The organism is Janthinobacterium sp. GW822-FHT07H11 (assembly GCF_058798615.1).
Window position 1 is genome coordinate 4,555,456 of sequence record NZ_CM179507.1, and the last position, 113,039, is coordinate 4,668,494.

At 63.9% G+C, this 113,039-nt stretch carries 102 protein-coding genes and 7 tRNA genes (1 of these 109 running past the window's edge); 29 read left to right on the forward strand and 80 right to left on the reverse strand.

What is annotated here, in order from left to right:
* Window positions 1-616, reverse strand: partial view of a hypothetical protein gene (locus AC3RCJ_RS20000; RefSeq protein ID WP_492965015.1) — the 5' portion only. Its footprint begins 314 nt before the window's first position; the window shows 616 of its 930 coding nt (coding positions 1-616); its start codon is at window positions 614-616; its stop codon lies beyond the left edge, outside the window.
* Between the two features lie 142 nt (window positions 617-758).
* Between AC3RCJ_RS20000 and AC3RCJ_RS20005 the strand changes: the two genes are divergently transcribed.
* Entirely contained in the window at window positions 759-1,214 is a 456-nt protein-coding gene (locus AC3RCJ_RS20005) for an META domain-containing protein (RefSeq protein ID WP_492965016.1), read from the forward strand.
* 50 nt (window positions 1,215-1,264) lie between these two features.
* Complete coding sequence (locus tag AC3RCJ_RS20010; RefSeq protein WP_492965018.1) at window positions 1,265-1,978, forward strand: HAD-IA family hydrolase; 714 nt, start codon at window positions 1,265-1,267, stop codon at window positions 1,976-1,978.
* A gap of 27 nt (window positions 1,979-2,005) precedes the next feature.
* On the opposite strand, the gene AC3RCJ_RS20015 is transcribed toward AC3RCJ_RS20010, so the two are convergent.
* The 8 genes from AC3RCJ_RS20015 to ssuE form a co-directional block, all read right to left on the reverse strand.
* Entirely contained in the window at window positions 2,006-2,839 is an 834-nt protein-coding gene (locus tag AC3RCJ_RS20015) for a hypothetical protein (protein WP_492965019.1), read from the reverse strand.
* Window positions 2,836-4,371: a hypothetical protein gene (locus AC3RCJ_RS20020; protein ID WP_492965020.1), complete on the reverse strand. Its 1,536-nt coding sequence runs from the start codon at window positions 4,369-4,371 to the stop codon at window positions 2,836-2,838. Before AC3RCJ_RS20020 ends, AC3RCJ_RS20015 begins: the two co-directional genes overlap by 4 nt.
* Window positions 4,372-4,386: 15 nt before the next feature.
* Window positions 4,387-6,129 (reverse strand): OmpA family protein, encoded by a 1,743-nt coding sequence (locus tag AC3RCJ_RS20025; protein WP_492965042.1) that lies wholly within the window; start codon window positions 6,127-6,129, stop codon window positions 4,387-4,389.
* A 414-nt stretch (window positions 6,130-6,543) separates the two neighbouring features.
* Window positions 6,544-7,359: an ATP-binding cassette domain-containing protein gene (locus AC3RCJ_RS20030; RefSeq protein WP_492964860.1), complete on the reverse strand. Its 816-nt coding sequence runs from the start codon at window positions 7,357-7,359 to the stop codon at window positions 6,544-6,546.
* Window positions 7,360-7,376: 17 nt separating this feature from the next.
* Complete coding sequence (gene ssuC / locus AC3RCJ_RS20035; RefSeq protein WP_492964859.1) at window positions 7,377-8,177, reverse strand: aliphatic sulfonate ABC transporter permease SsuC; 801 nt, start codon at window positions 8,175-8,177, stop codon at window positions 7,377-7,379.
* Between the two features lies 1 nt (window position 8,178).
* Entirely contained in the window at window positions 8,179-9,339 is a 1,161-nt protein-coding gene (gene ssuD / locus AC3RCJ_RS20040) for an FMNH2-dependent alkanesulfonate monooxygenase (RefSeq protein WP_492964858.1), read from the reverse strand.
* 21 nt (window positions 9,340-9,360) lie between these two features.
* A complete protein-coding gene (locus tag AC3RCJ_RS20045; RefSeq protein ID WP_492964857.1) occupies window positions 9,361-10,359 on the reverse strand; it encodes a sulfonate ABC transporter substrate-binding protein in 999 nt (332 codons plus the stop codon).
* Window positions 10,360-10,386: 27 nt separating this feature from the next.
* The gene (ssuE, locus tag AC3RCJ_RS20050) at window positions 10,387-11,016 is read right to left on the reverse strand and encodes an NADPH-dependent FMN reductase (RefSeq protein ID WP_492964856.1); all 630 of its coding nucleotides are present in this window, start codon (window positions 11,014-11,016) and stop codon (window positions 10,387-10,389) included.
* A gap of 267 nt (window positions 11,017-11,283) precedes the next feature.
* Between ssuE and AC3RCJ_RS20055 the strand changes: the two genes are divergently transcribed.
* The 5 genes from AC3RCJ_RS20055 to AC3RCJ_RS20075 all read left to right on the forward strand — a co-directional run bounded on the left by AC3RCJ_RS20055 (window position 11,284) and on the right by AC3RCJ_RS20075 (window position 16,313).
* A complete protein-coding gene (locus tag AC3RCJ_RS20055) occupies window positions 11,284-12,504 on the forward strand; it encodes an acyl-CoA dehydrogenase family protein (protein ID WP_492964855.1) in 1,221 nt (406 codons plus the stop codon).
* A 21-nt stretch (window positions 12,505-12,525) separates the two neighbouring features.
* Window positions 12,526-13,353 carry a MetQ/NlpA family ABC transporter substrate-binding protein gene (locus tag AC3RCJ_RS20060; RefSeq protein WP_492964854.1) on the forward strand — a complete coding sequence of 276 codons (828 nt, stop codon included), beginning with the start codon at window positions 12,526-12,528 and terminating at the stop codon, window positions 13,351-13,353.
* Window positions 13,354-13,356: 3 nt separating this feature from the next.
* On the forward strand, window positions 13,357-14,748 hold the full coding sequence (locus AC3RCJ_RS20065) for an LLM class flavin-dependent oxidoreductase (RefSeq protein WP_492964853.1): 1,392 nt from the start codon (window positions 13,357-13,359) through the stop codon (window positions 14,746-14,748).
* A gap of 112 nt (window positions 14,749-14,860) precedes the next feature.
* Entirely contained in the window at window positions 14,861-15,760 is a 900-nt protein-coding gene (bla, locus tag AC3RCJ_RS20070; protein ID WP_492964852.1) for a subclass B3 metallo-beta-lactamase, read from the forward strand.
* Between the two features lie 73 nt (window positions 15,761-15,833).
* Window positions 15,834-16,313, forward strand: coding sequence for an META domain-containing protein (locus AC3RCJ_RS20075; RefSeq protein WP_492964851.1), 480 nt, complete (start codon window positions 15,834-15,836; stop codon window positions 16,311-16,313).
* Window positions 16,314-16,410: 97 nt separating this feature from the next.
* On the opposite strand, the gene epsC is transcribed toward AC3RCJ_RS20075, so the two are convergent.
* Window positions 16,411-17,364 (reverse strand): serine O-acetyltransferase EpsC, encoded by a 954-nt coding sequence (gene epsC / locus AC3RCJ_RS20080; RefSeq protein WP_492964850.1) that lies wholly within the window; start codon window positions 17,362-17,364, stop codon window positions 16,411-16,413.
* A gap of 189 nt (window positions 17,365-17,553) precedes the next feature.
* On the opposite strand from epsC, the gene AC3RCJ_RS20085 reads away from it, so the two are divergent.
* A complete protein-coding gene (locus AC3RCJ_RS20085; RefSeq protein ID WP_492964849.1) occupies window positions 17,554-18,729 on the forward strand; it encodes a multidrug effflux MFS transporter in 1,176 nt (391 codons plus the stop codon).
* A gap of 93 nt (window positions 18,730-18,822) precedes the next feature.
* Here the strand turns inward: AC3RCJ_RS20085 and AC3RCJ_RS20090 are convergent, their stop codons facing one another.
* Both AC3RCJ_RS20090 and AC3RCJ_RS20095 read right to left on the reverse strand, forming a co-directional pair.
* The gene (locus AC3RCJ_RS20090; RefSeq protein ID WP_492964848.1) at window positions 18,823-19,125 is read right to left on the reverse strand and encodes a hypothetical protein; all 303 of its coding nucleotides are present in this window, start codon (window positions 19,123-19,125) and stop codon (window positions 18,823-18,825) included.
* An 80-nt stretch (window positions 19,126-19,205) separates the two neighbouring features.
* Complete coding sequence (locus AC3RCJ_RS20095) at window positions 19,206-19,646, reverse strand: carboxymuconolactone decarboxylase family protein (RefSeq protein ID WP_141168623.1); 441 nt, start codon at window positions 19,644-19,646, stop codon at window positions 19,206-19,208.
* Between the two features lie 105 nt (window positions 19,647-19,751).
* Between AC3RCJ_RS20095 and pdxR the strand changes: the two genes are divergently transcribed.
* On the forward strand, window positions 19,752-21,224 hold the full coding sequence (gene pdxR / locus AC3RCJ_RS20100; protein ID WP_492964847.1) for a MocR-like pyridoxine biosynthesis transcription factor PdxR: 1,473 nt from the start codon (window positions 19,752-19,754) through the stop codon (window positions 21,222-21,224).
* Here pdxR and AC3RCJ_RS20105 read toward each other — a convergent pair.
* The 6 genes from AC3RCJ_RS20105 to AC3RCJ_RS20130 all read right to left on the reverse strand — a co-directional run bounded on the left by AC3RCJ_RS20105 (window position 21,193) and on the right by AC3RCJ_RS20130 (window position 25,216).
* Complete coding sequence (locus tag AC3RCJ_RS20105; protein WP_492964846.1) at window positions 21,193-21,783, reverse strand: DUF1287 domain-containing protein; 591 nt, start codon at window positions 21,781-21,783, stop codon at window positions 21,193-21,195. The genes pdxR and AC3RCJ_RS20105 overlap by 32 nt on opposite strands.
* Before the next feature lie 62 nt (window positions 21,784-21,845).
* On the reverse strand, window positions 21,846-22,181 hold the full coding sequence (locus tag AC3RCJ_RS20110; RefSeq protein WP_492964845.1) for a DUF6616 family protein: 336 nt from the start codon (window positions 22,179-22,181) through the stop codon (window positions 21,846-21,848).
* 9 nt (window positions 22,182-22,190) lie between these two features.
* On the reverse strand, window positions 22,191-22,946 hold the full coding sequence (locus tag AC3RCJ_RS20115; RefSeq protein ID WP_492964844.1) for a HEAT repeat domain-containing protein: 756 nt from the start codon (window positions 22,944-22,946) through the stop codon (window positions 22,191-22,193).
* Entirely contained in the window at window positions 22,943-23,452 is a 510-nt protein-coding gene (locus tag AC3RCJ_RS20120) for a MarR family winged helix-turn-helix transcriptional regulator (protein WP_492964862.1), read from the reverse strand. The genes AC3RCJ_RS20115 and AC3RCJ_RS20120 overlap by 4 nt, the downstream gene beginning before the upstream one ends.
* A gap of 103 nt (window positions 23,453-23,555) precedes the next feature.
* A complete protein-coding gene (locus AC3RCJ_RS20125; protein ID WP_492964843.1) occupies window positions 23,556-24,170 on the reverse strand; it encodes an OmpW/AlkL family protein in 615 nt (204 codons plus the stop codon).
* A 149-nt stretch (window positions 24,171-24,319) separates the two neighbouring features.
* The gene (locus tag AC3RCJ_RS20130; RefSeq protein ID WP_492964842.1) at window positions 24,320-25,216 is read right to left on the reverse strand and encodes a LysR family transcriptional regulator; all 897 of its coding nucleotides are present in this window, start codon (window positions 25,214-25,216) and stop codon (window positions 24,320-24,322) included.
* A 239-nt stretch (window positions 25,217-25,455) separates the two neighbouring features.
* Here AC3RCJ_RS20130 and fur point away from each other — a divergent pair, with 239 nt between their 5' ends.
* From fur to AC3RCJ_RS20165, 7 genes are all read left to right on the forward strand, one after another.
* Window positions 25,456-25,893, forward strand: a complete 438-nt coding sequence (fur, locus tag AC3RCJ_RS20135; protein WP_426070441.1) for a ferric iron uptake transcriptional regulator — start codon at window positions 25,456-25,458, stop codon at window positions 25,891-25,893.
* 76 nt (window positions 25,894-25,969) lie between these two features.
* Window positions 25,970-26,332 carry a MerR family transcriptional regulator gene (locus AC3RCJ_RS20140; protein WP_492964841.1) on the forward strand — a complete coding sequence of 121 codons (363 nt, stop codon included), beginning with the start codon at window positions 25,970-25,972 and terminating at the stop codon, window positions 26,330-26,332.
* 78 nt (window positions 26,333-26,410) lie between these two features.
* Window positions 26,411-27,001, forward strand: a complete 591-nt coding sequence (locus AC3RCJ_RS20145; protein ID WP_492964840.1) for an NAD(P)H-dependent oxidoreductase — start codon at window positions 26,411-26,413, stop codon at window positions 26,999-27,001.
* 174 nt (window positions 27,002-27,175) lie between these two features.
* Complete coding sequence (locus tag AC3RCJ_RS20150) at window positions 27,176-28,378, forward strand: SpoIIE family protein phosphatase (RefSeq protein ID WP_492965051.1); 1,203 nt, start codon at window positions 27,176-27,178, stop codon at window positions 28,376-28,378.
* A gap of 65 nt (window positions 28,379-28,443) precedes the next feature.
* Window positions 28,444-29,001, forward strand: coding sequence for a SiaB family protein kinase (locus tag AC3RCJ_RS20155; protein ID WP_492964275.1), 558 nt, complete (start codon window positions 28,444-28,446; stop codon window positions 28,999-29,001).
* A 22-nt stretch (window positions 29,002-29,023) separates the two neighbouring features.
* Entirely contained in the window at window positions 29,024-29,422 is a 399-nt protein-coding gene (locus AC3RCJ_RS20160) for a DUF1987 domain-containing protein (protein WP_492964276.1), read from the forward strand.
* Between the two features lie 3 nt (window positions 29,423-29,425).
* Window positions 29,426-30,166 carry a GGDEF domain-containing protein gene (locus AC3RCJ_RS20165; RefSeq protein WP_492964277.1) on the forward strand — a complete coding sequence of 247 codons (741 nt, stop codon included), beginning with the start codon at window positions 29,426-29,428 and terminating at the stop codon, window positions 30,164-30,166.
* Window positions 30,167-30,181: 15 nt separating this feature from the next.
* On the opposite strand, the gene AC3RCJ_RS20170 is transcribed toward AC3RCJ_RS20165, so the two are convergent.
* A complete protein-coding gene (locus tag AC3RCJ_RS20170) occupies window positions 30,182-30,940 on the reverse strand; it encodes a substrate-binding periplasmic protein (RefSeq protein WP_492964299.1) in 759 nt (252 codons plus the stop codon).
* A 186-nt stretch (window positions 30,941-31,126) separates the two neighbouring features.
* Here AC3RCJ_RS20170 and AC3RCJ_RS20175 point away from each other — a divergent pair, with 186 nt between their 5' ends.
* Entirely contained in the window at window positions 31,127-31,825 is a 699-nt protein-coding gene (locus AC3RCJ_RS20175; RefSeq protein ID WP_492964278.1) for a hypothetical protein, read from the forward strand.
* Between the two features lie 26 nt (window positions 31,826-31,851).
* Here the strand turns inward: AC3RCJ_RS20175 and AC3RCJ_RS20180 are convergent.
* The 9 genes from AC3RCJ_RS20180 to AC3RCJ_RS20220 all read right to left on the reverse strand — a co-directional run bounded on the left by AC3RCJ_RS20180 (window position 31,852) and on the right by AC3RCJ_RS20220 (window position 44,830).
* Window positions 31,852-31,947, reverse strand: a tRNA-Sec gene (locus AC3RCJ_RS20180).
* A 38-nt stretch (window positions 31,948-31,985) separates the two neighbouring features.
* Window positions 31,986-33,935 carry a selenocysteine-specific translation elongation factor gene (selB, locus tag AC3RCJ_RS20185; protein ID WP_492964279.1) on the reverse strand — a complete coding sequence of 650 codons (1,950 nt, stop codon included), beginning with the start codon at window positions 33,933-33,935 and terminating at the stop codon, window positions 31,986-31,988.
* Window positions 33,932-35,341 carry an L-seryl-tRNA(Sec) selenium transferase gene (gene selA, locus AC3RCJ_RS20190; RefSeq protein ID WP_492964280.1) on the reverse strand — a complete coding sequence of 470 codons (1,410 nt, stop codon included), beginning with the start codon at window positions 35,339-35,341 and terminating at the stop codon, window positions 33,932-33,934. Before selA ends, selB begins: the two co-directional genes overlap by 4 nt.
* Complete coding sequence (gene fdhE, locus AC3RCJ_RS20195) at window positions 35,338-36,393, reverse strand: formate dehydrogenase accessory protein FdhE (protein WP_492964281.1); 1,056 nt, start codon at window positions 36,391-36,393, stop codon at window positions 35,338-35,340. The genes selA and fdhE overlap by 4 nt, the downstream gene beginning before the upstream one ends.
* 185 nt (window positions 36,394-36,578) lie before the next feature.
* Window positions 36,579-37,250 (reverse strand): formate dehydrogenase subunit gamma, encoded by a 672-nt coding sequence (locus AC3RCJ_RS20200; protein WP_492964282.1) that lies wholly within the window; start codon window positions 37,248-37,250, stop codon window positions 36,579-36,581.
* Window positions 37,237-38,160, reverse strand: coding sequence for a formate dehydrogenase subunit beta (gene fdxH / locus AC3RCJ_RS20205; protein ID WP_492964283.1), 924 nt, complete (start codon window positions 38,158-38,160; stop codon window positions 37,237-37,239). The genes AC3RCJ_RS20200 and fdxH overlap by 14 nt, the downstream gene beginning before the upstream one ends.
* 13 nt (window positions 38,161-38,173) lie before the next feature.
* Window positions 38,174-41,245, reverse strand: coding sequence for a formate dehydrogenase-N subunit alpha (fdnG, locus tag AC3RCJ_RS20210; protein ID WP_492964284.1), 3,072 nt, complete (start codon window positions 41,243-41,245; stop codon window positions 38,174-38,176).
* A 186-nt stretch (window positions 41,246-41,431) separates the two neighbouring features.
* Complete coding sequence (locus tag AC3RCJ_RS20215) at window positions 41,432-42,502, reverse strand: NAD(P)H-dependent flavin oxidoreductase (RefSeq protein ID WP_492964285.1); 1,071 nt, start codon at window positions 42,500-42,502, stop codon at window positions 41,432-41,434.
* Between the two features lie 177 nt (window positions 42,503-42,679).
* Window positions 42,680-44,830: a TonB-dependent receptor gene (locus tag AC3RCJ_RS20220; RefSeq protein WP_492964286.1), complete on the reverse strand. Its 2,151-nt coding sequence runs from the start codon at window positions 44,828-44,830 to the stop codon at window positions 42,680-42,682.
* Between the two features lie 382 nt (window positions 44,831-45,212).
* Here AC3RCJ_RS20220 and AC3RCJ_RS20225 point away from each other — a divergent pair, with 382 nt between their 5' ends.
* The gene (locus AC3RCJ_RS20225; protein ID WP_492964287.1) at window positions 45,213-46,919 is read left to right on the forward strand and encodes a methyl-accepting chemotaxis protein; all 1,707 of its coding nucleotides are present in this window, start codon (window positions 45,213-45,215) and stop codon (window positions 46,917-46,919) included.
* A 25-nt stretch (window positions 46,920-46,944) separates the two neighbouring features.
* On the opposite strand, the gene AC3RCJ_RS20230 is transcribed toward AC3RCJ_RS20225, so the two are convergent.
* From AC3RCJ_RS20230 to AC3RCJ_RS20375, 30 genes are all read right to left on the reverse strand, one after another.
* The gene (locus AC3RCJ_RS20230; protein ID WP_492964288.1) at window positions 46,945-47,397 is read right to left on the reverse strand and encodes a hypothetical protein; all 453 of its coding nucleotides are present in this window, start codon (window positions 47,395-47,397) and stop codon (window positions 46,945-46,947) included.
* Window positions 47,398-47,571: 174 nt separating this feature from the next.
* Entirely contained in the window at window positions 47,572-48,957 is a 1,386-nt protein-coding gene (locus tag AC3RCJ_RS20235; protein WP_492964289.1) for a trypsin-like peptidase domain-containing protein, read from the reverse strand.
* Window positions 48,958-49,008: 51 nt separating this feature from the next.
* On the reverse strand, window positions 49,009-49,596 hold the full coding sequence (locus tag AC3RCJ_RS20240) for a YbaB/EbfC family DNA-binding protein (RefSeq protein ID WP_492964290.1): 588 nt from the start codon (window positions 49,594-49,596) through the stop codon (window positions 49,009-49,011).
* Window positions 49,597-49,674: 78 nt separating this feature from the next.
* Window positions 49,675-61,014, reverse strand: a complete 11,340-nt coding sequence (locus AC3RCJ_RS20245; protein ID WP_492965057.1) for a filamentous hemagglutinin family protein — start codon at window positions 61,012-61,014, stop codon at window positions 49,675-49,677.
* A 149-nt stretch (window positions 61,015-61,163) separates the two neighbouring features.
* A complete protein-coding gene (locus AC3RCJ_RS20250) occupies window positions 61,164-62,165 on the reverse strand; it encodes a FecR family protein (RefSeq protein ID WP_492964293.1) in 1,002 nt (333 codons plus the stop codon).
* A 108-nt stretch (window positions 62,166-62,273) separates the two neighbouring features.
* A complete protein-coding gene (locus tag AC3RCJ_RS20255; protein ID WP_492964294.1) occupies window positions 62,274-62,780 on the reverse strand; it encodes an RNA polymerase sigma factor in 507 nt (168 codons plus the stop codon).
* Window positions 62,781-62,792: 12 nt separating this feature from the next.
* The gene (locus AC3RCJ_RS20260) at window positions 62,793-63,476 is read right to left on the reverse strand and encodes a hypothetical protein (RefSeq protein ID WP_492964295.1); all 684 of its coding nucleotides are present in this window, start codon (window positions 63,474-63,476) and stop codon (window positions 62,793-62,795) included.
* Window positions 63,477-63,739: 263 nt separating this feature from the next.
* Window positions 63,740-64,438 (reverse strand): hypothetical protein, encoded by a 699-nt coding sequence (locus tag AC3RCJ_RS20265; RefSeq protein WP_492965060.1) that lies wholly within the window; start codon window positions 64,436-64,438, stop codon window positions 63,740-63,742.
* Between the two features lie 6 nt (window positions 64,439-64,444).
* On the reverse strand, window positions 64,445-66,181 hold the full coding sequence (locus AC3RCJ_RS20270) for a putative porin (protein WP_492964297.1): 1,737 nt from the start codon (window positions 66,179-66,181) through the stop codon (window positions 64,445-64,447).
* 118 nt (window positions 66,182-66,299) lie between these two features.
* Window positions 66,300-67,016: an energy transducer TonB family protein gene (locus AC3RCJ_RS20275; protein WP_492965062.1), complete on the reverse strand. Its 717-nt coding sequence runs from the start codon at window positions 67,014-67,016 to the stop codon at window positions 66,300-66,302.
* A gap of 10 nt (window positions 67,017-67,026) precedes the next feature.
* On the reverse strand, window positions 67,027-67,437 hold the full coding sequence (locus tag AC3RCJ_RS20280; protein WP_436475989.1) for an ExbD/TolR family protein: 411 nt from the start codon (window positions 67,435-67,437) through the stop codon (window positions 67,027-67,029).
* Between the two features lie 13 nt (window positions 67,438-67,450).
* On the reverse strand, window positions 67,451-69,220 hold the full coding sequence (locus tag AC3RCJ_RS20285; RefSeq protein ID WP_492965065.1) for a DUF2341 domain-containing protein: 1,770 nt from the start codon (window positions 69,218-69,220) through the stop codon (window positions 67,451-67,453).
* Between the two features lie 56 nt (window positions 69,221-69,276).
* A complete protein-coding gene (locus AC3RCJ_RS20290; RefSeq protein ID WP_492965067.1) occupies window positions 69,277-70,902 on the reverse strand; it encodes a ShlB/FhaC/HecB family hemolysin secretion/activation protein in 1,626 nt (541 codons plus the stop codon).
* 501 nt (window positions 70,903-71,403) lie between these two features.
* Window positions 71,404-71,477 (reverse strand) — tRNA-Cys (locus AC3RCJ_RS20295).
* Window positions 71,478-71,519: 42 nt separating this feature from the next.
* Window positions 71,520-71,595: transfer RNA gene (locus AC3RCJ_RS20300), tRNA-Gly, on the reverse strand.
* Window positions 71,596-71,684: 89 nt separating this feature from the next.
* Window positions 71,685-71,760: transfer RNA gene (locus AC3RCJ_RS20305), tRNA-Gly, on the reverse strand.
* Window positions 71,761-71,815: 55 nt separating this feature from the next.
* Window positions 71,816-71,891, reverse strand: a tRNA-Gly gene (locus tag AC3RCJ_RS20310).
* Between the two features lie 71 nt (window positions 71,892-71,962).
* Window positions 71,963-72,038: transfer RNA gene (locus AC3RCJ_RS20315), tRNA-Gly, on the reverse strand.
* 92 nt (window positions 72,039-72,130) lie between these two features.
* Window positions 72,131-72,206: transfer RNA gene (locus tag AC3RCJ_RS20320), tRNA-Gly, on the reverse strand.
* A 114-nt stretch (window positions 72,207-72,320) separates the two neighbouring features.
* Window positions 72,321-72,905 (reverse strand): CDP-diacylglycerol--glycerol-3-phosphate 3-phosphatidyltransferase, encoded by a 585-nt coding sequence (pgsA, locus tag AC3RCJ_RS20325; RefSeq protein WP_034749601.1) that lies wholly within the window; start codon window positions 72,903-72,905, stop codon window positions 72,321-72,323.
* A 126-nt stretch (window positions 72,906-73,031) separates the two neighbouring features.
* Window positions 73,032-74,912, reverse strand: coding sequence for an excinuclease ABC subunit UvrC (gene uvrC / locus AC3RCJ_RS20330; RefSeq protein WP_492964300.1), 1,881 nt, complete (start codon window positions 74,910-74,912; stop codon window positions 73,032-73,034).
* 7 nt (window positions 74,913-74,919) lie between these two features.
* The gene (gene acpS, locus AC3RCJ_RS20335) at window positions 74,920-75,321 is read right to left on the reverse strand and encodes a holo-ACP synthase (protein WP_492964301.1); all 402 of its coding nucleotides are present in this window, start codon (window positions 75,319-75,321) and stop codon (window positions 74,920-74,922) included.
* 22 nt (window positions 75,322-75,343) lie between these two features.
* On the reverse strand, window positions 75,344-76,105 hold the full coding sequence (gene pdxJ / locus AC3RCJ_RS20340) for a pyridoxine 5'-phosphate synthase (protein WP_492964302.1): 762 nt from the start codon (window positions 76,103-76,105) through the stop codon (window positions 75,344-75,346).
* 32 nt (window positions 76,106-76,137) lie between these two features.
* Window positions 76,138-77,001 (reverse strand): DNA repair protein RecO, encoded by an 864-nt coding sequence (gene recO / locus AC3RCJ_RS20345; RefSeq protein WP_492965070.1) that lies wholly within the window; start codon window positions 76,999-77,001, stop codon window positions 76,138-76,140.
* Between the two features lie 28 nt (window positions 77,002-77,029).
* A complete protein-coding gene (era, locus tag AC3RCJ_RS20350) occupies window positions 77,030-77,932 on the reverse strand; it encodes a GTPase Era (protein ID WP_034749612.1) in 903 nt (300 codons plus the stop codon).
* 1 nt (window position 77,933) lies between these two features.
* Complete coding sequence (rnc, locus tag AC3RCJ_RS20355) at window positions 77,934-78,749, reverse strand: ribonuclease III (protein WP_492964304.1); 816 nt, start codon at window positions 78,747-78,749, stop codon at window positions 77,934-77,936.
* 92 nt (window positions 78,750-78,841) lie between these two features.
* Window positions 78,842-79,759 carry a signal peptidase I gene (gene lepB, locus AC3RCJ_RS20360; protein ID WP_492964305.1) on the reverse strand — a complete coding sequence of 306 codons (918 nt, stop codon included), beginning with the start codon at window positions 79,757-79,759 and terminating at the stop codon, window positions 78,842-78,844.
* Window positions 79,760-79,762: 3 nt separating this feature from the next.
* Window positions 79,763-81,553, reverse strand: coding sequence for a translation elongation factor 4 (lepA, locus tag AC3RCJ_RS20365; protein WP_492964306.1), 1,791 nt, complete (start codon window positions 81,551-81,553; stop codon window positions 79,763-79,765).
* 298 nt (window positions 81,554-81,851) lie between these two features.
* Window positions 81,852-82,115, reverse strand: coding sequence for a glutaredoxin family protein (locus tag AC3RCJ_RS20370; RefSeq protein ID WP_492964307.1), 264 nt, complete (start codon window positions 82,113-82,115; stop codon window positions 81,852-81,854).
* Between the two features lie 53 nt (window positions 82,116-82,168).
* Window positions 82,169-83,662: a DegQ family serine endoprotease gene (locus AC3RCJ_RS20375; protein ID WP_492964308.1), complete on the reverse strand. Its 1,494-nt coding sequence runs from the start codon at window positions 83,660-83,662 to the stop codon at window positions 82,169-82,171.
* Between AC3RCJ_RS20375 and AC3RCJ_RS20380 the strand changes: the two genes are divergently transcribed.
* Complete coding sequence (locus tag AC3RCJ_RS20380) at window positions 83,565-83,876, forward strand: hypothetical protein (RefSeq protein ID WP_492964333.1); 312 nt, start codon at window positions 83,565-83,567, stop codon at window positions 83,874-83,876. The two genes, AC3RCJ_RS20375 and AC3RCJ_RS20380, sit on opposite strands and share 98 nt — an antisense overlap.
* A gap of 26 nt (window positions 83,877-83,902) precedes the next feature.
* Here AC3RCJ_RS20380 and AC3RCJ_RS20385 read toward each other — a convergent pair whose 3' ends face one another.
* The 11 genes from AC3RCJ_RS20385 to AC3RCJ_RS20435 all read right to left on the reverse strand — a co-directional run bounded on the left by AC3RCJ_RS20385 (window position 83,903) and on the right by AC3RCJ_RS20435 (window position 92,308).
* Entirely contained in the window at window positions 83,903-84,229 is a 327-nt protein-coding gene (locus AC3RCJ_RS20385) for a sigma-E factor negative regulatory protein (RefSeq protein WP_492964309.1), read from the reverse strand.
* 72 nt (window positions 84,230-84,301) lie between these two features.
* The gene (gene rpoE, locus AC3RCJ_RS20390; RefSeq protein WP_492964310.1) at window positions 84,302-84,925 is read right to left on the reverse strand and encodes an RNA polymerase sigma factor RpoE; all 624 of its coding nucleotides are present in this window, start codon (window positions 84,923-84,925) and stop codon (window positions 84,302-84,304) included.
* 66 nt (window positions 84,926-84,991) lie between these two features.
* A complete protein-coding gene (locus AC3RCJ_RS20395) occupies window positions 84,992-85,489 on the reverse strand; it encodes a hypothetical protein (protein WP_492964311.1) in 498 nt (165 codons plus the stop codon).
* Window positions 85,490-85,619: 130 nt separating this feature from the next.
* Window positions 85,620-86,870, reverse strand: a complete 1,251-nt coding sequence (gene fabF / locus AC3RCJ_RS20400) for a beta-ketoacyl-ACP synthase II (protein ID WP_492964312.1) — start codon at window positions 86,868-86,870, stop codon at window positions 85,620-85,622.
* Between the two features lie 29 nt (window positions 86,871-86,899).
* Window positions 86,900-87,139: an acyl carrier protein gene (gene acpP / locus AC3RCJ_RS20405; protein ID WP_008449912.1), complete on the reverse strand. Its 240-nt coding sequence runs from the start codon at window positions 87,137-87,139 to the stop codon at window positions 86,900-86,902.
* A 178-nt stretch (window positions 87,140-87,317) separates the two neighbouring features.
* Window positions 87,318-88,061 (reverse strand): 3-oxoacyl-ACP reductase FabG, encoded by a 744-nt coding sequence (gene fabG, locus AC3RCJ_RS20410; protein ID WP_492964313.1) that lies wholly within the window; start codon window positions 88,059-88,061, stop codon window positions 87,318-87,320.
* 53 nt (window positions 88,062-88,114) lie between these two features.
* Window positions 88,115-89,056 (reverse strand): ACP S-malonyltransferase, encoded by a 942-nt coding sequence (gene fabD, locus AC3RCJ_RS20415; protein ID WP_492964314.1) that lies wholly within the window; start codon window positions 89,054-89,056, stop codon window positions 88,115-88,117.
* Window positions 89,057-89,088: 32 nt separating this feature from the next.
* The gene (locus tag AC3RCJ_RS20420; protein WP_492964315.1) at window positions 89,089-90,087 is read right to left on the reverse strand and encodes a beta-ketoacyl-ACP synthase III; all 999 of its coding nucleotides are present in this window, start codon (window positions 90,085-90,087) and stop codon (window positions 89,089-89,091) included.
* A 15-nt stretch (window positions 90,088-90,102) separates the two neighbouring features.
* Window positions 90,103-91,170: a phosphate acyltransferase PlsX gene (gene plsX, locus AC3RCJ_RS20425; RefSeq protein ID WP_492964316.1), complete on the reverse strand. Its 1,068-nt coding sequence runs from the start codon at window positions 91,168-91,170 to the stop codon at window positions 90,103-90,105.
* A 209-nt stretch (window positions 91,171-91,379) separates the two neighbouring features.
* Complete coding sequence (gene rpmF, locus AC3RCJ_RS20430; RefSeq protein ID WP_034749653.1) at window positions 91,380-91,562, reverse strand: 50S ribosomal protein L32; 183 nt, start codon at window positions 91,560-91,562, stop codon at window positions 91,380-91,382.
* 248 nt (window positions 91,563-91,810) lie between these two features.
* The gene (locus AC3RCJ_RS20435) at window positions 91,811-92,308 is read right to left on the reverse strand and encodes a YceD family protein (protein ID WP_492964317.1); all 498 of its coding nucleotides are present in this window, start codon (window positions 92,306-92,308) and stop codon (window positions 91,811-91,813) included.
* A gap of 210 nt (window positions 92,309-92,518) precedes the next feature.
* Between AC3RCJ_RS20435 and AC3RCJ_RS20440 the strand changes: the two genes are divergently transcribed.
* A complete protein-coding gene (locus tag AC3RCJ_RS20440) occupies window positions 92,519-93,127 on the forward strand; it encodes a Maf-like protein (RefSeq protein WP_492964332.1) in 609 nt (202 codons plus the stop codon).
* An 18-nt stretch (window positions 93,128-93,145) separates the two neighbouring features.
* The gene (locus AC3RCJ_RS20445) at window positions 93,146-93,895 is read left to right on the forward strand and encodes an SAM-dependent methyltransferase (protein ID WP_492964318.1); all 750 of its coding nucleotides are present in this window, start codon (window positions 93,146-93,148) and stop codon (window positions 93,893-93,895) included.
* Window positions 93,896-93,908: 13 nt separating this feature from the next.
* On the opposite strand, the gene AC3RCJ_RS20450 is transcribed toward AC3RCJ_RS20445, so the two are convergent.
* The 3 genes from AC3RCJ_RS20450 to AC3RCJ_RS20460 form a co-directional block, all read right to left on the reverse strand.
* On the reverse strand, window positions 93,909-95,186 hold the full coding sequence (locus AC3RCJ_RS20450; protein WP_492964319.1) for an EAL and HDOD domain-containing protein: 1,278 nt from the start codon (window positions 95,184-95,186) through the stop codon (window positions 93,909-93,911).
* A 158-nt stretch (window positions 95,187-95,344) separates the two neighbouring features.
* Window positions 95,345-95,635, reverse strand: a complete 291-nt coding sequence (locus tag AC3RCJ_RS20455; RefSeq protein ID WP_492964320.1) for a hypothetical protein — start codon at window positions 95,633-95,635, stop codon at window positions 95,345-95,347.
* Window positions 95,636-95,702: 67 nt separating this feature from the next.
* Window positions 95,703-96,620 (reverse strand): 23S rRNA (adenine(2030)-N(6))-methyltransferase RlmJ, encoded by a 918-nt coding sequence (locus AC3RCJ_RS20460; RefSeq protein ID WP_492964321.1) that lies wholly within the window; start codon window positions 96,618-96,620, stop codon window positions 95,703-95,705.
* Between the two features lie 277 nt (window positions 96,621-96,897).
* Between AC3RCJ_RS20460 and AC3RCJ_RS20465 the strand changes: the two genes are divergently transcribed.
* A complete protein-coding gene (locus AC3RCJ_RS20465) occupies window positions 96,898-97,326 on the forward strand; it encodes a thioredoxin family protein (RefSeq protein WP_492964322.1) in 429 nt (142 codons plus the stop codon).
* Between the two features lie 6 nt (window positions 97,327-97,332).
* On the opposite strand, the gene AC3RCJ_RS20470 is transcribed toward AC3RCJ_RS20465, so the two are convergent.
* On the reverse strand, window positions 97,333-99,606 hold the full coding sequence (locus AC3RCJ_RS20470; RefSeq protein ID WP_492964323.1) for a xanthine dehydrogenase family protein molybdopterin-binding subunit: 2,274 nt from the start codon (window positions 99,604-99,606) through the stop codon (window positions 97,333-97,335).
* Window positions 99,607-99,624: 18 nt separating this feature from the next.
* Complete coding sequence (locus AC3RCJ_RS20475) at window positions 99,625-102,741, reverse strand: EAL domain-containing protein (protein WP_492964324.1); 3,117 nt, start codon at window positions 102,739-102,741, stop codon at window positions 99,625-99,627.
* A gap of 263 nt (window positions 102,742-103,004) precedes the next feature.
* On the opposite strand from AC3RCJ_RS20475, the gene AC3RCJ_RS20480 reads away from it, so the two are divergent.
* On the forward strand, window positions 103,005-103,511 hold the full coding sequence (locus AC3RCJ_RS20480; RefSeq protein ID WP_034779265.1) for a DUF1993 domain-containing protein: 507 nt from the start codon (window positions 103,005-103,007) through the stop codon (window positions 103,509-103,511).
* A gap of 105 nt (window positions 103,512-103,616) precedes the next feature.
* Here the strand turns inward: AC3RCJ_RS20480 and AC3RCJ_RS20485 are convergent, their stop codons facing one another.
* Window positions 103,617-103,808: a DUF1289 domain-containing protein gene (locus AC3RCJ_RS20485; protein ID WP_492964325.1), complete on the reverse strand. Its 192-nt coding sequence runs from the start codon at window positions 103,806-103,808 to the stop codon at window positions 103,617-103,619.
* Complete coding sequence (locus tag AC3RCJ_RS20490; RefSeq protein WP_492964326.1) at window positions 103,808-104,380, reverse strand: DUF1415 domain-containing protein; 573 nt, start codon at window positions 104,378-104,380, stop codon at window positions 103,808-103,810. The genes AC3RCJ_RS20485 and AC3RCJ_RS20490 overlap by 1 nt, the downstream gene beginning before the upstream one ends.
* 339 nt (window positions 104,381-104,719) lie before the next feature.
* On the opposite strand from AC3RCJ_RS20490, the gene AC3RCJ_RS20495 reads away from it, so the two are divergent.
* The 6 genes from AC3RCJ_RS20495 (at window position 104,720) to AC3RCJ_RS20520 (ending at window position 111,296) form a co-directional block, all read left to right on the forward strand.
* Window positions 104,720-106,132, forward strand: a complete 1,413-nt coding sequence (locus AC3RCJ_RS20495; protein ID WP_492964327.1) for a transglycosylase SLT domain-containing protein — start codon at window positions 104,720-104,722, stop codon at window positions 106,130-106,132.
* A gap of 238 nt (window positions 106,133-106,370) precedes the next feature.
* On the forward strand, window positions 106,371-107,159 hold the full coding sequence (gene fabI, locus AC3RCJ_RS20500; protein ID WP_492964328.1) for an enoyl-ACP reductase FabI: 789 nt from the start codon (window positions 106,371-106,373) through the stop codon (window positions 107,157-107,159).
* A 72-nt stretch (window positions 107,160-107,231) separates the two neighbouring features.
* Entirely contained in the window at window positions 107,232-107,510 is a 279-nt protein-coding gene (locus AC3RCJ_RS20505) for a hypothetical protein (protein WP_492964329.1), read from the forward strand.
* Window positions 107,511-107,515: 5 nt separating this feature from the next.
* Window positions 107,516-108,037, forward strand: coding sequence for a helix-turn-helix transcriptional regulator (locus tag AC3RCJ_RS20510; protein ID WP_492964330.1), 522 nt, complete (start codon window positions 107,516-107,518; stop codon window positions 108,035-108,037).
* Between the two features lie 381 nt (window positions 108,038-108,418).
* Window positions 108,419-109,825 (forward strand): DEAD/DEAH box helicase, encoded by a 1,407-nt coding sequence (locus AC3RCJ_RS20515; RefSeq protein WP_492964331.1) that lies wholly within the window; start codon window positions 108,419-108,421, stop codon window positions 109,823-109,825.
* Window positions 109,826-109,926: 101 nt separating this feature from the next.
* Window positions 109,927-111,296 (forward strand): IS3 family transposase gene (locus AC3RCJ_RS20520; protein WP_492965081.1). Its coding sequence is split into 2 segments (ribosomal slippage): window positions 109,927-110,401 and window positions 110,401-111,296, totalling 1,371 coding nucleotides; the frame shifts between segments, so codons are not numbered across the junction.
* 72 nt (window positions 111,297-111,368) lie between these two features.
* Here the strand turns inward: AC3RCJ_RS20520 and AC3RCJ_RS20525 are convergent.
* From AC3RCJ_RS20525 to AC3RCJ_RS20540, 4 genes are all read right to left on the reverse strand, one after another.
* Window positions 111,369-111,827: an acyl-CoA thioesterase gene (locus AC3RCJ_RS20525; protein WP_492960498.1), complete on the reverse strand. Its 459-nt coding sequence runs from the start codon at window positions 111,825-111,827 to the stop codon at window positions 111,369-111,371.
* An 84-nt stretch (window positions 111,828-111,911) separates the two neighbouring features.
* On the reverse strand, window positions 111,912-112,280 hold the full coding sequence (locus tag AC3RCJ_RS20530) for a hypothetical protein (protein WP_086140353.1): 369 nt from the start codon (window positions 112,278-112,280) through the stop codon (window positions 111,912-111,914).
* A 129-nt stretch (window positions 112,281-112,409) separates the two neighbouring features.
* Entirely contained in the window at window positions 112,410-112,547 is a 138-nt protein-coding gene (locus AC3RCJ_RS20535; protein WP_492960500.1) for a hypothetical protein, read from the reverse strand.
* 211 nt (window positions 112,548-112,758) lie between these two features.
* Window positions 112,759-112,932: a hypothetical protein gene (locus AC3RCJ_RS20540; protein WP_492960502.1), complete on the reverse strand. Its 174-nt coding sequence runs from the start codon at window positions 112,930-112,932 to the stop codon at window positions 112,759-112,761.
* Window positions 112,933-113,039: the final 107 nt, after the last annotated feature.

Here is a 113,039-nt window from a genome sequence, read left to right on the forward strand (position 1 = left end):
TGGCGTCCAGGTTCACCGACTCGCCTGCATTGGCGGAGTCGGGCCGGGTGCCGAACAGCAGGTGCAATTCCGTGCGTTCCGTGGCGCGGGCGCGGCACAGGGCCGCCAGGTCATAGTAGCCGGATGGCGGCGGGTCCTGCGCCAGCGACTGCATCACGGGCAGCCAGCGCAATTCGTGATACAGGCGCGCCTGCTCCACGTCGAGGAAGGACAGCGGGCCGAAGGCGATGATCTGCTGCGCGTCGAGCAGCAGGCCATACATGACGGCCGCATACGCGCCCATGGACTGGCCGATGGTAACGAGCCGGGATGGCGCGATGGCGCGCACCAGCTCGCGCAGGCCCTGCGCCGTTTCATCGGCATGGCTGCCCAGGCCATCGATGCGGCGGTGATACCAGGCGTTGGCCGAATCGCGCACGAGGATCTTGTTCAGGTGCTGCCCGCTCGATTGCTCCAGCTTTTTCAGGCGGCCGTAAAAATCGAAGGCGGGACGCGTGGTCCACGAGACAAAGCCGAAGGCGATGACCAGCGGCGCGCCAGGCACGATGCGGTCGACCAGCACGTCGTCGTCGCTGGTCTCGACCAGTCTGTTGTCCAGCACTTGCGCTTGCGGCATCGCTTCGGCTCCCGGGCAAGGGTGAAAAGCATGAGTTTAATGCCAATACTGGCAAAAGAGAAAACAATCACGGGCGTAGCGGCGGCGGCGGCAAAAAATCTGCTAGTCTGGCTGGCATTGCCCACGACCTGAGGAGTTATCCATGCCGCACCGCCTGAACTACCTGCCGCTCGCCGCGATGATCGCCTTGGCCGCCGGCTGCGCCGCCACCGCCGATGCCGGCAAGCCCGCCGACGCGGCACCGCAGGCCAGCCTGACGAATACCTACTGGAAGCTGACGGAACTCGGTGGCGCCCCGGTGGCGATGGCGCCCGGGCAGGAACGCGAAGTGCGCATCACCTTGGCCGACGACGGCAAGGTCAGCGGCTTTACGGGTTGCAACCGCGTGATGGGCGGCTACAGCGTGGCCGGCGCCACGCTGCGCTTCACGCAGCTGGCAGGCACGCGCATGGCTTGCCCGCCGCCGCTGATGCGGCTGGAAAGCGCCGTGCTGGCCGGCCTCGATAGCGTGACGGGCTTCCAGGTCGACGGCGAGCACCTGCTGCTGCTCAAGGATGGCGCGCCCGTGGCCCGCTTTGAATCCGTCTACCTGAAATAAAACCGCGCTGCCGTTACAATGGCTGCCAGCCCATCTCCTGGAAGGAAGCCATGTCCGCCCTGCCCTCGCCGTCCCCCACGCCGCTGCCACCGGCGGCTGGCCGCTATCGCGCACTGCTGTTCGACATGGATGGCACCATCATCAATTCCATCGCCGCGGCGGAACGGATCTGGGGCACGTGGGCACGGCGCCAGGGCCTCGACGTGGCCACCTTCCTGCCCACCATCCACGGCGCGCGCTCGGTCGACACCATCGCCAGGCTGGACCTGCCCGGCGTGGACCCCCAGCACGAATCGCAGGGCATCACGGCGGCCGAGATCATCGACGTGGCGGGCATTATCGAAATCGCCGGGGCGACGCGCTTCCTGCGCTCGCTGCCGCCCGCGCAATGGGCCATCGTCACGTCGGCGCCACGGGCGCTGGCCGTGGCGCGCCTGCAGGCGGCCGGCATGCCGCTGCCCGCCGTCATGGTGACGGCGGAGGACGTCAAGGCCGGCAAGCCGAGGCCCGATTGCTACCTGCTGGCGGCGCGCCAGCTGGGCGTGGCGCCCGAGTCCTGCCTGGTGTTCGAGGATGCGGCCGTCGGCATCGAGGCGGGCGAGGCGGCGGGCGCCACGGTGATGGTGGTCACGGCCACGCACGCGCATCCGCTGGCGACGCGGCACGCCAGCATCGCCAGCTATGCTGCCATCGCGGCAAGGCTGGACAAGGAAGGGTTTATCGTGCTCGAGGAAGTGGCGCCGGAGAAGACCGGCGCCGGCTGACAGCGCGGCATGGCGCGCCGTGGCATTCTAGTGGATGCGGTTCAGCAGCGCCGGCTGTCCGAATTCCACCAGTTGCGCCTTGGATTTCTGCATGTAGCTGGCCCAGAAACCGGCCAGCGCCTGCATGGTCTTCGGATCGCGGTAGGTCTTGCTCTTCTGCCCGTCGGCGGCCAGCAGGCCGGCGCCGATCACGTACACGCGGGCGCCGCCGAAATCGGCCAGCATCTGGTTTTCCTCGATCGTGCGCATCTCCTTGATCGAATCGATCTTGCGCACGGCCCTGCCCTGGTCGGCGTAGAAATTGGCCACCGATGAATTTTCCAGCATGTCCGAGACGATCAGCACGACCTTGTTCTGCGTCGGCGATTGCTGCACCATCGCCGAAATGGCCTTGATGCTGGCCACCACGTCCGACTTCGCGATATCGCTGCTGGTGTTGTCGAAGGCACTGCGCAGCGCCTTGCCCATCAGTTGCGCGGCCTGCTGCGCCTGGCGCGTCGTGCATTGATCGAACTTCGACAGCATGGGCTTGGAAATATCGTCGCGCTGCCCCGGCTGCAGCAGCTGGTCGAGCGCACCCGAAGCGATCACTTCCGTATAACGCCCCTGCGTGTAGGCGGAAAACGTCACCACGGTAAACGCATTGCCGGGGGCCAGGAATGGCTTGACATTGTCCGCCACCAGTTGCTTGAGGCTGGTATCGAGCGGCGTCGTCTGGTCGATGGCCACGAACAGCTCCGTCGCCGGCTTGCCGGCGGCAGGCAGATTCTTGCTGTCATAGCAACTGCGCAAGGCATCGCCGGGACCGGCCACGGCAGCGCCGGCCAGCAGCAGCTGGACTACAGGCAACAACCATTTCATAACAGGTCCTCCAGCTCGGCATCGCGCGACTTGCGCTCTTCCTTTTGCTGCTTCAGGGCGGCGAGCACTTCCGCGTGCAGCTGGGCCGGCAAGCCGCCGATCAACTGTTTCTTCGCTTCCTTGTCCTCGCCGAGGGCATCGAGCTGGCGCAGGATGTCCGCCAGTTGCGGCGCGTCCGCCTGCACCGCGGCCTTGACGGGCTCAGGCGCAGGAGCGGGCGCCGGGGATGGCGCCGGCGCCGGCTTGGCGGCGGCGCGGGCGGCTTCCTCGCGGGCATGGTCGCGTTCGTGGTTGCGGTCGCGATGGTCGGCCGTGCGCGCTTCCTGCACATAGTCGCGGAAAGTCTTGCTCAGGTGCTGGCCCGAGGTGCCCACATTGCTATTGTTGGCCATGATGCGCTGCTGCAAGACCGCCAGTTTGGCCTGCGCCGTGTCGGCGATGCGGCGATAGTGCTCGCGCACGGCCGAATACGTGGCATAGCGGCCGCCACCCATGGCGGCGAACGCCTGCGCGCTGTTTTCGCCCGCAAAGCCCCAGCGGTAGCCAAAGATCACGCCCAGCAATTGCAGGAAGACAAACACCACGGCAAGGATGATGAAGGTAGCCCAGCCGCCACGGCCGTCGATCTTGGCTTCATCGGCCGCCACTTTCTTGTCGGCGTCGTTGTTCGAGGCCGCATCCGCATCGGGCAGCGCCACTTGCTGCATGTCCAGGCTGTCGCTGGCGGCGCGGCTGTTATGGTCGATCTCGGCGCTGACGGTGCTGACGCGGTGCGCCAGTTCCTTTTCCAGTACCTGGCCGCGCACATAGGTGGCGAAACCGGCGATCACCAGCACGATCACCAGGGTGGCGATGCTGACGACATAGCTGGGATGCGCGCCCACGCGGTTGCACAGCTGCGTGTACGACGGCATGCCATCGTCCTGCGACTGGTCGCGCGCCAGCGGAATGGTGCCCGTAAACAGCTTTTCGCGGCGCTTGTCCTCGATCCATTCACGCCGCGCATTCTTGATGCGGCCCGATTTATACAGTTCGTGTCCGGCAAAGTGGGTAAATGCCACCAGGATCACGGAAATGAGGAAGGCGATGCCATAGGCACCGTTCTGCTGCAGATTCTCGCTGGCGCCGGGAATCGTATAGCCGGCCAGCACATACGAGAAACCCAGTGCCTCGACAAACACCGTCGATACCGTCAACAGCCAGATCCAGCCCGGCGTGTTTTTGCGGCCATTATCGCCAGCCTTGGTCAGGTATGTGACTTTCTCATTGAAATCATGTTCGTCCTGCACATGGACGAAATTCTTGTACTCCTGGCACAAGGTGCGCTCGCCGGAAAACCAGCCCGGATAACTGCTGTCTTCATTCGCATCGCGCGACAAGGTGGCAATGCGGCCCACGACGGGGAAACTGACCCAGGTATTAAACCACCACCATTTGACCTTTTCCCACAGGACGGCAATTACCACTGCCGCCAGCAAGACGCTGACAATGCTCCACGCCGCCAGCGGGTAGCTTGCAATAAATTCTTTCATTTCAGGTTCCCTCTATTATTTTTGATAAATTCTTGGTTTGAAATCGGCGGCATAGGTTTTTTCCGCGCGCGTATAGACCAGCGTGCCGGCCTTGGCGGCATTGGCGCCGTCCTTGCCAAACACGATATCGACGCATTCCAAGCCAGCACGTCCGTTCATGAACATGCGATACAGCAGACCGTTCTCGCCCAGATACGTATTGACCTCCGGCGATACGCTCATCTCCGCCTGCCCGCTATTGCGCTTGGCCGGATTGTAATTGGTATAGACCTTGAATTGCGGCGGATTGGCCAGCGCGCCGTCGACGGCCAATACCGAAACCTTGTTAATGACGATCTGGTGTCCATTGACCTGGTCCGTCCAGGTCTTGCCATACAGGCCAGGCATGAATTCGCTGGTCGAATAGACCTTGCCATCGGCCAATGCCTTGACGGCATTCGAGGCACGCGGGCGGTCGCGGCGGCAATCGGTCATGATCAGCGGTTCCGAGGCATAGGCGGTGCTGATCAGCGAGAAGGACGGGCGCTTCGGCATGGCCTGGCCCAGATTGGCCAGGTTGACCGAGGTGGTGAACGGCACGCCGCCAAAATCGATGGCCTGACCCGCATCGCTGTCCGCCTTGCCTGCAGCGGCCTTGCCGCCCTTGGCGCTGCTGGCGCGCGGCGCGGTGGCGGCCACGGCCGGGGCGCTGGCCGCCGCGTCCGCGCTGGCGGCGCCAGCCGCAGCGCCCGCGGTCGCCGCCGCAGGCGGCGCATTGGCCGCGACGCGGGCATTGCCCTTGGCCGGTTTGGCCGGCTTGCGCGCCGCCACGGCCGGCGTGCCGCGTGCGGCCACGTCGACGGCAGCGGCAGGCGCGGCAGGCGTACTACGGTACAGATCGTAACGGGGCTTGCGCGCCGTCAAATAGGTGTCGAAACTGGCCTGGTCGGCCAATTCCACGATTTCCACGCGGCGGTTCAATTCGCGGCCCGCCTCGGTGGCATTGTCGGCCACCGGATAAGCCTCGCCGGCGCCCTGGAAATACAGCGAATTCTTCGGAATGCCGCGCTTTTCCATATACGCCGAAACGGCCCGCGCGCGGCGCTCGGATAAATCGGCATTCAGGCGCGAATTGCCCGTATCGTCAGTATGGCCAATCAGCAGTATCTTGCGCGCGGCTATCTGCGCCAGGTATTCCGCCTTCTTTTTCGGATCCTGGATATCCGCCGTCATGGTGCGCGCATTATAGGAATCGGCAATCGCGGAGAAATACTGTTGCGCGCGTTCCGTCAACTGATCCGAATTCAATTCAAAATGGCCGCCATTGACGCCCTGCCCGCGCACTTCCACCACGGAGCCGACTGCGGTCTTCCGGATATCGGCCCCATTTGCGTTCGCATTCAGGGCGGCATCGTCAAGCACGCTGCCATTGGCGCCCACGGTCGATATCTTCATATCCAGGTCATATTGCTTGGCAATTTTCGCCAGTGCGCAACGACGCGCATCCATATCATGGCCGATCAAGCCACCAGCTGCCGCGCCCAAGGCGGCGCCGATCAGGCGGCTTTTATCCGAGTGCTTGAATTGATTACCGATCACCAGCCCCGCAATTGCACCGACGGCAATGCCGACATTGCGCGCATTATTCGAACAAGGATCTTCGCTGGCAAAGGTTTCTTTAAATGAGGGCTGGCCGGTACGGGGATCGGTGGCGCAACCGGAAACGGTGCTTGCGCAAATGGCAGCGGTGAGGATCTTCAGCCCAAAACGTGACGGCATGCGCTTGGCACCCGCTTGCAAAGAAAATGGAATCAAAACGGGCTCTTTCTCATGACGGGAACAGGTACGAATATCCAGCATGGCGCGCAATAATGCGCCAGGATGAATACTTACTAAACACTCAATATGTACATGTTCTCATATTCCGACCGTTTTTTGGAAATTTTTAGTTCTATATAGAAAGTATCCAGGCCGGTAATTTCCCTGCCGGCGCGCCGCATGGACGCCCGCGAAACGCCGCCACATTGTCGTTGGAATTGCCGAAAAGCATGTTTCCATGCGCATTGCAGCGCAGCCGCGCCTGCCTGCCGCGCGCGCCTGCCGCGCCAGGAACGGGGCCGGCAGCCGCTTTTTTCACGCGACGGGCCGTCGTATGATTTTGGCCACTTTCTTGATTACCCGTCAGCAATACTTCTAAAGTGACAACACGCGCGCCAGTATCTGCTGCTCCAGCGCGGCGAAGCGCGCACTGCCACGCTCCCTGGGGCGCGGCAGATCCACGCGCACGTCGAGTGTGATGCGGCCATCCTCGATCAGCAGCACGCGGTCGGCCAGCGCCACCGCCTCTGCCACGTCATGCGTCACCAGCACGGCCGTAAAACCGCGCGCCAGCCACAGCGATTCAATCAGGCGCTGCATCTCGATGCGCGTCAGGGCATCGAGCGCGCCCAGCGGTTCATCGAGCAGCAGCAACTGCGGCTCGTGCACGAGGGCGCGCGCCAGCGCCACGCGCTGGCGCTGTCCGCCCGACAGGGCCGCCGGCCACTCTTGCGCGCGGTCGGCCAGGCCCACGGTCCACAGGGCCGCGGCGGCCGCGCCCACGGAGCGGGGCAAACCCAGGGCCACGTTATCGAGCACCGTCTTCCACGGCAGCAGGCGCGCTTCCTGGAACATGATGCGGATGTCGGGCGTCCCGACACCGCTGCCGATGGAGACTCTGCCTTCATCGATGCTTTCCAGCCCTGCGATCGCGCGCAGCAAGGTGCTCTTGCCGCAGCCGCTGCGTCCCACGATGGCGACGAATTCACCCGCTTCCAGCTGCAGGTCGACGTTTTTCAGCACGGGGCGGCTGGTGTAGGATTTGCTCAGCTTCGTCAGTTCCAGCGGCACGCCCCTGCGCTGCAAGGGAGCCTGCGGAGCGACCTTCGCCTGTGGCGGCGCGCTGGCCGGATCGTACTGCACGAAGTGCGACAAAAAATCCGTTTCGATCTGGATGGGGGCGAGCAGCATGGTGTCCTCTTCTATCATTAGCGGTAAGCGGGATTCCAGCGCAGGCAATGGCGTTCCAGCCGGCGCGAGAGCAGGTCAGCCAGCTTGCCCAGCAGCGCATACAGCAAGATGCCCACCAGGACCACGTCCGTTTGCAGGAATTCACGCGCATTCATGGTCATGTAGCCGATGCCGGCCTGCGCCGAGATGGTCTCGGCGACGATCAGCAGCACCCACACGAGCCCCAGCGAAAAGCGCACGCCCACCAGGATGGAGGGCATGGCGGCCGGCAGGATCACGTCGCGGTACAAGGGCCAGCCGGACAGGCCATAGCTTTTCGCCATTTCGATCAGGCCCTGGTCGGCCGAGCGGATGCCGTGGAAGGTGTTCAGGTAGACGGGGAAGAAGACGCCGACGGCCAGCAGGAACAGCTTCGCCGTCTCGTCGATGCCGAACCACAGGATCACCAGCGGGATCAGGGCCAGCGCGGGGATGTTGCGCACCATTTGCAGGGTGGTGTCGAGCAGCGTCTCGGCATGGCGGAAGCTGCCCGTCAATAGCCCCAGCAGCAAGCCCAGTCCGGCGCCGACGGCGAAACCGACCGTGGCCCGCCACAAGCTCGTTTTCAGGTGCAGCCACAGCTCGCCCGATGCAGCCAGGCTCCAGAAAGCCTTCGCCACGGCCCACGGCTCGGGCAGGATGCGGCTCGACAGCCAGCCCCATTGCGCCGCCAGCTGCCAGGCCAGCAGCAGCGCCACGGGCAGGGCCCACGGCGCCAGCGCCTGACGCAGCGCAGGCCACGACGGGCCGGAAAGGCGCTTGACGACGGCCGTCGCCATCTCAGGCCGCCTTCTTCTGCGGCGCGGCCGGCACGATATTGCTGGCCATGACTTCGCCGAACGGGCCGCTCAAGGACTGCTCGCCCACGGCCTTGCCCTTGCCCAGCAGCGGAAACACCAGTTCGGCGAAGCGGTACGACTCTTCCAGGTGCGGGTAGCCGGAGAAAATGAAGGTGTCGATGCCCAGGTCCGCGTATTCCTGCATGCGCGCCACCACCGTGGGGGCGTCTCCGACCAGGGCCGTGCCGGCGCCGCCACGCACCAGGCCCACGCCGGCCCACAGGTTGGGCGACACTTCGAGCTTGTCGCGCCGCCCGCCGTGCAGGGCCGCCATGCGCTGCTGGCCGACGGAATCCATCTTGCCGAAGGCCGCCTGCGCCTTGGCGATGATGTCGTCGTCCAGGTGGCTGATCAGCTCATCGGCCGCGCGCCAGGCCGCCTCGCTGGTTTCGCGCACGATCACATGCAATCGGATGCCAAACCGGACCGTGCGGCCTTTTTTTGCCGCGCGCGCGCGGATGTCGGCGATTTTCTCGGCGACGGCGGCGGGCGGCTCGCCCCAGGTCAGGTACACGTCCATCTGCCCGGCCGCCAGTTCGTGCGCCGGCTCGGACGACCCGCCGAAATACAGGGGCGGATACGGTTTCTGCACGGGCGGATACAGGGTCCTGGAACCCTTCACCTGGATATGCTTGCCCTCGAAGTCATAGCCGGCCGCGCCACCCTCGCCGGCCAGCGTGGCGCGCCACACCTTGATGAATTCATCGGAGATTTCGTAGCGCTTGGCGTGGTCGGCAAACAGGCCGTCCGCTTCCAGTTCGCCCTGGTCGCCGCCCGTGACGACGTTGATCAGGAGGCGGCCGTTCGACAGGCGGTCAAACGTGGACGCCATGCGCACGGCCAGCCCGGGCGTGGACAGGCCGGGGCGCACGGCCACCAAAAACTTGAGCTTTTGCGTCACGCTGATCAGCGACGAGGCCACCACCCACGCATCTTCGCAGGAGCGGCCCGTCGGCAGCAGCACGCCGTCGTAGCCGAGCGTGTCTGCGGCCACGGCCACCTGGCGCAAGTAATCGGCATCGACGGGGCGCGCGCCCTGCGACGTGCCCAGGTAGCGGCTGTCGCCGTGGGTAGGGATAAACCAGAAGATATTCAATGACATGGTGCGCTTTCCTTTGCTTGTTTATTTTGTGCTGGTGGCCAGCTGGCGCGCCGGCAGCAGCGCATCCTTGACGACGATCGGTTTCGGAATCAGCTTCAGGCTGGAAAACGCGTCCGCCACCCTTTGCTGCGAGGCGATGACGTCGGGCGACACGGGTTTGACGCCATATGCATAGCGCGAGGCGGCCAGCGCCACCACATCCTTGCCCAGCCCCGTCTGCGCCGACAAAATCGTCGCCACTTCGTCCGGGTTGTTGCGGCCCCAGTCATCGACCTTGGCCACTTCCTCGAGCACGATGCGCAGGATCTCGGGATTTTTTTCCGCATACGTGCGCGAGGCCAGGTAAAACTGGTAGTTCGCCACCAGCCCCTTGCCGTCGGCCAGTACCCTGGCGCCCAGCTGCTTTTCGGCGGCCGCCAGGAACGGGTCCCAGATGGCCCAGGCGTCCACGCTGCCCCGCTCAAAAGCGGCGCGCGCATCGGCCGGCGGCAGGAAGACGGGCTGGATGTCGGCATACGCGACACCGGCCTTTTCCAGCGCCTTCAACAGCAGGTAATGCACGTTCGATCCCTTGTTCAGGGCGATTTTCTTGCCCTTCAGGTCGGCCAGGGTGCGCAGGCCCGAACCCTTGGGCACGACGATGGCTTCGCTGGCCGGCGACGCCGGCTCATTGCCGACATACACCAGGTTGGCGCCGGCCGCCTGGGCAAAGATCGGCGGCGCCTCGCCCACGGTGCCGAAATCGATACTGCCCACGTTCAGGCCTTCGAGCAGCACGGGGCCGGCCGGGAACTCCGTCCATTTCACGCCCACGCCGTGCCCGGCCAGGCGTTTTTCCAGCGTGCCGCGGCCCTTGAGCAGGGTCAAGGTGCCGTATTTCTGGTAGCCGATGCGCACTTCCGGCCTGGCCTGCGCCTGCGCAGCGGCCGGCATGCCGGCCGCCATCACGCCGGCGACGGCGGCAAACAGCAGGCCCAGAGTGGTACGGCGCGAGAGTCGTTGTGCATGGCGGTGTGTCATGGTGGTGCTTTCTTGGTCGGTGATGAATCAGGCGGCTTGAAACTGGGCGGCATAAGGCTGCTCCTGCAGCGAACGGGCGGGTGGCGCCTGGGGCGCCTGCACTGCGCCGCCCTGCTGGTGCCGTCCCTGCAGCACGAACAGGCCAGCCGCCACTTCCTCGATGCCGGCCTGCACGCGGGCGGCGATCGGCGCATCAAGGGTCAGCCCCTGTTCTTCGTGCCAGCCCAGCTGCTGCGCATTGGCATAGATGCTGGTAAACACCTGCTTGGCGCCCAGCGCATGCAGCACGGGACGCAGCGCATAGTCGAGCGCCAGGGTATGGGCATGGCCACCGCCCGTGGCCAGCGGCAGCACCAGCTTGCCCGCCAGGCCATCCTGCGGCAACAGGTCGAGGAAGGCTTTCAGCAAGCCCGTATAGGACGCCTTGTAGATGGGCGTGGCGATCACGATGGCGTCGGCGTCGGCCACGGCGCGCACGGCACGGGCGATGGTCACGTCGGCATGATCGGCCAGCAGCAGCGCGCGCGCCGGCAGGTCGCGCACATGCAGCGCACTGTAGCTGTGTCCGTGCAGCGCCAGCTGCTCGCCGATATGCAGCAGCAGGCGGCTGGAACTCGAAGGTATGTGGGGGCTGCCGCCCAGTAAAAGTATGCTCATGTGATGCCCGTCCCGATGCGTGATGGAGGTTGACGAAAGTGAAAGCGCTGGAGAGATGCCTGCAGCCTATCGCCATCAGCAGCGCGTTAGAACGAATGCTTTCGCGCTTGGATATGTGTTTTTCGACTATCCGCGGCGGACGCCCGGCAGCCCGCGCGGCGGTGCCGGAGAGCGCCTTTTTTCGCATATCCATGCGCGCTTTTCTTCGTGTACGGCGGGCAGCTGACAGTGCAATACTGTTTGCACCATCTTCTTCGAATGCCCGCAATGTCTACCGCATCCATCCACGCCGTGCGCCCTCCCGCGCCGGCATCCGAACCTCCGCAGGATGCCATCGGCATCGCCCACCGGCTTGCCGCGCGCCTGGCAGAAACCGCCAATGCGCGCGACCAGGCCGGCGGCCATGCGGCGCAGGAACGCGAATGGCTGCGCGATTCCGGCTTGCTGACCCTGTCGATCCCCGTGGAATTCGGCGGCCAGGGTGCGTCGTGGCCGGCCGTCTACCAGGTGATCCGCATCCTGGCCCGCGCCGACAGCGCGCTGGCGCACGTCTTCGGCTTCCACCATTTGCAGCTGGCCGGCCTGCAGCTGTACGGCAGCGCGCAGCAGCAGCGCCGCCTGCTCACGCTTACCGTCGACGAGCGCCTGTTCTGGGGCAATGCGCTGAACCCGCTCGACAAGCGCGTCGTCGCCACGGAAAGCACCGGCGGCGACGGCTATCTCCTCGACGGCATCAAGAGCTTTGCTTCCGGTTCCGTCGGTTCCGACTGGCTGACCGTCTCCGCCTGGCACGCGCCCACGCAAACGGCGCTGATCGCCGCCCTGCCCACGCGCCAGGACGGCGTGACCGTGCAGGCGGACTGGGACGCCTTCGGCCAGCGCCAGACGGACAGCGGCAACGTGCATTTTCAAGCCGTCGCCCTGCCGCGCGAGCTGGTGCTGCAGGCGCCCGCGCAGGCGGCCACGCCGCAAGCCACGGTGCGCTCGCAGATCGCGCAGCTGATCATGACGAATTTATATCTGGGCATCGCCGAGGGCGCCTTCGAGGCGGCGCGCCAGTACACGGACGCGCAGGCGAAAGCCTGGTTCGCCTCGGGCGTGGCCAAGGCCACGGACGACCCCTTGATCCAGCACCGCTACGGCCAATTGTGGCTGCTGCTGCGCCCCGCGCAGGTGCTGGCCGACGGCGCCGCGCAGGAGCTGGAAAAAGTGTTCCGCAAGGGCGCGCTGGTGACGGCGCACGAACGGGGCTTGCTGGCCGTGGCCGTGGCCGAAGCCAAGTGCCTGGCGCACAAGGCGGGCGTGGAGATCAGCAGCCAGATGTTCGAGCTGACGGGCGCCCGTTCCACCTCGGCCCAGTATGGCTTCGACCGCTACTGGCGCAACGTGCGCGTGCATACCCTGCACGACCCCATCGACTACAAGCTGCGCGACCTGGGACGCTTTGCCTTGACCGGCAGCGTGCCCGAGCCGACGGCATATTCATAATTCACCCACCAAGGAACCACCATGAGCATCGCCCGCCGCAGCATCGTCCTCAGCGCCCTGACCCTGGCCTTGACGGCCAGCTTCGCCCACGCCAAGGACCCGAAAGAGATCACCATCGGCACCAGCGCCGGGCCGTACGCGGACCAGATCAAGCTGGGCATCAAGCCTATCCTGGAAAAACAGGGCTACAAGGTCAAGCTGGTGGAATTCAACGATTACATCCAGCCCAACTTCGCCCTGGCAGAAGGCTCGCTGGACGCGAACGTCTTCCAGCACATCGTCTACCTGAAGAAATTCGCGCTCGAGCACAAGCTGGCCCTGACAGACCTGATCACGATCCCCACGGCGCCGATCGCCATCTACAGCAAGAAGCACAAGACGCTCGACGACGCGAAGGAAGGCACGACGGTGGGCTTGCCGAACGACCCGACCAACCAGGCGCGCGCGCTGGTGCTGCTCGACCAATTGAAATGGATCAAGCTGCGCCCCAGCTTCGACCCCGTGCGGGCGTCGGAAAAGGATATCGCCGTCAACACGAAGAAAATCAAGCTGCTGCCGCTGGAAGCGGCGCAACTGCCACGCTCGCTGGGCGACACCGACTACTCCTTCATCAACGGCAATTACGCGCTGGCGTCCGGACTGAAACTGACGGATGCGCTGGTGGCCGAGAAAATTTCGCCCAACTACATCAACCTGGTGGCCATCCGCGCGGCCGACAAGGACAAGCAGTTCGCCAAGGACCTGGCGGCCGCCTACCGCTCGCGCGAATTCCTCGACATCACGAATAAACACTTTGCCGGCTATTCAAAGCCCGACTACCAGCAAGCCTTGCAGACGGCAGCCAAATAAGCCATGGCGAAGACGATACGCTTCAACGCCTTCCAGATGAATACCGTGGGCCACCAGTCGCCGGGGCTGTGGACGCATGCGCGCGACCGCAGCCACCGCTACACCGATCCGGCGCACTGGACGGAACTGGCGCGGCTGCTGGAAAAAGGCCTGTTCGACGCGGTTTTTCTTGCCGACGTGCTGGGCGTGTATGACGTGTACCGGGGCAGCCTCGATGCGGCCCTGGAACACGGCGTGCAGGTGCCGCTGAACGACCCGCTGGCCCTCGTGCCCATCATGGCGCAAGCCACCACGCACCTGGGTTTCGGCGTCACCTGCGCGCTCACCTACGAGCACCCGTACACATTCGCGCGGCGCATCTCCACGCTCGATCACCTGACGGACGGGCGCATCGGCTGGAATATCGTCACCGGCTATTTAGACAGCGCGGCGCGCAACCTGGGCTTGCGCCAGCAGCTGGGCCACGACGAGCGCTACGACCTGGCCGACGAATACCTGGACGTCGTCTACAAGCTGTGGGAGAAAAGCTGGGACGACGACGCCGTCGTCAACGACAAGGCGCGCGCAATCTATGCCGATCCGGCCAAGGTCCATCCGATCAACCATGCCGGGCGCCACTACCAGGTGCCCGGCATCCATCTGTGCGAGCCGTCGCCGCAGCGCACGCCGCTGCTGTACCAGGCGGGCACCTCGCCGCGCGGCACGCGCTTTGCGGCGCGCCACGCGGAAGCGACCTTTGTCAGTGGCCCCAGCAAGACGGTGGTCAAGCGTTACGCCGACGACTTGCGCGCCGCCGTGCGGCAAGGCGGGCGCGATGGCCACGCGCTGCTGATCTACGCGCAGGCGCTGGTCATCACGGGCGCCACGGAAGCGGAAGCGCACGCCAAGCACGCCGAGTATCTGCGCCATGTCAATATCGAGGCGGCGCTGGTACTGCTGTCGGGCTGGACGGGCGTCGATTTCAGCCGCTATCCGCTTGACGCCACCATCGACTACATCGACTCCGAGGCGGGCCGCTCGGCGCTGGCCTCGTTCAGCCAGGCCGACCCGGACCGGCAATGGACGGTGCGCGAGGCGGCCGAATACATCGGCCTCGGTGGGCGCGGCCCCGTCATCGTCGGCGATGCGCGCCAGGTGGCCGACCAGCTGGAAGCATGGCTGGACGAAACGGGCGTCGACGGTTTCAATCTTGCCTTCGCCGTGGCCCACGACAGCATGGCCGACGTGGTCGAACACATCGTGCCGGAACTGCAGCGGCGCGGCCGCTACCGCAGCGCCTACGCCGAAGGCAGCCTGCGCCACAAGGTCTTCGGCCAGGGCCCGCGCCTGCCGGCCGATCACGCGGGACGCCAGGTCAGCATCGCGCCGCTAGCCAGCCGCCTTTCGGCGGCGTGACGCGGCGGACCGGCGCCGCGCCTGGCTGAACGCCGGCAGCGCCCGCCCGGATTTGCGTCCGCCTGCGTTCCGTGTCAGCATATGCCACCTTGGCATACTGATAAGGACCGCAATGCCCCTCATTCTGACGCGCACGCTGGCCATCGCGCTGCTGGCCATCCCGGCACCATCGGCGCTGGCGCAGCCGCCTACCTCGCCCGCCACTGCGGGCTGCGAGATCTGCGCTGCCTGGAATGCGGACCAGGCGCCGTTCCGCATCTTCGGCAATACCTATTATGTGGGCGTGAAGGGCCTCAGTTCGGTGCTCATCACGTCGCCACAGGGCCATGTGCTGATCGACGGCGGCTTGCCGGAGTCGGCGCCGAAGATCATCGCCAATATCGCCGCGCTGGGCTTGCGCATCGAGGACGTGAAATTGATCCTCAATTCGCACGGCCATATCGACCATGCGGGCGGCCTGGCAGAGCTGCAGCGGCGCAGCGATGCGCTGGTGGCCGCCAGCCCGTCGGCCGCGCTGGACCTGGCGTCGGGCGAAGTGGGGCCGGACGACCCGCAATACCACGCGCTGCCCAAATACCCGCCCGTGAAGGACATGCGTTTGGCGCGCGACGGCGGCCAGTTCAATGTCGGCCCCATCACACTGACGGCGCACGCCACGCCGGGCCACACGCCCGGGGGCCTGAGCTGGACGTGGCAATCGTGCGACGGCCCCCGCTGCCTGAACATGGTGTACGCGGACAGCATCAACGCCGTCTCGCGCCCCGGCTTCAGGTTCAGCGCCAGCAGCGAGTATCCGAACGCGGTGGACGACCTGCGCCGCAGCTTCGAGACCCTGGAAAAACTGCCTTGCGACGTGCTCATTTCCGCCCACCCGGAAGCGTCGCACTTGTGGGAACGGCTGGAAGCGAGCGCCACGGCCGGCAGCGACGCCTTTGTCGACCCGCAGGCCTGCCGCGCCTACGTGGCGGCGGCGCGCACCTTGCTCGAGGCGCGGCTGGAGCAGGAACGCTAGGCTTGTCAACCGTGCACGCCGCCGCAGCGCCGATCTGCTACGCTGGCGTCATTCACATCAAGAAGGAAATGCCATGTTCAAATTCGCCAGTCTGATCCCCCTCGCCGCCATCGTCGCCATCACCGCCGGCTGCGCGCAAACGCCCGTGCGTTCCGACGCGGCCGCCGCCGCGCCAGGCGCCACCTCGCCCGCCAGGCCCGCGCCGAAGCTGACGGGCACGCAATGGAAGCTGAAGGAATTGAAGGGCAAGAAGGTCGTGCGCAAGGCCCCCGAGCAGCGCGAAGTGAGCCTGCTGCTGGCCGACGGCCGCGCCAGTGGCCACAGCGGCTGCAACCAGATGATGGGCGGCTACACCAGCGATGGCGTCAGCACCCTGGCCTTCTCGCAGCTGGCCGGCACCATGATGATGTGCCAGCCGCAGGACATGGAACTCGAGCGCGAACTCCTGACCACCCTGGGCGAAGTCAATGGCTACCGCTATGCGGACCAGGAACTGCTGCTGCTCAAGGATGGCGTGCCCGTGGCCCGCTATGAAGCGCTGGCGGTGAAGTAAGGTTTTGCAAAGCCAGGCGCCACGCCCGGCTTGAAGAGTACCCGAAAAACGTTCAGGGCAAGGCGCAGCGCCGCATGGACGTTTTCTCGGCCACTCTTCAATCGTTGCGCATCTGCGCCTGCGACACATTGCTGTTCGCCGGCACGCTCTGCGTCAGCCACACATTTCCCCCGATGGTCGACCCCGCGCCGATGGTGATGCGCCCCAGCACGGTCGCGCCCGCGTAGATGACCACGTCGTCCTCGACGATGGGGTGGCGCGGCGTGCCCTTGATCAGCGCGCCGGAAGCGTCGGCGGGAAAACGCTTGGCGCCCAGGGTAACGGCCTGGTACAGGCGCACCCGCTGGCCGATGATGGCCGTCTCGCCGATCACCACGCCCGTGCCGTGGTCGATGAAGAAGGAGGCGCCGATGTGCGCGCCCGGGTGGATGTCGATGCCCGTCAAGGTGTGGGCGATGTCGGCGACCAGGCGCGCCAGGAACGGCGCACCGAGCGCGTGCAGCCGGTGCGCCAGGCGGTGGTACAAGATGGCGATGGTGCCCGGATAGCACAGCATGATCTCGGCCACCGAGGTGGCGGCCGGGTCGCCCGCGTAGGCGGCCTGCACGTCCGATACCAGCAGCGCGCGGATGTCGGGCAGGCTGGCGGCAAACGCGCGCGTGATGTCGCGCGCCTGCTGCGCCAGGGCCGCATCGTCGCTGGCGCCCTCGCCCTCATCGCCAGCCGGCACGGCGTGCGCCGGAGCCGAAAACAGCAGGCCGCGCCGCACCTGTTCGCTGAGGCGGTTCAGGGTGGTGTTGAGCGTGTCGCCGACAAAATAGTCGATGCTTTCATCCGTCAGGTTGGGCCGTCCGTAATGCGTGGGGAACAAGGCGGCCGACAGGCCATTGACGATGGTGATCAAGGCTTCGCGCGAGGGCAGCTCGCGCACCCTGCCATTGTGGCGAATCTTGTGCTTTTCCTCGCGCGAGGTACGCAGCGCCTGGATCACGGGTCCCAGGTTCCACTGGAGCGTTTCGTCGGCGGGCGCTGCGGGATAGATGCTGTGCATGGGAGGTCACTTCCAGAAAACGGCAAACAGGCCGGGTCGCCCCAGCTTAACGGGCCGGTGCACCGATTCAAACGAAGGATTCCGTGCTTGCATATGCGAAAAACGCATATGCAAGGCCGGCAAGGGCGTGGGCAAACCTGATTGCGCCCACTAGCGTAAAATGACGGACTAACAAAAACACACTCGAACATGACTAAATTATTAACCTGGATTTTGGCGGGCCTGGCCATGGTCGGACCGCTTGCCATTGACACCTATCTGCCGTCTTTCCCCGCCATCACGCAAGATTTCAATGCCAGCCCCCTGCTGGTGCAGCAAACCCTGAGCTTTTTCCTGTTCACGTTCGCCTTCATGATGCTGTTTTACGGCACCCTGTCCGATTCCTTCGGCCGCCGTCCCGTGATTCTCGTCTCGCTGGTGCTGTATGTGGCCGCCTCCGTGGGCGCCGCGCTGGCGCCGTCGCTGGGCTGGCTGCTGGCCTGGCGCGTGCTGCAGGGACTGTCGGCGGGCGCCGGTTCCGTCATCGGCCGCGCCATCGTGCAGGACCGCTATGCGGGCGCCGCCGCACAGAAAATCCTCTCGCACATCATGATGGTGTTCGCGCTGGCGCCGGCCATCGCGCCCGTGCTGGGCGGCTGGCTGCAGGTGAGCCTGGGCTGGCGGGCGATCTTCTGGTTCCTCACGGCCTTCGGCGTGCTGATGTTCGTCGTCGTCTGGCGCGCGCTGCCGGAAAGCCTGCCGAAAGAGCAGCGCCACGCCTTCCACCTGGGCGCCATCGCCGTCAATTACTGGAAAGTGCTGTGCCACCGCCAGTTCCTGCTGCTGTCGACGGCCATCGGCGCCGCCTTTGGCGGCTTCGCCCTGTACATCGGCTCGGCCGCCTACTTCATCATCAACATCCTGCATTTGCCGGAGACGGCCTTCGCCTGGCTGTTCATTCCCTTAATTAGCGGCATGGTGTTCGGCTCGGCCCTGTCGGCGAAGATCGCCCATCGCTACAGCCAGCGCCAGATGATCTGGGCCGGCTTCATCTTGATGCTGGTCGCCGCGCTGGCCAACATCGGCTATAACTACTTCTTTGCCGCCGAAGTGCCATGGGCCGTGCTGCCGCTGTTCTTCTACTCGTTCGCGCTGTCGATCGCCATGCCGCCGATGACCCTGATGGCGCTGAACCACTTCCCCAACAACAGCGGCCTGGCCTCGTCGATGCAGTCGTTCATCCAGATGCTGCTGTTCGCGCTGGTCTCGGGCCTGGTGGCGCCGCTGCTGTTCGACAGCGCCCTGAACCTGGCGTATGGCGTGATGGCGGGGCTGCTGGTGAGTTTATTGTGCTGGGTGTTTGCGCAGGGTAAAGCAGAAACGTAGGTCGGATTGGCGCGCAAGCGCGTAATCCGACAACATTGTTGGCGGGTGACGTCGGATTACGCGCAAGCGCCTCGGCGGCCCCGCTAATCCGACCTACGGCCACGGTGCCGGCGTCACATCGACATACTGCGCCCCGCCCTGCTCAGGGGCCGGCTCCGCCCCATCACGCGTGACGGGCTGGTTCAAGGAACCGGCCGGCGAACGCAAGCTCAAGATTTCCTTGCGCGTCTCGACGAAGTCGGCGGAACTCAAGGGATGTTGCTGGTCCGGCCAGTGGCTGACGGCCCATTCCTGCAAGGTTTCAAAACGCCGCCACAGTTCCGCGATGAATTCGCGGCGCGCTTCTTCCTGCTGCTGCGGCGTCTTTTCCACTGCTTCGCTGATATTGACTTCCATGGCCATTCCCTCGCTGACAAGTTGTCGTGCCAGACTACGCAGGGACAGGCCAGGCGTCTGTTCGCGAACGAACACAGGATTTATTCGGGCATCTTGCGAAAGCCCACGGCCAGGCGGTTCCAGGTATTGATGGAGCCGATGGCCAGGGTCACGTTGACCATTTCCGCCGGCGTCAATTGCTGCGCCAGCGCCGCATACACGTCATCGGGCGCCTGGCTTTGCGGCAACAGGGTCAGCGCTTCCGTCCAGGCCAGCACGGCCCGCTCGCGCGCCGTGAAGAACGGTGTCTCGCGCCAGACGGACACGGCGTACAGGCGGCGCTCCGTTTCGCCGGCCTTGCGCGCGTCGCTCGTGTGCATGTCCACGCAAAAGGCGCAGCCATTGATTTGCGAGGCGCGCAGGCGGATCAGCTCGAGCAGCGAGTGTTCCACGCCCAGCTTGGCGATCGCCGCTTCCAGCGCATACATGGCCTTGACGGCGTCCGGCGATGCTTGGGTAAAATCGAGTCGTTGCTGTGTCATGATGGCATTCCTTGAGAGAGTAAAGATGCGGTATTGTAGGAGTGCCACAAGCCTGTGCGGCAGGCCAATCCCCCCGAAAAACAGCAGACCACCAACAAATACCCCATGGAATTACATATCCTGATCGAGGGCACGCGCGACCTGGGCGGCCAGCTATACCGCCAGCTCAGCGCAGCCATCCGCTCGGGCCGCCTGGCCGACGGCCAGCAATTGCCGCCCTCGCGCCTGCTGGCCAGCCAGCTGGGCCTGTCGCGCAAGACGGTGTCCGACGTGTACGACAAACTCGGCTATGAAAAGCTGCTGGTCGGCAAGGTGGGCGTGGGCAGCTTCGTGCAGACGCCGCACGCCTCGCCGCAGCGCCGCCATGCCAGCACGCCGCTGGCCAGCGCGCAGCGCATCGCCCGCTGGGAAGCGACGCCCACGCCCCTGCGCCGCGCCAGCCAGGAAGAACCCGCGCGCTACGCCTTCATCGGCGGACGCGCCACGCCCGCGCACTTCCCCCAAGATGAATGGCGCGCTTGCCTGCTGCACGCGCTGCGCCAGGGCGGCCAGGCGCGCGGCCGCTACGGCCCCGTGGAGGGCTTGCCCGCCTTGCGCGCGGCGATCGCCGGCCATGCCGCCTTCAGCCGCGGCATCCATTGCACCGAGGAACAGGTCCTCGTCACCAGCGGCGCGCAGCAAGCCTTGCACCTGCTGGCGCTGACCCTGCTGGAGCCGGGCGACACGGTTGCCGTGGAAGAACCCGGCTACCCGGTGGCGCGCGCCGTATTTGCCAGCCAGGGCGCGCGCGTGGTGGGCGTCGAGGTGGACGAGGATGGCCTCGTGGTCGCGCACATCCCCGACGGCACGCGCTTGATCTATGTCACGCCCGCACATCAATTCCCGCTCGGCATGCCGATGAGCATGGCGCGCCGCCATGCCTTGCTGGAGCGTGCCCGGCAGCTGGGCGCCATCATCATCGAAGACGATTACGACAGCGCCTTCCGCTACGAAGGCCGGCCCGAGGATGCGCTGCAAAGCATGGACCGCTACGGCGTCGTCGCGCACGTGGGCAGCTTTTCCAAGATCATGCTGCCGGAATTGCGCCTGGGCTATGTTGTGCTGCCGCAAGCCCTGGTGGCCGCCATGCAGACGGTGAAATACCTGAGCGATTGCCATACGGCCAGCCTGGGCCAGCATGCGCTGGCCAAGTTCATCGGCGACGGCCATTTGCTGCGGCATATCCGCCGCTGCCACGATATTTATGCGGGGCGGCGCGAACGGCTGCAGCACTGGTTCAACGGCCCCTTGTCGCCGTGGTTCCGCCTGGTGCCGGCCAGCGCCGGCTTCCACGTGGCGGCGCTGGCGCAGGCGCCGCTCGATATCGCCGAATTGCTGCGCCGCGCACGCCTGGCCGACGTCAGCCTGTATGCGCTGGCCCGCTTTTACCACGGTCCCGCCCGCCATGAAGGCCTGTTCCTCGGCTATGGCGCCATCGACAGGCTCGATATCGACACGGCGCTGGCCATCGTGCTGGCGATCCTGCAAGACATGGCGCCCCTGCCCCTCAACGCGGTTGCCAGCGATAGTGCCCCGTGATCGGATAGCTGAATAAAATGTTTTCCTCGCGCGCGCCTTCGCCGATGTTGTGGATGATCAGCGGCACGCCGCGCCACGACTGCCTGTCGCTGACGATGCCGATGTGCGTGAGGTTGCGCGGCAGGCGCCAGGTGACGATATCGCCCGCGCGGTAGGCGTTCGCCTCCTTGCTTGGCGGCAAGCTGGTGCCGTGGCGGGCAAAGTAGGTGCCCAGGTTCGGCACGCGGCGGTGGTCGATATTGCGGTCCGGCCCCTTCATCTGCCAGCGTCCCTGGCGCTGGTACACCTGCCACGCCTGGCGCATGTCTTCGTGCACCAGCACCTGCAAGTCCCGCCCCAGCTGGCGGTAGGCGCGCACGACCACGTCCGTGCACACGCCCCGCTCGAGCGGCACGTCGCCGCCCGGATAGGCGAGGCGCTCGTAGCGCGGGTCGTACTGCAGCGTCACGCCCACCTGGCTGCGCGCGGCGGCGACCAGCGCTTGCGGGGTGGCGGGGGCGGCCGACGCCAGCAAGGGCGCCAGCGCCAGCATCACGGTGAAAAGCGGTTTGATTGGCATCAAGGTCGGGGCTTGCGTGTAAATGCCAACTTTACCGCAGCGGCAAGAAAAACGTCGGACGCTTAGACGGTCGCCAGCTGCGCCAGGTGGCCAGGGAAATCCACGGCCGGGCCAGCCGCATTGAGCGTGGTGAAATAATCATGCCAGCCGGTGGCGGCGATGCCCGCCAGCAAGGCGTCCAGTGCCGCCTCGTCCGGGAAGCGCCAGACGGCATAGAATTGCTGGGGCGCCGCATGCGGCTTGCCGCCATCGATGGCGCCCATGGCCAGCGCTTCGGCGCCGCTGCCGGCCAGCGCCGCCATGCCGGCGCCGACGGTGGCGAAATACGCCTGGCGCGCGGCGCCATCGAGGGCCAGCCAGGCCGGCGTCGGACTATACAGTTCTAACAGGTAATGCATGATTTCTCCTTAAAATGATCGAGTCAGCGAGCGCTGGGCGCGCTTGCAGATGCGTGCGGTGGCGGCGCTGCCGCTGTCCGCCAGCCATTGTGCGCACAGTGCGCGCACCCAGTCGGGCCGGCTCTTGGCCGCATCGTTGAGCCAGTTCGCCACGGAATCCTGCACATAGGGAGCCGGATCGCCGCGCAGCGGCTGCAGCAAGGGCATGGCCAGCTGTGGTTCCTGTTTCAGGCGCGCAATATGCGCGCACCACACGCCGCGCGGACGCAGCGCTTCGCAGGCAAAGCGGCGCAGCCTTTCCGATGGCTCCTCCGTCCACGGCGCCAGCAGCGCAATGGCCTCTTCCAGCCCGGCCGCCAGGCGGGGACGCAGCGCCAGCCACGCCCATTCGCGCACGCCGAAATGAGCGTCATCGGCCAGCGCGCGCATGGCCGCCAGTTGTTCCGGCAAGCCCGCGCCGGGCTGTGCGGCGATGACAAAACAGGCCCAGCCGCGCACCGTGTCGGATGGATGCGCTTGCAGCAGCGCCAAGTCAGCGCCGGCTTCCAGCAGCAATTGCGTCGCCAGCGCCATGCGTTTCGTGATGCCGGCGGCGGCCTGCTGCCGCATGGCGTCCAGCGCGGCGGCGCCGAGATCGGGCACGGCCGCCTCCAGCAGCAGCGCGAAGTCGATGGCCAGCCCTTCCGTCAGGGTGCTGCTGGCCACCGTGCCCTGATTCAGGAGCGCCAGGCGCGCAGGCGCGATATCGGCGATGCCGGCGCTCATGCCGCCCCCCTGTCCGTCCTGCGCCAGGCTTTTTCCAGCAAGCGGCTGAAGACCTGCATTTCCGCGGCGGTAAAGTCGGCGAACAGGCTGGAGATCCATTGCGCGTGCTCGTCGACCAGGCTGGCTGCCATCGCCTCGCCCTTGGCGCTCAGCCGCACCAGCAGCTTGCGCCGGTCCGCCGTGTCCGCGTGGCGCGCCAGGAAGCCGTCGCGTTCGAGGCCGTCGAGCAAGCCCGTGATGGTGCCGCGCGTCACCCCCGCGCGCTCGGCCAGCTCGTGCGGCGGCAAGCCTGGCGGCACGTCGCGCAGCAGGAACAGCAAGACAAACTTGCCTTCCGACAAACCATGGCATCCCAGGCGCGTGGCGCAATCGCCATCGATGGCCGATGCCAGCCCCAGCACTTCAAAGCACAGGCGCAGGCGCGCCAGCGTATCGGCCGCGCCCGCATCGGGCGCGCGTCGCCCCACGTCGCCCAGCAGGGCCGCATATTTCTGTTCGAGTTTCATCATAAGCCACAATATAATATGGCGACATACTAAATGTCAAAAAAAGATCCGGCCATGCGGGCCGGATCTGCCTATGCCGCGCTACAGCGGCCGTGCTGGCTGCTTAGAAACGGTAGCCCACGCCCACGCCGATCAGCAGCGGGTCGATCTTGACTTCGCTGACCTTGGCGCCGGCAGCGGTCAATACATCGCTGCGGATCTGCACTTTCTTGATGTCAAAGTTCAAGGACCAGTTTTTGTCCAGCTTGTAGTCGACACCGGCTTGCAGCGCGAAGCCCCAGCTGTCATGCTCCAGGCGCAGGCCGGGCAGTTTGACATCGGAGATGTTCGTGTAGTTCACACCTGCGCCCACGTAAGGGCTGAACTGTTTTTCAGGCATGAAGTGGTATTGCAGCGACAGCGTCGGCGGCAGGTGCTTGAAGGTACCGATCTTCGTGCCAGCCAGGGAGACGTCATGCTTTTGCGGATACGTCAGGATCAGCTCGGCAGCGATATTCGGGGTGAAGAAATACGAAATATCGATCTCGGGAATGGTCTTGCTGCTGACGTGTATCAGGTCGGATGCACCGACGCCACCCACAGGAGCAGATTTGTCGGCCGGATCGATGTGCACGGCACGCGCACGCACCAGCCATGGGCTTTCCTGCGCCATTGCATTGCCGGCGAATGCGCCGATGGCGGCCAAAACGATTGCTGCTGCAGTTGCGGACTTCTTCATTCTAGTTCCCTCTTTTTGTCGTTAAGTAACGCTGCGAAGTCTAAGAGTGCAGTGCAACAAAAACTTTGATCCACATCAAATAGTGCTAGATGGCATCAAAAGAGGGTTTTTTTTCTTTGCCCAAGTCAAGAAAAGGCGGCATTGCAAAATCAAGCCGCCTCGGCAAACAGGCCGGCGACCCAGTCGGCAAACACGCGCACGCGCGGCGACAATTGCCGGTGATGGGGGTACATGACGGACACGGGCAAGGGATCGGGTCGCATGGCGGACAGCACTTCCACCAGTTCGCCGGCCGCCAGCGCCTGCGCCAGGTGATAGCGGGGCGCCTGGATCAGGCCCATGCCTGCGCGGCAACAGGCGTGATAGGCGTCCGCATTGTTCACGGACACCGTGCCGGGCAAGTCCACGCTGTACGTCTGGCCGTCGCACTTGAATGCAAACGGCCAGGCCTTGCCCGTCCGGGAAGAAAAGAAATTCACGGCGCGGTGCCCGTCAAGCTCGGCCAGCGTCCGCGGCGTGCCGTGCGCGGCCAGGTAGGCGGGACTGGCGCAGGTGATCTGCGCCAGCCGTGCCACCGTGCGCGCCACCATGGACGAATCGCGCAATTGGCCCACGCGCAGCACGCAGTCGACGCCCTCGCGCACCAGGTCGACGAGGCGGTCGCCCATGCCGATTTCCAGTTCGATCAAGGGATAGCGCGCGCAGAACCGGTCCAGCATTGGCATGACGAAATGCATGCCCAGCGTGCTGTGCATATCGATGCGCAGCTTGCCCGACGGCTGCAGCGCGGCCGTCGAAAACACGGCCTCCGTTTCCTCCAGGTCCGCCAGCAGGCGCACGCAGCGCTCGTAATACGCGTGGCCATCGGGCGTGGGCGCCACCTGGCGCGTGGTGCGCTGCAGCAGGCGCACGTGCAGCCGCGCTTCCAGCTGCTTGATCGCCAGCGTGACGCTGGCCTTCGGATAGCCCAGGTCGTGCGCGGCCTGCGTAAAGCTGCCCAGTTCGACGATGCGCGTAAACAGACGCATTGCATCAAATCGGTCCATGCCCCTCCCATTGTTTGATCTTGCTGCACAGTGTAGCGATATCTGCCGTATTTTTCCACCCATGCCAACGATACTTCAATCGATGCGCCCCGCGCAATCACGCATGTCGTCAAAATCACTGGTACCCGCGATGCGCGCGAGCCATACTATATTTGGCACACAATTGAGAATAGTAATGATTATCATTTGCGTTATAATGCAATACCACGCTCAGGCGATCAAAAAAAGGAATGGGAGACATGGATATATTGAGGGAACTGCGTGAATCGGGATTGAAAGTGACGATCCCCCGCTTGCGGATTCTGCAGCTGTTTCAAGAAGGAACAATCAAGCACCTGAGCGCGGACGACGTGTATAAACTCTTGCTCGCTGAAAAGATCGATGTAGGCCTGGCCACCATCTACCGCGTGCTGATGCAGTTTGCCGAAGCGGGCATCCTGTTTCGCCGCCACTTCGAATCAGGCCATGCCGTATTCGAATTGAACGAGGGCCAGCACCACGACCACCTGGTCTGCACGGGCTGCGGCAAGGTCGATGAATTCGTCGATGAAGGCATCGAACTGCGCCAGAACGAGATCGCCACCGAACGCGGCTTCGTGCTGCACGAACACGCGCTGTCGCTGTATGGCACCTGCGCCGAATGCACGGCAAAGAAGATACCGCCGCGCCGCGCCTGAGGGCGGCGTCCGGGCCGCCCTCAGGCGCCGCATCTTGCGCTACACTGCGTGCGCCGTAGCTCAAGAAAGGACAGCCATGTACATCGGAGAAATCGCCCGCCTGGCGGGTACCTCGCCCAAGGCCCTGCGCCACTATGAAGCGCTGGGCCTGCTGGGCGACGTGCGGCGCGCGGGCGCCTACCGCGTCTACACGCAGCAAGACCTGGCGCAAGTGAAACTGATACGCCAGGCGCAGGCGCTGGGCTTCCGCCTGGCCGAACTGCTGCCCCTGCTGGCCGGCGATGACACCGACTGGGCCGCCCTGTCGCAGCATATCGCCGCCAAGCGCGCGCAGATACGGCAGGATATCGACCGCCTGCGCGCGCTCGATGCGCAACTGGCCGACATCGACGCGGAAATCCTCGACTGCCTGGCGCGCCAGCGGCGGCAGGCCGCGTGAACGGTCAAGCACCGCTTGACTCTGCCACTAGGGGCAGGCTTTAGCATGCAGGCTGTTCTTTTTTAGAAAGCCTGCAGCATGAGCAAGAGTACACCCAAGCGCGTTTTAATCATCCTCGGCCATCCATCGGGCGACAGTTTTTGCGCCGCCCTGGCCGAGGCCTATGCCGCCACGGCCCGCAGCGCGGGCCACAGCGTGCGCGAGTTGCGCCTGGGCCAGCTGGCTTTCGATCCCGTCCTGCACGAAGGCTACCGCCAGGTGCAGCCGCTGGAAGCGGACTTGCTGGCCGCGCAGGAAGCCATCACCTGGGCCGAACACCTGGTGTTCGCCTACCCCATCTGGTGGGGCGGCGCGCCGGCCCTGCTGAAAGGCTTTGTCGACCGCGCCTTCCTGCCCGGCTTTGCCTTCAAGTACCGCCCGGGCAAGGCCTTTCCCGCCCAGCTGCTGCTGGGACGCACGGCCCAGCTGCTGGTGACGATGGACACGCCGCCCTGGTATTTCCGCTGGGTCTACCGCATGCCCGGCATCCACCAGCTGCGCAAGACGACGCTGGAATTTTGCGGCGTCAAGCCCGTCAAGGTAGCCAGTTTCGGCCCCATCCTCGATTCCACCGAACAACAGAGAGAGCGCTGGCTGGAGCAGGCGCAGACGCTGGCCCGGCGCCTCTGATTGACTTGCCATGCAGCCATTTTACATACGGTTTTGACAATCCGGTAATCAAGCCGTCACATTCTGCGGCTACCATGATGATATTGCCTTTTTACCAGTCACATTGCCGTGACGACAAGAAGGTTTCCGACCGTCATGTAAAGGTAGCCGCCTGTGGAGTTCAACGCTTCTCGATTGCATCTTCCCCGTTATCGCTCTTCCGTGGCGGCCGACCTGTGCATTCCCACCGAATCGGTGCAGGCCGACGCCAGCAACTTCGCCGTGCTCGAGCTGTTCACGGAGCGGCGTGACATGATGAGCCTGCCCGTCACGGAACAGCAAAAGCCCATCGGCTTGATCAGCCGCAATATCTTCATGTCGCAGATGTCGAAACCGTTCTACCACGAGGTCTACGGCAAGAAGAGCTGCATCGCCTTCATGGACAAGGAGCCGCTGATCGTCGATGCCGCCATGAGCATCGAGGACCTCACTTTCCGCGCCGTGGAGGCGGGAGAAAAGGCGCTGGCCGACGGCTTCATCATCACCGACGATGGCGTGCTGGCCGGCGTGGGCTTCGGCTTGCAGCTGATGAACGTGGTCGCTACCATGCAGGCGGAAAAGAACCGCCAGATCATGCACAGCATCGATTACGCCAGCGTGATCCAGCGCGCGCTGCTGCGCACCTCCGATGCGGAACTGCGCGCCACGTTGCCCGACGCCCATCTCGAATGGCAGCCGCGCGACGTCGTCGGCGGCGACTTCTATTTCTTCGAACGCCATGCGGGCGGCTGGTTCGCCGCCATCGCCGACTGCACGGGCCACGGCGTGCCGGGCGCCTTCATGACCCTGATCGCCTCGTCCGCGCTGAGCCAGGCCCTGCGCGAACAGGGGCCGCACGATCCGGCCGCCCTGATCGGCGCCGTCAGCCGCGCCATCAAGACCTTGCTGGGCCAGGATGGCGGCAGCCACCACGCCGGCTCGAACGACGGCATGGATTGCGCGTTCCTGTGCTACGACGCGGCCAGCGCCAGCCTGCGTTTCGCGGGGGCGAAACTGGCCCTGCACGTGCTCGCGCCCGGCCAGGACGAGGTGCGCGCCATCGACGGCGCGCGCATGGGCGTCGGCTATGTCGACACGCCGCCCGCCTACTGCTGGCACAACGAGACGCTGGCCGCGCCGGCTGGCAGCCTGCTGTTCATCACCACCGACGGCCTGCTCGACCAGATAGGCGGCGCGCGCGACATCGCCTACGGCAAGCGGCGCATGCGCGAGCAGCTGCTGGCGCAGCGCGCCGCGCCGGCCGCCGACGTGGCGGCGGCGCTGCGGCGCGACCTGGCGGCCTGGCAAGGCGCGCAGCCGCGCCGCGACGACCTGACCTTTTTCTGTTTCCGCCTGTAGTTTGATGCCCATCAAGCCCCCTTATCAACAAGAAACCGGGTCACCGGCTAGCCAGGAGCACTGACGTGCTGTACGAAGAATTCAACGAGTTTTGGGACGTGGCGCGCAAGCGCAACATCATCTTTTTTTACGTGGGCTATTTCTCGCAGCACGTGGTCAGCGCGATTTCCGAAACCATCAAGGCGCGCCTCGACACGGCCGGCGCGGCCGGTCCCACGCGGCGGCGCATCTTTTCCTCGTTCATCGAGATGTCGCAAAACATCATGCACTATTCCTCGGACAGCCTGACGCCCGATGCGCAGCTGGACCAGCAGATGCGCCGCGGCTCGTTTTGCATCGGCACGCGCGGCGACAGCTTTTTCCTGCTGTGCGCCAATCCCGTCTCGACGGAAAACGTGGCGCAGATCCGCGCCCGCCTGGAACCGCTGCACAGCATGACCATGGAAGAAATCCGCCTGGCCTACAAGAAGGCCCTGCGCGAAGAGGCACCGGCCGACAGCAAGGGGGCAGGCCTGGGCTTCCTCACCATGGCGCGCGACGCCAGCGAACCGCTGGAGTTCGAATTCGCCCAGGATAGCCAGGAACCGGGCAGCACCATCTTCTGCATCAAAGCCATCATTTGAAAGAGCCGACTCAGGAAAGCATATGCAATTACCGTCCCCCCTATTCATCACCGCGACCCCGAGTTCGCCCGAGATCGATTTCCGCTTCGAGCAGCACACCCTGTCGATCAAGGGCGAGTCCTACCCGGAAAACGCGGCCGCCTTCTATGGCCCGCTGATCGCCGCCGTGCGCGCCTACCTGGAAGGCTGCCGCGCAGCGGCCATCACCGTCAACGTCTCGCTGGCCTACTTCAACAGTTCCAGCACGAAGATGCTGTTTACCCTGTTCGACGCGCTAAACCAGGCGGCCGCGGACGGCAACCAGGTACGCCTGAACTGGTACCACGACGAAGACGACGACACCATCCTGGAATTCGGCCAGGAGCTGCAGCAGGACTTCACGGCGCTCGACTTCCGCGACCATCCCGTGCGCGGCGGCTAGGCCATGCGTGCGTCCCTGTCCGAGGCGGGCCTGGAACCCGACCTGTTCACCATCGAAGCGGCGGCGCTGGCGGCCGCGCGCCGCATGCATGCCGACGACGGCGCCAGCGGCGAGGCGCAGCGCCGCATGCTCGGTGAACTGATCATTCACTACGAGCGCCTGATGCGCGAGACGCGGCGCCTGATCGGCCGCAGCGACCGCGCCGAGCGCGACATGCATCTGCTGAACCGGCAATTGCAGACGCTGGCCGGCCAGCTCGAATACCGCGCCACGCACGACCCGCTGACGGGCGCCCTGAACCGCGGTGCCGTGATCGACCATGCTTCGCGCTGCCTGGAACGGGACGACATGGCGCTGATCGTGCTCGACATCGACCTGTTCAAGCAGGTCAACGACGATTACGGCCACCCGGCCGGCGACGGCGTGATCCAGGCCGTGGTCGACTGTTTAAAAGGACTATTGGGACAGGAAACGGCCATCGGCCGGGTCGGCGGCGAAGAGTTTTCCGTCGTCTGGCCCACCTCCTCGCGCGACGAGGCGGCCCGCGTGGCGCAGCGCATCTGCGACAGCATCGCCCGCCAGCGCCACGCGGCGCCCATTGCGCGCGCCATCACCGTCAGCGTCGGCCTAAGCTGGAACCGCGTCGGCACCGCCTTCGAGACGGCCTACAGCCATGCCGACCAGGCGCTGTACCAGGCCAAGCGCGACGGCCGCAATTGCGTGCGCCAGTGGCTGGAAAGCTGACTTGCGCGCACCGCATCAGCGGACCTGCTCGCGCGCCATGCTGCCGTCGCGGCGCATGGCGGCGGCCGCGCGCTGCATGGCGGCCACCTGCGCCTCGGGCACCTTCAGATTGCAGGCCAGGTAAGTCTGCACGCGGTTGAAGGTCAGCAGCGGCACCACCCGGTTTTCCCAATCCTTGCCGGCAAAAGGCTTGCTGCCCACCGCCAGGCCGACGGCCCACAGGTCGATGCGCCCCAGCAGCAGCTTTTGCGGATTGAGCCATTCCTGCGTCACGGGCGCCACGTTGAAGCCGCGCTGGCGCAGGTAGTCGTCGCGCGCGTCGCCCAGCACCGTGCCGATGACGAAACCGCGCGCATCGTCCAGCGTGCGCAGCGCCAGGTGCCGCTCGGCCAGGCCATACAGCACCCACTCGGCTTCGTTGAGCGGTCCGATCCAGCGAAACAGTGCTTCGCGCTCGGCCGTGCGCGTGGTGGAAAAGACGCAGGTGTCGCGCTCGCGCAGCGCTTGCGCATAGGCGCGTTTCCAGGGCAGCAATTCGATCGCGTAGGCGATGTCGGCGCGCGCCATGATGCCGCGCACCTTGAGTGTTTCGCGCCCCACCACGACATTTCCTTCCATCATGCTCGACGGCGGCAGGTGTTCGCCCACGATGCGCAAGCCCGCCGCCCCGGCCATCAACGGCGTCAGCAGCGCGGCTGCCAGCAGCCATGCCCTCCCTCGTTGCTTCATGATTTCCTTCTTGCTCCACAGGTGCATCCAGCCCGATCTTACCATCGGCACTGTCTTATCCCGGCAATATATTATCAATTAGACCATTTTTTCGCTCCTGCGTGGCAGCAGACCAACGCAGCGCCCGCTTGTGCGATGCCGGCGGCGGCACGATACGGAGCGTGGCGCGGCGCCTGGCGCCGCTTTCATGGCACACTGCCCGCATCTTCACCACATCAAGGACCAGGCACGATGGATCTGCTCAATTTCAAAGGCGGCACGCAAGCCCTCGAAGCGGCGGCGCAGCGCCTGCTCGACGAACGGATCGAACCGATGATGGCGCGCTCGATCGACAAGCTGAGCGAGGAAGTGCAAACCGTCATCGTCCAGGCCAGCGGCGAAATCGACCGCAACATTGCCCAGCTGTCGCGGGAAATCCACGACCACCGCTCGATCACCAAGGAAGAAATCGCGCACCTGATCGACTATGCGGCGCAAAGCTTCGGCAGCGCCATCGACGAACGCATGAAGACGGTCAAGCAGGAAGCCTCCGCGCTGATCAATGAAAAGGTGCAGCTGCTGAAAGAAGAACTGGAGGATGCGGCCGTGCGCAGCCGGCGCAGCATGTACACGAATGCCGCCATTTCGCTGGGCGCCGCCGTCTGCATGGCGGGCGTGGGCCTGGTGTACAAGAAAGTGTCGCTGGGCGAACTGGACTTGCTGACGATCTTCCGCGTGGCGCTGCTGTCGTGCGCCACCTTTTCCTTCGTGCTGGCGGGGCTCAAGGGCGTGCAGCGCTGGCGCGGCATGCGGCAGGTCAAGAAAGGCATGGCCACGGTGGCCATCGGCTACCTGGGCGTGCTGCGCCCGAATGGCGCGCTGGGCTTGCTGCTGCTGAGTGCGGCGCTGCTGGCCGGCTGGGTAGGCTTGCACTACTATGCGGGCGGCTGACCGCCTGGCATGGATGGGGTAATAACTGGCGGAAAACAGTAGGAGTCGAACCTACGGGAGAGCGTCTGACGCCCTCCACCGGGTTTGAAGCCCGGCCACATCACCGGATGAGTGTGCTTTCCGCGGTGTCATGCTGGCGGGACCTGCGTCCCAAGGCCAGCTACGCGCTTGCCGTGCTGTACGACCACAGCGCCTGCGGGCGCAATAAATGCCCATTACCAACACGGCGAGTATAACCGACGCGGTCGAAAAATTCCAAGACCTGGATCGCCCGCTTGCGTCCCAGGCCGCTGGCGTCGCGGAAGGCGGCCGCCCCAACGGCGCCGGAACCGGGCGCCAGCCCTGCTTCCTCTTCAGCCTTGCGCGCCAGATCCCGCACCAGCTGGGCCAGTTCCGCCAGCGCCGCCGGATGGTAGAACAGGTCGTGCACCACCTGGCTGATCTGGCCCGCCTTGGCCAGTTTACGTAACAGCCTTCGGGTTTCATCCTCGGCCAGGCCGCAGTCGCGCGCCAGGTCGCGCATCCACGGCGGATCGAAGCGGCCCTGCAGCAATGCCGCCAGCATCGGCTCGGCCGCCGCCTGCTCCTGCGGCGTCAGTTCCACGCTGTGGCTCGGCAGGTGCAGGCTGGCGCCGCGCGCCAGGACGCTGCCCTGCGCCAGCAAGCCATCGACCAGATGGCTCCACAAGGCGTCTTCCATCTCCGCGTCGACGATGCGCTTCAGGCGCCACAGCTCCGGCCCCGCCTCGTCGGGCGCGCGCGCGTGGAAGGCCGCCAGGGCCGCCAGCAATCTCTCTTCCAGCGCCAGCAAGGCCGCTAGCGCCAGCAGCAGGGCGTCGCCACCGCGCAGGGCGATGCGCCGCGTCTCGGGCGGCAAGGTGATGGCGGTCGCCGGCAGCAGCGACAGGCGCACCAGCAGCGACTCGCGCAGCCCCAGCGGGCTTTGCGCCAGCAGGGCCGCATAATCGCCGTGCGCGACAAAGGCGGCCAGCGCGTCCAGCCAGCTCAGGCGCGTCGGGCTGCGCCGCTTGCGCGCGGGAGCAAAGGGATCAAGCACCATGCCGCCGCCCACCGTCTGCGTCGCTTGCGCATTGCGCACGACGAAGCGGTCGCCCGGCACCGCATGCATGGGAGCGTCGAACACCAGCTGTACCCTGCCCGTCTGCCCCGGCGACAGGGTCTCGCCATCGAGCATGACGGCGCGCGCCAGCTGGTGCGCCGCGCCCAGGTGCACATGCAGCGGCGACCAGGCTTTCAGCTGCACGCCGGCGTCGGGCAGCAGGGTCAGCTCCACGTCGATGCGCTCGGAACACTGCGCCAGCGCGGGCGCGACGATCCAGTTGCCCCGCTCGATGCGCTCGCGGTCGATGCCGGCCAGGTTCAGCGCCAGGCGCTGGCCCGCCATGCCCGTCTCGGCCGCGCGGTTCTGCGCATGGATGCTGCGCACGCGCGCTGGCGCGCCGCCGGGCGCCAGCTGCAAGGTATCGCCCACCGTGGCCATGCCGGCCAGCGCCGTGCCGGTGACGATGGTGCCCTGCCCCGGCAAGGTGAACACGCGGTCCACGCCCAGGCGGAACAAGCGCCGCTCGTCGCGTTGCGGCAGGCTGCGCGCCACCTGCGCCAGGTGCGCCAGCAGGGCTGCCACGCCGGGATCGTGGTCGCGGCTGGCGGCCGTGGGGAAGATCGGGCTGCCCGCCAGCGGCGTGCCGGCCAGCAGCGCTTCGATGTCCGCCTCCACCTGCGCCACGCGGGCGCTGTCGGCGCGGTCGACCTTGGTCAGCGCCACGGCGCCGCGCGTCACGCCCAGCAGCCGCAGAATCGCCAGGTGCTCGTGCGTCTGCGGCATGATGCCGTCGTCGGCCGCCACCACGAGCAGGGCGAAGTCGATGCCCGTCACGCCGGAGGCCATGGTGCGGATGAATTTTTCGTGTCCCGGCACGTCGATCACGCCCAGCACCGTGCCGTCGGCCAGCGGCAGATAGGCGTAACCGAGTTCGATCGAAATGCCGCGCGCCTGCTCTTCCTTCAGGCGGTCCGTGTGCACGCCCGTCAGCGCGCGCGTGAGGGTCGTCTTGCCATGGTCGATATGGCCTGCCGTGCCGACGATCATGCCGTCAACTCGGCCAGTTGCGCGATGAAGGCCGTCTCGTGCCCCGCTTCCAGGCAGCGCAGATCGAGCCACAGCGTATCCTGGCCGATGCGGCCGATCACGGGCCGCGGCAAGGCGCGCAGGCGCTGCTCCAGCGTTCCCAATGGATTGCTCAGGCGCGCGCCGGGGGCGCTGCGGATGGCCAGGCCGAAGCTGGGCAACTGGTCGACGGGCAAGGCGCCGCTGCCGATCTGGCTTTGCATGGCTTCGGCCGTGACCACGTACTGCATGCCCAACGCGCCTTGCAGCAGCGGCAGCAGGGTTTGCGCCTGCGCGCGCATGGCGGCCGCGGGACGCGTCAACAGGCGCAAGGTGGTCAGGCGTTCGGCCAGCAAGTCCGGCGCGCGGTACAGCTGCAGCACGGGAGCCAGTGCGGCCAGCGTCAGCTTGCCCACCCTCAGCGCGCGTTTCAATGGGTTGCGCTTGATCTTCGCGATCAGGTCGGCGCGCCCGACGATGATGCCGCACTGGGGACCACCGAGCAATTTGTCGCCGCTGAAGGTCACCAGGTCGGCGCCCGCCGCGATGGTTTCGCGCACCGTCGTTTCATGCGGCAGCCCGTATTGCTCCAGATCAACGAGGGTGCCGCTGCCCAGGTCCACGGCCGTCGGCACGCCATGCTGCGCCGCCAGCGGCACCAGTTCATCGAGTTCCACGCTGTTGGTAAAACCGGTAATGGCGTAATTGCTGCAGTGGACCTTCATCAAGAGGGCCGTGTCTTCAGTCACGCCATTGGCGTAATCGGCCAGGTGGGTGCGGTTGGTGCTGCCCACTTCGCGCAGCACGGCGCCGGCGCGCGTCATCACGTCGGGGATGCGGAAGGCGCCGCCGATTTCCACCAGTTCCCCGCGCGAAACGATCACCTCTTTATTCTGCGCCAGGGTATTCAACATCAGCAGCACGGCGGCCGCGTTGTTGTTGACGATGGTGGCCGCTTCGGCCCCCGTCAGTTCGCGCAGCAGTTCCTCGACGAGGTCGTCGCGGTCGCCCCGCTTGCCCGTTTCCAGGTCAAATTCCAGGTTCATCGGCCACTGCAGCGCTGCCACCACGGCTTGCACGGCGGCGTCGGGCAGCAAGGCGCGGCCCAGGTTGGTGTGCAGCACGGTGCCCGTCAGGTTGAACACGGCGCGCAGCTGCGGGCGCGACTGCGCCTGCAGGCGTTCGCCCATTTGCGCGGCGATGGCGGCGAGCGAGGCGCCCTCCTCGCACACTGCGCCCGCCAGCATGGCCGTGCGCAGTTCGGCCAGCACGGCGCGCGCGCAGGCCAGGGTTTGCACGCGGCCGTAGTGTGCTATCAGGGCCAGGCAAGCCGCGTCGCCCAGGATGCGGTCGACCGACGGCAGGCGCACGGTTTGCCCTGTCGTCATGCTGGCTGGCCTTCGCTGCTGTCGTTCTTCCCCAGCCACAGCAGCGGATTGCCGCTGGCGCGCTGGTAGCCGGCTTCGCCCACCAGCAGGTCGAGCATCAGGCTGGCCAGGTCGTCGGCCAGCGGCTCGACCTTGTAATCGTGTTCCTGGTTAAAGACTTTGCGATAGGTATGGCAGTCGTCGCAGGTTTCCGCGCGCGCCACCTTCTTCGGATCGTTGGCCTTGTTCGGCAGTTTCTCGTCCTTGGCCGTGACGGGGTCGAACGGCGCGGCGTCGGCCGCATCGAGGCCCTGGTAGGCGATCTTGCCATTCTGTTCGCAGGTCGAACATTTGACGCGCACCATATGCCATTCGCTTTCGCAAATGCCGCAATGCAGGTAGCGGTAGCCCTGCGACTGGCCGCCGATGCGGATCACGCTGGCGACGGGGTGCGAACCGCAGACGGGACACAAGGTCCCCGTTTCCAGGTCCGGCACGCGCGCGGCGCGCAGTTCGCTGGCCGACACCGACCATAAAATCTGCAGCGCGGCGGCGACGAACGGCGCATGCATGGGATTGAGGTTGTCGCCGTTTTCATCGAGCACGGCATCGGCGCAGGCGTCGAGCGCGGCCGCATCGAGCGCGCGCAATTGCGCCAGCACCTGGGTCAGGCCGCCCGATAATGCCGGCTGGCTGGCTGCCGTGCTCGCCAATTCATCGAGCAGGCTGGCAAAGATGTCGCGCCAGACGGGCGGACGGGCGCCGTTGACGGGCAGCACGGGCATGCGGTGCTGGACCGCGCGGCGCAGCGCGTCGGGATCGGCGGCAGGCACGGCGCCGGGCGCCAGTTTGCCTACCACGGCGGCCTGCGCATCGGCCAGCGCGGCCATCAGCACCAGATAGCCCTGCATGCCCGCGTCGACGGGGATGCCCTTGATATTGCCCTGCGCCAATTCGCGCAAGCGCTGCGCGCGCGCCTTGAACAGGCTGTCAGGCTGCGGCAGCAGCAGGCGCGGAATCGCGTTGTGGTCCAGGCCTTCGATTTCGCCTGGCTGAAGAATGCGTTGTACCAATGGAGTTTTCCCATCAAAAGAAGCAAGGCAGCGCCAGCGGAGTTGGCTGTGCTGTAAAAGTATTTTAATCGATAAAAAGAAAGGGGCCAGTCCTGGGGGACTGGCCCTGGCTGTCGCTGGCAGAGAAAAACGCCGGCGGCGGAGCATGTCGGCTTACGCGAAGCTAAGCCGACCTACCCTGCTGCCTACTTTTCCGTATGACGGATCACCGCTTCAAACCACTTCGGATGGTGCTTGCGCGCCCAGCCGTAAGTGACGGTGCCGCGCACCATGGCGCCGATCGAGCCCTTGACCCACAGGGCCGCGTAGATGTGCACGATGATGGCGCAGATGATGGCAAAAGCACAACCAGCATGCAGCAAGGCGGCAAAGCGCACCACGTCGATCGGGAAATAGAACGCGAAATACGCGCGCCAGATCACGATGCCCGACAGCAGCAAGCCAATCATACTTACCAGCAACACGAAGAACAGGATCTTCTGGCCGGCATTGTATTTGCCGATCTTCGGCAGCTTCTCTTCGCGGTTGTTGAGCACGTCGTCCATTTGCTTGAGCCACTGCTTGTCGCCGTCCTCGAACTTGTTGTGGTGCCAGAAACGCAGCACCAGGATCGCGAACGAGACAAACATCACCAGGCCGGCAAACGGATGCAAAATGCGCGTCCATTGCCCGCCGCCGAACAGGTTCGCCAGCCACGCCATCGACGGATGGAACATGGCCAGGCCGGACAGGGCCAGCATGACGAAGGTGATGGCCGTGACCCAGTGATTCGTGCGCTCATTGGGGTTATAGCGCTCGATCAAGGGATTGCCGTCCTTGTCGCGCAGCTTGCTGCCGTGCTGTTCACTGTGGCTCATGCTGACCCTCCTTGATGCGCTCGGCCTCGTCCAGGGCTTCGCGTTCCTCATCCTTGCTCACTTCGTTCGGACCGACACGCGTGTAGTGGAACAGGCCCGCCAGGGCCGTGGCCGCCATGCCGGCGACGGCCAGCGGCTTGGCCCAGCCCTTCCAGAAGCCCACCATCGGACTGATGCGCGGGCGTTCCGGCAGGTTCGAGTACAGCTTCGGCTTGTCGGCATGGTGCAGCACGTACATCACGTGCGTGCCGCCCACGCCGGCCGGATCGTACAGGCCCGCGTTTTCGAAACCGCGCGACTTCAGGTCGACGATGCGCTCTTCCGCATGCACCTTCATGTCTTCCTTGGTGCCGAAGACGATGGCGCCCGTCGGACAGGTTTTCACGCAAGCCGGTTCCTGGCCCACGGCAACGCGGTCCGAGCACAAGGTGCACTTGTAGGCGCGGTCGTCCTTTTTCGAGATGCGGGGCACGTCGAAAGGACAGCCGGCCACGCAGTAGCCGCAACCGATGCAGTTTTCCTGGTGGAAATCCACGATGCCGTTGGTGTATTGCACGATGGCGCCCGGCGCCGGACAGGCCTTCAAACAGCCCGGGTCCTCGCAGTGCATGCAGCCATCCTTGCGGATCAGCCACTCGAGGTTGCCGTCGTTGTCTTCGTGTTCGGCAAAACGCATCACCGTCCACGATTGCGGCGTCAGGTCCGTCGGGTTGTCATAGGTGCCATGGTTTTCGCCGACCTCGTCACGCAGGTCGTTCCATTCCATGCACGCCGTCTGGCAAGCCTTGCAGCCGATGCATTTCGACACATCGATCAGCTTGGCCACCGTGCCCGTCACCGGGCTGCGCGCCTGCGGCGGCGTCACCGTGGTCGCCGACAGGCGCCGGATATCTAAGGATTGCAGTGCCATTATTGAGCTCCCATCATGCTTTTTCCACCTTCACGAGGAAGGACTTGAATTCCGGCGTTTGCGAATTCGCATCCCCCACGCCCGGCGTCAGGGTATTGATCAGATACCCCGGCTTGGCCACGCCCGTAAAGCCCCAGTGCAGCGGCAAGCCCACCGTGTGCACGGCCTTGCCCTCGATCATCAAGGCCTTGATGCGCTTGGTGACGACGGCCTTGGCGATGATGTGGCCGCGCTTGGAACTGACGCGCACTTCTCCGCCGGCAACGACGCCGATGCTCTTGGCCAGCTCTTCGCCGATTTCGACGAATTGCTGCGGCTGGATGATGGCATTCAGGTGCGCATGCTTGGTCCAGTAATGGAAATGCTCGGTCAGGCGGTAGCTGGTGGCCACGTGCGGGTATTCCTCATGCGTGCCGAATTGCTTGCGGTCATCGTCGAACACGCGCGCGGCCGGATTGCTGGTCGCCTGCGGGTTTTTCGGGTGCATGGGGTTGTAGCCGAGCGGATTTTCAAACGGCTCGTAATGCTCGGGGAACGGCCCTTCGGCCATGGCCCCGCGCGCAAAGAAGCGCGCCACGCCCTCGCCCAGCATGATGAACGGCCCCATGCCGTTTTCCGGCGGTTCGTCGGCCTTGAAGTCGGGAATATCGGCCCCGCTCCAGTTCGTGCCATTCCACTCGATCAACTTGCGGGTCGGATCGAAAGCCTTGCCCTTCAGGTCGCACGAAGCGCGGTTGTACAGCACGCGGCGGTTCGCCGGCCAGGCCCAGGCCCAGCCCAGGGTCTGGCCGATGCCCGTCGGGTCGCTGTTGTCGCGCCGTCCCATCTGGTTGCCCGCCTGCGTCCAGCTGCCGGCGAAGATCCAGCAACCGCTGGACGTGGTGCCGTCGTCGCGCAATTGCGCAAACGAGGCCAGCTGCTCGCCCTTTTTCACCAGCAGCTTGGCCGGATCTTTCGGATCGTACAAGTCGGCCAGCGCACGGCCGTTGAATTCGCGGGCGATTTCTTCCGGCTGGGGGTTATGCGGCTGCGCATAATTCCACGTCAGGTTGAGAATCGGATCGGGGAACTTGCCGCCCTCTTTCTTGTACATGCTGCGCATGCGCAAGAACAGGCCCGACATGATCTCCAGGTCGCTGCGCGCCTGGCCCGGCGGTTCGGCCGCCTGCCAGTGCCACTGCAGCACGCGCGAGGAACTGACCAGCGAACCGCGCTCTTCGGCGAAGCAGCTGGTCGGCAAGCGGAACACTTCCGTCATGATCTTGGTCGGATCGACTTCGTGGTATTTGCCGTGCGGCTTCCAGAATTCGCCCGTTTCCACGGCCAGCGGGTCCATGATGACGAGGAACTTCAGCTTAGCCAGCGCTTCCGTGACCTTCTGCTTGTTCGGCGCGGAAGCGATGACGTTGAAGCCCTGGCAGATATAACCGGTCATCTTGCCCTGGTGCATCAACTCGATGGCTTGCATCAAGTCATACGGCTTGTCGAGTTTCGGCAGGTAGTCGAAGGCGTAATTGTTCTCTGCCGTGGCGAAATCGCCCCACCACGTCTTCATGAAGCTGACGTGGAACTTGCGGTAATTGCTCCAGTAGCTGAGCTGGTTCGGCCGCAGCGGCTTGGTGGCCCGCGCGGCGATATACGCATCGAAATCCTGCTCGGCCTCGTTCGGCAAGGTCATGTAACCTGGCAACAGGTTCGACATCAGGCCCAGGTCGGTCAAGCCCTGGATGTTCGAGTGGCCGCGCAAGGCGTTCATGCCGCCGCCGGCGATACCCATGTTACCCAGCAGCAACTGCACCATGGCGCCCGTGCGGATGGTTTGCGCGCCCGTCGAGTGGTGCGTCCAGCCCAGCGCGTACAGGATGGTGCCGGCGCGTCCCGGCACGGCCGTCGACGCCAGGGCTTCGGCCACCTTGTGGAACTTGTCGGCCGACACGCCGCACGTGCGCTCGACCATTTCGGTCGTGTAGCGCGCGTAGTGCTTCTTCATCATCTGGTAGACGCAGCGCGGGTGTTCCAGGGTCGGGTCGACCTTGGCATAGCCGTCGTCGCCGATCTCGTAATCCCAGGTGGCCTTGTTGGTGTACTTGCCTTTTTCCTTATCGAAACCCGAGAACAGGCCGTCCTCGAACGCATAGTCTTCGCGCACGATGAAAGGCATGTCCGTGTAGTTGCGCACGTACTCATGCTGGATCTTGTCGTTCGTCAGCAGATAATTGATGATCGCGCCGAGGAAGACGATGTCCGTGCCGGTACGCGTGGCGCAGTAGTAATCTGCCACGGATGCGGTACGGGTAAAACGCGGATCGACAACGATCAGCTTGGCCTTGTTATGCGCCTTCGCTTCCGTGACCCATTTGAATCCGCAAGGATGTGCTTCTGCTGCATTGCCGCCCATGACCAGGATCACGTCGGCATTCTTGATATCGACCCAATGATTCGTCATCGCGCCACGGCCAAACGTCGGGGCAAGACCTGCCACCGTCGGTCCGTGTCATACACGCGCCTGATTATCAAAGGTCAGCATCCCCATGCTGCGCACTGTCTTGTGGGTCAGGTAACCGACCTCGTTGCTGCCGGCGGACGCGGCCAGCATGCCGGTGGAGAGCCAGCGGTTGACGGTCTTGCCGTCGGCATTCTTTTCGATCAGGTTGGCGTCGCGGTCATCCTTCATCAGGCGCGCGATCTTGTCGAGCGCCACATCCCAGGAGATCGGTTGCCATTCCGTGCCGCCCGGCGCGCGGTATTCGGGCACTTTCAGGCGGTTCGGGCTGTGGATGAAGTCAACCAGGCTGGCGCCTTTCGGGCACAGGGTGCCGCGGTTGACCGGGTGATCGGCATCGCCTTCCACGTGGATGATGCTGGAGACGGCGTTTTTCGCGCCATCGCCCAGTCCATACAGCAGGACGCCGCATCCTACCGAACAGTAAGGACAGGTATTGCGTGTCTCGGTCGTGCGAGACAGCTTGTATTGCCGCACTTCCGCCAGCGCCTGGCCCGGTGCGAAACCGAGCAGGGCGAGGCTGGAACCAGCAATGGTCGCGCCAGTAACCCGAAGGAACTGGCGCCTGGACATCTGAACCATATCAGGCCTCTATGATGTGAGTAAAAAGAAAGTCATATGTCGTCATGACAGTGTCATCTCATGATGAAATTATCACTACATTTGTGCCATATCAATGTATTTTACCCCCCAAACTGGTATGAGGTAGAGTTCGCCGGATATCAGCGCCATTAGTCAACGTTTATTTTTCCCTACCGAGCATTCCCTCTAAACGCCGAAACCCGCAGCGGCAGCCAGTTTGCGCGTCAATTCGGCGGCGGGCAGGCGTTCGGCCAGGCGCGCGGCCTGGCCAGACCACAGCAGGCTGAAGTCGCCGCTGCCCTGCACCTCCGCCTTCTGCTTGAGCAGCATGGATGCGCCGCCCGCCAGCGGGAACGCGGGCGCCAGCGGCGACATCGGCCCCGCTTCCCGCACCAGGCGGTTGGCGATGCCGCGCGCGGGCCGTCCCGTAAACACATTCGTCAGCCGCGTGTCCGCCTCGCCCGCGCTTTCCAGGGCGGCGCGGTAGATGGCCGAGACGCGCGCTTCCGGGCAGAACAGGTAGGCCGTGCCCAGCTGCACCGCGTCGGCCCCCAGCGCCAGCGCGGCCCGCACGCCGCGCGCGTCGCCGATTCCGCCGGCGGCGATCACCGGTATCGTGAGCGCATCGGCGACCTGCGGCACCAGGGCCATGGTGCCCACCTGCGCCTCGATGGCCTCGCACAGGAACATGCCCCGGTGGCCGCCCGCTTCCCAGCCTTGCGCGATGACGGCATCGCAGCCGTGCCGCTCCAGCCACACGGCCTCGGCCACCGTGGTGGCGGACGACAGCACCTTCGCCCCCGTGGCCTTTACGCGCGCCAATAAGTGCGGCGACGGCAGGCCGAAATGAAAGCTGACCACGCCAGGCCGGCATTGCTCGACCACGGCGCACATCTCTTCGCCGAACGGATGGCGCACGGACGAGGGAATGGGTTGCGACGGGTCGATGCCCAGTTCCGCGTAATACGGCGCCAGGTGCGCGCGCCAGGCCGCTTCGCGCGCGGCGTCAGGCTCGGGCTGTACATGGCAGAAAAAATTCAGGTTGACGGGCCGGTCCGTGTGCTCGCGGATGAAGCGCATCTCGTCGCCGATCTGCTGCGGATTCAAGCCCGCGCAAGCGAGCGAGCCGAGGCCGCCCGCCTGCGCCACGGCCACCACCATGTCGCCCATCGCGGCGGCCACCATGGGCGCCTGGATGACGGGCAGCCCAATGCCGAGCAGTTCAGTGATGCGATTGCTGTGTTTGCTGTATCCCATGCTGCTTGCCTCTCGTGAAATGGTCATGCGCCATTAAACACCGAATACCGGCGTGCTGTCACAGGGACAGCAGCTATTACCCGCAGGAAAGGCTGGCGCGCGCGGCGGGACCGGCCTGGAACGGCGCGCGCATGAAAAAACCCCGCTCGCGAGCGGGGTTTTTCCAGACTGCGGCCTTTACATGCTGTAGCGCAAGGTCAGCGCCACATTGCGCGGCGCGCCAGGCAGGCTCAGGTTCGGACTGGAACCGTGGCCGGAGACGATGTAGCGCGTGTCGCCGATATTGTTGATGTTCAGCTGCACTTCATAGCGGCCCGTGCGGTACGAGGCCATGGCGTCCGCCGTCACGTAGCCGGGCAAGACCACCGTGTTGCCCGGGTTCGCGAAACGGCTGCCGACGGCATTCGCGCCGCCGCCCACCGTGTAGCCGTGGCCCAGGTCTTTCGTCAGCCACAGGTTGGCCGTATTGCGCGCCGTCAAGGTGGCGCGCTTGCCCTTGATGGCCACCGAACTGGCCGTGGTGCCGCCCGGCACATTGACGCTCTTGTCGACGGCGATGGAATCGGTGATGCTGGCGTCGAGGTAAGCATAGCCGGCCATCATCTTCCAGCCGTCGTGCAAGTCCGCGTTGAAGGTCAGTTCCAGGCCGTCCGTGCGCTGCGTGCCGACGGGCACGATGCGGTTCGTGATCGGGTCGCTGGTCTTGATATTGTCGCGCTCCAGGCGGAACAGCGACACGGTGGCGTTGGCGCGGCCGCCCCACAGATCGTACTTGGCACCCACTTCCGTGTTGCGCGTGGTTTCCGGCGCCAGGTCGGCATTGTTGGCGGCCAGGGCGAAGTTCTCGCCGCTGGGCTGGAACGAACGGCTCCACGACGCGTAGTACGATTGCGCCGCGCCCGGTTGCCAGACGAGGCCGGCGCGGGGGCTGTAGGCCGAATCCGTGCGCGACAGGTCCGCCGTCGTCACGCCCGCCGCATTGGCCAGGCGCGACTGCTGCCGGTAGCGGTCATAGCGCAAGCCGGCCAGCGCCTTCCACTCGTCGCTGAAAGCGATGGCATCCTGCACGTAGGCGGCGGCCGTGTCGTAGGTGCCGAAGGTATCGCTGCGCGCGCCCAGCTTGCTGCGGTTAACCACAGGCAGGACGGGATTGAAGATCGATACATTCGTCGCCACGATGGTCGAGGCCCAGCTGCTGGCATCCTTGTTCTGCTTGCCGAACTCGGCGCCGTACAGCACTTCGTGGCGCAGGCTGCCCGTGACCAGCTTTTGCGTCAATTCCGTCTGGTTGAACCAGCCGCTCTCGTCGCGGTTCAGCTTGGCGTGGCCGAGGTTCATCGTGCCCTTGACTTCGTTGACGTTGCCGGAAATATTCGTGTTGTTGCGGTCCAGGTGATAGTCGTAGTAGCGGAAGGCATTGCGCAGCGACAAACTATCGCTGAATTTGTGCGTCAGGGTGGCGGCCGTGGACACCACGCGCGACTGGCTGAAGTCCGCATCGCGGGCATTCGCGGCGCCATAATAGGTGCGCGCATCGACGGCGACGGGACGGCCGTGCCAGGACGGGATGCCGAAGTCCGTCAGGCGGCGGTCTTCCAGGTAGTCGCCCTGCAGCAGCAGTGTCGTGGCGCCCGACAGGCGGATGGCGACCGATGGCGCGATCGCCGTGCGGTTGATGAATTGCTGGTCGCGGTAGCTGTCGGACACTTCGCGCGCGCCCGTGACGCGCCAGTCCACCGTCTCGCCGACACGGCCCACGTCGACTTCGCCGCGACGTCCGGCCGTGTTCGTCAGGCTCAAGGCCACGTCCGTGATATCAACGCCCGGCTTCCTGGTGATGCGGTTGACCAGGCCGCCCGAGGAACCGCGGCCGTACAGCACGGCGGCCGGTCCCTTGATCACTTCCAGGCGCTCGACGTTCGACAGGTCGCGGAAATACAGGGCGTCGTCGCGGAAGCCGTCGACGAACTGGTCGCCGATGGCCGTGAAGCCGCGGATGAACACCTGGTCGCGCTGGCCATCGCCCGTGGACAAGCCCACGCCGGGAATGTTCTTCATGATGTCCTGGATCGACATCGCATGCTGATCCTTGATGACGGCGGCCGGCACCACGTTGATCGTCTGCGGCACGTCGCGCAAGGCCATTGCCGTCTTGGTGCCGCTGGCCGACGTGGACGCGGCATAGCCATTGTTGTCCTTCGATGCCGTCACCGTGACGGCGGGCAGGCTTTCCTGCGCCCAGGCCGCCAATGGCGTGGCGCCGAATGACAGGGCGCCCAGTACGGCGATGGTGATCGGTTTACATCCTGGCTTGCGCTGTTGCTGCATACAATTCCCTGGTCAGTGTTTTAATACGAATGATTATCATTAGTATTTTATCAGCCGACACGGCGAAAAGTAAGGCGAAATGTAAGTGATAGTACTTATGGACTAGGGACTTGATGTAAAAATGCAACAGGAAATCAATATCAAAAAATAATTAAAATTGCCGTAAGAAACTATTTCCGTACGTCAATGCTATACTTGCGGTTTGCTGGTTAGCGCCACCCCAGGCCGCCACCCCCCTTGCTTTACCTCTAACGCCGTGCACAGCGCGGCGCGCCGCAATGCAATCACGCGGCACCTGAAGACCCCGATCCCCTGCGCCTTGCGGCGCCTGTCCGCCCTTGCTGGCGGCGGCGATCATGACTATTAAACTGTTAGGAATTACATGAAAAACCTGAACATCGGCAGCCGCCTTGGCGTCGGCTTTGCTGTCGTATTGCTGTTGCTTGCCGCCTTGACCGTCACCGCCCTCGTGCGCATGCAAACGGCCAGCGACCTGACTTACCGCCTGATCAACACCAGCATCAAGAACCAGCGCATGGTGGCCGAATGGTCGAAGATCATTGAACTCAACAGCGTGCGCGGCGTGGCCTCGTTTGAAATCACCGATCCCGTCGTGCGCGCCAAGATCGAGGAAGACCTGAAGGTCGATGCCGAGCGTTCCAGCAAGCTGCAGGACGACATCATCGCCTCCCTGCTCAACCCTGCCGTGATCGAGCAGTTCAAGGTGGTGCGCAAGGTGCGCACCGATTACGTCACGACGCGCGCACGCGCCTTCCAGATGAAGGCCGACGGCGACGTGGCCGGCGCCAAGATCGTGTTCGAGAAGGAAGTCGCGCCCATCACCACGGCCTACCTGGCCGAAGTGAAGCGCTTTGCCGGCATGCAGATCAAGGCGGCCGACGGCGTCGGCGCCAGCATCATCGAAGCCTACAGCAGCACCCGCGTGTTCCTGATCACCATGGGCGTGCTGGCCGTGCTGATGGGCATCGGCTTCGCCTGGTGGATCACGCGTTCGATCACCGGCCCCATCCGCGACGCCGTGAAAGTGGCGGAAACCGTGGCTGCGGGCGACCTGAGCAGCACCATCACGGCGCAAGGCCGCGATGAAACGGCCCAGCTGATGCATGCGCTGAAAACCATGAACGACAGCCTGGTCGGCATCGTCGGCCAGGTGCGCAGCGGCACCGACACCATCGCCACGGCGTCGGCGGAAATCGCCGCCGGCAATCAGGACCTGTCGTCGCGCACGGAACAGCAAGCCAGCTCGCTGGAAGAAACGGCCTCGTCGATGGAAGAACTGACCTCGACCGTGAAACAGAATGCCGACAACGCGCGCCAGGCGAATAAACTGGCCGGCGACGCGGCCGGCATCGCCAGCCGCGGCGGCGCCGTGGTGGCCGAAGTGGTGTCCACCATGGGCGAGATCAATACCTCGTCGAAGAAAATCGTCGATATTATCGCTGTCATCGACGGCATCGCCTTCCAGACCAACATCCTGGCCTTGAACGCGGCCGTGGAAGCGGCGCGTGCCGGCGAACAGGGCCGCGGCTTCGCCGTCGTGGCAACCGAGGTGCGCAACCTGGCGCAGCGCTCGGCGGCGGCGGCGAAAGAGATCAAGGGCTTGATCGACGACTCCGTGCAAAAGGTCGAAGCAGGCACGAACCTGGTCGACAAGGCGGGCCAGACGATGGAAGAAATCGTGCAAAGCATCGGCTTCGTGACCTCCATCATGAGCGAGATCAGCAACGCCAGCGAAGAACAGAGCGCCGGCATCGAGCAAGTCAACCAGGCCATTTCCGAAATGGACCAGGTGACCCAGCAAAATGCGGCCCTGGTGGAAGAAGCGTCGGCCGCGGCCGAAGCGATGCAGGAACAGGCGAGCGAACTGGCGCAGGTGGTCAGCGTGTTCCGCCTGGACGCCAACGCGGCGGCGACCGACCGTTTCAGCATGAAAGCGGCGCAGCGCAGCGCGCCTGTGGCATCGGCAGCGCCTGCGCGCCAGGCCCCAGCGCCTGCCCTGCGCCTGCCTGCCATGCACAAGAGCGGCAAGGTGGCAAGCCGGGCCGAAGGCGAGTGGGAAGAGTTTTAAATCTGGCTCGGCAAGCCGCGCGGCGTCACGCCAGGCGGGCTTGCGCTGAGGCGATCAGTGCCGCCAGTTCGCGCGGCACGGATTGCCCCAGGAACTCCAGCGCCAGCGCCTCCGGATCGAGGGCGGCGTCGGCCGGCAAGCCATGCTCGAAGCCGCCCACCATGATGCGGCAGAAATACGGCGATGCCGGCCGCGTCTCCACGTACCAGCAGCCCGCATGGCCTTGCACGAAGTATTCGCCGATAAAGTAGCCGAGCATGGTTTTCACCCACTGCCAGCTCTCGTCGCGGATGACGATGGTGCGCATGGCCGCATCGATGTACGGCAGGTATTCGGCCGCGTTCGTCAACACTTCGTGCGCCGGCTGGATGCCCAGGCGCTCGACAAAGTTCACCAGCGACGCCCCCAGCGCGTCATAGTAGGCATCGAAGCCCGCCTGGCTTTGTTGTAACAACTGTTCTTGTTCATTCGACTGCATCACAACCTCATCACTCAACATATACTCGCCCGTCACGGCGCTTTCCTGAAGTTCATATTATATATGCCGCTCCCTGAAGGCAGGTCCGCGATCGGACGCCAGGCCTGATGAGGCAATCCGCCCGCCGTGCCGGCTTGCCGGGACCGGCAGGCATCCACCGTCCATGGCGAGCGACTATCCGGCGTCGCGGGGCGCCGGTTTTTTTGTTTCGATCGGAATAAACAAGCGCGTCGCACCACGTTGTATCAAGAGCGCCACCGCACCGTCGCCCTCGCCCACTTCCGCAGCAAGTTCCTCGATCGTTCCCACGGTTCTGCCATTCACGGCCAGTATCACATCCGCAGCTTTTACGCCGGCACGCAAGGCCGCGGCGTTCAGCTGTTGCACCAGCAAGCCGCCGTCTATGCGCAACACCAGTTGCTCCTGCGGCAGCAACGGCCGGACGACCAGTCCCAACGGCGCCTGCATGTCAGGCCGGGCCGCCGGCGGGCGCGATGCGTCTGCGCGGTCGGGCACCACGACCAGCGTCAGCGCCGCGCGATCACGCCATACTGTCAACGCCACCTCCTCTCCCGGCACGGCATCGGCAATGAAGATCAGCGCATCGGCCGACTGGATGACGTCGCGTTGATTGACGCGCAAGATGACATCGCCTGATTTCACGCCGGAGCGATCCGCCGCAGCACCGCGCTCGACAAAACCGACCAGCGCGCCAGCCGGACGCGACAAGTGAAACGATTCCGCCAGGGCCTGATTCACTTCCTGGACCGTCATGCCCAGGCGCCCCCGCGTGACGGCGCCCTTGGCCTGCAACTGCTCCTTGATGCGCATTGCCGCGTCGATGGGAATCGCAAACGACAGTCCCTGATAGCCGCCGCTATTGCTGTAAATACGCGAGTTGATGCCGATGACTTCGCCATGCCGGCTGAACAACGGTCCGCCTGAATTGCCGGGATTGACCGGCACGTCAGTTTGCAGGAATGGCGTGTAGTCGGCGCCAGGCAAAATCCGGCGCGTGGCACTGATGATACCGGCCGTGGCGGAATTGCTGAAACCAAAAGGAGACCCTATCGCCAGGACCCAATCGCCGACATCCACCGTGTCCGGATCGCCGATGCGCACCGTCGGCAAGCCGCGCGCATCGATCTTCAGCAGGGCCACGTCGGCGACGCGATCTGTCCCGATCAGGCGCGCCTTGTATTCACGCCGGTCGGTTAACTTGACGCTGATCTGGCTGCCGCGCGCCACCACATGGGCATTGGTCAGGATATAGCCATCCTCGCTGACGATGAAGCCGGAGCCCAGACTGTCTTCCTGTACTCCATTTTGCCCCGGGACCGGGCTGTCGGCACGTTGCGGCGCCGTGTCGCGGACAACGCCGACATTGACGACTGCCGGTCCATATTTTTTGGCCAGCGCGGAAAAATCGGGGGCATTCCACAGGCAGGAACCTGGCATGGAACCGCAAGCACCGAGCATCATGGAAAACAGCAAAGCCAATGCCATCGCCAGCAGCTTGCTGTATCGAAACTTCATGCCATCCTGCGCGACGTGCGGCATTGCCCTTACCTCCAGTGTTTTCCCGCGCCGGCAGCAAGCAAGCACCATGATTTAATGGGCTTCACTGCGATGCAGGGTCAATTCCAGCATCATCGGTTGGCGCATGTCTGGCGGCGGCGCTGCAGGCAAGGCCCGTGTGGTCATCAGCGCACGCAAGTCCGCATCGGCCTGCGCCTGGCCCATCGATGCGAACTCGACACGCTGAACCTGGCCCGATGGCGCCACCCACACCCGCACGATCAATGGCGGCGGCGCGGGCTGCCCGCCTTGCAGGCTGCGTTCCTGCATCCACGCATGCAGGCGCGCCGCGGTATCGTTGGCAGGGTCGCTGAGCCACGCTTCAAATTGCGTTCCTGCCATCTGCGCATAAGCGATCCATTGCGCTGGAACAGGCTGCGCGGACGCGGCAGGCAATTGCACCGCCGCTACCGTCATGCCCACGCCCAAGGCGGCCAGCATTGTCGACAGGCGCCCGGTGCCGCGTTGAACGATGCCGGACAGAACGGCGGATACGGTTTTTTTCGGCTTACCTGAATGCTGCATGCTTTTCCTGGTCAAAGTAATGCGTTGCTTATCCCTGGCGACATCCGCCACGGGCCATGCCATGCTCACGTCCCGCCAGAGCGGCACCATCGCCATGTTTACCAGCGGGACTATGCTACAGACGGGATTTGCCGCCCGCGTATGCCGTTTGTCACGAAAATGTCATACGCCCGCCTATTTTCTGATCTGACGCTGCTCGGCCGGCGTCAGCCGCGCCAGCTGCGCAGGACTCAGCTCGCCCTGCCCCAGGACCTGAAACGCGCTATTCGCATCGTATGGCGCGCGCCCCTGCAGCGAGCCATGCGATGGCGCCGCGTCAACATTGCCGTTCGCCGGCAACATGTCATTCCCAAAGCCCAGTATGCGTACCGAAAAGATCGACGGCAGGTTTCTGCGGGCGTCGTTGCGATCGCGCTGCACCACGTCCTGTGCCGCCGCCACGGCCTGCGATGCCGCCGCACTGGCATTGGCCAAGGCGCCGACGTTCACCGAGGCAGGCGGTGGCAAGCCTTTGGCTTCCCCCTTGACCTTGATGTTGTCTGCATTGAGCACCTGCAAGGCCATGATGTTGAGGTTGCCGGCAACACGGATGCCGGCATCCCCCGCATTGATGACGCCTTCCGGTGCGACCAGGTCGACGTCGCCATCGCCTACGGTACCGATACCGCTGCCGCTCATGTCCGATTTTTCGCGAACGATGGTGCGGCCATCGACATCGGTGACGACCTCCGGTGCCGAGGGTACCCGTACCGTCTTCGAGCCGCGGCCGGCATCGATGCCGCCCCGGCTGGACCAGATGATCTGGTCGCTGCCACGCAGCGTGGTTTCCGGGACGAAAGACAGAATACGCGACTGGTTGACGACGACATCGTCCTTGGCAAACACGTTGATGTGGCCCGAGCCCAGCGTCACCAGGCCGTAACCGGCCGGCACGGCCGCTCCCAGCGATGCGACTTGCACCCCGCCGCCGGGCGTGAGGACGTTGATGTCGCCACCGGACATGGTGCGTAGCATCATGTTATTGGCTGAAACATTGCCTTTCCAGCCATCGCCCGGGAACAGGGTGGCGATGGCCTGGTAGCCGCGGTTGTAGCCGCCGTTGCGCGGCACCCCGTTGACGCCGGGTTCACCTTGATCGCGGCCGGCCTCGCGCAACTCCAGCAGGTAGACCTGGCGCAGGAATTGCTGTTGCGCCAACTGGGGCAAGGCCTGGAAGCGCGTCCAGGCCTCGACGGGCGCCAGGTCTTGCCCTGTCATGTCCTTCATGTAGGAAACCAGACCACGGCGGGTGACTTTCTGCTGCCCGCCGGCCCGCGTTTCGATGCTGTCGGTCAGGTACAGCGGCAGCACGCCGCCATCGGCCGCCGCGGCTTTCAGGTACTCCGGCATGGCGGCGACCCTGGATGGGTCGAGGTAGGCGCTGGCAAAGGCCTCGTAGCCGGTAGCGCCGTGCATGCCCGCCATCAGCGTGATCGACGCGCCCTGGGATGGCAGGCCATTGATCTGCGTTTCCGCCATCGGCCGATTGTCCGCATCGGTGTAGCGCTGGTTCGCCAGGGTTTGAATCTTCAATTTATCCGCATAGACGTCGCGCCCGGCGGACAAGGTCAGGGCGCCCGGCCCCTGCACGGCGATGCTGCCGGTATCGCCGATCTGGTTGCTGATCGCGGCCCGGACATTCGTCATCGCGAGGATATCGTTGCCGGCTTCCAGCAAGGTCACATCGCTCGGCCGTACATTGCGCGCATGGAGCCGCATCCCGCGGATATCCAGGCCCGCGCGTATCCATGTCTGTTCATTCGCCGTCACGTCCAGTCCCAGGATGGAACCGGCTCCCGCATAGATACGGCTGGGCGCAAAGTCGCGCGCCAGGGGCAACACCTCAGGATTGCTCAGGGCACGCATGTAGGGATCGTGGAAATACGACGCGTTCGGCGCGTCGATCTGATTCGCAAGCAAGGCATCCATGGCAATCTGGCTGATGCTGCCCGGCATGAAAGGGGAAGGCATCATGCCAGGTGTCGCATAGGGCATGACCACTTGTGCCTCGACATCGCCATATATACGCAATTCTCTCAGTTCGTCGCGATTTTGCGTCGCAAAACGTATGTCGTCTTGCGCGATCAATTGCACGTCATTCGTGCTGCCGGCCATGCCCCTCAGCGGCCCTTGTATTTCCAGACTGCCGTTGAGCGCAAACGCTGCCAGGCGGGCGGGGAAACGATTGCCGCCATGACCAATCAAATTATTCTGAGCAGTATGGCTAGGCTTCAAGGACACGTCGTGAAACACAAAATCGACCTGATTGACGAAGGTGATGTCCCCACCGGTGGAAACCAGCTTGAGCGCGGTCCGGTCGGTATAGCCGCTCATGTAGGCGGCGTAATCCATCTTCGGCAGCGTCCCCGTGCCATCGTCGCCATAGCGGACAAGCAGCGGATCGATCACGGTTTGCAGGCGCAGATCGCCGGCTGTGCGGACATTCAGCGTGGCGTCGCCGAGCGCCAGTATGGGCGCGACGGAAAATGTAAAGTCGCGGCGATCAGGCTCACCATCATTCCAGACGACGGAAACGCTATTGCCGACAGCGGTTTCACCGGCCTTGATATCGCCCGTGCCCCGCGCAATGTAATATTGGCCGCCACGGATGACACCGCCGGCTTCGACGTTCATGCTGCCGCCATTGCGCGTTTCCATCGTCATCGCTTCGCCGGCGGCAAGGCCGCCGCGCATGCGCATCGTCGTCGGCAGCACCACCACCAGATTGTTCAGGTCGCCACCGGCGCTGACGCTGACATTGCCACCCCCGAGGGCGCCCACGCCTTGCTGGAAGGTAGCATAATTGACCCACCAGCTCGATTGTTCAGGCGGCAACATCAAAGGCCCATAGCTGCCATCCGGCCGCATGCCATAGACATTGCTTTCGTACTCGCCAAAGTAACGCTGTTTGTTCAAGGCCCCCTGCCGGTTCAGCCACTCGGTGAAGCGCTGCCCGGCGGGCTGCGCCGTCATGCTGCCCTGCGCGCCGATATCGAGATTGCCGCCTTCGATACCGTAGGCCGCACCCGCATTCGCCGTCGTGAAGTCGGCCCACGTCGTCATGTCCTTGCGGCCTGCCGTATAGATCGCCGATTCCTTGTGCGCCAGCGTCAGATCCCTGCCTGCCCGCACTTCCAGGTCGCCGCTACCGGTGCGTATCAGTTTCCCCGCGCCATTGTCGATCGCCGCATCCGGATTGCTGTCGGCAGTACCGATGATGATGCTGCCGCTCCCCATGCCTTGTGCCGCCAGCGGTTTCACTGTCAGTGTATTGGCAGAGTCCAGGTCGGCACCTGCGACGAGGCGCAGATTCCACGAAGCACCTTCCTGCAGTTTGCCGCTGCGGTCGGCATGGTCGAAACCATCGCTCAAATGACCTTTGACGCTCAGGTTGCCGCCGGCCCGCAAGGTCAGCGAGCCTTGGCGCGCGGTCGCAAAGTCTTCGTGCAGATTCCAGTCGCCGTTCATGCTCAGGTCGCCCGCACTTTCGATGACAATGCCGGACGTGACGGCGATGTGGCTGCCGAGCCTGTTTGCGACGGCAGGCGCGGCAGCGTTGAAGCGGGCAGCATCGGCGACCGCGGCCGCCTTGACGGAATCGACCGTGCTGCCGTCGTAGTCGGCCACGTTGTAGGTGGCGACACCTTCGAGCACCGCGGAACGGGCGCCGACGATGCTGGCGTTCAGTGCCGTGGCATTGAGATCGTTGTGCGCGGCATGCTGTTGCGCACGCAACCTGACCTTGCCGCCTTCGTTACCGGCGACATCGATGGTGCCGCCTTGCAGGTTCAGCTGGCCGCCCGTCGCTTCGACGGTGACGCGGCCAGTGCCGAGTTCACCGGTGGCGCCCGCCAGCAATTGCGCGCCGGGGCTCAGCGTCACGCCGTCGCCGCCGGTGATGCGGATCGCGCCGCCATACGCGGCCCGGGCGTCAATGGTGCCGCTGACGCTGATACTGCCCTGATCAGCGCTGAGACCGAAGTTTTCCACCGTGGTCGTGCCATCGAGCCGGATGTCACCCTGGCGGATGCGGAACTGGCGTGAACGATTCATGCCGGCATCATTGAGGCGTTGGCTGAAGCCGGCGAAATCGCTCAATTCGGCAATATCGAGCGAAAAAGAACCCGCTTTGCCAGCCGTGCCGCCGCTACCGCCGGCCTGGGCGCGTATGCTGCCATCGAGCACGACGGTACCGCCATTGGCTGCGGCGATATGCAGGGCGCCCGCATTGCCGCCCAGCTTGTGCGCCGCCAGATGGAGGCTGCTGCCCCGGTTGAGGCGTACATCGCCGCCCACCGCCGACAGCTTGATGTTGCCGGCATCGGCGTATTCGGCCACATCGAAGAATTGCTTGGCATAGCCGCCGACATCGACTTGTGCGGTATCGGCAAGAATCAGATCGCCGCCGGTGGCCGTCATGTCGATGCTGCCGCCCAGCGCAACGGCGCGACCGCCGAACAGGACGCTGGCGCCGGACAGGCTCAGGCGCGAACCGAGGCTGTCCTGCAGATGCTGTTGTGCCGGATTGCCCCCGGCCGTTGCCAGCACCTGCAATGCGCCGCCGGTGCTGATGCTTTGCGCCGCTCCGTCGCGGCCAGTCAGCAGCGGCGTGCTCAAGGTCAGGGCGATGGCGCCGGTATCGATGCCGCCTTTCGCGGCGCCGACGATCTGCTCGCGACCGCCCAGGGCGATGGCATTGAATCCGGCAAAGCTCTTCTGGCCTGCGCCAAGGATCAGGGTCCCGGCGTCGAGTTTCAGTGTGCCGCCGCCCTTGCCTGCCGCGGCCAGATTGGCGCCACTGTTCTCCAGCGCGATGGAGTCGCCCTTGACGGTGATATCGCCGCCATGGCCGGCAAATGCCGCGCCATCGAATGTCAGCGTGGCCAGGCCTGCCGCGCCGAGGTCGAGCGATTGATGGAAATCAAAGCTGGAATAGCTGCGAAAGGTCAGGTGCTTGGAATCGGCCAGTTGCGCCAGGGCGGCGCTGTCGAGCACCAGGCCGCTACCGCCGCCAAAGCCGATGCGGCCGGCCGCCACCGACAGGTGGCTGCCGGACAGGCGGGCGGAGGCGGCCAGATCGGTTTCACCCGTGGCGTCAAGCAGCAGGGCGCCGCCGCCATTGAGTGCCGCGCCGGCGCCGACAGTCAGCAGGCCGCCCCGCGTGGTATCGACATTCTGGCGCATCACTTTGATGGCCTCGCCATTGGCGACGCGCACCAGGGCGCCCCAGTCCTTGGCCGGCGTGGTCAGCACGTCGTCCTTGGCATCCTTCGCATCGATCACGCCATCGTAGTTATCGTCGAGATTGCCGTCCGGGTCCGTATAGACCGCGGCCTGCATGGGCTTGACGATCAGATTGCCACTGCTGCTGGCGCTGCCTTTGGAACTGACCAGACTGCCGGCATCGATGGCGACCTGCTCGCTGGCGGCCAGGATGATTTCCGGGCCAAGCAGTTCCGAACCGGCGCCATTGCGCACGACGATATTGCTGGCGGTGACATTGACCTGCGTGCCCAGCAGATCACCCTTGCGCGTGCCGCCTATGAGCAAGCTGCCGGCGCCGAAATTCGACAGCCCCGCGGCATCGATGACCAGGTAGCCCTGCGCCTGCAGCGTGCCGGCATCCTGCCCGGCCCCCACGATGGCGATCTTCTTGCCGGCGATATCGACCAGGCCGCCCCGTCCATCCTTGTCTGCCTGCGACAGCAGGCTGCCATGGAGCGTCAGGCGATCGCTGGCATCAAAGACGACGCCGCCGCCGTCGCGCGCCAGGCGCGGCGTGACGATGTCCTGGCCAGTCAGGCGGTATTGCGTGAGCCTGAAGGCGTCCGACGAAAAGAATTGATTGGAAAAGGCCTCGTTGTATTCGCTGTATTTGCGCAGCGTGCTGCCGGACATGACGCGCCATGCCGATGCTTGCGTGTCCGCGCTGCCGCCGTACACATTGCCGCTCCTGCCTTGCATGATGAGGTGCCCCTCGGGCGTGGCAAAGCCCGGCGCGACCGGGCCGGTCCATGCATTGCCTGTCGACTGGACCGCAAAAGCGCCCGGCAGCAAGGCGTAACGCGCCGGCAGCAAGGCATACCAGCCGGCTGCCAGGCCGGGGCCGCCGGCCAGCCAGATGCGGCTGCCCGATGCCAGGCCGGCAACCGGTGCCGTTGCCTGCTGGCCCGGCATCACGGCATACATGCCGGGCATGTTGAGGATATCGTGGGAACCGCCTGGGCCGGGAACGAACTCCCAGGCATACAGATCGCCGCCACCGCGAATGTCGACGACGGCGCCCTGGGCCAGGTCGATGTCCGGTGCAGTCATGCTGATGCGCTTCTCGGGCGGCGATGTGAGCGAACCGGTGGCCGGATTGCTGGCATCGGCCGGCCGGGTCGGGTCCTGCCAGTGCTCGTTGTTGGACAAGGTGCCATACGGCACCATCAACCCGGCACCGGAGACGGAGGTGACGCTGCCGGCACCGAGTGTCAGTTGATTGCTGGCGATCAATTCGATCTGGCCGAAGGGGGCGCGCAAGACCCCATTCTGTTCAATGACGGGCGCCTCCAGTCGCAATGTGCCTCCCGCCGACCATGGCAGGCTCGCTGCGCTGCCCAGGCGCTCCACGGCAATCGCTTCACCGGACAGGATTTTGGCATGCACCGCCATGGATGGATAGATCTGCCCGGCGGCGATGTTCAGCGCGCCATCGACGTCCAGCACGGCATGGCTGGCACCGGCATCGACCGGGGCGCTCGCGGCGCTGAAACGCAACTCCGGCGCATGCAATGCCGTCCGGGCAAAGCCACGAATACTGGCCGGCCCGGCGATGCCGGCGGCGCCGCTCTGGCCACCGATGACATCGATGAGGTCCGCGTTCAATGTCAGGCTGCCCGTGCGCCGTGCGCTTGCGGCCGGCGCGGCGGCCGCCGCCGTCTGTTTGAGTCCGATATACGCCGCTGTCAGGCTGGCATGGCCCGACTCCCCGACGGCATGGCGCAGCGTGCCGTCGAGCATGATGCTCGTGGCCGCGGCAAGCTGCACGTCACCCAGTTCCACGGCGCCGGCAGAGGCCAGGCCGAGATTGGCAAAGCCGCCCCGGGAAAACGAAGCCGGCCGCACCACCATGAGCGAATTGACCGGCGTCAAGGACCGCAAATCCAGGCCGACATAGTCGCGGAACAAATCCAGCACCGCATCATTCATGCCAAAGGCCGCGTAATCGATAGGCGTGCCCTGCCCTCCGGAGGCCGCGCCAGTGGCAGTCACGGCAAGGGAGAGCCGGGATGCCGAGCCTAAATGCTCGTACAGCGCCTTGCTGATGACCAGGGGAGGCAAACTCGGGTCCACCATCGTGGCAAAATCGAAGCCGATGATTTTATCGGCGCTACAGAGACCGGCTGCCATGCAAAAATAGGCACGTACGCGCTCCGCCAGATTGGCGCCAGTCGCCGACGACGCATGCGTAATGGCCAGGGTGCCGCCCTGGGCGCCAGCGCCACCGGCCTGGCCCGCCAGCGTGCCGGCCATCAGCCCTGCGCCATGCACGCGGATCGACCCGCCGTCACTCGCCAGCCCGAGTTTGGCATAGGTCCGCTGTCCCGGCGCCTTGCCCGCCTCGGCCCGCTCGATCTCCCCATGGGCGCCCGACACGTCAAGCAGCGAACCGGCTGCCAGTGTCACCTCCGCGCCGCGGATATCGATCACGCCGCCGGACCTGACCTCGCCCTGCGGATGCCCGGACTTGTCCGCATGGATCGACGCCACGCCACGCGCCAGCAATTGCGCATCCGCGCCCAGTGCGACGCTGGCGCCACTGAGTTCGATACTGCCCGCCGGGGCTTCCAGGCGGCCCAGTACCTGCAGCGCACCGCCGGCGCCGCCGGCACCGAACTGCAACCGCCCGCCGGTATCGGCAATGACCGCCGCGTCCTTGCCCACGCTGATGGCGCCGATCTCCGTCGACAAGGCCAGGCCGCCCGGCTTGCGCTGCAGCCGCTCTTCCTGTCGCAGCACCGTGATCGGCGCCACCTCGGCCAGGCTGCGGCCGGTCGCGACATCGCGGTAGGCGAACGAAGTCAAGTCGATGCCGGCTGCCTGCTGCGCCACCGTCACGCCGTCCGGCACCGCAATATTGCCGGAGCCGCGCGTGGTGACAGAGACATGGCCGAAACCGCGATCGGCATACAGGCTGGCCGGCAGCAGCACCACTCCCGGCGCGTCCGCCGCTCCACCCAGTTGCACCGAGGAAGCCGTTTCAAGGAACAGGCTGCCGGATGAGCCGGCTGCATACGCACGCAGATTCAGTGCCGCCAGGTCCATCTCCGGCGTCACCCCGACCAGGGTGACGGAGCCGGCATTTCCCACGCGCAAAGTCGACAAGCCATGCTTGCCAGCGTCCGCGCGGCCGCCGCCGGAGACATCGAGTAGCGCCTCCCCTTGCGCCGTCATGTTGCCGACATTGAGCCTGATGGCGCCGCCATGCATGGCCCATGGACCTGCCGGCATGCCGTCCCGCCATGCATTGATCCATTGTCCGGACACATCCAGTCCGCCCTGGGCGCCGATGTCCAGTTGTCCGTTGGCGGAATCGAGGCCGATGGAGCCGTTGGCGGAACGGATCATGCCCTTGATGCGGATATTGCCGGTCGACCCATCGGCACCGGAAACATACAGCGCGGTGCCGGGCATGAATGCCAGATTGGCGCCGCTGGCCAATTCAAAGTCGCCGCGAATGATGTTGAAATTGAGCTGCCCCATGCCTGAATTGCTCAGCATGCCGTCGGAGAGATGGCTCAGTTTTTTTGATTGCGGCCTGGCCGGGTTGTCGGGAAGATAGAAGTCCGAACCCAGCACCGTAGTGGCGTCGAATGCACTAGCGAGGCGTTGCGGGTCATGGCTGACGATGATGGTGCCCGGCGACCAGGGGCGGTCTTCCACGCTGCCACCGCCCAGTTCCAGCTTGCCGCCCGTGTTGCCGCCAGTTGCCTGCCGCTGGCGCTCGCCCACCACCACGCCACCCCACAGCTCGCCTTCGAGCACCATGGCATCACCGGCAAAGATCTGCACCTCGCCGGCCTTGCGCCCCTCCGTATAGCCGGCTTCCAGCCGGTTGCCGCCAATCAAGGGATTTCGCCAGGTTTCCGCCTTCCCCCAGCGCGCGCTCTTGCGCGTGAAATTGCCGGCGATACCGACGTAGTCGATATCGGGCATGGCTTGATCCATCGCATACAGACGGCCATCGGCTCCCAGGAGCCTGGTGGCGGTGTTGACGCCGTCGGCATAACGGATCGAGCCACCCGATACGTCGATCATCGAGCCGCCGCGCGTAATGACGGCGCCACCGGCACGCAGCATGATTTTTCCGGCATCCGCCGACAGTTCATTCAGGTCGGTCTTGCCGACCCCAACCCAGCCTGCCATGTCGCCCAGCGGCGTGCCTACCCATTCGCCGGGCATGTACACTAATTGCCCATTCGCATCTTTTTTCTGCACCCACTTCACGCCGGCCATCGGCGCAGTGTCGAACACGCCGTGTTCGCGGCGGTCGACTATCACTTTTTTGCCGCGTAGCCAGGAGTCCAGCAACAGTGGCGAATCACGCAATTCATTGGTCCGCAACTCCGCTTCGATGAAGTTGCGCGACATGGACACCAGCATGTCTTGCAAGCCAGCCACGCTCAGGTAGGCATCGCCGTCGAGATAGATGCGGCTGGCGTCGCCCACACTCCCTTTGCGCCAGGCCTGCTGGGTAAAGGTCGGATTGACGGCCGATTCCATGTTGATCTTGCCGGCAGGAACAACGACGCCTGCCTGCGGTTTGAGATCGATCAATTGCCCATACATGCCCACCCAGCCTGGCTGGTAGCGCGTGGCAAGGGCCGAAGCTTCGATGTCACTCTTGTCCGACGTATCCGGCAAAATTTGGGTCACACTGCCGCGGCCCAGCGTCAAGGTGCCGGCCGACCAGTTGTACAGGTCGTCAATGCCATCGGCGTACATATGCGTGCCCAGGCCCCAGGCCCGCAACAGGATAGAACCATTGCGGTTGTTCAATGCGGTGGTCGACATCAGCACACCGTCCTGGCGCACGTCTTGCGCCTGCAGCGTGACGTTGCCGCGGTCGGCCCGCACCGTGCCGGTATTGCTCACTTCATAAGCGACCGCCTTGGCGCGCGCGGCCATTTCCGGCAAGACCACGTCGCGGATGCCTGCGACATAATTGAAATCCGCATACGCGGTGCCCAAGCCCAGCGCAGCCTGCATCTGTCCGCCCGTAAATACCCAGCCAGGGACCGCCGATACCGCGACGTCGAGGCCGCGCACGGCATTCGGGTCGAGTGTGGACGGCGTCTTCAGATAGACGTTTTCGCCGGCGGCCAGGATGACCTGGCCATCGGGCGCCGAGATGTAGCCGGCATTCCTGACCTTGGGCGCGAACAGCATGATCTTGCCGCCATGCTCGGCATCAATGCGCGCCCCCGCCTCCACCCTGAGCTCCCCAGGCGCCGTGCCGGGGTCGAACCGGTCCACCAGGCCCAGCTGGTCTGGAACGCTGCCGTTCCCGGCAACATAGCCTGAGGCGCCATATATCGATGGTTTCTGGGTGGTAAATTCTCCGAACTGGGGAACAGGGAAATCATTGCCCTGGTTGGCCAAGGTCTGCGCATTGTTAATACCCAGCTTGAATTGCTGGTCGCTCAGGCGCAGCGTACTGGCCACCAAGGTGCGCGTATTCACCTGGCTATTGCCGTTAAAGATGATGCCGTTGCGGTTGATGATGTACACCGAACCGTCGGCCTTGATCTGCCCCGCGATCTCGCTGGGCTTGCCACTGGGATCGTTGATGCGGTTCAGGGCGATCCAGTTGTTGCTGCCGTCCGCCTTGCTGCCGCCCTTCTGGTTGAAATTGACGATGGTGTTTTTGCCGACATTGAATGTTTCCCAGTTCAGGATGGCTTTGTCGTCCGTCTGCCTGATCTCGACGACGGTCTTGCCGCCGACTGCGGTCTGCGTGGGAGCGTTCGCATTGAGCCAGCCGGCCGTGAGACTGTTGGCGTCGACCTTCAGCCCACCTTCCGCCAAGCCGTCCGGCCTGGCGCCGGTGCCGGCGGCGGCGAGACGCGCGGCCGCTTGCGCCGCCTGCTGCGCGGCGACATTGCGTGCTGCCAAGGTAAGATTGGCGAACGCACGTTGCTGTTGCTGCTGCGTGCCCTGCTGCTGCGGCGCGGCGCCGTTCGGGGACATGACGGCCATGCCATTCGGCAATCTTCCGGTGGCCGCCGCGGCGCTGCGTACCGCTCCTTTCTGCGCCATCCAGGCCGCACTGAAGGCTTGCTGCGCATACGCGTTGCTCATTGCGCCGCCCGTCGCCAGCATCAGCGTGATGGCTCGCGCCAAAGGCTTGATGCGCCACGCCGGTTTCTCGGTGCGATCTCGACGTTGCGACAAGGCGGGGAGCATCGGTGCAAAACAAATGGACGGCATGGGGAATTCTTTCAGTGATGGATCGTGATGGAAAGAGGATTGCGGAAGAACAATTTCGACCGCTCTTGCATCTAGACGAATGCCAATACGGAAAGCTGTACACCAATTTCGAGGGCGGCGCGATCGCCTCCTCGCGTCGCTATCCTGCCTTACTTGAGAATGACTACGCCGCCCGGCAAGGACGTGGCGTCCAGGCCGAACAGGCGTTGAATCTGTGCGATGGCCTTGTCCAGGTGGCGAATATTGAAACGCCCATTGACGGGCCGGCCGCTCATCTGTTTTGCCAGCAGCACGACACGCCCCGGGCGATACCGGTTGATTTCCGCGACCACCTGGGAAAGCGCTGTGTCTTGAAAACTCAGCACACCATCGCGCCAGGCCGAGACGTCGGCCAGACTGACGTGCCGTACTGGCCGGACGGCATCCTTGTCATATACCAGCTGCTGTGCCGCCTCGAGCCTGACGGTTCTGCCTGCCGCCTCGACGTTGACAGAACCGGCAACGCAGGTCACGCAGACCTCGTCATCGAGATAGCGCAATTCGAAGCGCGCCGCGCGGCCCGCCGTGCGGCCACCTGCGGCAGCGACGGCAAAATCGCGCGCGCCCCGCGCGACATCGACCGCAACCTCGCCGCCCATGAGCTCAATACCGACTGTTGCGCCGCCGGCCGTCCGCAATGCAATACTGCTGCGCGTATTCATCTCGACCTGCACGCCCTCGGCCAGTGCCAGGCCACGCTGCTCGCCGGCTGCCGTGCGGTAATCCGACTGCCAGGCATCCGCGGCAGAGGGCCACAAGTCGAGCGGAGGACGAAGCAATGCCACACCGGCGACGGCCGCGGCGGCGACCGCGCCGCCGAGGAAGCCACGGCGTGACATGGGGACGATTTTCTTGCTGTGCACGGACGTGCGCAATTGCGCCAGCTGCGCATCGTGCATGCCCGCCAGCGTCGCGGCCGGCAACAAGTCATGCCACATGCGCTGGGCATTCCTGAATGCCTGCGCATGTCGCTCGCTGAGCGCGCACCAGCGCGCCACCGCTTGCGCATCGGCGACCCGCGCATTGCCGGACTTAAGCAGCCGCAGCCAGGCGTGCGCCCGCAACTCCAGCGCATCGGGGCGGCGGCCGGCAACGGGCGTCTCGTCACGCACGGGGAAGGACTCCGGCAGATATGTTAAGCGGCATGGGAGGCTCGAAAAGGGGACCGTCTATCGATAAGACGTCTTTCAAGGACGAAAACTGCACTGTATTTTTCATATTCATTGCATCTGTTCAATAACATACTCATGTGCGCGCTTCAGTTCGCGATCCACCAGGCTCAATGAAACACCGAGACGGTCCGCCACCTCCTGCCTTGGCATTTCGTCCACGCGTATCAGAATCAGGATATGGCGCCGGCGTAGCGGCATTTTCTGGATCACCAGTGCCAGGCGTTCCGCTTCCGAACGGGCCTCGGCAGTTTGCGCCGGGCCCGGCATCGGATCGGCCAGCGTATTCAAGACCTGATCGACTTCATCGCCGCTCAGAAAACGTTTTTCGGCGCGAAGGCGATCCAGCGCAGAATTGGTTGCCATGCGCATCAGGTAGCTCAAAGGATACTGTACCGGCTCGTGGGATTCTTTGCCACTTTCCAGGCGCAACCAGGTGTCCTGCAAAGCATCGCCGGCCAGGTCGGCGCTGCCGAGATGTAAGGTGAGGCGGCGCTTCAAGTCATCATAGCGGCGCGCCAGGAACTCGCGCAGCGAAAGAAAGCCGGATTTGTCCATCGTTTTCTGACTTTAATGAACAACGCAGGCGCGGGCAGATGTCAATGCCTGCGGCAGTATCAGCATGAAAAACGGCTTTGACAGATCGGCAGGCCCATATCCGACGTCGACACGCTGCAAGGCGGCGAGGATGGCCTTGTCACGCGCGCTATCGCCTGTAGAGTCGAGCAACAGCGGCCGCAAGATCCGCCCCCTGGCATCCAGATGGAATCGCAGGGCGATCCGGTAGCCGCCGCCCGCAGTCAAGGGATCGCGGCAAAATATGTCCCTTACCTGCGCCTGCAATGGCCCGTCGTAGCTGGCGTCGCGTTCGGCGGCGACAGACGATGGCGCCATGGCCGGCTCCAGGACAAAGGCATCCATGGCGGTAAAGTAGGCTGCCAGCCCGGTACCTTCCAGCATCACGGTCAAGGCCGCCCGCGGTGTGTAATTTCCCGACACCAGAGCCGACATGCGGCCTGCAGTCGATGCCGAACCGTACAGGCCAGAAAAACCCGTCTGCGTGCCAAATGCGCTCAATGCGGATTGCAAGGGTTGCGCCGGAATGTCGAAGCTCCTGCTCTCATGGGCGAGGCGCTGCATCGTTTCCGCCGCGCTGGTGCCCGCATGCGGGTGGCGCGGGGGACGCGATTGCCCGGCAGCATCCAGCGTCAGCAGCGACATGCCGGCCACCAATGCATACATGGCGATGGGCATGACCGTTCTTGCCATAACAATTTAAGTGAGGTGTACATGCATGGGATGTGGAATCGAGGCGGACGCCGGGTTGCCAGACTTTCCATGTTATCGAAGAAATATGACCTTGCCATGACAAACCGGCAGGAAATACCGATGCGGGCCTGGCACGCATGCCGGGCAAGGAAGGTGCGGCGATGGCGGCATGGCGCCCCCACTCCGTGTCGCGAGTGGCATGGCCATGCCGCCTGTCCTGCTTCAAGCTGTCGTGCCTGCAATGCCAGTCAATCCGATTGGGGGGACGCCGGCGCGGGCGCGGCCGGCGTTTCGGTTTGACGCGCATCAAAGCGGCCCTGGTACAGCTGGTCGCCGTACTGCTGGGCAATTTGCTCGAGTTTCACGCGGCTTTGCGCGGCGAACGGCTGGCGCGCCTGCATGACGCCGAGCACGTCGAGGCCTTCATACGCTTGCAGGATGTCTTGCCCGGCCGCATACAGCTGGGCATTCTTGCTCTCGCAGCGCGCCAGCGCGCCGCGCTGCGCCGCCACTTCGCCATCGAGGCGCGCGCGCTCCGCTTCGATCTGCTTGCCCGTGGCCGCCAGCTGCTCGCCGGCCTGGCGGTACTGCGCCAGGCTGGCCGCCGCCTCTTGCGCGGCGGCGGCGCTGCGCTGTTGCTGCTCGCCCAGTTTTTCCCGCTGCGCGCGCTCCTGCGCCAGCTGCGACTGGCTGCGCGCCAGTTCTTTTTTCAAGCCCTCGCTGGCGGGCGCGGCAGCCGGCGCGGCCTTGGCGGCAGGCGCGCCCTTGGCTTTGAGCAATTCCAACTCGCCGCGCGTCTGCTGCAATTGCGCCGTGACATTGCGCAACTCGGCGCGCAAACGCTCTTCCATGCCTTGCCCCTTCTGGCCCTGCGCCTGGGCCGCGCCACCGGCCAGCAGCATCAGCAGCAAGGCCGGCAGGCGCGTTTTGTTCAGTATCAACATCATGGCTCCTTAGAAACGCGCGTTCAGTTCGAGCTGCAGGGTGTCGATCGACAGGGCCGAACCGAACACTTCGCGGCTCGACGTCCAGCGGCCGCTGAACCAGGTGTTCTTGTCGATCGCATACGCGCCGCCCAGGTAATAGCCGCGCGCATTCGTGCCGCCCAGGTGGAAGGTGGAATCGTTGTAGGCGTCAGGCAAGGCATCCGGTTCGATGCGCTTGTAGCCGAGCAGCACGTTCCAGTCGCCGCGCGCCTGCGTGTTCGCCTTGCCCAGGGTCGCCTGCAGCATGTAGGCATTGCCGCCGCTCCTGAAATCGGCCTGCGACACGCCGCCCGTGCCGCCGAAGTTGTTCATGATGCCGCCCTTGGCGCGCGCCCACATGTCGCTCTTGTCGTAGGCCATGTTGCGCACATAATCGCCTTCGATGCGCAAGTCCGTGCCGCCGGCCACCTTGCTATCCCAGCGCGCATTGATATTGGCCAAGCGGAACTTCGACGCCAGGCCCACGAACTGCGGCTGCGGCGTATTCGCCGGATCGAGCGGGTTCAGCGCGATATTGCGCAGCAGCATCAAGCTATTGCCCTTCTGCATGCTCGACGGACGCGACCAGTCCGTATTGCAGCCATCGGCGCCCGCGTACAGCGCGCACGGCTGCGAATACTCGCCGCTGATGTTGCGGAAGTTGTAATAGGCCAGCGCGCCGCGCAATTGATGGTCGCTATTGATCTTCCACGAGGCGCCCACTTGCGCGCCGAGCAGCCATTTGTTTTCGCTCGACATTTTTGCCTGGCTGCGGCTCGGCGCATTGTCGGACGAATACTCGAGCGGAATGATGCCCAGGGTACCGAACACGGTGACGTCCTTGGCCGCGCCCACCGGCTGCTGCAGCTTGGCGGCGATGCCGTCGAAATTGAGTTCGCTGGAAAACAGTTCGTCGCTGGACACAAATGGGTTGTCGAAGCGGCCCGCCGTCAGTTTCAGCCAGGACGCGGGCTGGTACGACAGCCAGGCCTGGTCGAGCCAGATGTTTTTCTTGCCCAGGCCGCCACCGAGAGTTTGCGTGGTCGACACCGGGCTGTCGTCGTTGCCGCTGGCCAGGCGGATGCCCGCTTGCGTGCTGTCGGAAATATCGGCCAGGATGCCCAGGCGGGCACGCGCGCGCAGCAGGTGCTTGCGGTCTTCGCGCGTATTCAGCAGCGCCGGCAGGGCCAGGTTGGTGTTCGCATTGACGTCGTAGCCGCTGCCGCTGTTGAGCGAACGCCAGTCGATCTCGATATTGCTGTTGGCCATGTCGTAATAGCGCGATTCGTAGCGCGCGCGCACATCGCCTTCGACGCGGATGCGCTTGGTCCAGGCCGGCGTCTCGTTCGGCGCCGCCCAGCCGCCGGCCTTGGCCTCGGCCAGCACCTGCCCCTTGATTTCATCGCGGATCTGCTCGCGCACGGTGTGCGACAGATACGGCACGCGCACGTCGCCCGGCTGCACCTGCGCCAGGGCGGCCGGCGCGGCGGCCGGACGCGCTTGCGCGGCGGCCAGCGCTTCGCTCTGCGCCTGCGCCAGCAGGGCTTCGCCGGCATCCTTGTTCAGGGCGCCGCTCTGGATCAGGCCGCGGATCAGCTTGACCATGGTGCTGTCGGCCGGGACGGCCTGCGCCTGTACCGCGCCTGCCGCCATGCTCAGGGCGAAGGCGGCCAACGCCAGCGGAAGGCGGCGCAGGCGCTGTGGGGAAGAAAATAGGAGGTTCATCGCTTCTTTCGGTAAAAATGAATATGAATGTCGTAAAGAACGCCTGACAACACCGTCGCGAGCGGCAGTGAGCATCGCAGGCCGCACATCACAACGCGCAGCAGGTTTGGTCCGGTGTTCATGGCCGGCGGCCTTTGATCGACACACGGGCCGGGAAACGCAGGGACGCCGGCGGCCGCTCGTCGGCGCGGAAATCGCGCACCATGGCCAGCACCTGCTCATCCGTCTGCGCATTGCCCGTGCCCTGCACCAGCTGCACCTTCGTCGTCCTGCCGTCCGCATCGAGCCACAGGTCGACGCGGATGTCGGCGAACGCCAGCTGGCGCGTGCGCGGGTCGCGCGCAAACGCCATCTGCAGGGCGTTGGCGACATAGCGGCCGTACGAGCCGGCGCCGAGGCCGCCGCCACCGCCGCTGCCGCTCATGCCGCCGCCGCGCCCGGCCTGGATGCCGAACGCGTCGCTGCCGGCCTGCGCCGCGCCGTCGATGGTGACGGGGTCGCCCTTGTCCGGCGACGGGCTTTCCGGCGCATCGTCCATCGGCTTGTCGGCCGGCGTCGGTTCCGGCTCCGACACTTCCGGCACCACCTTGTCGGGCGTCGGTTCCGGCAATTTTTCCGGTTCCGGCGGCGGCGGCGGCGGGGGCGGCAGCATCAGCATCGGCGTGGCCGCCACTTCGCGCCTGGTGGCCGCCGTATCGGACAGCAAGTACCAGAGCAGCGCGGCCAGACCAGCGGCCAGCAGCGCGCCGCCGGCCACGCCGCCCCAGCGGCGCCACCACTGCGCGGCGCCCGACGGTGCCGGCGCCGCCATCTTCATCATCTCGTCACGCTTCACCTTGCGCTCCTCATGCCGGCTTGCCGGTCACCAGGCCCACCTGGTTCAGGTCGATGCGGCGCAGCAGGTCGAGCACTTCGACCACTTTCGCGTATTGCACGGCAGCATCGCCACGCACGATCACGGGAAAGTCGGGCGTCAGCGCCTTTTCCGTGCGCAAGCGCTCTTCCAGCTCGGGCAGGGTGACGGGATAGGCGTCGAGGAAGACCTGGCCGCCGTTGTCGATGGTGATGGCCTTGGTCTTCGGTTTTTCCAGCGCCATGGCCGAGCTGGCCTTGGGCAGGTCGACCTTGATGCCGGGAATGCTGGCGTTGCTGGTCAGAATGAAGATCACCAGCACCACCAGCAGCACGTCGACGAAGGGCGTGATGTTGATGCCGCCGCTACGCTTGCGGGGGGTAAACTTGGCGGAGGTGGCCATGGTTATGCGCCCCTCACGCCTGCTGCAGCACGGGACGCATCTGCCGTCCGTCGCCCTGCTCTTCGGCCAGGCGCGTGGCAAATTCGTCGACGAAGACGGCCATGTCGGCGACGATGGCGTCCGAACGCGACGACAGCCAGTTGTAGCCGAACAGCGCGGGAATCGCCACGCCCAGGCCGGCAGCCGTACACAGCAGCGCCGCCGCCATGCCCGGCGCCACCGAGTTGATGTCCACGGCGCCGGCCATGGCCGCCACGACGAACACCAGCATGATGCCGATCACGGTGCCGAACAGGCCGACATACGGCGCGCCTTCGATGGTGGTCGAGAGCCAGATCATGCGTTTCGACATGCGCTCGCTTTCGCGCACCATCACGCCATCCATGGCGGCGCGGATGGCGCCGATGGTGGCGTTCGAGACGGCGTTCAGGTCGTAGCCGCGGTCGTGGCGGCGGCGCATCTCGTCGATGGCCACGTCATACAAACGCCACAGCGAGGAATCCGTCTTCACGGCGGTGCTCAGCTTGCCGTTGCGCGCCAGGTGGTCGAGCGGCGCGCCGGCCGCTTCGTGGAACGACTGCATGAATTGCGCATTGGCGCGCGCGATGGCGCCATAGCTGCGGCCCTTGCCGATCATGATGATCCACGACAAGACCATCATCAGGCCCAGCACGCCGACGACGATCCAGGCGTCGAGCGGCATGGCGGCGATGATGAAGCCGAAGTGGCTCTTGCCGGCCTGCTGTTCGTCGGCGCCAAACACGGCCAGGCGCGATTCGGAGCCTTGCGAGACGGCGTCGGCCAGCAGCAGCGCGTCGGGACGGGCCGTGCGCGACAGGCGCAGCTCGTCGATGGCGCCCGTGAAGGCGGCCAGGCCGGCGGCGGTGTTGACGTCGGCGCCCACCGAGGCGGCCGTGGCGAACGCCGGCAGGGCGGTGGCCAGCGAGACGGCCGGACGGCCGCCCACGTACAGGGCCACGTTGGCCTTGTCGGCCTTGACGGCCAGGTGCGACCATTGCGCGGCCTGGATCGGCTGGCCCGGCTTGCTGCGCTGGCCATTCACCTGCACGAAGGGCACGCCCTGGTCCACGCCGATCAGCAATTCACTGGCGCCGTCGCGGCGCGCATACAGCACTTGCTGCGCGCCCAGGCTGTCCGGGCGTACCCAGGCCGAGAAGGTGAACGGCGCGCCGGCGGCCAGGGCCAGCGATGGCGAGGCCGGCAGCGTCAAAGGTGCCGTGCCCAGGCGGGCGCCGGCGCCGATGACGGAACCGTCGAGTGCCGGCACGGCCGTCTGGGCGTGGTTGCCATAGGCGGTGCTGTCGCGCGACGGCACGCCCGGTTCGCTGAAGTGGTACACCAGGCTGTAGTCGGGATCGAAGGTGCGCTGGCCGTTGCCGGAAGCGGGCGCCTTCGGGTTGCCGTAGTACATCCACAGCTGCTGCGGCTTGCCGGCCGTCAGGGCGGGCACGTCGACCCAGATCAGGGCGATGCCCAAGAGCGGGTTGAACTGCTCGATCTGGTGGTTCAGGACGGTCTTGTCGTCGCCGGCCACGAAGCGCAAATCGGCGCCGCTGTCGCTGACGCCCTCGAAGTTGAAATTACCCGAATGCAAGCGCAGCAGGACGGGAATGCGGCCGGGATCGCCGCCCACGGCGCCGGCCTTCGGGCCGGCATCGACGGTGACGGGCTTGCGGTAGGCCCAGTCGGGCTGCCACCAGGCATGCGCCAGGCCGGGAACGAGCGTGCCCAGGATCGTGAGCAGGAATAATAAACGTTGCATGACAGTGATTCTCCGAATTAAAGTCTAGAAAAGTGCGGTGCTGGTGAGCTGGCCCGTCAGTAGCTGGCCGACAGGTTGAAATTGATGCGGCGCACGTGTTTGTGCGTGCGCGGGCCCTCGCGCAGCGGATACGACACATCGACGCGGCCACTCAGGTAGCGCAGGAACTGGAAGCTGCTGCCCACGCCCACCGAGGCCAGGCCGAACAGGTCTTTCTGCTCGATCATCGGATCGCGCAGGCGCAGGCGCGCGCCATCGGCAAACGCATACAGGCGCCAGTTTTCCAGGCGGCTGAAATACGTCAGCTGCGGCGTGCGCCATTCGACGCTGCCCGACACGCCGTAGTCGCCCGTGGCCTCGGCCGACAGGTAGCCGCGCACGGAGTTGGCGCCGCCGGCGGCCATCTGCTCGCCCGACACCAGCGCCGCGTCGGCCAGCTGGCCCGACATGCGCCCATGCAGCTGCGCGCCGCTGCCCAGCGTATACGTGGCGTTGGCGTCGCCCTTGAGCACCAGGAAGCTGGGCGAGGCCTTGTAGCGCTTGTCATCGTAGGCGGCGCTGTTGCTGCCGTAGCCGAACGAGGCGCGCGTGCCGGCCACCAGCGACAGGCCCAGGCCGTAGGTCGCCGCCTCCGTCTGCGCAAAGCCGTTGTACGACACGCTCAGGGGCACGTACTTGAGCGGAATAGTGCTGCCCGTGCCATTGAGCTTGAGCGCTTCCTGGTTATCCTTGAAGTCGATGCCGGCGGAAAAGCTGTGCCACCAGATGCCGCTGTTGGGCACCGTGTAATTGAGCTTCATGCCCAGCGCATGGCCCTTGCCCAGCACGCTGGTGCCGCCCGTGCTGGCGACGTTGCTGTTCGATTTATAGCCGTTCGCTTCCACGCTCCAGCCCTGCGTGCCGATCGGCGCCACGTACGAGGCGGACCACACGCGGGTCTGGTTCAGGTCGCCCGGCGTGCCGAAGAAGCTGAGGGTGGCGCTGTGCCCGAGCTGCCACAGGTTGTCGTGGCCGAGCGACATACTGCTGCGCAACTTCTTGGTGTCGGCGCTGTAATCGTTGTTCAGGCCCACGCTGGCGCGCCAGGGGCTGCTGTCGTCCACTTTCAAGTCCACGTCCATGGTGCCGGGCAGGCTGCCCTGCTTGACCAGCGGCATGACCTGGCGCTTGGGACCGCGGTTCAGCGCCGTCAGTTCGACTTGCGCCTGGGTAAAGTCGGGCACCGTGCCCTCCGTCAGGGCCGGCACCTGGCGGCGCACGTCGAGCGGCGAGTTGTATTGCGCGCCGACCACGCGCAGGCGGCCCACCTTGGTTTCGCTCACCTGCAGCACCACCACGCCCTGCTCCACCTGCTGCTCGGGCAAGTCGACGTAGACGGACTGGTAGCCCCGGGCTTGATAGGCCGCAACGAGGGCGTCGCGCGCCCCTTCGACGTCCTTCAGGGTGCGGCCCGGTCCCAGGAAGGGCGAGACGGCCTCTTCGATGGTGCGCGCGTCGAGCACGGTATTGCCGCGCACCAGGTATTCCTCGATGGCGACTTGCCGTTCCGGCGCGGCCACGGCAGCGGCCGCCGGCAGCGCGTCCTGCGCGCGCGCCATGCCGGGCAGCGCCAGCATGGCCAGGCACAGCAGGCTCAAGGCGGTCGCGGGCGCCTGCGGCGCGCCGTTCCCTCGTTTCTTCATCTCACGCATATTCCATTCACCTCAAATTCAAACGGTTGCCCTGTCGTGCGGCGCTGGGCCGGCGTATCTCGCAACGGCTGTCTGTTGCCGCATTGCCCTACCTAGACGGTCGAGGCGGGTTCCGCCTGTCATATGTCATCAAATGTTCATAAATCTCCGGCGCCAGCGCTCAAGCAAGCCGAGACGCGACACCGGGCCCGCGTGCCGCCATGTGCTGTTCATCGACGAGGGACGACAGGACTGCCCAATGCTGAACTGATCGGGTCTTGCTTCGATATGGAGGGAATACTGGCGCGCAGGATGCACGGCATTTGATGGGTGCCCCCAGGCGACCGCCAGAATGGCGCAATGGTGCCGGCGCGCTTTGGCGCATCCGGGTTGCTTGGCCGCTTCAGCATATTGACGGCGGCCGGCAAGCCGTGGGCCTGGCGGCGGCATGAAGAACGAGCTGGCGTACAGGCAAAAAAATAGCCCACTCGAAAGTGGGCTATTTTTTTCATCTGGAGGCGAGGACGGGAATCGAACCCGTCTAAACGGCTTTGCAGGCCGCTGCATAACCTCTTTGCTACCTCGCCAGAGGAACTGCTTGGATGCGCCTTGCGGCCCACCTTGAAAACTGGAGCGGGAGAAGAGTCTCGAACTCTCGACCTCAACCTTGGCAAGGTTGCGCTCTACCAACTGAGCTACTCCCGCATTGGAGCTTGTTTACCGCCTGATCACGCCGCATGACTGCGTTGCGGCGGATAAAAAAAGGAAGCCAGCTGAGCTTCCCTTTAGAATTCTGGAGCGGGAGAAGAGTCTCGAACTCTCGACCTCAACCTTGGCAAGGTTGCGCTCTACCAACTGAGCTACTCCCGCATTGGAGCTTCTATTTTCTGCTACTGCCATCTTGCTGTACTGCACCAGCGTTCGCTGGAGCGGGAGAAGAGTCTCGAACTCTCGACCTCAACCTTGGCAAGGTTGCGCTCTACCAACTGAGCTACTCCCGCATACGAACCGCTATTTTACTGCTTTTTACTACCGTTTACCAGTGCTGCTTTACTGCTGATCCAGTGTTCACTGGAGCGGGAGAAGAGTCTCGAACTCTCGACCTCAACCTTGGCAAGGTTGCGCTCTACCAACTGAGCTACTCCCGCAGTGGACAACATTGTATCAGAAGCTCTACTACATCGCCAGTACTACTTTTGACTGCATTTGCTGTTTTTACCTATGACACGATCCAGAAAACTGGAGCGGGAGAAGAGTCTCGAACTCTCGACCTCAACCTTGGCAAGGTTGCGCTCTACCAACTGAGCTACTCCCGCGTCATCAACAACAGGCCAGCATTATAGAGGGATTACAGGGGCTGTCAACGGGCAATATCTGGTCTTTTGCAAAATATTCCGCATAAAGCCGCCGGTTGCCCAATCCCTGAGCAATTAATGGAGATTGCCGGCCTTTTCCTTGATCAGCGGCCATGCCAGGCGCAAGTAATAGAACATCGACCACACCGTCAGCACGCAAGCGATCCACAGCAGCTTCTCGCCCCACACATGGGTGTCGATCGCGCCGAAGATCACTTCGTGGTACAGCAGCAAGGGAATGGCCGTCATCTGCGCGGCCGTCTTGATCTTGCCGATCGAGCTGACGGCCACCGATTTCGACGCGCCGATTTGCGCCATCCATTCGCGCAAGGCGGAAATGGTGATTTCGCGGCCGATGATGATGAAGGCCAGCACGGCATTGACACGGTCCAGCTGCACCAGCACCAGCAAGGCGCCCGCCACCATCAGCTTGTCGGCCACGGGGTCGAGGAAGGCGCCAAAGGCCGAGGTCTGGTTCCAGCGCCGCGCGAGGAAGCCGTCGAACCAGTCGGTCACGGCGGCAACAATGAAGACCAGGGTGGCAACCAGGTTCTGGTCGCCGTGCAGCAGCATCGACGGCGGCAGGTAAAACACGCCGACGACAAGCGGGATCAGGGCCACGCGCAGCCAGGTCAGAAGGATGGGAATATTAAAAGGCATAGGAAAGCAATCGGCCGACGGGTAAATTGAACATGAAGAAAGCGTGAAGAAAGCGCCACTAGTCTACATGGCCCCGGGGTATTAGCCTAGTCCGGTTGCGGCGGCGCCGGACCAGGCCTGCATTCATCAATGCAACTGCTTGTAAATCTCTTCCGCCAGTTGCGTGGAAATCCCCTCCACCGACATCAGGTCCTCGACGCTGGCGTCGACCACGCCGCGCAAGCCGCCAAAGCGCGACAGCAGTTTCTGGCGGCGCTTGGCGCCGATTCCTTCGATCTCTTCCAGGCGCGACGTCTGGCGCGTCTTGGCCCGCTTGGCGCGCATGCCGGTAATCGCAAAGCGGTGCGCCTCGTCGCGGATCTGCGCGATCAGCATCAGGGCCGCCGATTCCTTGCCCAGCTCCTGCGCCGGACGGCCGTCGACGAACAGCAGCGTTTCCAGGCCCACCCTGCGCCCTTCCCCCTTGGCCACGCCGACGATCAGGCTGATATCGAGTCCCAGCTCGGCAAACACCTGGCGCGCCATTTCGATCTGGCCCTTGCCACCGTCGATCAGTACCACGTCGGGCATCACGCCGTCGCCATTGGCCACCTTTTCATAACGGCGCATCAAGACCTGGCGCATGGCCGCGTAATCGTCGCCGGGCGTGATATCGTTGATGTTATAGCGCCGGTATTCGCCGTTCTGCATGGCGTGGTGGTGGAATACGACGCACGAGGCCTGCGTCGCCTCGCCCTGCGTGTGGCTGATGTCGAAACACTCGACGCGCAGGCTGTCGAGGTCTTCCGTTTCCAGGCGCAGGGCCTCGGCCAGCGCCCGCGTGCGCGACTGCTGCGAGCCCTGCTCGGACAACAATCGGGCCAGCGAAATCTCGGCGCCCTTTTGCGCCATCTCAAGCCACTGGCGGCGCTGTCCCTGCGGCTGGAAGATCAGGTTGATGCGGTGGCCGCACTGCTCCATCAGCGCCACCATCAGGGCCGGCTGGTCGAATTCGATGTTCAGGATCAGGGTGCCGGGTATGAATTTTTCCGTGTAGTGCTGGGCCAGGAAGGCGGCCAGCACTTCCACCTCGATCGGCTCTTCGGCAATCGCCGCCGCGTCGCTGAGCTGGCTGGGGAAATACGCGCGGTCGCCCAGGTGGCGCCCGCCCCGCACCATGGCCAGGTTGACGCAGGCGCGCCCGCCCTGCACCAGCACGGCGATGATATCGACGTCGGCGTCGCCCGTCGTTTCCATGCTCTGCTGGTGCAGCACGCGCGACAGCGAGGCGATCTGGTTGCGCACCACCACGGCCTGCTCGAATTTCAGCTCGGCGGCAAATGCGTGCATCTTCTTTTCCAGGTCGGCCATCACTTCGCTCTGGCGCCCGCGCAGGAAGCGCGCCGCGTTTTCCACGTCGTTTTTATAGTCTTCCTTGCTGATCAGGCCCACGCACGGCGCGCTGCAGCGGCCGATCTGGTGCAGCAGGCAGGGCCGCGTGCGGTTGGCGTACACGCTGTCCTCGCAGGTGCGGATCAAAAACACCTTTTGCAGGATCTGCATCGATTCCTTGACGGCCCAGGAACTGGGGAACGGCCCGAAATACTGGTTTTTCTTGTCCACCGCACCCCGGTAATACACCATGCGCGGCGCGTCGCCATTCGTGATCTTCAGATACGGATACGATTTATCATCGCGGAACAGGATGTTGTAGCGCGGCTGCAGCGCCTTGATCAGGTTGTTTTCCAGGATCAGCGCTTCCGCCTCGCTGTGCGTGACGGTCGTTTCCAGGCGCGCAATGCGCTCGACCATCATGGCGATGCGGGGGCTGGCCAGGTTTTTCTGGAAATAGCTGGACACGCGCTTTTTCAGGTCGCGCGCCTTGCCGACGTACAACACCTTGTCGGCGGCGTCGAAATAGCGGTACACGCCGGGCAAATTCGGCAGCTTGGCAACGGTGGCCAGCACCTGCGCGCGCGGGTCGGGTAGCGTTTCCGCCAAGGAAGGTTCTGGGCTTGCTTCGGTCATTGCTGGCTCATTCTTGCGCTGCTTGCTCCACGATCACGAACGCGACCGCATACTCTTCTTCATCGCTGATCGTCACTTGCGCGCTCAGCCGGTTTTTTTCCATGAAGTCCGCCAGCACGCCGCTGCAGACGATCATCGGCTTGCCGCTGCGGTGGTTCAGCATCTGCGCGGCGGGCCAGGTCATCGGCATGCGCAAGCCCAGGCCGATGGCCTTGGAAAACGCCTCCTTGGCCGCAAAACGGGTGGCCAGGAAGCGCACGCCGCGCACGGCGTTCTTGGCGCTGCGGGCGCGGAATTTCTCCAGCTCCTGCGGCCCCAGTATCTTTTTGGCGAAACGCTCGCCATGACGCGCCAGGGCCGCCTCGATGCGCGGAATCTTGCAGATATCGGTGCCGATGCCGTAGATCATGCAGCCTCCTTGCTGTCCATGATCAAGCCCGGTGACCGAGGCGCGTGGCCACCATGATGGCCTTCATTTCGCGCACGGCGTTTTCCCAGCCGACAAACACGGCATGGGCGACGATGGCGTGGCCGATGTTCAATTCGGAAATTTCCGGAATGGCGGCGATCGCCTGCACATTGGTGTAATGCAAGCCGTGGCCCGCATTGACCTTCAAGCCGCGCCCCACGCCGAACAGCACGCCCGCCTTGATGCGCGCCAGCTCCGCCAGCTGCTCCGCGCCTGCCGTATCGGCATAGCGGCCCGTGTGCAGCTCGATCACGGGCGCACCGAGCTCGGCGGCGGCGGCGATCTGTTGCTCGTCCGCATCGATGAACAGGCTCACGCGGATGCCCTCGCCCTGCAATTGTTTAACGGCCGCCTGCACTTCCTTGAAGTAGCGCACCACGTCCAGGCCGCCCTCGGTCGTCACTTCCGTGCGTTTTTCCGGCACCAGGCAGACGTCGGCCGGGCGGATGCGGCAGGCGAAGTCGAGCATTTCCTGCGTCACGGCCGCTTCCAGGTTCATGCGCGTCATCAGTTGCGGCGCGATGGCGATCACGTCCGCATCCTTGATGTGGCGGCGGTCTTCGCGCAAATGCAGGGTGATGGCGTCGGCGCCCGCCTGTTCGGCCAGGATGGCCGCGCGCAGCGGGTCCGGATAGGCGGTGCCGCGCGCATTGCGCAGGGTGGCCACGTGGTCGATATTGACGCCCAGGTCGATGACGGGGCCGGAAGGCTGCAAAAAGCTCATAAGGTGGTATCCGTAAAGTGCTGAAATCTCGATTACAGCTGCATTAAGTCGATCAGTATCTGGCGCGTGTTCAAGGTGGCGCCCCCCAGTTGATGGGCCAGCAAAAAGCGCATCAGCAGCTTGCTTTGCGCCTGCGTGGCCACGTCACAATAATCTTCGCGCTCCATGTCGAGCAGGGTCTTGCCCGTGATCTTCGGCCAGGCATCGGCGGCGCGCGCCGGGCGCGGTCCCCGTTCCGGATCGACCACGTACACCTGCCCCGCTTCGACGGCTTGGCGCGTGCCCGTGCAGCGCGTCAGGTCGGCCGCCACGCCCGTTTCCTTGAGCAGCGCGCGCTCGAATTTGCGCAGCACGATGGGCGGCGGCTCATTGTGCGCCAGTTGATTCAAGGTGGCAACGTAGTGGTCGAACAGGACGGGATGCGGATCGTCGCGCGCCAGCAGTTTCACCAGCAATTCGTTCAGGTAAAAGCCGCACAGCAGGGCGGTCTTTTCCAGCGGCAACATGCCGCCCACCCATTCGGCACCGGTGAGGATGCGCAGCTCGGATTTGCCCGTCCAGCCCGCCTGCAGCGGCTGGAACGTCTGCAGCACGCCGCGCAACTGCGAATGGGGCCGCTTGGCGCCCTTGGCGACGAGCGCGATGCGGCCGTATTCGCGCGTAAACACGTCGACGATGAGGCTGGTTTCTTTATGTGGATAGCTGTGCAGCACGAAAGCCGGCTGGCCCGTGATGCGGCCGTCGCGCGCGGGCGGACGGCTGCGCCGGGGTGCGGCGGACGCGGGCGCTGCGGAAGGTGCGGCCGGCGGCGCGATGGCCGCCGGCGCGGGGACGGGTGCGGATGCAGCAGATGAAGCTGGCGCAGGATCGTGCTGCGCTGGCGTGGTGGTGCTCATGCGTGTGGCGTCGCCCCCGGGTTGCGGATTACTCGTAGCCGTAGGCGCGCAAGCCCGCCTCGTTGTCGGCCCAGCCCGACTTGACCTTGACCCAGATTTCCAGGTACACGGGGCCGCCGAACAGCTTTTCCATATCCAGGCGGGCCTGGGTGGAGACTTCCTTCAGGCGCGCGCCCTTGTTGCCGATGATCATGGATTTATGCGTATCGCGCTCGACCAGGATGGCGGCGAAGACGCGCCGCAGATCGCCTTCCTGCTCGAATTTCTCGATCAGCACGGTGCTCGTGTACGGCAGTTCGTCGCCGACAAAGCGGAACAGTTTTTCGCGCACGATTTCCGAGGCGAGGAATTTCTCGCTGCGGTCCGTGATGTCGTCCGGGCCAAAGATGGGCTGGTTTTCCGGCAAGAAACGCTTGATCTCGTTCTGCAAGCCTTCCAGCTGGAAGTGCAGCTTGGCGGAGACGGGCACGATGGCGGCGAAGTCGCGCATGGCGGCGATCTTTTGCGCAAACGGCAGCAACACAGCCTTGTCCTTGACGCGGTCGGACTTGTTGATGACGAGGATGCACGGCACTTCCTTCGGCAGCAGGTCCATCACTTGCTGGTCGGCCGGGCCGAAGGTGCCCGCCTCGATCACGTACAAAATCACGTCCGAGGAAATCAGGGTGTTCGTCACCGTCTTGTTGAGCGTCTTGTTCAGCGCGTTCGAATGGCGCGTCTGGAAGCCCGGCGTGTCGACGTAGATGAATTGCGCGTCCGGCACCGTCTGGATGCCCGTGATACGGTGGCGCGTGGTTTGCGCCTTGCGCGAAGTGATGCTGACCTTCGCGCCGATCAGCACGTTCATCAGGGTCGATTTGCCCACGTTGGGGCGGCCCACGATGGCGATATAGCCACAGCGGAAGTTGTCGGGCATTTTGGTGGCTGTCATGCTAGTGTCGATTCTGTGTAGTGTGAGCGGCGATCGCCGGGGCCGCGGGGGCTTGCGCGTCGTCGCTCTGGATGGTGGCAATGCCGGCCAGCTTGAGCTGGGCGGCGCGCGGTTTGGGCTTGCGGCTGGCGGCAGGCGACTTCAACAGTGCCTGCTCGGCCACGTCCAGCGCCAGTTTGGCGGCGGCTTGCTCACCGGCGCGGCGGCTTCCGCCACGGCCGTAGACCTGGATGTTCAATTTCGGCACCAGGCATTCGATCTCGAATTCCTGGCTGTGGGCGGCGCCGTGGGTGGCCACCACATTGTACTGTGGCAGCGAAATTTTCTTGCTTTGCAAAAACTCCTGCAGCAGGGTCTTGGCATCCTTGCCCAGGGTTTGCGGATCGACCGAGTCGAGGATGGGAATGTAGAAGGCGCGGATCACCGTGCTGGCCGCGTCGAAACCCGTGTCGAGAAAAATGGCGCCCAGCAAGGCTTCCAGGGTGTCGGCGAGGATGGATGGACGGCGGAAGCCACCCGATTTCAGCTCGCCTTCGCCCAGGCGCAAAAATTGCGACAATTCCAGCTTTTGCGCGATCTCGTACAGCGACTGCTGCTTGACCAGGTTGGCGCGCAGGCGCGACAAATCGCCCTCGTCGATGCTCTTGAAACGCTCGTACAGGATGGACGCGACCACGCAGTTGAGGATGGAGTCGCCGAGGAATTCCAGCCGCTCGTTATGCAAACTGCTGTGGCTACGGTGCGTCAAGGCTTGCTGCAACAGGCCAGCATCCTGGAACGTATAGCCTAGACGGGTTTGCAATAGCTGAAGATTCATTGTTGTTTCTGTATCATCTGATTGATTCGGCTGGCCGCCGCGCGGGGAATCGGCGCGGCAGCCAGGGGCGGTCCATTACAGACCAGGCCGGCTTAGTGTATGCCGCCCACTCTTTTCGGATTGCTGAAGTTCATCCACACCAGGAAAGCCTTGCCGACGATGTTCTCGTTCGGCACGAAGCCCCAGTAGCGGCTGTCCGCGCTATTGTCGCGGTTGTCGCCCATCATGAAGTAGTTGCCTGCCGGTACCACGCAAGTGAAACCGTCTTCGTTGTAGTCGCAGGCATCCTTGTGCGGGAAATCCTTGACTTCGCGCAAGTTCAGGGTCGGCGCCGGATCGTCATTGAGGATGCGGTGGCTCACGCCCGTCAGGTTTTCTTCCAGCTGCTTGTGGTAGATGGTGCTTTCATCGTCCAGGTAGTCGTCCAGCGGCGTGTAGGCCACTTCCTTGCCGTTGACCGTGAGGCGCTTGTTTTCATAGCTGATTTTATCACCGGGCACGCCGATCACGCGCTTGATGTAGTCTTGCGACATATCTTTCGGATACTTGAAGACCATCACGTCGCCGCGCTGCGGATCGTTGACTTCGATGATGCGCTTGTTGACGATGGGCAAACGAATGCCATAGGTGAACTTGTTGACCAGGATCAAATCACCGACCAGCAAGGTCGGCACCATCGAGCTCGACGGGATCTTGAACGGCTCGTACAAAAACGAACGCAGGCAGAACACGAGCGCGATGACGGGGAAGAAGCTGCCCGAATACTCGACCCAGGTCGGCTGGCGCAACAGGGCCGCCTCGATGGCGGCGCGGCTGCCGCCCGCGTCGGACTTGATGCCCTCGGCGGCCAGCTTGGACTGGCGCGCATCGAAGTCAGCCAGGGCACGGTCGGCCGCCTTGCGGCGCTGCTTGGACAGATAGAACACATCCAGGCACCAGACCAGGCCCGTCAGCACCATCAGCACGAACAGGATTAAAGCGAAATTTCCTAAGATCACTTGCAGGTTCATCGATTAACCATCCACTTGTAAAATTGCCAGGAATGCTTCTTGCGGGATCTCCACGGAACCCACCTGCTTCATGCGTTTCTTGCCCGCTTTTTGTTTTTCCAGCAATTTTTTCTTGCGGCTGATGTCGCCGCCATAGCACTTCGCCAGCACGTTCTTGCGCAAGGCTTTCACGTTTTCGCGCGAAATGATGTTGGCGCCGATGGTCGCCTGAATCGCCACGTCGAACATCTGGCGCGGGATCAGTTCGCGCATCTTGGCGGCCACCTGGCGGCCGCGGTACTGGCTGTTCGAACGGTGGACGATGATGGCCAGCGCATCGACTTTTTCGCTGTTGATCAGCATGTCGACCTTGACCACGTCGGCCGCGCGGTATTCCTTGAACTCGTAATCCATCGAGGCATAGCCGCGCGACGTCGATTTCAGGCGGTCGAAGAAGTCCAGCACGATCTCGGCCATCGGCATTTCGTAGACCAGCTTGACCTGGCGACCGTGGTAGCTCATGTCCATCTGGATGCCGCGCTTGCCGATACACAGGGTGATCACGGAGCCCACGTATTCCTGCGGCATGTACAGATTGACCGTGACGATAGGCTCGCGCACTTCCTCGATGCGCGACGGATCGGGCATCTTCGACGGATTGTCGACATTGATCATGGTGCCGTCGCGCTGTATCACTTCGTACACCACGGTAGGCGCCGTGGTGATCAGGTCCATGTCGAATTCGCGCTCGAGGCGTTCCTGCACGATTTCCATGTGCAGCAAGCCCAGGAAGCCGCAGCGGAAGCCGAAGCCCAGCGCCTGCGACACTTCCGGCTCGTACATCAGGGCCGCGTCGTTCAGTTTCAGCTTTTCCAGCGAGTCGCGCAGCGCGTCGTACTGGTTCGCCTCGACGGGGAACAGGCCGGCGAACACTTGCGGCTGCACTTCCTTGAAGCCAGGCAATGGCGCGGCGGCAGGACGGCTGACCAGGGTGACGGTATCGCCCACTTTCGCCGCTTTCAATTCCTTGATGCCGGCGATGATGAAGCCCACCTGGCCTGCCGACAATTGCGGCAACGACTGCGAACGGGGCGAAAACACGCCGATGTCTTCCACCAGCTGCACCGAATCGGTGGCCATCAGGCGGATCTTGTCCTTCGGTTTCAGGGTACCGTTGACCACGCGCACCAGCATGACCACGCCCACATAGGCGTCATACCAGGAGTCGACGATCAGCGCCTGCAGCGGCGCATCGGGATCGCCCTTCGGCGGCGGCACCTTGACGATCAGCTGCTCGAGCACGTCGAGCACGCCGAAACCCGTCTTGGCCGAGCAATGCACGGCGTCGGTGGCATCGATGCCGATCACATCCTCGATCTCGGCGATGGCGTTTGGCGGGTCCGCATTCGGCAAGTCGATCTTGTTCAGCACGGGCACCACTTCCACGCCCAGGTCCAGCGCCGTGTAGCAGTTGGCCACCGTTTGCGCTTCCACGCCTTGCGATGCATCAACGACCAGCAGCGCGCCTTCGCAGGCGGACAGCGAGCGCGACACTTCATAGCTGAAGTCGACGTGCCCCGGGGTATCGATCAGGTTCAGGTTGTAGATCTGGCCGTCGCGCGCCTTGTAGTGCAGGGCCGCCGTTTGCGCCTTGATGGTAATGCCGCGCTCGCGCTCCAGATCCATCGAATCGAGCACCTGCGCCTCCATCTCGCGGTCGGACAAGCCGCCACACAATTGAATGATGCGGTCCGCCAGGGTCGATTTACCGTGGTCAATATGGGCGATGATGGAGAAGTTGCGTATGTTGTTCATTAACTAATATATGTGCGAGTGACGACACTGCTTAACAGGAATCAAGGGGATCATGCTCGGGCCAAGCCGGGCCAAAACCGGGCACCCCACTCATGATGAAAAAAGCGCTCCGAGCAGGACATCTGCATGCCCAAGCGAGCGCTTTTGAAGCGACAGAAGCTGCTGCCTCGGACAGGAGCTTTTTTCGACCTCCCCATTTTACCGGATTTCAGAGCGGAAAGCCCGTCTTTCAGAGGCTGCCTCCGGGCCAACGATGCAATTTTGCCTGTTTTTAGCACCGGAATGGTGCGGTGCAGTGTCAATCTTGCTGTTTTTGCCATTCCAGCCGGCGCCGCACGGCGGCTTCGTCGAGAAAATAATGGCATAGCTCGGGTTGGGCCAGGTCGCCGAACAGCACCGGCACCAGCTCGTCGAAGCGGGCCAGCAAGCTCGCATCGGGCGACGCATCGATATCGATCACGTCCACCGTAAACGGTTTGCCAAGCGGCTGCAACAGGAGCAAGGCGTCGAGCATGTCCTGGCATAAATGGCAGTAACTGCGGGAATAGAGAGTGAAATGCATGGCGGGCAGGATACCGCATCCCGGCTGTGGCCGGAATGCGGGATGATCACATTTTACTTCGCCGACGGACGCAGTGAGACGAACTGGGCCACGTCGCCACGGCGCACCAGCACGGCCGAGGGCTTCTTCGGATCGAGCCTGGCCACCAGCGCATTGAACTGCTTGGCATCCTTCACGGCCACATTGTTCAGCTGCAAGATCACATCGCCAGGCTGCAGGCCCGCCATGGCGGCCACGCCGTCGGCATCATCCACCTGCACGCCCGCGTCGATCTTCAATTCCTGCTTCTTCGCGGCCGGCACGTCGCTGACCTTCAGGCCCAGTGCGTTGACGGCCTGCGCTTCCGGCTCCTTGGCGCCCTTCCTGGCCGTCTTCTCGCCTTCCAGTTCGACCACGGTGACGGGAATATCCTGCTGCGCCCCCTTGCGCCAGACGGTGACGGTGGCCTTGCCATTGACGGGAGCGCCACCGACCAGGCGCGGCAGGTCGGAAGAGCGCTCGATCGGCAAGCCATTGAATTTCACGATGATGTCGCCCGGCTTGATGCCCGCCTTGTCGGCCGGACCGCCCGCCTCCACCATCGACACTTGCGCGCCCTTGGCATTCGGCAAGCCCAGCGATTCGGCCACTTCCTTGCTCACTTCGCCGATCTGCACGCCGATACGGCCGCGCACGACCTTGCCCGTCTTCTTCAACTGCTCGCCCACGCGCATGGCTTCATCGATGGGCACGGCAAACGAAATGCCATTGTAGGCGCCGGACAAGGTGGCGATCTGCGAGTTGATGCCGATCACCTCGCCGCGCATATTGATCAGCGGGCCGCCCGAATTGCCGGGATTGACGGCCACGTCGCTCTGGATCAGCGGCAGGTAGTCGCCCGTGTCGCGCGACTTGGCGGAAATGATGCCGGCCGTCACCGTATTTTCCAGGTTGAACGGCGAACCGATGGCGATCACCCATTCGCCCACGCGGATCTTGTTCGAGTCGCCGATGGTCAGGCGCGGCAGGTTGCCGCCCTCGATCTTCAGCAGCGCCACGTCGGTGCGCGCATCGGCGCCGATCACCTTGGCCTTGAATTCGCGCTTGTCCGTCAGGGTCACATACACCTCATCGGCGCCATCGACCACGTGCGCATTGCTCAGCACATAGCCATCGGCCGAGATGATGAAGCCGGAACCGACGCCGCGCTGCACCTCCTGCTCCTGCGGCGCGGAACGGCGGCCGCGCGGGGCCTGCTGGCGCGGCGTCGGCATGGCGCCGCCAAAGAAGCGGCGCAGGAATTCCTGCATTTCCTGCTCGTCCTGGCCGCCCATGCCGGGGCCGCCCATCTTCAGGCGCTCGGTGGTGCGGATATTCACGACGGCCGGGCCGACGGCGTCGACCAGGTCCGAAAAATCAGGCAGTTTCACGGTTGCCACGGCAGCATGCGCCTGCGGCGCGAGACCCAGCATGGCGGGGGCAAAGAAAACGCCGGCAGTACCGAACAATAAGGCGGAAAGCGTCTTTACTGAAATCGTCTTGCTGGCGGCACACATGGTTTTTTTCATGGAAAGGATCTTTTCGAATATTAAAACGGATCAGGCGATTGCCTGCGTGGCTGATTCGCCTTCATCATGGCATGCCGGGGGCAAACACACCGGGCAGCACGCATGGCAAACCATACAACAATATATCGCAAAAGCAAGATATTGCCTGTTCATAGTGTCAATCGTGCAGAAGGCCAGTGTCAAGAGGCGCAGGCCGGCATTAAGCCCCGCGTAAGCCTGGCGCGCGGGGCCAGGTCCACCCTAGCGCTGCTGCGCCACGGGCACCGCGTCGAGCGGCTCGGCCGCGCCCGGCTGCACGAGCGGAGCGGCCCCCGGTGTCGGCAGCAGTGCGGGAACATGCTGCGCCTCGACCTCGAGGCGGCTGGCCAGCCGGGCCTCGAAGTGCGGTCCCAGTTCATGGCCGCACTGGCCCGAGCGCAAGGCATCGCCGATGCGGTGATAGAGATCCCACGCCTGCCGGCCCGAGTCCGTATCGAGGGCAGCAAAGGCCAGTTCGAGTTCGCTGGCCGCCAGTTCGCCATCGAGCAAGGCGGATATATTTTCGTGCAACCCCGTGTGCGTGTCCATGATAGACCCTGCCATTTCAAGAAAATCGGTGCGAAAACCGAGCGCAGCCATGCCAACCCCATACTCATCACATTACCAGCGCTTGTCAATCGGCATGTCCAACAAAGGCCTCAATTTTTCCGCGATCACTTCGCGCGCCCGGAAAATGCGGCTGCGCACGGTGCCGATGGGGCACGCCATGATCTCCGATATTTCTTCATAGCTCAGCCCCTCGATTTCGCGCAACACGATGGCCGTGCGCAACTCGATGGGCAGCACATCCATGGCCGCATTGACGGTCGCGGCGATCTGCTTGCTGGCCAGCACGGATTCGGGGGTATTGTTATCGCGTAATTTAGTGCCGTCATCGAAGGACTCCGCCTGCTCGGCATCGGCGTCGCTGGACGTGGCGGCGCGGCGGCCCTGGGTAACGAGGTGGTTCTTGGCCGTATTGATGCCGATGCGGTATAACCACGTATAAAAGGCGGCATCGCCACGGAAGTGCCGCAGCGCCCTGTACGCCTTGATAAAGGTTTCTTGCACCACATCTTCGGCCTCCGCCGGGTCATGCACCAGGCGCGACACAAGACGCATCAAGCGACGCTGATACTTCGATACCAGTACGTCAAACGCCCGCTTGTCGCCGGCCTGCACCCGCTCGACCAGTAGCTGGTCATACTCGCGCTCTGTCCTCACGCCCAATGTCCCTGTAGTCATGCAGCGTGGGCGCCTGTATGGATATAGAGTTGGCCCGCTGCAAGAAGTTCAGTGTTCGCCCCACTTTTATTCTTCCCTCTGCCGTACCGCAATGGCGCGGCAAGCCACCGCCAGTGGCCGGAAAGCCGGACAAGCGCCGCGCCCCCGCTGCACCAGCACGGTGGCGCGCCGCCCTGCTGCGTCTGCCAGGCACAGCACCAGCAGGTCCGGCCACAAGGTGGACCCCGGCAGCAGGCGCAGCACGGGCAACGCCCCATCCCTGCCATGTTCCGCGCCATGTTCCAGATATACCGTCAGGCGCAACTGGCCAACCGGCGAAATATCAAGGAGCAGCGGCTTTCTGCGCAGGCGCAGCAAAGCGAGCAAAAACAGCCCGCCGGCCGCACTGCACAGTGCGCCAAGCGCGCCCAGTGCATGGCCGCCCACGGCCATGCCAGGCAGTGCTGGCGCGCTGCCGATGCCCGACAATGGCCAGGCGGCCAACAGCGCGCACAGGCCCAGGCAAGCTTGCAGCAAACGCAAACAGACAGGCGTGCGGACGACAGCCGATACCGCGATCGACATACGCATCACTCAATGGGAAAAACTTCAGGCGCGCCGGCACCATGCCGGGCAAATTCAGGCGCCAACGAACGTTGGCGCCGAATCAGCGCTCACTACGGTTGGACCGCAGCGAGCGCTTGAAAGTTCCTGCTTATTTCGCTTTACCGAAAATCAGCGTGCCATTCGTCCCGCCGAAGCCGAACGAATTTTTCACTGCATAATCGATCTTCATATCACGCGCCGTGTTGGCACAGAAATCGAGATCGCAAGCGGGATCCTGGTTGAAGATGTTGATGGTCGGCGGCGACACCTGATGGTGCAATGCCAGGACCGTAAACACCGCTTCCAGACCGCCCGCGCCGCCCAGCAAATGGCCCGTCATCGACTTGGTCGAGTTGACGACCAGATTCTTGGCATGCTCGCCGAAGGTGCGCTTGATGCCCATCACTTCCGCCACGTCGCCTTGCGGGGTCGACGTGCCGTGCGCGTTCAGGTATTGAATCTGATCCGCGTTCAAGCCGGCGTTGTTGAGGGCCGCGATCACCGATTTGCTGCCGCCGCTGCCATCTTCCAGCGGCGAGGTCATGTGATAAGCATCTGCGCTCATCCCGAAACCATGCACTTCGGCATAGATCTTGGCGCCACGGGCCACCGCGTGCTCGTAGTCTTCCAGCACCATCACGCCAGCGCCCTCGCCCAGCACGAAGCCGTCGCGGTCGGCATCCCACGGACGCGATGCCGTTGCCGGATCGTCGTTGCGGGTCGACAAGGCGCGTGCCGAGGCGAAACCGCCCAGGCCCAGCGGCGACACGGTCGATTCGGCACCGCCGGCGATCATGACGTCGGCATCGCCGTACTCGATCATGCGCGCTGCCGCGCCGATACTGTGCAAGCCGGTGGTACACGCCGTGACGATCGCCAGGTTCGGGCCCTTCAGACCATATTTGATCGAAAGGTTGCCAGAGATCATGTTAATGATCGAGGCAGGCACGAAAAAGGGCGAAATACGGCGCGGACCGCGCTTTTCGTACTCGGACTTGGTTTCCTCGATCAGCGGCAAGCCACCGATACCGGAACCGATGATGACGCCGATGCGCTCGGCGTTTTCCTCGGTCACTTCCAGGCCGGAGTCCTGCATCGCCTGGATGCCCGCAGCCATGCCGTAATGGATAAAGGTATCCATATGGCGGGCTTCCTTACCGGAGATATACTCTTCGATATTGAAGCCTTTGACTTCACCGGCAAAATGCGTGGTGAATGGCTGTGCATCGAACTTGGTAATCGTGGCAATGCCGGATTTACCTTCGACGATTGCGCCCCACGCCTCGGCAATAGTATTGCCGACAGGTGAAACGCAGCCCAGGCCGGTTACAACAACACGACGGTTTTTAGAACGGCTCAAGCGATTCTCCTGAAGTCGGTCAGACAGGCTTAGGCCTTGACGTGTGCAGTGGCGTAGTCGATCGCCTGTTGCACGGTGGTGATTTTCTCAGCTTGTTCGTCAGGGATTTCCATTTCGAATTCATCTTCCAGGGCCATGACCAGTTCCACGGTGTCCAGGGAATCGGCGCCCAGGTCGTCGACGAAGGAGGATTCGATTTTGATGTCTGCTTCTGCAACGCCCAGTTGCTCAGCGACGATTTTCTTAACGCGTTGTTCGATATCCGACATGTTATGGCTCCAAAGTGTGTGTTACGGAAAGTGCGCGCATTTTATCAGGTTTGCGCGTCCGAATACTAATTTCGGTGTCTGCTGCTAATTCGACCGAAGCTGCTGCTAAAAGATGCGATTATAGACAAAAACGACCGTTGAATCATGCCACAAACGCCCGCCCGGTCTAGCGTTCACATCAATTCATGTACATGCCGCCGTTCACGTGCAGGGTCGTGCCCGTGATATACGCCGCCTGCGGCGAGGCCAGAAAGGCCACCGCCGCTGCCACGTCTTCCGGCTTGCCCAGGCGCGACAGGGGAATTTGCGTCAACAGCGCCGCGTGCTGCTCTGCGCTCAGGGCCTTGGTCATGTCGGTATCGATGAAGCCCGGGGCGATGCAGTTCACGGTGATGTTGCGGCTGCCGATCTCGCGCGCCAGCGCGCGGCTCATGCCTTCCACGCCGGCCTTGGCCGCCGCGTAGTTCATCTGCCCCGGATTGCCCGACGACGCCACCACGGACGTGATGTTAATGATACGCCCAGTTTTGGCTTTCATCATGCCGCGCAGGACCGCGCGCGACAGGCGGCCCACGGCCGACAGGTTGGTCGAAATCACGCTATCCCATTCCTCGTCCTTCATGCGCATGGCCAGCTGGTCTTGCGTGATGCCCGCATTGTTGACCAGGATGGACAGGCTGCCATAGGCTTTCTGCACTTCATCGACGACTTGCGCGCAACGCGCCGCATCGGTGACGTTCAGTACCAGGCCCTTGCCCGCCACGCCTTCGGCGGCCAGGTAATCGGTGATCGCTTGCGCGCCGCTTTCCGAGGTGGCGGTGCCGACCACGGTGGCGCCCTGCTTGCCCAGTTCGGTGGCGATGGCGCGGCCGATGCCGCGCGAGGCGCCCGTGACCAGCACGACTTGATTTGCTAAATTCATGAGTATCCTTAAAGATGGCTGACGGCAGCCGCCACTGCACTGCCGTTTGCTGTTTACTTGAGCTGCGTCAAAATGCGTTCCAGCGAGGCCTGGTCGACGATGGCGTCGCCCACCAGTACGGGATCGATGCGCTTGGCCAGGCCCATCAGGACCTTGCCCGGGCCGCACTCGATCACTTGCGTGATGCCGTCGGCCGCGACTTTTTGCATGGTTTCCACCCAGCGCACGGGGCTGGCGGCCTGGCGCACGAGCGCGTCCTTGATGCCGGCCGGGTCATTGACGATGGCCACGTCGACGTTGTTGATCAGGGCGATCTGCGGCGCGGCGAACGTCAGGCCGGCCATGTACTCGCGCAGGCGGTCCGAGGCCGGCTTCAGCAGCGACGAGTGGAACGGCGCCGAAACGGGCAGCTTCATGGCGCGCTTGGCGCCCTTGGCCTTGGCCAGTTCGCAGGCGCGCTCGACGGCAGCCGTGTGGCCGGCGATGACTACTTGTGCCGGCGCATTGAAATTGACGGGCTCGACCACCAGGGCCGGGTTTTCCGCCGCCGCTTCCGCACAGGCGGCACGCACGTCGTCGTCCGACAGGCCCAGCACGACAGCCATCGTGCCCTGCCCTACCGGCACGGCTTCCTGCATCGCTTGCGCGCGGAAACGCACGAGCGGCACGGCATCCTTGAACGAGATGACGCCGGCGGCGACCAGCGCCGAGTATTCACCGAGGCTATGGCCGGCCACGACCGTCGGCACGGGGCCGCCGGCCGCCAGCCAGGCGCGGTAAAAGGCCACGGCCGCCGTCAGCATCACCGGTTGCGTGTTGGTGGTCAGGTCCAGCTCTTCCTTCGGACCTTCGGCGATCAGCTTGCCCAGGTCGAATTGCAGGGCGTCCGACGCTTCGGCGACAGTCTGCGCCACCACGGGATTGCCGGCGAAGCCGTCGAGCATCGCAATCGCTTGCGAGCCTTGGCCTGGGAAAACAAATGCAAATTGTGTCATGTCGACTCCGTTTTTTTAATAGTGTTGCGGGATTACATGCGCGCCAGCACGGCGCCCCAGGTAAAGCCGCCGCCCACGCCTTCCATCATGACGTTGTCGCCCTTTTTTACTCGGCCGTCGCGCACGGCGATGTCGAGCGCCAGCGGGATCGAGGCGGCCGAGGTATTGCCATGCTGGTCGACGGTGACGACCATCTTCTCCAGCGGCAAGCCGAGTTTCTTGGCCGTGCTGTTCATGATGCGGATGTTCGCCTGGTGCGGGATCAGCCAGTCGATCTGGTCCGACGTCATGTTGGCGTGGTCGAGGGCTTCGTGCGCGACCTTTTCCAGCACGGACACGGCCAGCTTGAACACGGCCGGACCATCCATGTACAGGAAGGCGCTGCCGGCCAGCGCGCCGCCGGCCAGGCTGCCCGGCACGCTGAGGATGTCCGAGTGGCGGCCGTCCGCGTGCAGCTTGGTGGCCAGGATGCCCGGCTCTTTCGAGGCCGTCATGACGATGGCGCCGGCGCCGTCGCCGAACAGCACGCAGGTGCCGCGGTCGTCGAAATTGAGGATGCGCGAAAACACTTCGGCGCCGATCACCAGCACGTTCTTGTGCATGCCCGATTGAATGAAACTATCGGCGGTGGCCACGGCATAGACAAAGCCGCTGCAGACGGCTTGCACGTCGACGGCGGCGCAGTTGTTCGTGATGCCCAGCTTGTTTTGCACGATGCAGGCCGTGCTGGGGAAGCTGCCGAAGAAATCGGGGGTCGAGCTGGCGACGATGATCAGGTCCAGGTCGTTGCCGTTCAGGCCAGCCATTTCCAGGGCCTTTTTGGCCGCTTCCACGCCCAGGTCCGAGGAATTTTGCGTCGGCGCCGCGTAATGGCGCGCCGAGATGCCGCTGCGCGAGACGATCCATTCATCCGAGGTCTCGATGCCCTTGGCGGCGAGCTGTTCGGTCAAATCCTGGTTGGTGACGCGCTTCTCCGGCAAATAGCTGCCGGTGCCGATAATTTTGCTGTAAGTTTTGCTAAAAACAGTCATGCAAGTACCCGTCCACTAAATGGTAGAGCTTGTTGAAGTAGGTTCGTCCGGTACTGGCGTGCGCGGCATCAGCTCGGCGATCAGGCTGGCCAGGTGCGCTTGCACGTCATTTTTTGCCGCATCAAAGGCGCGGCGCAAGGCCCATTCGAAGGAATAGGCATCGGCGCTGCCATGGCTCTTGAAGACGAGTCCACGCAAGCCCAGCAGGCTGGCGCCGTTGTAACGCGAGGGATTCAGGCGGTTGCCGATGGCCTTCAGGGCGCCGCGGGCGATCAGCGCGCCCAGCATGGTCAGCGCATTGCGCTTGAATTCGGACGTGAGCACGTCCTTCACCAGTCGCGCCAGGCCCTCGATGGCTTTCAGGGTGACGTTGCCGACAAAACCGTCGCAGACGACGATATCGGTCGTGCCCTTGAAGATGTCGTTGCCTTCCACGTTGCCGTAGAAATTCAGCGCACCACGGTCGTGGTCGGCCTGCAGCAGCTTGGACGTGAGCTTCACGACTTCATTGCCCTTGATATCTTCCGTGCCCACGTTCAGCAAGCCGATCGTCGGGCGTTCGATGCCTTCCATGGCGGAAACGAGCACGGAACCCATGATGGCGAACTGGTGCAAGTGATGCGGTTCGCAATCGACGTTGGCGCCCAGGTCCAGCATATAGGTGGGGCCGTTCTTTTGATTCGGCAAGATGCTGCAGATGGCCGGGCGGTCGACGCCGGACATGGTTTTCAATACATAGCGCGACACGGCCATCAGGGCGGCCGTATTGCCGGCCGAAACGGAGGCTTGCGCCACGCCGTTCTTCACCTGTTCGATGGCCACGCGCATGGAGGAGTCCTTCTTGCGGCGCAGCGCCACTTCGAGGGGGTCGTCCATGGTAACTTGTTCGGAGGCATGCATTACCGACAGGCGCGGATGCGTATCGGCTTTATGTTTTTTCAGTTCGGCACGGATCACGTCTTCCAATCCTACAAGGATCAGTTCGGCTTCTGGCTCATGTTTTACGAAGGAAATTGCTGCGGGGATAGTGACTGAGGGACCGTGATCTCCGCCCATGCAGTCGATAGAAATTTTGATTGTCATTTGTGTTGATTCAGTACCGCTGCGGGCGTGCGGCAAGATGTGAATCGGACTGTCGCATATGCAGGGCGCAGCATATCATGCACAGACCTGGGCAGCTTGATTCAAAATGACGGTGTGCAAGATGAATTGCAGCCGATAAAAAAGAAGAAGCGGCGCCACGCCGAATAACCACGCAACACCGCTTTCATCTTACCCAACAAAAACGTCGATTACTCGTCGTTTTTGGTCTTCAACACTTTACGGCCACGATAGAAGCCGTTAGGGCTGATATGGTGACGCATGTGTGTTTCGCCGGTAACTGGCTCGACGCTCAATTGCGGCGCGACCAGGAAGTCGTGCGAACGGTGCATGCCGCGCTTGGAAGGGGTTTTCTTGTTCTGTTGAACTGCCATGATGACTCCTAATACATAAGTTCTAAAATTTTAGCACATTCGATTGGCAAATACATGCGAATCGAGTATCCCAGCGGCAAAGACTACCCGAAAATAGCCCGGACCGACATCGTTTATTACATGCTACGTTTCACTACACATTGCCATACTCGATTACCACACGCGTTTGACACGTTCTTGATACGAGAACTTCGAAAACCTGTTGCGCTGCCCGCTCGCCACGGCTATCCAAGGATCTCTTTACTGCTTTATTCTGGCTTCAAGTCCTTCAGCGCCGCAAATGGCGACTTCTTTTCAGTCTTGAGAGCATCGAGCTGCGCCGTATCGGGGCAGACCTCGTGTTTGGGTACCTGCGGCAGGGCCAGCAAGGCTTCATCTTCGATCAGGGCCGCGGCATCCATGCTGCGGCTGCCGACGATCACGTCGATCGTCTCATCATCGATGATTTCTTCGATCTCGTCTGCGTGCTCGTCATCCTTGCCCAGCATCAGCGTGGTCGTCGAATCGATTGCGTAAGCATACGGAGTCAGGCAGCGCTGGCATACCAGCTGAACGGTGCCGTTGACCGACAAGGTCAGTTGCGGGTAGCCCAGCTTGCTGGTGCCGCCAACGATCTTCCAGGCGATGTCGCCGGAAGCATCTGCGCAATCCTTGGTCAACCGGGTCATTTCAGCGACAGGAGTCACACCCTCGCGGCTCCCGCTGATACGACAAAAATCAAAGGCGTCGATCACAAAAGCATTCATTGGTAGAAAATTTCCCCGGAAAACCTGCGATAATAACAGGGTTTTCAGCGCCGAGTCAAAGGCCAGGCAGATTTTTTACACAATTACCAACTCTGCCGTGCCGCGGCGGACCGCATGATGGGGGCGCCCGCCCGGCAATTGCGCAAGAACTACCGCAAGCGGGCCAGACGCACTACACTGACGGCCTTGTCAGCCGCCATCCGCTACCGAATGATACCAACTTCCGCCCCATCGCGCTTGATTCTTGCATCGAGCTCCGCCTACCGCAAGCAATTGCTGGCACGCCTGCAGCTGCCTTTCGAGGTGGCCGTGCCCGATCTCGATGAAAGTCCCCTGCCAGGCGAAAGCCCCAGCGCCACCGCGCTGCGCCTGGCCCAGGCCAAGGCGCAGGCCGTGCTCGAGCGCTACCCTGGCAGCCTCGTCATCGGCTCCGACCAGGTCGCCACGCTCGATGGCGCGCAGATCGGCAAGCCCGGCGACCACGCCAACGCCTTGCGGCAGCTGCAAACCATGCGCGGGCGCCAGACGGTGTTCCACACGGCCCTGTGCCTGCTCGACGGCCGCCAATCGCCGCCCGTGGCGCAGGTGGAAGATGTGCAAACCCTGGTTACCGTGCGCGACTTGCCCGATGCCGAGCTGGACGCCTACCTGCGCATCGAGCAGCCCTACGATTGCGCCGGCAGCGCCAAGAACGAGGGCCTGGGCATCGCCATCCTCGAACGCATCGCCACCAGCGACCCGACCGCCCTCACCGGCTTGCCGCTGATCGCCCTGACCGGCATGCTGCGCAAGGCGGGCGTGGCGTTTTTCACCATTTAAATTACCGACAAGAAGAATATGACCGGCACCCTGTACCTGATCCCCAACCACCTCGGCCTGTCCGATGGCGCCATCGACCCGCTGGCCAACATCATTCCCGAGCAGGTGCGGCAACTCACCTCGCAGCTCGATTATTTCGTCGCGGAAAATGCCAAGACGGCGCGCGCCTTTTTGAAATTGATCGGCAACCAGCATCCGCTGGCCAGGCCGCTGCAGGAAATCACCATTTCCGAACTCAACGTGAATACCCCGGCGCAGGCGCTGGCCGGCCTGCTGGCACCGCTGCTGGCCGGCCGCGACGCGGGCCTCGTGTCGGAAGCGGGCGTACCCGCCGTGGCCGATCCCGGCGCCGACCTGGTGCGCCTGGCGCACCAGCATGGCATCCGCGTGCGTCCGCTGGTGGGACCGTCGTCGATCCTGCTGGCCGTGATGGCCAGCGGCCTGAATGGCCAGAGCTTTGCCTTCAACGGCTACCTGCCCACCGATGCGGCCCTGCGCGCCAAGCGCATCAAGGACCTGGAAAGCCGTTCGCGCAATGAAAAGCAAACCCAGCTGTTCATCGAGACGCCGTACCGCAACGCGGCCATGCTCGAGGCGCTGGTGGCGCAATGCCAGCCCTCGACCCTGATCTGCGTCGCCACCGACCTGAGCCTGGAAACGGAAAGCGTGCAGACCTGGAATGGCGGGCAATGGAAAAAACAGCTGGCCGCCGGCAAGGCGCCGGACTTCCACAAGAAGCCCACCGTCTTCCTGCTGCTGGGGCAATAAGCCCGGCAAGGCGTCAGTGCGCGGCGCGCGACATGCCCTGCACATAGCTGTTGACCCACTCGTAGGCAGCCACCTGGATCGCGCCCAGTTCGCTCTCGGAAAGCGCCAGGCGCTCCAGCATGGCCCGGGTGGCGGCACCGTCATCGGCCTGCTCCAGCCGCTCCACCAGCGCCAGCATCTGGCCCAGCTCGCCATGGCGCAGCAGCAGCGCATCGCTGACGGCGCCATGCACGCGCATGCTGCTGACGACTTCGCTCATGTGCATGGAAAACAGTGCATCCATCAAGGACATGATGCCGACGGTGAAACCCACGTCCGCGAATTGAGGCTGGCCAGGGCGCAGTTTTTCCGCCATCAATTCCAGCAGCTTGCCGCGCGTGGTGGCCAGCTGCAGCAGCGGCGAGGCAAATTGCGCGGCCGCCCCCGGCTTGACGTACAGCAAGATCTGCAACCAGCGCCGCAATTGGCGCCGTCCCAGCACCAGCAAGGCCTGGCCCAGGGTCTCGATGCGCGCCCCGGCGCTGACGGCGGGGGTATTGACGAGGCGCAATAAATTCAGGCTGATCACCGCATCATGCTTGATGCAGCGCTCGATATCGCGGTTGTCCGCATCAGACTGCAGCAAGTCAAGCGCGCGCAGGATGACCAGCTCGGACGCCGACATTTTCTTGCCGTTCAAGAGGATGGGACGGGCAAAATAATAGCCCTGGAAAAAATCAAAGCCCAGCGCCAGGCATTGCTCGAACTGCTCCAGGGTTTCCACTTTTTCCGCCAGCAATTTCTTGCGCGACAATGCCAACTCTTGCGCCAAGGGACGCAGCGCCTCGGGAGCGAGCTGGGCGATATCGACCTTGACCACATCGATCAAGGGCAGCAAGCACGGCACGTCCGGCGATGCCGCGCCCGCATCGGCAAGGGCAAAACGGAAGCCCTCCTGGCGCAGTTCGCTGATGCGTGCCAGCACGGCCGGCGTGGCGCGCACCGTGCCGAGGATTTCCAGCACCACGCGGTGGTGCGGCAGGAAGCGGATGAAGTCGCTCATCAAGGCCACGGCATCGACGTGAATGAAGGCCAGCTGCAAGCCCACCACCTGCTCCAGGCCCAGGTCGGCGGCATGCGCCATGACGGTGGCCGTCGCCGCCGCGCCGCCGCCCTCGGGTGCGGCCTGGCGCGAGTCGGAATTGCAAAATAGCAAACCATATGCGACCAGGCGCTGGTCGCGGTTCAGGATCGGTTGGCGGGTCAGGAAAAAATCGTGCGGCGCTGCCGGCACTTGCGGCGTAATAGTCATACACTGGGTCCGACGATACTGCTGAGCCGCGTTCGGGCTGCGGCTGGCCGGGCACCGGGCAAATCCGGCACTTGGCGCCAAGTATAACGCCTTCTCTTTTGCCTCCCCTGTTCTGCACTGATGTGTGTGCGCATGATTATGCGCATGATCGTTCCATATCAATGCAGGCCGGCCATGGCGCGACCACGACAATTCCAGCAGGAACCGGTGATGGACACTTGCTGGCGGCGCGGCCATGACGCGGCGGCGGCACAGGACGGGGTCAAGGAACCGGTGCGCCAGAACTTCGGCATCCTGGAAAAAGGCATGCAGCAAGCCATCCTGCGGGGCCGGCAGACGGGAGAGTTGCGCGCCAGCAACGATGCCGCCGCCATGGCCGCCTTCGTGCCGGGCTCGTACGTGCTTTGCATCGGCACCACGGAAGGGATGGTGGCCGGCCTGCTGCCCATGCTGTCGCGCGATTTATCTTGCGCGCGGGCCAGGCGCCCAGCTGGCGGCGTGCTGCCTGCCGGGCGATTAAACGCGGCGCGTGCCCGTGTTTTTCTGTCCGCCCTTGCCCGTTTCCAGCACGAACTTGGCGCCGTCGTCGCGGCCCAGCACCTTGACCAGGTAAGGCATGACTTCACGCAACATCGGCTCCAGCGTGTACGGCGGATTCAGGATGAACATGCCGCTGCTGTGCAAGCCGAAGCCGTCCGGCGACGGCGTGTTCACCGTCAGGGTCACGTGCAGCCAGTCCGACGCCGGCAATTGCTTGAGCTTGTCGGCAAACTGGCGCGATTCCATGCGCTGCAGCACCGGGTACCAGACGGCGTAGATGCCCGACGGGAAGCGCACGAGCGCGTCGGCCAGGGTGTCCTTGACCTTGCGGTAATCCATCTTGTCTTCGTACGGCGGGTCGATCAGCACCAGCGCGCGGCGCGATGGCGGCGGCAACAGCGCCTTCAGGCTCTGGAAACCGTCGGCCTTGGTAATGATCACGCGCTTGCCGCGCACGGTCGGACGCTCGCCCTGGGCCAGCGCATGCGCCTCGACCTTGCGGAAATTGTCGGCCAGGATCTTGGCATCGGCGGGATGCAGCTCGAACAGGCGCAGACGGTCTTGCTCGCGGCTGACCTTGTCGGCGCAGTACGGCGAACCCGGGTAATAGCGCATCTTGCCGCTCGGATTCATTTCCTTGATCAGCTTCATGTACTCGGACAGCGAGGCCGGCAAGTCCGTACGGTCCCACAGGGGGGCGATGCCCGTTTCGTACTCGGCATTCTTCGACGCATAGCCGCCGTCGAGCGCATACACGCCCGCGCCGGAATGGGTATCGATATAACTGTAGGCGGTATCTTTTTGATTCATGTACTGCAACAACTGAATCTGCACATAATGTTTCAACACATCGGCGTGATTACCCGCGTGAAAGGCGTGGCGGTAACTCAACATAAGCTGGCTAATTCCATAATAAAAATAAACAAAGGCGGGAGCGCTGACACCGGGCAGGGCTTGAGAACAGACTGGAGGGGTCAGGCTGCGGGGCCAGGAAACAGCATGGACCAGCGTAATCAGCGCGCAATTACCAGCATTATCCACTAGAAAGGTGAGTTACATCAAAAAACACCGCCAAACAAGCTCATGCATTCTTGGGACCGAGGTGGCCGGGCGCGGTAGAATACGCGCATCGGGCGCCCCGCGCCCATCCGCCTACTGATTAGATACGACCATGCACAGCCTGACCCTCACGACCGATAACCGCGGCGACATCGCGGCAGCCCTGGCCGGCCCGCGCTGGACCGTGGCCTGCCTGTGCGCGCTGTGGTGCGGCACTTGCGGCAGCTACCGCGCCACGTTCGAGGAACTGGCCGCGCGCCACCCGGACACCGTCTTCATCTGGATCGACATCGAAGACCAGGCCGACGTGGTGGGCGACCTCGACATCGACAACTTCCCCACCCTGCTGATCCAGCGCGAGGATAACGTGGCCTTCTTCGGCACCGTGCTGCCCGACGGCGGCCTGGCGCACCGCATGGTGCAGGCGCAGCAAGCCCTCAGCGGGGACGAACTGGCGGCGCTGGCCGGCAGCACGCAGGAGCGGCGCGACTGGCAGCGCGACTGCAATCTGCGCAACCTGCTGGCCGCCACCCTGGCCTGATCCACCTCAAGCCAGGCGCAGCGGCAGGCTGCGCAGGCGTTTCCCCGTCAGGCTGAACACGGCATTGGCCACGGCCGGCGCGATCGGCGGCGTACCCGGTTCGCCCACGCCTTCGGGATGCTCGGCGCTGGCGATGATGATGGTTTCCACTGCCGGCGTCTGGCCCATGCGCAGCACCGGATAGTCGTGGAAATTGCTCTGTTCCACCTTGCCATCCTTGAAGGTGATCTCGCCGCCCAGCGCCGCCGACAGGCCGAACAGCACGGCCGACTCCATCTGCTGGGCGATGATGTTCGGATTGACGGCGATGCCGCAATCGATGGCGCACACCACGCGCTGCACGCGGATTTCGCCATTTTCCACGGACACCTGCGCCACTTGCGCGACGATGCTGCCAAACGACTGGTGCAGGGCCACGCCATGCGCATGGCCGGGCGGCGCACTGCCCGCCCTGGCGACGGCCGCATCGAGCACGGCCAGGTGGCGCGGGTGCTTCAGTAACATGGCGCGGCGGAAGGCGATGCCGTCCTGCCCCGCCGCGTGCGCCAGCTCGTCGATAAAACTTTCCTTGAAGAATGCATTGTGCGAATGCCCGACCGAGCGCCAGTAGCCGATGGGCACGGCGCTGTCGGCGATCACGTGGGCGATGCGCTGGTTGGCGATTTCATACGGCATGTCGAATTCGCCTTCGGCCGTGGTCTTGTCCGGCCCCGCGCCGGGCAAGCCGAAATTGCGCTGCAGGTACTGGTGCGTGATGGAGCCGCTGACGGATTTATTGTCCCAGGAAGCGATGCGGCCGTGCTCGTCCAGACGTGCCGCAAACCGCGCCAGCGCGGCGGGACGGTACATATCGTGCTGCGTGTCCTGCTCGCGCGTCCACACCAGCTGCACGGGTGCGCCATCGCACTGCAGGGCGATGGCCACGGCTTGCGCAATCATATCCACTTCCAGGCGGCGGCCGAAACCGCCGCCGAGCAGCAGCACCTCGATGCTGACATCCTTCGCGTCGACGCCGGCCACCTTCGCCGCCACGTCGACGGCGATGCCGGGCGCCTGCGTCGAGACCCACAGCATCACCTTGCCATTGGTTACCTGCGCGGTGCAGTTGACCGGTTCCATGGCCGCGTGCGCGAGGAAGGGCGCGCGGTACTCGGCCTTGACGCTGCGCAGTGCCTGCGCCGCCTTGCCTTCGACCTCGCCGCTGGCATGATAGGCAAAACCCGCCTCGGCATCGAGCAGGCGGGAAAACTCGGCAAGGATGCTCGCGCTGGACAGGCCCGCCTGCGGCCCGGCCGTCCACTGCACGGCCAGGGCGGCGGCGGCCGTCTTCGCGCGCCAGTACGTGTCGGCCACGACGGCCACGCAGGAGACACCGCGCCGGCCAAGGGCCGGCGTCAGGTCCGCCACCTTTTTGACGCCGGGCAGCGCCAGCACGCTCGCCGCATCGAACGAGGCGACGCCATCGCCCAGGCGCGGCGGCAGCTGCAGGGCCGCGTACAGCATGCCGGGCGGGCGCGCATCGATGCCGAAGCGCGCGCTGCCATTGACTTTCGACGGCGTGTCGCGGCGCGGCGCCGGCTGGCCGATCAGTTTGAAATCCTTGGGCGATTTGAGCACGGGCGTGCCCGGATCGATGGCGGCGGCGCGCCGCGCCAGGCTGGCGTAGCTGGCACGCCGGCCGTCCGGGTGCATGACTGCGCCATTCTGCGTGCGGCATTGCGCGGCCGGCACCTGCCACTGCGCGGCGGCGGCCTTCACTAACATGGCGCGCGCGCAGGCGCCCGCCTCGCGCATCGGCCCCCAGCCATCCTTCACGCTCGATGAACCGCCCGTGACGATCACGCCCAGCTCGCGCGCGGCCTTGGCCACCGTCCACTGCGCCAGCGCTTTGACGCGGCCCTGGTCGTCCGGGTGGAAGGGCAGGCTGTCCTTGAGCATGGCGACATTGCCGAAGATTTTATCGATGGGCGCCTGGATCAGCTTGACGCTGGACAAGGCCACGTCGAGTTCCTCGGCCACCAGCATCGGCAAGGCCGTGTGCACGCCCTGCCCCATTTCGCTGCGCGGCATGGCCAGGATGACCGTGCCGTCGGCCTGGATGGCCAGCCAGCCGTTCAGGGCCACGGCGCCCACGGGCACGGGCAGCGGCGCGCTGCCGTTCAGGCGCTGGCGCGGCGGCAGCACGCCCCAGCCCAGCACCAGGGCGCCCACGCCGGCCACGCCGAGACCGAGGCCGCCGAGCAGGAAACGGCGGCGCGACGTATTTTTTTCTCCGGCCATGGGATACCCTCTATTTGGTTAATCATCGATCCAGCGCTCCAGCATATCCTGTGCCAGCACCGGACGGCTATAAAAATAGCCTTGCGCCAGCTTGCAGCCGTGGCGCAGCAGGAAAGCGGCCTGCTCTTCCGTCTCCACGCCTTCGGCGATCACCGACAGGTGCATGCTCTTGCCCAGCTGGATGATGGCGATCGCGATCGCTTCGTCATTGACGTCCGTCGAGATATCCTTGATGAAGGAGCGGTCGATCTTCAGCGTCTGCACGGGCAGCTGTTTCAAATACGCGAGCGAGGAATAGCCGGTGCCGAAGTCGTCGATGGCCAGTCCCACGCCGATGGCGTGCAAGTCGTTGATGAAGCCCAGCGCATCGCCCGTGTTCATGATCACCGATTCCGTCACTTCCAGCTGCAGCCGCTGCGGCTCGAGTCCCGTTTCCTGCAGAATGGCCGCCACCATGCCGGCGATGCTGCCCCGCTCGAACTGTTTTACGGACAGATTCACGGCCATCTTCGGCACGCGCAGGCCCTGCGCCTGCCAGCGCATCATCTGGCGGCACGCCTCGTCGAGCACCCATTTGCCCAGCTGGTTGATGAAACCGCTGTCCTCGGCCAGCGGGATGAAGCGCGCCGGCGGCACCAGGCCCAGCTCCGGATGGTTCCAGCGCACCAGCGCCTCGACGCCGACCAGGCGGCCCGTGTCGATCTCCACCTGCGGCTGGTAATTGAGGAAGATCTCGTTCTTCTCGATCGAGCGGCGCAAAAAGGTTTCCAGGCGCAGCCGTTCGACGCCCTCGCCCGTCATCGACGGCGCATAGAAGCGGTAGCCGTTGCGCCCGCGCGCCTTGGCCTGGTACATGGCCACGTCGGCATTGCGGATCAGCATGTTCAAATCCAGCGCATCGTCCGGATACAGGCTGATGCCCACGCTGCAGGTGACGAACAGTTCATGGCCGGCCACGGTGAACGGCTGCTCGAACATGGTCATCAGCTTTTCCGCCACCTGCGTCGCGCCATACTCGCCGTCGATGCGCTCGAGCAGCACGATGAATTCGTCGCCGCCCAGGCGCGCCAGCGTGTCGCCTTCGCGCAGCCGGGCCGACAGCTGGCCCGCCACCTGTTGCAGCAATTCGTCGCCCACGTGGTGGCCCAGGGTGTCGTTGACGTTCTTGAAGCGGTCCAGGTCGATGAACAGGACGGCCAGCTGTTCCAGGTCGCGCGCGGCGCGCAGCAAGGCGTGCTGCAGGCGGTCGTGGAACAGCAGCCGGTTCGGCAGCGCCGTCAGCGGATCGTGGTGCGCCATGTGGTCGAGCTTTTCCTGCGACTCCTTGGCCAGGGTGATGTCGCTGAACACCCCCACGTAATGGGTGGTGACGGCGCGCGTGTCGCGCACGGCGCTGATGGTCAGCCATTCCAGGTAGACCTCGCCATTCTTGCGCTGGTGCCAGACCTCGCCGCGCCAGAAGCCGCTGGCGATCAGTTCATCCCACATGGCCTGGTAAAACGCGGCGTCGTGGCGCTGCGAGCGGTTCAGCGAGGAATGCCGGCCCAGCGCCTCGGCCTCGCTGTAGCCGGTAATCTGCGTGAAGGCGGGATTGACGGTGACGATGATGCCGCTGGCATCGACCACCATCACGCCGTCGGCGATGTGCTCGAGCACGGTGGCCGACAGGCGCAGCTTTTCCTCCGCCTCGCGCCGCGCGGTGATGTCGGCATACACCCAGATGCTGCCCTCGTTGGGGCGCAGCGGATCGAGCGCGCAACCGCTGACCAGCGCCCACAGCAGGCCGCCGTCACGGCGCCGGTACTGGCGCTCCTCGCTGAAGTCGCCGCCGGCCGCCAGGGCCGGATACTGGCGCTCGCCCGCCTCCTCGAAATCGTAGGCGCTGGTAAACACGATGGCGGTGGAATTGCCCGTCATTTCGCCATGCCCGTAGCCAAACAGCTCTTCGCAGCGGCGGTTCACCGAAACGATGCGGCGGTGGCGCACGAACATCACGCCGAACATCACGTTGTCGAGGATGGCGCTCTGCTCCGTCAGCAGCGCTTCGATGCGCATCTCGTGGTGCTTGCGCTGGCTGATGTCGGCAATGATGCCGTCGACCCAGCTCACGCCCTGCTCGCCCGCCTGCGGCTGGCCATTCTCGGCCACCCAGCGCTCGGTGCCGAAGGCGTCGATGATGCGGTATTCCAGCGCATACGGCCGCACCTCGAGCACCGCCTGCCTGACGGCGCGGCGGTGCTCGCGGCGGTCTTCCGGGCAGATCAGGTCGGCCCAGGCATGCGTGCTGCCGCGCATGAACTGGCGCGCCGAATAGCCGGCGATGTCTTCGATGGCATCGCTGACGAAATCGATGGGGCCGTCGGGGCGGTAGCGGAAGACGGCGCCCGGCACCTGCGTGACGATGGTGCGGAAGCGCTCCTCGCGCTGCCCCACGTCCTCGAACAGCTGGCCGATGGCGGCGCGCATCTGCTCCAGCTGGGTGGCCAGGCGGCCCAGCTCGTCATTGCTGCCCGATTCCAGGCGCGTGTCGAAATCGCCGTGCGACAGCCGGTCGGAAAAGCGCATCAAGCGGCGCAGCGGCTTGAGCAGGCGGCGGTTCAGGAACAGCACGATCAGCGCCATCGACACGGCCAGCTGCGCGCCCAGCACGAAAATATAGGAGCGCTGCTTTTCGCGCAACTCCTGCTGGCTGCGCGCATCGTCCATCTCGACGACGATATGGCCGATGCGCTCGCCATGCACGAGGATGTCGCGCTCGGCACGGTAGCGATTGCCGACGGAACGCTGCGGCGCCTGCAGGCGGATGAATTCCGTGTCGCCCTGCCCCACCACCTGCACCAGCAGCACGGCGCGGTCGCGCATCACCGACTCGACCAGCGAATGGGCCGATTCCGCATTCATGTTCCACAGCGATTCCTGCATGCCCAGCGCCAGGATATCGGCGTTGCGCTGCAGCGCCTCGTTCAGGCTGGTGCGCGCCGACTGGCGTTCGTGCACGCCCACCAGCAGGTAGCTGCCGATGATGGCAGGCAGCACCAGGCCGCCGAAGACCACCAGCAGCAGGGCGCCATAGATCGACGAGCCATACAGGGCGCCCAGGCTGGAACGCCAGCGTCGAAAGGAAGAATTAGCCATGCGGGAACGGGGCAACAGGGATCAGGCGAGCGATCATCGAACTTTTACAGGGGAGTCAACGTGCGGGTGGCGGGAAGAAACTTTTTCAAGAGCAATTATGCATGCAAAAAGCGGGAAAAGTCACCAATAAACACACGGCGCGGGCCACCTCGTGCCATATCGGCAGGCTGGAAAAACCACAGGTGCCGCGGCACGCGATGTGCCCGCCAGCAGAAAAGCGCGCGGCTTGCTATCATCGCGCCACTTCACCTAGAGGAACCACCATGACCTTCTCCATCTATTCCGCATCGATCCCCGTCTTCAAACAAATCCTGGGCAGCCTGGCCGCCATCCTCGACAAGGCTGAAACCCACGCGCAAGACAAGAAGATCGACCCGAACGCCCTGCTGCAGTTCCGCCTGTTCCCGGACATGCTGCCCTTCGTGCGCCAGATCCAGATCGCCACCGACTTCGCCAAGGGCTGCGGCGCGCGCCTGGCCGGCGTGGCCGTGCCGCCGTACGAAGACAGCGAACAGAGCTTTGCTGAACTTAAGGCGCGCATCGTGAAAACCATCGCCTTCCTGGAAAGCCTGCCGCAAGCGGACATCGACGGCAGCGAAACGCGCGCCATCACCACCGGCAGCGGCGAAAAGACCAAGCACTTCACGGGCCAGACCTATCTGTTCCACTACGCGCTGCCGCACTTCTTCTTCCACGCGACGACGGCCTACGACATCCTGCGCCATAACGGCATTGAAGTCGGCAAGAAAGATTTTATTGGTAGTTATTGATCGTTAGCGTCAACAGTACCGGGGTCAGACCCTCAATGCCGCTCCCACCAAAGTCATCGCTGACATGTGAGGGGGTCTGACCCCAGCCTTTGCCGTTGAGGCAAATCAGGTATTCCGGCGCGGATACCCCTGCGCCAGGATGCGCACCCACACCACTTCCTTCTCTTCCTCCGTCATCGACACCCAATGGGCCACTTCCACGACGCTGCGACCGCAGCCGCGGCAGATTTCATCGAAGGTCGTCGAGCACACGGCCACGCAGGGCGTGTCCGGACGCACGGGCAAATCGTCCGCCATCAGGACACCTTCGGCAAGCCGAGCTGCTCCCAGCCCTCGATGCCCAGTTTTTCCAAAGTAGCAATATTTTTGTCGAAAATCTCCGACGCTTCCGGGAACGCCTCGACGGCGCGCTCGATGCTGTCTTCGCGCAACAGGTGCAGGGTCGGATACGGCGAGCGGTTGGTGTAGTTGCTGATGTCGTCCTCGAACGTCTCGGCGAACTGGTAGTGCGGGTGGAAACTGGCCACCTGCAGTTCGCCGGCCAGGTGCATGTCTTCCACGGCCGCGTCGGCCACATCGAGAAATTCGTTGTAGTCGAGGAAATCGTTCAAGGCGTACGGGTGGATCAGCAGGGTCGTGTCGATCTGCTCGGGGTCCGTGTCGGCCAGGATTTGCAGCTCGTCCATCAGCAGCGCCAGCAGATCTTCGGGATTGCCGGAATCGCAGACCACGTAGCGGATCTGCTTCTTGACGTGCACGGCCTTGGCGAACGGGCACAGGTTCAGGCCGATCACGGCCTTTTCCAGCCAGGCGACGGTATGGGCGATGATGACGGCATGGTCGTCGTCGTGACGCGGCGGGGTATTCATGTGGATGCTCTCTATCGGTAACATGAGCGGCGCGCAAATGGCCGGCCCAAAGCCAAATTGTACGCACTCTTTGCGCAGTCTCATACCCGGCGCGCGCCAGCCTTGCGCCAGACACGGGGCCATGTATGCTATAACAGCGGCCGAAACACGCATCGGGCAAATTAAATTTGCAATAATGCTACCGTTAGCGAATGGAAACTCAGCTGTTTCTGACTTATTGCCGCTTATTTCCTGTCATCATGCTGACATAATTCTTGACTCCGGCATGTGGATATACGTACACTCGCTGCTTGATCATGGGTCTGTCCGATGTTTCTCCGACGACAACAATGGAACACTATGCACGAAAACTCCTTTAAATCTACCGTCCTGGCGGCGTTGGCCCTGGCGCTTGCGCCCGCCCTCAGCCAGGCGTACGAAGCCGGTGTTGAGAGCGATAACGCGCCAGTCGCCGCCACCACGCCCGCTCTGATCCCGATGACGCCACAGGTCACGGCAAAACTCCCCACCCTCGACAACCGCCTGCAAAAGACCGACCGCCTGCTGAAAAACCTCAGCGACAGTTCCGATCCGCTGCGCGAAGCCGACGTCTGGGGCCGCATCCGCAGCGGCTATGCGATTCCCGACATCAACAACCAGCTGGTGTCCAACCACGTCAACTGGTACGCCACCCGCCCCGACTACATCGCCCGCACCACGGCGCGCGCCTCGCGCTACATCTTCCACGTGGTGCAGGAACTGGAAAAGCGCGGCATGCCGACGGAACTGGCCTTGCTGCCGTTCATCGAGTCCGCCTTCAACCCGCAGGCGTTCTCCAGCGCCAATGCGGCCGGCATGTGGCAATTCGTGCCCGCCACGGGGCGCGACTTCAACCTCAAGCAAAACATGTTCAAGGACGAGCGCCGCGGCGTGCTGGCCTCGACCGACGCGGCATTGACGTACCTGCAGCGCCTGTACGACATGTTTGGCGACTGGCAACTGGCCCTGGCCGCCTATAACTGGGGCGAAGGCTCGGTGCAGCGCGCCATCAAGAAAAACCAGGCGCTGGGCAAGCCCACCGACTTCGAAAGCCTGGCCGACCTGATGCCGGCCGAGACGCGCAACTACGTGCCCAAGCTGCAGGCGGTGAAGAACATCATCGCCAATCCGGGCCAATATGGCTTGACCTTGCCCGTGGTCGACAACCAGCCGTATTTCACGGCCATCGACAAGACCAGCGACATCGACATCACCGTCGCCGCCCAGCTGGCCGAACTGTCGATGGATGAGTTCAAGGCCTTGAATCCGCAATTTAACCGCCCCGTCATCATCGGCGGCGAAAAAACGAAGATTTTGTTGCCACAGGAAAACGCGGCCAAGTTCACCACCAACCTGGCGCAATGGGGCCATGCCTTGTCGAGCTGGACCACGCACAAGATCAGCACCGCGCGCGAACGCATCGAAACGCTGGCGTCGAAATTCGGCACCACGGCCGACGTGCTGCGCCAGGCAAACAATATTCCCCAGCACACGCGCCTGCGCGCCGGCTCCACCATCCTCGTGCCGAAAACCTCGGCCACGATGAACAAGGACATCACGCAGGAAATCGCCGATAACGCCACCATGCTGCTGGAAGCGGACCGTCCGGAACGGGCCGCCAAGGCCGTGCGCCGCGTCGCCAAGGGTGGCAAGGTGCAAACGGCGCCGATCTCGCTGGTGAAACCGCGCATCCAGCGCGGCGGCGGCAACAGTCGCGCAAAAGCGCGTCATTGAGGACACCTGGCATAAGCTACTGCGCGTCGTAATGTGCAGCCTGCGATGCTCACCGCACTAAAAGTACGGTGAGCATCGCAGGCCAACGGGGGCGCCGAGCCTTACTTCCGCTCGCTACGCTTCTGTCAGATGTTGTCAGGCCTGGCGCCTTACCCAGCATCGGACTTCCACCGGCCGCCACAGCTTTGCTGTCGCGGCCGGTGGCACATCCGCCCCACCCACCCAGACAGGAGTCGTCATGGCTTTCTTGCAAGGCAAAAAAATCCTCATCACGGGCTTGCTGTCGAACCGCTCGATCGCCTATGGCATCGCCAAGGCCTGCCACCGCGAAGGCGCCACGCTGGCGTTTACCTACGTGGGCGAGCGCTTCAAGGAGCGCATCACCGAGTTTGCGGCCGAGTTCGGCAGCGAACTGGTGTTCGACTGCGACGTGTCCAGCGATGAACAGATCAGCGCCGTCTTCCGCGACCTGGCGCAGCACTGGGAACACCTCGATGGCCTCGTGCATGCGATCGGCTTCGCCCCGCGCGAGGCGATCGCCGGCGACTTCCTCGACGGCCTGTCGCGCGAGAGCTTTCGCATCGCGCACGATATTTCCGCCTACAGCTTTCCCGCCATGGCCAAGGCCGCCCTGCCCCTGCTGCATCCGGGCGCGTCGGTCCTGACCCTGACCTACCTGGGCGCCGTGCGCGCCGTGCCCTACTACAACACCATGGGCCTGGCCAAGGCCTCGCTGGAAGCGTCCGTGCGCTACCTGGCCGAATCGCTGGGCCCGCGCGGCATCCGCGCCAACGGCATCTCCGCCGGCCCCATCAAGACCCTGGCCGCCTCCGGCATCAAGGATTTCAGCAAGTTGCTGGGCTTCGTGGCCGAGCACGCCCCGCTGCGCCGCAACGTCACCATCGAAGAGGTCGGCAACACGGCCGCCTTCCTGCTGTCCGACCTCGCGTCGGGCATCACGGGTGAGATTACTTACGTCGATGGCGGTTTTTCGCAAGTGATGGCCGTCAATCCCGAAGTAGAGTAAGGCGGTGATGGCCGATATTTTGCGGTTGTCACTTGACAACCGACCAATATCGACCTACATTGGAGACATCGCATGGCGCGCTCCTCGCACCCGAAGAAAGAAATCGAAGCGGCGCTGCGCCACGCGGAGAGCCAGGGCTGGAGAGTGGAAGTGGGTGGCAGCCATGCCTGGGGCAAAATGTATTGTCCCTACAACGACGGCGGCTGCCGCTGCGGCGAGTTTTGCATCGCCTGCATCTGGAGCACGCCTAAGAATCCCGGCAACCACGCGCGGGCGATCTTGCGGGTGGTCGACAATTGCGCTTTCAATAAACTGATGCACGACTGCATGCAACGCAAATCCAAGGGGTAGCAATTATGGATTACATCTTTACGCTCAAGTACCGCCTGCCCGACCACGAAACCGACCTCGACGCGCTGGCCCAGCGCCTGGGCAACGGCGGCTGCGACGACGCCCTGCTCGGCATCGGCCAGCCCGGCCGCCTGGCGCTGGAATTCACGCGCGAAGCGGGCAGTGCCAGCGCAGCGCTGCTGAGCGCCCTGGCCGACGTGAAAGCCGTCGTGCCCGAGGCCGTGCTGGTCGAGGCCGCCCCCGACTTCGTGGGGCTGACGGACGTGGCGCAGGTCCTGGGCCTGTCCCGGCAAAACCTGCACAAGCTGATGAGCAAATACCGCCACAGCTTCCCCGTGCCCGTGCACGAAGGCAGCGCCACCATCTGGCACCTGGCCGACGTGCTGGCGTGGCTGCATGCCAAGGGCACGTATCGGCTGGAACGCGGCCTGGTCGAACTGGCGCAGGTAACCCGGCAAATCAATCTGGCCAGGGAAACGCGACAGGCGCCGCCGCCGCCCGCCGACATCGTGGCCATGCTCAGCTAAACGGGCGAAAAACTACGTATTCCTACTGATTTCACATAGGAAACATCTGCAAAACGTGGTAGGCGGTGTGTTTCTTCCCATTTAGACCGTGCAAAACGGCGGCAAATACGGTATAGTGTCGTTGTGCGCTGCAATATGTTTCCTTGAAGCGATCGCAACACCGCAGTCATGCACTACAAACTTAGCAGCTTCGCAAGCCTTAGCGCATCCACAGGATGCCGCTTATAAAGCCCTCCCGCCTTGTGTGTCGCACCTGACACCGTCCCGGCGCAAAGCTTTTGTGCCGAAATTTCTTTCTAGTTGAGTCATTTCGTTTTGGTTGGCGTTGCTATTTTGCGTTCTGCTTTTTGCAAGAACGCTGATTTTTACGAAAGAAAAAGAATGACATTTGAATCCTTAGGCCTGCATCCGTCCATCATCGCCGCTCTGACCGAATCGGGCTACACCGCGCCAACCGCGGTACAGTCGCAAGCGATTCCAGCCGCGATCGAAGGCCGTGACCTGCTGGTCTCGTCGCAGACCGGTTCGGGCAAGACCGCAGCATTCATGCTGCCATCGCTGCACAAACTGGCCAGCGCCGAACAAAGCGCCGCCGGCAAGACGCCGAACCAGGAAATGCAGGCATCGCGCGCCCGCGGCGAGCGTCCACGCTTCAAGGCTGCCCAGCCAAAGATGCTGGTGCTGACGCCAACGCGCGAACTGGCCCTGCAAGTGACCACCAACACCGACAAGTACAGCACCGGCATCCGCCGCATCAAGGCTGTGTCGATTCTGGGCGGCATGCCTTACCCTAAACAGATGCAATTGCTGGCCAAGAATCCAGAGATCCTGGTCGCCACGCCTGGCCGTCTGATCGACCACATGGACTCGGGCAAGATCGATTTCTCGCAACTGGAAATCCTGGTGCTGGACGAAGCCGACCGCATGCTGGACATGGGTTTCATCGACGACATCGAAAAAATCGTCGAAGCGACGCCGGAAGGCCGTCAGACCATGCTGTTCTCGGCAACCTTGGACGGCGTGGTCGGCAACATGGCCCGTCGCATCACGAAAAACCCGCTGGTCATCCAGGTGGCAAGCTCGAGCAACAAGCATGAAAACATCACCCAGCGCGTGCACTTCGTCGACGACCTGTCGCACAAGAATCGCCTGCTGGACCACCTGCTGCGCGATGAAACGCTGGACCAGGCTGTTGTGTTTACGGCCACCAAGCGTGACGCCGACACCATCGCCGACCGCCTGAACATCGCCGGCTTCTCGGCTGCCGCCTTGCACGGCGACATGCACCAGGGCGCGCGCAACCGCACCCTGGACGGCATGCGCCGCGGCCAGGTCAAGGTACTGGTCGCCACCGACGTTGCCGCCCGCGGCATCGACGTGCCGACGATCACCCACGTGTTCAACTACGACCTGCCGAAGTTCCCGGAAGACTACGTCCACCGCATCGGCCGTACCGGCCGCGCTGGCCGCAATGGCCTGGCCATCTCGCTGGTGAACCACGCTGAAGGCATGAACGTCAAGCGCATCGAACGCTTCACCAAGCAATTGATCCCGGTCAATGTCATCGAAGGCTTCGAGCCGAAGAAAACGGCATCGGCGCCACGCTCGACCGCCCGTCCAGGCGGCTGGAAGCCAGGCGACAACCGTGGCGGCGCGAAGCCGGGCCAACGCACGTTCAGCAAGCCGGGCGCGCCACGCAAGGACGGCGCACCGAGCACCGGCGGCGGCTACAAGGGTTCCAACCCGCGCAGCACCGACGGCGCACGCCGCAGCTACGGCGACCGTTAAGCACGGCGCCATGCCGCCGGCAGGCGGCAGGCAATAAAAAAACGGCCACCAGATCGTGAACTGAACCCCGAAAGTTGGACACCAACTTTCGGGGTTTTTCTATGGCGAAGTACAGTACGCAGTTCAAACTGGATGTGCTCCAGCACTGCCTGCAGGGTGAGGCCGGCATCAAGGCCATCGCCACCGAGCATGGCCTGCACCCTTCGATGATCAAACATTGGCGCAATTTGTATGCTGCTCATGGACAGGCTGGCCTGGAGAAGAAGTTCACCCACTATCCGGTTGAGCGCAGATTACAGGTGTTGGAGCACATGTGGGCCAACCGGCTCTCCTATCGTCAGACCGCGGCGGTATTCAATATCCGCAGTCCCTCTTGCCTGCCTGTCTGGGAGCGCTGCTATCATAATGGTGGTATCGACGCCCTGATGCCGCGACAGCGCGGCAAACCCAAAAAAATGCCGACTTCTCAACCGCCCCAGCCTCAACCGCATATCGACGATGCAACCCGTAGCCGCGAAGAACTGCTCGCCGAGGTGAATTTCTTGCGCATGGAGAATGCCTATCTAAAAAAGTTAAAAGCCTTGGTTCAGCAGCAAGAACAGCGAACGACAGCGCGCAAAAAGCGCAAGTAGTTGGTGAGCTAAGGCAACAATTTCCGCTGGCGGACCTGCTCAAGCTCGCGGGGCTGCCGCGCAGCACCTTTTACTATCAGCAGAAGGTTGCGCAGGTAGCCGACAAGCATCAGGCACTCAAGCAACAAATTCGATCCATTTTTGCCCTTCATCAAGGGCGTTATGGATATCGACGCGTGACGCTTGCGATTCGGCAACTGGGCCGGCAAGTCAATCATAAGACTGTCCAACGGCAGATGGTGCAGCTCGGATTAAGGTCGCTGGTGCGTCCCAAGAAGTATCGCTCGTATCAAGGCGAGGTGGAGCAGGCGGCGGCGAATGTCTTACAGCGCCAGTTTCAGGCGCAGGCAGCCCATCAGAAGTGGGTGACGGACGTGACGGAGTTCAACGTCGCCGGCGAGAAGCTGTATCTGTCGCCGGTGATGGACCTGTACAACGGCGAAATCGTGGCGTTTGAAACGGCCAGGCGGCCCGTGTTCAAACTGGTGAGCTCGATGCTCGAGAAGGCGCTGGCCAAACTGACGGCGAAAGACAAGCCCATGCTGCACTCTGACCAGGGGTGGCAATATCGGATGCCGGCTTACCAGAAAATGCTGCGGGATAAGGGCGTCGCGCAAAGCATGTCCCGCCGGGGAAACTGCCTCGACAACGCGGCCATGGAAAGCTTCTTTGCCGTGCTCAAGACAGAGTTCTTCTACCTGAACAAGTTCAGCAGCGTCGACGAACTACAGCGCGGCATCAAACAGTACATCCACTACTATAATCACGAGCGTATCAAACTCAAGTTAAAAGGGCTGAGTCCTGTGCAATACAGAACCCAGCCCTTGGCCACCTGGTAAGCAAACTAAACCGTCCAACTATTTGGGGTCAGTTCAATCGCTCTGGCGGCCGTTTTTTATTGCCGACGGCGTTTACTTCTTCGTCACGTTCTGGCGCGACAGCTTGCGCAGCTTGGCCTGCTCGAAGCGCGCGCGCTGCTCCGGCGTCTCCAGCACCAGCGGCGGCACGGCCACCGGCTTGCGGCTGGCGTCCACGGCCACCATGGTGAAATAGCAGCTGTTGGCGTGGCGCACCAGGCGCTGCTGGATGTTTTCCGTCACCACGCGGATGCCCACTTCCATCGACGTCGTGCCCGTGTAATTGATCGAGGCCAGGAAGGTCACCAGTTCGCCCACGTGGATAGGCTGCAGGAACATCACCTGGTCCACCGACAGGGTCACCACATAGCTGCCCGAATAGCGGCTGGCGCAGGCGTAGGCGACGCTGTCGAGGTATTTCAGGATGGTGCCGCCATGCACGTTACCGGAAAAGTTGGCCATATCGGGCGTCATCAGGACCGTCATCGTCAGTTCGTGGGCCGACCAGTTCATCGCGCTGTCCAAAAGTGTTCTCCAAGGGAAAAGAATAAGGGGATGTGAAAACCGGCCCCAGGGGCCGGTTGCAGGGACAGGCTGTTACAGTCCCAGGGTATCGATGTCGGCCAGCGATTCGCGGCCCTTGTCGGAAATGTCGTGGCCCTCGCCTTCGGCGCGTGCCACGATGTGGGCCTTCTTGCCCAGGAAATAGGCCACGTCCGTGTCCAGCTTGGTCAATGGATCGGCGGCCACGGCGCGCAAGCCCATGATGCAGCGGCGCAGAAACAGCAGTTGCTGTGCCTTCTCGGTGATGGACAGGCGGCCATCGCGGGCATAGCTGAGCAGCTTCAGGCCGGACAGGCGCTTGGCATTGCGGGCAACGCAGGCGCTGGGGCGCTCGGTCTTGATGCCGCGTGCAACTTGCTCCAGCGCGTCATATTCATCGGTCGTTAATTTCTCGTTCTTCATTACTTTTCCATAAAAGGCCAGGTGTTCGGCCCCCATGGTACGCGCCCCGCTGCGCATCGGCAACAGGCAACGCAATTCAGTGGCCGCCCGCCAGGCGGATGGCCGACTGAAATGCGGCAAGGAGCGCGTTTATTTGAAGGTACGCAACAGCAGCCACGCCAGGCCGCAACCGGCCACGGCGCCAGCGAGCGCCAGCGCCGCCAGGCTTTTGCTGGTCAGCACGGGCCGCCGTCCCAGATAAATTTTGTTATGCAAGGAATTGCCCATGATGGTCTCCTGTACAAGAATTTTTATGATGTCTCATTATAAGAACAGAATCGTGACGGCCGCATGACACACAGCAGTAAGAGCGCGTTTTTATATCCAACTGGAAACATTTATCCGCCATTCTGTTGTTTAAATGGCGCAGCGCCTGCGCCGCCTGCGCGTGTCATTTCCGACCAGAAATAAACAGCGCGGCCAGGCCCTGGCGCGCGCGTCAAGCCATCTTGACGGGCGGTGATGGCGGCGTCGGTTCCTCGACCGGTACCGGATCGATGTCCGGCAATTTTTCCGGTGGCGGCGTGAGCGGATCGCCTTCCGGCGGCGGCGGAATGTCGGGTTCCGGCGTGCTGTGGGCGCGCAGCGGCGAATGCGTGGGCAATGGGTGCATGGTGATCTCCTTTCCCCCTACTCTAGCCCACGGCAAAAAAACACGGCGCCCGCAAGCGGCCAGCCACGTCGCACGCGGGGGAACCAATCGGCGCGGCGATGATCCAA

What these genes read in the sequence shown, in the direction of transcription:
- AC3RCJ_RS20005 (WP_492965016.1), top strand. Translation starts at nt 759, where the DNA reads ATGCCGCACCGCCTGAACTACCTGCCGCTCGCCGCGATGATCGCCTTG.
- AC3RCJ_RS20010 (WP_492965018.1), top strand. Translation starts at nt 1,265, where the DNA reads ATGTCCGCCCTGCCCTCGCCGTCCCCCACGCCGCTGCCACCGGCGGCT.
- AC3RCJ_RS20015 (WP_492965019.1), bottom strand. Translation starts at nt 2,839, where the DNA reads ATGAAATGGTTGTTGCCTGTAGTCCAGCTGCTGCTGGCCGGCGCTGCC.
- AC3RCJ_RS20020 (WP_492965020.1), bottom strand. Translation starts at nt 4,371, where the DNA reads ATGAAAGAATTTATTGCAAGCTACCCGCTGGCGGCGTGGAGCATTGTC.
- AC3RCJ_RS20025 (WP_492965042.1), bottom strand. Translation starts at nt 6,129, where the DNA reads ATGCCGTCACGTTTTGGGCTGAAGATCCTCACCGCTGCCATTTGCGCA.
- AC3RCJ_RS20030 (WP_492964860.1), bottom strand. Translation starts at nt 7,359, where the DNA reads ATGCTGCTCGCCCCCATCCAGATCGAAACGGATTTTTTGTCGCACTTC.
- ssuC (WP_492964859.1), bottom strand. Translation starts at nt 8,177, where the DNA reads ATGGCGACGGCCGTCGTCAAGCGCCTTTCCGGCCCGTCGTGGCCTGCG.
- ssuD (WP_492964858.1), bottom strand. Translation starts at nt 9,339, where the DNA reads ATGTCATTGAATATCTTCTGGTTTATCCCTACCCACGGCGACAGCCGC.
- AC3RCJ_RS20045 (WP_492964857.1), bottom strand. Translation starts at nt 10,359, where the DNA reads ATGACACACCGCCATGCACAACGACTCTCGCGCCGTACCACTCTGGGC.
- ssuE (WP_492964856.1), bottom strand. Translation starts at nt 11,016, where the DNA reads ATGAGCATACTTTTACTGGGCGGCAGCCCCCACATACCTTCGAGTTCC.
- AC3RCJ_RS20055 (WP_492964855.1), top strand. Translation starts at nt 11,284, where the DNA reads ATGTCTACCGCATCCATCCACGCCGTGCGCCCTCCCGCGCCGGCATCC.
- AC3RCJ_RS20060 (WP_492964854.1), top strand. Translation starts at nt 12,526, where the DNA reads ATGAGCATCGCCCGCCGCAGCATCGTCCTCAGCGCCCTGACCCTGGCC.
- AC3RCJ_RS20065 (WP_492964853.1), top strand. Translation starts at nt 13,357, where the DNA reads ATGGCGAAGACGATACGCTTCAACGCCTTCCAGATGAATACCGTGGGC.
- bla (WP_492964852.1), top strand. Translation starts at nt 14,861, where the DNA reads ATGCCCCTCATTCTGACGCGCACGCTGGCCATCGCGCTGCTGGCCATC.
- AC3RCJ_RS20075 (WP_492964851.1), top strand. Translation starts at nt 15,834, where the DNA reads ATGTTCAAATTCGCCAGTCTGATCCCCCTCGCCGCCATCGTCGCCATC.
- epsC (WP_492964850.1), bottom strand. Translation starts at nt 17,364, where the DNA reads ATGCACAGCATCTATCCCGCAGCGCCCGCCGACGAAACGCTCCAGTGG.
- AC3RCJ_RS20085 (WP_492964849.1), top strand. Translation starts at nt 17,554, where the DNA reads ATGACTAAATTATTAACCTGGATTTTGGCGGGCCTGGCCATGGTCGGA.
- AC3RCJ_RS20090 (WP_492964848.1), bottom strand. Translation starts at nt 19,125, where the DNA reads ATGGAAGTCAATATCAGCGAAGCAGTGGAAAAGACGCCGCAGCAGCAG.
- AC3RCJ_RS20095 (WP_141168623.1), bottom strand. Translation starts at nt 19,646, where the DNA reads ATGACACAGCAACGACTCGATTTTACCCAAGCATCGCCGGACGCCGTC.
- pdxR (WP_492964847.1), top strand. Translation starts at nt 19,752, where the DNA reads ATGGAATTACATATCCTGATCGAGGGCACGCGCGACCTGGGCGGCCAG.
- AC3RCJ_RS20105 (WP_492964846.1), bottom strand. Translation starts at nt 21,783, where the DNA reads ATGCCAATCAAACCGCTTTTCACCGTGATGCTGGCGCTGGCGCCCTTG.
- AC3RCJ_RS20110 (WP_492964845.1), bottom strand. Translation starts at nt 22,181, where the DNA reads ATGCATTACCTGTTAGAACTGTATAGTCCGACGCCGGCCTGGCTGGCC.
- AC3RCJ_RS20115 (WP_492964844.1), bottom strand. Translation starts at nt 22,946, where the DNA reads ATGAGCGCCGGCATCGCCGATATCGCGCCTGCGCGCCTGGCGCTCCTG.
- AC3RCJ_RS20120 (WP_492964862.1), bottom strand. Translation starts at nt 23,452, where the DNA reads ATGAAACTCGAACAGAAATATGCGGCCCTGCTGGGCGACGTGGGGCGA.
- AC3RCJ_RS20125 (WP_492964843.1), bottom strand. Translation starts at nt 24,170, where the DNA reads ATGAAGAAGTCCGCAACTGCAGCAGCAATCGTTTTGGCCGCCATCGGC.
- AC3RCJ_RS20130 (WP_492964842.1), bottom strand. Translation starts at nt 25,216, where the DNA reads ATGGACCGATTTGATGCAATGCGTCTGTTTACGCGCATCGTCGAACTG.
- fur (WP_426070441.1), top strand. Translation starts at nt 25,456, where the DNA reads ATGGATATATTGAGGGAACTGCGTGAATCGGGATTGAAAGTGACGATC.
- AC3RCJ_RS20140 (WP_492964841.1), top strand. Translation starts at nt 25,970, where the DNA reads ATGTACATCGGAGAAATCGCCCGCCTGGCGGGTACCTCGCCCAAGGCC.
- AC3RCJ_RS20145 (WP_492964840.1), top strand. Translation starts at nt 26,411, where the DNA reads ATGAGCAAGAGTACACCCAAGCGCGTTTTAATCATCCTCGGCCATCCA.
- AC3RCJ_RS20160 (WP_492964276.1), top strand. Translation starts at nt 29,024, where the DNA reads ATGCAATTACCGTCCCCCCTATTCATCACCGCGACCCCGAGTTCGCCC.
- AC3RCJ_RS20165 (WP_492964277.1), top strand. Translation starts at nt 29,426, where the DNA reads ATGCGTGCGTCCCTGTCCGAGGCGGGCCTGGAACCCGACCTGTTCACC.
- AC3RCJ_RS20170 (WP_492964299.1), bottom strand. Translation starts at nt 30,940, where the DNA reads ATGGTAAGATCGGGCTGGATGCACCTGTGGAGCAAGAAGGAAATCATG.
- AC3RCJ_RS20175 (WP_492964278.1), top strand. Translation starts at nt 31,127, where the DNA reads ATGGATCTGCTCAATTTCAAAGGCGGCACGCAAGCCCTCGAAGCGGCG.
- selB (WP_492964279.1), bottom strand. Translation starts at nt 33,935, where the DNA reads ATGATCGTCGGCACGGCAGGCCATATCGACCATGGCAAGACGACCCTC.
- selA (WP_492964280.1), bottom strand. Translation starts at nt 35,341, where the DNA reads ATGACGACAGGGCAAACCGTGCGCCTGCCGTCGGTCGACCGCATCCTG.
- AC3RCJ_RS20200 (WP_492964282.1), bottom strand. Translation starts at nt 37,250, where the DNA reads ATGAGCCACAGTGAACAGCACGGCAGCAAGCTGCGCGACAAGGACGGC.
- fdxH (WP_492964283.1), bottom strand. Translation starts at nt 38,160, where the DNA reads ATGGCACTGCAATCCTTAGATATCCGGCGCCTGTCGGCGACCACGGTG.
- AC3RCJ_RS20215 (WP_492964285.1), bottom strand. Translation starts at nt 42,502, where the DNA reads ATGGGATACAGCAAACACAGCAATCGCATCACTGAACTGCTCGGCATT.
- AC3RCJ_RS20220 (WP_492964286.1), bottom strand. Translation starts at nt 44,830, where the DNA reads ATGCAGCAACAGCGCAAGCCAGGATGTAAACCGATCACCATCGCCGTA.
- AC3RCJ_RS20225 (WP_492964287.1), top strand. Translation starts at nt 45,213, where the DNA reads ATGAAAAACCTGAACATCGGCAGCCGCCTTGGCGTCGGCTTTGCTGTC.
- AC3RCJ_RS20230 (WP_492964288.1), bottom strand. Translation starts at nt 47,397, where the DNA reads ATGCAGTCGAATGAACAAGAACAGTTGTTACAACAAAGCCAGGCGGGC.
- AC3RCJ_RS20235 (WP_492964289.1), bottom strand. Translation starts at nt 48,957, where the DNA reads ATGCCGCACGTCGCGCAGGATGGCATGAAGTTTCGATACAGCAAGCTG.
- AC3RCJ_RS20240 (WP_492964290.1), bottom strand. Translation starts at nt 49,596, where the DNA reads ATGGCGATGGTGCCGCTCTGGCGGGACGTGAGCATGGCATGGCCCGTG.
- AC3RCJ_RS20245 (WP_492965057.1), bottom strand. Translation starts at nt 61,014, where the DNA reads ATGCCGTCCATTTGTTTTGCACCGATGCTCCCCGCCTTGTCGCAACGT.
- AC3RCJ_RS20255 (WP_492964294.1), bottom strand. Translation starts at nt 62,780, where the DNA reads ATGGACAAATCCGGCTTTCTTTCGCTGCGCGAGTTCCTGGCGCGCCGC.
- AC3RCJ_RS20260 (WP_492964295.1), bottom strand. Translation starts at nt 63,476, where the DNA reads ATGCCCATCGCCATGTATGCATTGGTGGCCGGCATGTCGCTGCTGACG.
- AC3RCJ_RS20265 (WP_492965060.1), bottom strand. Translation starts at nt 64,438, where the DNA reads ATGATGTTGATACTGAACAAAACGCGCCTGCCGGCCTTGCTGCTGATG.
- AC3RCJ_RS20270 (WP_492964297.1), bottom strand. Translation starts at nt 66,181, where the DNA reads ATGAACCTCCTATTTTCTTCCCCACAGCGCCTGCGCCGCCTTCCGCTG.
- AC3RCJ_RS20280 (WP_436475989.1), bottom strand. Translation starts at nt 67,437, where the DNA reads ATGGCCACCTCCGCCAAGTTTACCCCCCGCAAGCGTAGCGGCGGCATC.
- AC3RCJ_RS20285 (WP_492965065.1), bottom strand. Translation starts at nt 69,220, where the DNA reads ATGCAACGTTTATTATTCCTGCTCACGATCCTGGGCACGCTCGTTCCC.
- AC3RCJ_RS20290 (WP_492965067.1), bottom strand. Translation starts at nt 70,902, where the DNA reads ATGAAGAAACGAGGGAACGGCGCGCCGCAGGCGCCCGCGACCGCCTTG.
- pgsA (WP_034749601.1), bottom strand. Translation starts at nt 72,905, where the DNA reads ATGCCTTTTAATATTCCCATCCTTCTGACCTGGCTGCGCGTGGCCCTG.
- uvrC (WP_492964300.1), bottom strand. Translation starts at nt 74,912, where the DNA reads ATGACCGAAGCAAGCCCAGAACCTTCCTTGGCGGAAACGCTACCCGAC.
- acpS (WP_492964301.1), bottom strand. Translation starts at nt 75,321, where the DNA reads ATGATCTACGGCATCGGCACCGATATCTGCAAGATTCCGCGCATCGAG.
- pdxJ (WP_492964302.1), bottom strand. Translation starts at nt 76,105, where the DNA reads ATGAGCTTTTTGCAGCCTTCCGGCCCCGTCATCGACCTGGGCGTCAAT.
- recO (WP_492965070.1), bottom strand. Translation starts at nt 77,001, where the DNA reads ATGAGCACCACCACGCCAGCGCAGCACGATCCTGCGCCAGCTTCATCT.
- era (WP_034749612.1), bottom strand. Translation starts at nt 77,932, where the DNA reads ATGACAGCCACCAAAATGCCCGACAACTTCCGCTGTGGCTATATCGCC.
- rnc (WP_492964304.1), bottom strand. Translation starts at nt 78,749, where the DNA reads ATGAATCTTCAGCTATTGCAAACCCGTCTAGGCTATACGTTCCAGGAT.
- lepB (WP_492964305.1), bottom strand. Translation starts at nt 79,759, where the DNA reads ATGAACCTGCAAGTGATCTTAGGAAATTTCGCTTTAATCCTGTTCGTG.
- lepA (WP_492964306.1), bottom strand. Translation starts at nt 81,553, where the DNA reads ATGAACAACATACGCAACTTCTCCATCATCGCCCATATTGACCACGGT.
- AC3RCJ_RS20370 (WP_492964307.1), bottom strand. Translation starts at nt 82,115, where the DNA reads ATGCATTTCACTCTCTATTCCCGCAGTTACTGCCATTTATGCCAGGAC.
- AC3RCJ_RS20380 (WP_492964333.1), top strand. Translation starts at nt 83,565, where the DNA reads ATGGCGGGGGCAAAGAAAACGCCGGCAGTACCGAACAATAAGGCGGAA.
- AC3RCJ_RS20375 (WP_492964308.1), bottom strand. Translation starts at nt 83,662, where the DNA reads ATGAAAAAAACCATGTGTGCCGCCAGCAAGACGATTTCAGTAAAGACG.
- AC3RCJ_RS20385 (WP_492964309.1), bottom strand. Translation starts at nt 84,229, where the DNA reads ATGGACACGCACACGGGGTTGCACGAAAATATATCCGCCTTGCTCGAT.
- rpoE (WP_492964310.1), bottom strand. Translation starts at nt 84,925, where the DNA reads ATGACTACAGGGACATTGGGCGTGAGGACAGAGCGCGAGTATGACCAG.
- AC3RCJ_RS20395 (WP_492964311.1), bottom strand. Translation starts at nt 85,489, where the DNA reads ATGTCGATCGCGGTATCGGCTGTCGTCCGCACGCCTGTCTGTTTGCGT.
- acpP (WP_008449912.1), bottom strand. Translation starts at nt 87,139, where the DNA reads ATGTCGGATATCGAACAACGCGTTAAGAAAATCGTCGCTGAGCAACTG.
- fabG (WP_492964313.1), bottom strand. Translation starts at nt 88,061, where the DNA reads ATGAATTTAGCAAATCAAGTCGTGCTGGTCACGGGCGCCTCGCGCGGC.
- fabD (WP_492964314.1), bottom strand. Translation starts at nt 89,056, where the DNA reads ATGACACAATTTGCATTTGTTTTCCCAGGCCAAGGCTCGCAAGCGATT.
- AC3RCJ_RS20420 (WP_492964315.1), bottom strand. Translation starts at nt 90,087, where the DNA reads ATGACTGTTTTTAGCAAAACTTACAGCAAAATTATCGGCACCGGCAGC.
- plsX (WP_492964316.1), bottom strand. Translation starts at nt 91,170, where the DNA reads ATGACAATCAAAATTTCTATCGACTGCATGGGCGGAGATCACGGTCCC.
- rpmF (WP_034749653.1), bottom strand. Translation starts at nt 91,562, where the DNA reads ATGGCAGTTCAACAGAACAAGAAAACCCCTTCCAAGCGCGGCATGCAC.
- AC3RCJ_RS20435 (WP_492964317.1), bottom strand. Translation starts at nt 92,308, where the DNA reads ATGAATGCTTTTGTGATCGACGCCTTTGATTTTTGTCGTATCAGCGGG.
- AC3RCJ_RS20440 (WP_492964332.1), top strand. Translation starts at nt 92,519, where the DNA reads ATGATACCAACTTCCGCCCCATCGCGCTTGATTCTTGCATCGAGCTCC.
- AC3RCJ_RS20445 (WP_492964318.1), top strand. Translation starts at nt 93,146, where the DNA reads ATGACCGGCACCCTGTACCTGATCCCCAACCACCTCGGCCTGTCCGAT.
- AC3RCJ_RS20450 (WP_492964319.1), bottom strand. Translation starts at nt 95,186, where the DNA reads ATGACTATTACGCCGCAAGTGCCGGCAGCGCCGCACGATTTTTTCCTG.
- AC3RCJ_RS20455 (WP_492964320.1), bottom strand. Translation starts at nt 95,635, where the DNA reads ATGGGCAGCAGGCCGGCCACCATCCCTTCCGTGGTGCCGATGCAAAGC.
- AC3RCJ_RS20460 (WP_492964321.1), bottom strand. Translation starts at nt 96,620, where the DNA reads ATGTTGAGTTACCGCCACGCCTTTCACGCGGGTAATCACGCCGATGTG.
- AC3RCJ_RS20465 (WP_492964322.1), top strand. Translation starts at nt 96,898, where the DNA reads ATGCACAGCCTGACCCTCACGACCGATAACCGCGGCGACATCGCGGCA.
- AC3RCJ_RS20470 (WP_492964323.1), bottom strand. Translation starts at nt 99,606, where the DNA reads ATGGCCGGAGAAAAAAATACGTCGCGCCGCCGTTTCCTGCTCGGCGGC.
- AC3RCJ_RS20475 (WP_492964324.1), bottom strand. Translation starts at nt 102,741, where the DNA reads ATGGCTAATTCTTCCTTTCGACGCTGGCGTTCCAGCCTGGGCGCCCTG.
- AC3RCJ_RS20480 (WP_034779265.1), top strand. Translation starts at nt 103,005, where the DNA reads ATGACCTTCTCCATCTATTCCGCATCGATCCCCGTCTTCAAACAAATC.
- AC3RCJ_RS20485 (WP_492964325.1), bottom strand. Translation starts at nt 103,808, where the DNA reads ATGGCGGACGATTTGCCCGTGCGTCCGGACACGCCCTGCGTGGCCGTG.
- AC3RCJ_RS20490 (WP_492964326.1), bottom strand. Translation starts at nt 104,380, where the DNA reads ATGAATACCCCGCCGCGTCACGACGACGACCATGCCGTCATCATCGCC.
- AC3RCJ_RS20495 (WP_492964327.1), top strand. Translation starts at nt 104,720, where the DNA reads ATGCACGAAAACTCCTTTAAATCTACCGTCCTGGCGGCGTTGGCCCTG.
- fabI (WP_492964328.1), top strand. Translation starts at nt 106,371, where the DNA reads ATGGCTTTCTTGCAAGGCAAAAAAATCCTCATCACGGGCTTGCTGTCG.
- AC3RCJ_RS20505 (WP_492964329.1), top strand. Translation starts at nt 107,232, where the DNA reads ATGGCGCGCTCCTCGCACCCGAAGAAAGAAATCGAAGCGGCGCTGCGC.
- AC3RCJ_RS20510 (WP_492964330.1), top strand. Translation starts at nt 107,516, where the DNA reads ATGGATTACATCTTTACGCTCAAGTACCGCCTGCCCGACCACGAAACC.
- AC3RCJ_RS20515 (WP_492964331.1), top strand. Translation starts at nt 108,419, where the DNA reads ATGACATTTGAATCCTTAGGCCTGCATCCGTCCATCATCGCCGCTCTG.
- AC3RCJ_RS20525 (WP_492960498.1), bottom strand. Translation starts at nt 111,827, where the DNA reads ATGAACTGGTCGGCCCACGAACTGACGATGACGGTCCTGATGACGCCC.
- AC3RCJ_RS20530 (WP_086140353.1), bottom strand. Translation starts at nt 112,280, where the DNA reads ATGAAGAACGAGAAATTAACGACCGATGAATATGACGCGCTGGAGCAA.
- AC3RCJ_RS20535 (WP_492960500.1), bottom strand. Translation starts at nt 112,547, where the DNA reads ATGGGCAATTCCTTGCATAACAAAATTTATCTGGGACGGCGGCCCGTG.
- AC3RCJ_RS20540 (WP_492960502.1), bottom strand. Translation starts at nt 112,932, where the DNA reads ATGCACCCATTGCCCACGCATTCGCCGCTGCGCGCCCACAGCACGCCG.